Annotated in this window: 105 protein-coding genes, 2 rRNA genes and 1 other RNA gene (2 of these 108 cut by a window edge); 43 read left to right on the top strand and 65 right to left on the bottom strand. The window is 64.3% G+C overall.

Annotated features, from left to right (window positions below; translation table 11 throughout):
* The 3 genes from AB6N07_RS12305 to AB6N07_RS12295 form a co-directional block, all read right to left on the bottom strand.
* Positions 1-153, bottom strand: partial view of a methyl-accepting chemotaxis protein gene (locus tag AB6N07_RS12305; protein ID WP_370678088.1) — the beginning only. Its footprint begins 1,521 nt before the window's first position; only the first 153 of its 1,674 coding nucleotides appear in the window; it begins with the start codon at positions 151-153; the stop codon falls past the left edge of the window.
* A 356-nt stretch (positions 154-509) separates the two neighbouring features.
* Positions 510-1,529: a ketol-acid reductoisomerase gene (gene ilvC, locus AB6N07_RS12300; protein WP_026792317.1), complete on the bottom strand. Its 1,020-nt coding sequence runs from the start codon at positions 1,527-1,529 to the stop codon at positions 510-512.
* Positions 1,530-1,605: 76 nt separating this feature from the next.
* Complete coding sequence (locus AB6N07_RS12295; RefSeq protein WP_370678087.1) at positions 1,606-2,229, bottom strand: TetR/AcrR family transcriptional regulator; 624 nt, start codon at positions 2,227-2,229, stop codon at positions 1,606-1,608.
* 298 nt (positions 2,230-2,527) lie between these two features.
* Between AB6N07_RS12295 and fumC the strand changes: the two genes are divergently transcribed.
* Positions 2,528-3,955: a class II fumarate hydratase gene (gene fumC / locus AB6N07_RS12290; protein ID WP_370678230.1), complete on the top strand. Its 1,428-nt coding sequence runs from the start codon at positions 2,528-2,530 to the stop codon at positions 3,953-3,955.
* A 4-nt stretch (positions 3,956-3,959) separates the two neighbouring features.
* Here fumC and AB6N07_RS12285 read toward each other — a convergent pair whose 3' ends face one another.
* Together AB6N07_RS12285 and AB6N07_RS12280 are read right to left on the bottom strand one after the other, a co-directional pair.
* Positions 3,960-4,469, bottom strand: coding sequence for a DUF1993 family protein (locus AB6N07_RS12285; RefSeq protein ID WP_370678086.1), 510 nt, complete (start codon positions 4,467-4,469; stop codon positions 3,960-3,962).
* A gap of 58 nt (positions 4,470-4,527) precedes the next feature.
* Positions 4,528-4,863: a MerR family transcriptional regulator gene (locus tag AB6N07_RS12280; RefSeq protein ID WP_370678085.1), complete on the bottom strand. Its 336-nt coding sequence runs from the start codon at positions 4,861-4,863 to the stop codon at positions 4,528-4,530.
* A 70-nt stretch (positions 4,864-4,933) separates the two neighbouring features.
* On the opposite strand from AB6N07_RS12280, the gene AB6N07_RS12275 reads away from it, so the two are divergent.
* Complete coding sequence (locus tag AB6N07_RS12275) at positions 4,934-5,308, top strand: EthD domain-containing protein (protein WP_370678084.1); 375 nt, start codon at positions 4,934-4,936, stop codon at positions 5,306-5,308.
* A 60-nt stretch (positions 5,309-5,368) separates the two neighbouring features.
* Here AB6N07_RS12275 and AB6N07_RS12270 read toward each other — a convergent pair whose 3' ends face one another.
* On the bottom strand, positions 5,369-5,833 hold the full coding sequence (locus tag AB6N07_RS12270) for an Lrp/AsnC family transcriptional regulator (protein ID WP_370678083.1): 465 nt from the start codon (positions 5,831-5,833) through the stop codon (positions 5,369-5,371).
* Between the two features lie 163 nt (positions 5,834-5,996).
* Here AB6N07_RS12270 and AB6N07_RS12265 point away from each other — a divergent pair, with 163 nt between their 5' ends.
* Entirely contained in the window at positions 5,997-6,710 is a 714-nt protein-coding gene (locus tag AB6N07_RS12265) for an aspartate/glutamate racemase family protein (RefSeq protein ID WP_370678082.1), read from the top strand.
* A gap of 102 nt (positions 6,711-6,812) precedes the next feature.
* On the opposite strand, the gene AB6N07_RS12260 is transcribed toward AB6N07_RS12265, so the two are convergent.
* The 7 genes from AB6N07_RS12260 to miaA all read right to left on the bottom strand — a co-directional run bounded on the left by AB6N07_RS12260 (position 6,813) and on the right by miaA (position 15,258).
* The gene (locus AB6N07_RS12260; RefSeq protein ID WP_370676023.1) at positions 6,813-7,772 is read right to left on the bottom strand and encodes an IS110 family transposase; all 960 of its coding nucleotides are present in this window, start codon (positions 7,770-7,772) and stop codon (positions 6,813-6,815) included.
* Positions 7,773-8,092: 320 nt separating this feature from the next.
* Positions 8,093-8,842, bottom strand: a complete 750-nt coding sequence (locus AB6N07_RS12255; RefSeq protein WP_370678081.1) for a pyridoxine 5'-phosphate synthase — start codon at positions 8,840-8,842, stop codon at positions 8,093-8,095.
* Positions 8,843-8,907: 65 nt separating this feature from the next.
* On the bottom strand, positions 8,908-9,564 hold the full coding sequence (locus AB6N07_RS12250; RefSeq protein ID WP_370678080.1) for a VOC family protein: 657 nt from the start codon (positions 9,562-9,564) through the stop codon (positions 8,908-8,910).
* A 56-nt stretch (positions 9,565-9,620) separates the two neighbouring features.
* Positions 9,621-11,387 carry an acetolactate synthase 3 large subunit gene (locus AB6N07_RS12245; protein WP_370678079.1) on the bottom strand — a complete coding sequence of 589 codons (1,767 nt, stop codon included), beginning with the start codon at positions 11,385-11,387 and terminating at the stop codon, positions 9,621-9,623.
* A gap of 293 nt (positions 11,388-11,680) precedes the next feature.
* Entirely contained in the window at positions 11,681-12,238 is a 558-nt protein-coding gene (gene ilvN / locus AB6N07_RS12240; RefSeq protein ID WP_370678078.1) for an acetolactate synthase small subunit, read from the bottom strand.
* 63 nt (positions 12,239-12,301) lie between these two features.
* The gene (locus tag AB6N07_RS12235; RefSeq protein ID WP_370678077.1) at positions 12,302-14,068 is read right to left on the bottom strand and encodes an acetolactate synthase 3 large subunit; all 1,767 of its coding nucleotides are present in this window, start codon (positions 14,066-14,068) and stop codon (positions 12,302-12,304) included.
* Positions 14,069-14,319: 251 nt separating this feature from the next.
* Positions 14,320-15,258, bottom strand: coding sequence for a tRNA (adenosine(37)-N6)-dimethylallyltransferase MiaA (gene miaA / locus AB6N07_RS12230; RefSeq protein ID WP_370678076.1), 939 nt, complete (start codon positions 15,256-15,258; stop codon positions 14,320-14,322).
* 14 nt (positions 15,259-15,272) lie between these two features.
* On the opposite strand from miaA, the gene serB reads away from it, so the two are divergent.
* Complete coding sequence (gene serB / locus AB6N07_RS12225; RefSeq protein WP_370678075.1) at positions 15,273-16,163, top strand: phosphoserine phosphatase SerB; 891 nt, start codon at positions 15,273-15,275, stop codon at positions 16,161-16,163.
* Here the strand turns inward: serB and AB6N07_RS12220 are convergent.
* From AB6N07_RS12220 to ssrA, 5 genes are all read right to left on the bottom strand, one after another.
* Positions 16,160-16,948: a TSUP family transporter gene (locus AB6N07_RS12220; protein ID WP_370678074.1), complete on the bottom strand. Its 789-nt coding sequence runs from the start codon at positions 16,946-16,948 to the stop codon at positions 16,160-16,162. The genes serB and AB6N07_RS12220 overlap by 4 nt on opposite strands.
* A gap of 16 nt (positions 16,949-16,964) precedes the next feature.
* Complete coding sequence (locus tag AB6N07_RS12215; protein WP_370678073.1) at positions 16,965-17,189, bottom strand: ribbon-helix-helix domain-containing protein; 225 nt, start codon at positions 17,187-17,189, stop codon at positions 16,965-16,967.
* The gene (locus AB6N07_RS12210) at positions 17,186-17,392 is read right to left on the bottom strand and encodes a DUF4169 family protein (protein ID WP_370678072.1); all 207 of its coding nucleotides are present in this window, start codon (positions 17,390-17,392) and stop codon (positions 17,186-17,188) included. Before AB6N07_RS12210 ends, AB6N07_RS12215 begins: the two co-directional genes overlap by 4 nt.
* 7 nt (positions 17,393-17,399) lie before the next feature.
* The gene (locus AB6N07_RS12205; protein ID WP_370678071.1) at positions 17,400-17,993 is read right to left on the bottom strand and encodes an SspB family protein; all 594 of its coding nucleotides are present in this window, start codon (positions 17,991-17,993) and stop codon (positions 17,400-17,402) included.
* A 146-nt stretch (positions 17,994-18,139) separates the two neighbouring features.
* Positions 18,140-18,508, bottom strand: a transfer-messenger RNA (tmRNA) gene (ssrA, locus tag AB6N07_RS12200).
* Positions 18,509-18,573: 65 nt separating this feature from the next.
* On the opposite strand from ssrA, the gene AB6N07_RS12195 reads away from it, so the two are divergent.
* From AB6N07_RS12195 to AB6N07_RS12185, 3 genes are read left to right on the top strand one after another with little or no spacing between them, the layout of a single operon-like run.
* Entirely contained in the window at positions 18,574-19,971 is a 1,398-nt protein-coding gene (locus AB6N07_RS12195; protein WP_370678070.1) for a chloride channel protein, read from the top strand.
* 32 nt (positions 19,972-20,003) lie between these two features.
* Complete coding sequence (locus AB6N07_RS12190) at positions 20,004-20,798, top strand: thymidylate synthase (protein ID WP_370678069.1); 795 nt, start codon at positions 20,004-20,006, stop codon at positions 20,796-20,798.
* Positions 20,795-21,811: a DUF4424 domain-containing protein gene (locus AB6N07_RS12185; protein ID WP_370678067.1), complete on the top strand. Its 1,017-nt coding sequence runs from the start codon at positions 20,795-20,797 to the stop codon at positions 21,809-21,811. Before AB6N07_RS12190 ends, AB6N07_RS12185 begins: the two co-directional genes overlap by 4 nt.
* A 223-nt stretch (positions 21,812-22,034) precedes the next feature.
* Here the strand turns inward: AB6N07_RS12185 and AB6N07_RS12180 are convergent, their stop codons facing one another.
* The 7 genes from AB6N07_RS12180 to AB6N07_RS12150 all read right to left on the bottom strand — a co-directional run bounded on the left by AB6N07_RS12180 (position 22,035) and on the right by AB6N07_RS12150 (position 30,954).
* Complete coding sequence (locus AB6N07_RS12180; protein WP_370678066.1) at positions 22,035-23,609, bottom strand: Do family serine endopeptidase; 1,575 nt, start codon at positions 23,607-23,609, stop codon at positions 22,035-22,037.
* Between the two features lie 212 nt (positions 23,610-23,821).
* Entirely contained in the window at positions 23,822-24,010 is a 189-nt protein-coding gene (locus AB6N07_RS12175) for a DUF2065 domain-containing protein (protein ID WP_370678065.1), read from the bottom strand.
* A 7-nt stretch (positions 24,011-24,017) separates the two neighbouring features.
* Positions 24,018-24,932, bottom strand: coding sequence for a protease modulator HflC (hflC, locus tag AB6N07_RS12170; protein ID WP_370678064.1), 915 nt, complete (start codon positions 24,930-24,932; stop codon positions 24,018-24,020).
* Positions 24,932-26,047, bottom strand: coding sequence for an FtsH protease activity modulator HflK (gene hflK / locus AB6N07_RS12165; protein WP_370678063.1), 1,116 nt, complete (start codon positions 26,045-26,047; stop codon positions 24,932-24,934). Before hflK ends, hflC begins: the two co-directional genes overlap by 1 nt.
* A gap of 205 nt (positions 26,048-26,252) precedes the next feature.
* Positions 26,253-26,768, bottom strand: coding sequence for a dihydrofolate reductase (locus AB6N07_RS12160; RefSeq protein ID WP_370678062.1), 516 nt, complete (start codon positions 26,766-26,768; stop codon positions 26,253-26,255).
* Entirely contained in the window at positions 26,765-27,289 is a 525-nt protein-coding gene (locus AB6N07_RS12155) for an N-acetyltransferase family protein (protein WP_370678061.1), read from the bottom strand. Before AB6N07_RS12155 ends, AB6N07_RS12160 begins: the two co-directional genes overlap by 4 nt.
* Positions 27,286-30,954: an AsmA-like C-terminal region-containing protein gene (locus AB6N07_RS12150; RefSeq protein ID WP_370678229.1), complete on the bottom strand. Its 3,669-nt coding sequence runs from the start codon at positions 30,952-30,954 to the stop codon at positions 27,286-27,288. Before AB6N07_RS12150 ends, AB6N07_RS12155 begins: the two co-directional genes overlap by 4 nt.
* A gap of 265 nt (positions 30,955-31,219) precedes the next feature.
* On the opposite strand from AB6N07_RS12150, the gene AB6N07_RS12145 reads away from it, so the two are divergent.
* Together AB6N07_RS12145 and ligA are read left to right on the top strand one after the other, a co-directional pair.
* The gene (locus AB6N07_RS12145) at positions 31,220-31,789 is read left to right on the top strand and encodes a hypothetical protein (RefSeq protein WP_370678060.1); all 570 of its coding nucleotides are present in this window, start codon (positions 31,220-31,222) and stop codon (positions 31,787-31,789) included.
* Between the two features lie 67 nt (positions 31,790-31,856).
* On the top strand, positions 31,857-34,013 hold the full coding sequence (gene ligA / locus AB6N07_RS12140) for an NAD-dependent DNA ligase LigA (protein ID WP_370678059.1): 2,157 nt from the start codon (positions 31,857-31,859) through the stop codon (positions 34,011-34,013).
* Positions 34,014-34,263: 250 nt separating this feature from the next.
* Here the strand turns inward: ligA and AB6N07_RS12135 are convergent, their stop codons facing one another.
* On the bottom strand, positions 34,264-34,479 hold the full coding sequence (locus AB6N07_RS12135) for a hypothetical protein (RefSeq protein WP_370678057.1): 216 nt from the start codon (positions 34,477-34,479) through the stop codon (positions 34,264-34,266).
* 295 nt (positions 34,480-34,774) lie between these two features.
* On the opposite strand from AB6N07_RS12135, the gene AB6N07_RS12130 reads away from it, so the two are divergent.
* The 4 genes from AB6N07_RS12130 to AB6N07_RS12115 all read left to right on the top strand — a co-directional run bounded on the left by AB6N07_RS12130 (position 34,775) and on the right by AB6N07_RS12115 (position 40,948).
* On the top strand, positions 34,775-37,207 hold the full coding sequence (locus AB6N07_RS12130; RefSeq protein ID WP_370678056.1) for an ATP-dependent helicase: 2,433 nt from the start codon (positions 34,775-34,777) through the stop codon (positions 37,205-37,207).
* A gap of 200 nt (positions 37,208-37,407) precedes the next feature.
* Positions 37,408-37,989, top strand: coding sequence for a hypothetical protein (locus AB6N07_RS12125; RefSeq protein ID WP_370678055.1), 582 nt, complete (start codon positions 37,408-37,410; stop codon positions 37,987-37,989).
* Between the two features lie 317 nt (positions 37,990-38,306).
* Positions 38,307-39,941: a bifunctional UDP-sugar hydrolase/5'-nucleotidase gene (locus tag AB6N07_RS12120; protein WP_370678054.1), complete on the top strand. Its 1,635-nt coding sequence runs from the start codon at positions 38,307-38,309 to the stop codon at positions 39,939-39,941.
* Positions 39,942-40,075: 134 nt separating this feature from the next.
* The gene (locus AB6N07_RS12115) at positions 40,076-40,948 is read left to right on the top strand and encodes a 50S ribosomal protein L11 methyltransferase (protein WP_370678053.1); all 873 of its coding nucleotides are present in this window, start codon (positions 40,076-40,078) and stop codon (positions 40,946-40,948) included.
* Positions 40,949-40,981: 33 nt separating this feature from the next.
* Here AB6N07_RS12115 and AB6N07_RS12110 read toward each other — a convergent pair whose 3' ends face one another.
* The gene (locus AB6N07_RS12110) at positions 40,982-41,662 is read right to left on the bottom strand and encodes a TetR family transcriptional regulator C-terminal domain-containing protein (RefSeq protein ID WP_370678052.1); all 681 of its coding nucleotides are present in this window, start codon (positions 41,660-41,662) and stop codon (positions 40,982-40,984) included.
* 480 nt (positions 41,663-42,142) lie between these two features.
* On the opposite strand from AB6N07_RS12110, the gene AB6N07_RS12105 reads away from it, so the two are divergent.
* The 9 genes from AB6N07_RS12105 to AB6N07_RS12065 are packed head-to-tail and all read left to right on the top strand — an operon-like array spanning position 42,143 to position 51,877.
* Positions 42,143-43,207, top strand: a complete 1,065-nt coding sequence (locus AB6N07_RS12105) for a BMP family ABC transporter substrate-binding protein (RefSeq protein WP_370678051.1) — start codon at positions 42,143-42,145, stop codon at positions 43,205-43,207.
* A gap of 19 nt (positions 43,208-43,226) precedes the next feature.
* Positions 43,227-44,786: an ABC transporter ATP-binding protein gene (locus AB6N07_RS12100; protein ID WP_370678050.1), complete on the top strand. Its 1,560-nt coding sequence runs from the start codon at positions 43,227-43,229 to the stop codon at positions 44,784-44,786.
* Positions 44,783-45,841 (top strand): ABC transporter permease, encoded by a 1,059-nt coding sequence (locus AB6N07_RS12095; protein WP_370678049.1) that lies wholly within the window; start codon positions 44,783-44,785, stop codon positions 45,839-45,841. The genes AB6N07_RS12100 and AB6N07_RS12095 overlap by 4 nt, the downstream gene beginning before the upstream one ends.
* Entirely contained in the window at positions 45,838-46,734 is an 897-nt protein-coding gene (locus AB6N07_RS12090; RefSeq protein WP_370678048.1) for an ABC transporter permease, read from the top strand. Before AB6N07_RS12095 ends, AB6N07_RS12090 begins: the two co-directional genes overlap by 4 nt.
* An 8-nt stretch (positions 46,735-46,742) precedes the next feature.
* The gene (locus AB6N07_RS12085; RefSeq protein WP_370678047.1) at positions 46,743-47,183 is read left to right on the top strand and encodes a VOC family protein; all 441 of its coding nucleotides are present in this window, start codon (positions 46,743-46,745) and stop codon (positions 47,181-47,183) included.
* Positions 47,180-47,998, top strand: coding sequence for an SDR family NAD(P)-dependent oxidoreductase (locus AB6N07_RS12080; RefSeq protein ID WP_370678046.1), 819 nt, complete (start codon positions 47,180-47,182; stop codon positions 47,996-47,998). The genes AB6N07_RS12085 and AB6N07_RS12080 overlap by 4 nt, the downstream gene beginning before the upstream one ends.
* Positions 47,999-48,005: 7 nt before the next feature.
* The gene (locus AB6N07_RS12075) at positions 48,006-49,547 is read left to right on the top strand and encodes an amidohydrolase family protein (protein ID WP_370678045.1); all 1,542 of its coding nucleotides are present in this window, start codon (positions 48,006-48,008) and stop codon (positions 49,545-49,547) included.
* A 1-nt stretch (position 49,548) separates the two neighbouring features.
* Positions 49,549-50,490 carry a nucleoside hydrolase gene (locus AB6N07_RS12070; RefSeq protein WP_370678044.1) on the top strand — a complete coding sequence of 314 codons (942 nt, stop codon included), beginning with the start codon at positions 49,549-49,551 and terminating at the stop codon, positions 50,488-50,490.
* A 31-nt stretch (positions 50,491-50,521) separates the two neighbouring features.
* A complete protein-coding gene (locus AB6N07_RS12065; protein ID WP_370678043.1) occupies positions 50,522-51,877 on the top strand; it encodes a thymidine phosphorylase in 1,356 nt (451 codons plus the stop codon).
* A 57-nt stretch (positions 51,878-51,934) separates the two neighbouring features.
* Here the strand turns inward: AB6N07_RS12065 and AB6N07_RS12060 are convergent, their stop codons facing one another.
* The gene (locus tag AB6N07_RS12060) at positions 51,935-52,147 is read right to left on the bottom strand and encodes a hypothetical protein (RefSeq protein WP_370678042.1); all 213 of its coding nucleotides are present in this window, start codon (positions 52,145-52,147) and stop codon (positions 51,935-51,937) included.
* A 451-nt stretch (positions 52,148-52,598) separates the two neighbouring features.
* Between AB6N07_RS12060 and AB6N07_RS12055 the strand changes: the two genes are divergently transcribed.
* The 4 genes from AB6N07_RS12055 (at position 52,599) to recN (ending at position 58,288) form a co-directional block, all read left to right on the top strand.
* The gene (locus AB6N07_RS12055) at positions 52,599-54,413 is read left to right on the top strand and encodes an aminopeptidase P family protein (protein ID WP_370678041.1); all 1,815 of its coding nucleotides are present in this window, start codon (positions 52,599-52,601) and stop codon (positions 54,411-54,413) included.
* Positions 54,414-54,627: 214 nt separating this feature from the next.
* Positions 54,628-55,557: a UDP-3-O-acyl-N-acetylglucosamine deacetylase gene (lpxC, locus tag AB6N07_RS12050; protein ID WP_370678040.1), complete on the top strand. Its 930-nt coding sequence runs from the start codon at positions 54,628-54,630 to the stop codon at positions 55,555-55,557.
* 229 nt (positions 55,558-55,786) lie between these two features.
* Positions 55,787-56,614: an outer membrane protein assembly factor BamD gene (locus tag AB6N07_RS12045; protein ID WP_370678039.1), complete on the top strand. Its 828-nt coding sequence runs from the start codon at positions 55,787-55,789 to the stop codon at positions 56,612-56,614.
* Between the two features lie 9 nt (positions 56,615-56,623).
* Positions 56,624-58,288 (top strand): DNA repair protein RecN, encoded by a 1,665-nt coding sequence (gene recN / locus AB6N07_RS12040; protein WP_370678038.1) that lies wholly within the window; start codon positions 56,624-56,626, stop codon positions 58,286-58,288.
* 116 nt (positions 58,289-58,404) lie between these two features.
* Here recN and AB6N07_RS12035 read toward each other — a convergent pair whose 3' ends face one another.
* The 7 genes from AB6N07_RS12035 to AB6N07_RS12005 form a co-directional block, all read right to left on the bottom strand.
* Entirely contained in the window at positions 58,405-58,944 is a 540-nt protein-coding gene (locus tag AB6N07_RS12035; protein ID WP_370678037.1) for a carboxymuconolactone decarboxylase family protein, read from the bottom strand.
* 33 nt (positions 58,945-58,977) lie between these two features.
* On the bottom strand, positions 58,978-59,931 hold the full coding sequence (locus AB6N07_RS12030; RefSeq protein ID WP_370678036.1) for an ABC transporter permease: 954 nt from the start codon (positions 59,929-59,931) through the stop codon (positions 58,978-58,980).
* Positions 59,931-60,896 (bottom strand): ABC transporter permease, encoded by a 966-nt coding sequence (locus AB6N07_RS12025; protein WP_370678035.1) that lies wholly within the window; start codon positions 60,894-60,896, stop codon positions 59,931-59,933. The genes AB6N07_RS12030 and AB6N07_RS12025 overlap by 1 nt, the downstream gene beginning before the upstream one ends.
* On the bottom strand, positions 60,889-62,391 hold the full coding sequence (locus AB6N07_RS12020) for a sugar ABC transporter ATP-binding protein (RefSeq protein WP_370678034.1): 1,503 nt from the start codon (positions 62,389-62,391) through the stop codon (positions 60,889-60,891). Before AB6N07_RS12020 ends, AB6N07_RS12025 begins: the two co-directional genes overlap by 8 nt.
* 74 nt (positions 62,392-62,465) lie before the next feature.
* Complete coding sequence (locus AB6N07_RS12015; RefSeq protein WP_370678033.1) at positions 62,466-63,467, bottom strand: substrate-binding domain-containing protein; 1,002 nt, start codon at positions 63,465-63,467, stop codon at positions 62,466-62,468.
* Between the two features lie 13 nt (positions 63,468-63,480).
* Positions 63,481-65,010 carry a rhamnulokinase family protein gene (locus AB6N07_RS12010; protein ID WP_370678032.1) on the bottom strand — a complete coding sequence of 510 codons (1,530 nt, stop codon included), beginning with the start codon at positions 65,008-65,010 and terminating at the stop codon, positions 63,481-63,483.
* A gap of 413 nt (positions 65,011-65,423) precedes the next feature.
* The gene (locus AB6N07_RS12005; RefSeq protein WP_370678031.1) at positions 65,424-66,266 is read right to left on the bottom strand and encodes a helix-turn-helix transcriptional regulator; all 843 of its coding nucleotides are present in this window, start codon (positions 66,264-66,266) and stop codon (positions 65,424-65,426) included.
* A gap of 174 nt (positions 66,267-66,440) precedes the next feature.
* On the opposite strand from AB6N07_RS12005, the gene AB6N07_RS12000 reads away from it, so the two are divergent.
* The 4 genes from AB6N07_RS12000 (at position 66,441) to AB6N07_RS11985 (ending at position 68,768) form a co-directional block, all read left to right on the top strand.
* Complete coding sequence (locus tag AB6N07_RS12000) at positions 66,441-66,920, top strand: GNAT family N-acetyltransferase (RefSeq protein ID WP_370678030.1); 480 nt, start codon at positions 66,441-66,443, stop codon at positions 66,918-66,920.
* A gap of 77 nt (positions 66,921-66,997) precedes the next feature.
* Positions 66,998-67,621 (top strand): bifunctional nicotinamidase/pyrazinamidase, encoded by a 624-nt coding sequence (pncA, locus tag AB6N07_RS11995; protein ID WP_370678029.1) that lies wholly within the window; start codon positions 66,998-67,000, stop codon positions 67,619-67,621.
* A gap of 125 nt (positions 67,622-67,746) precedes the next feature.
* Complete coding sequence (locus tag AB6N07_RS11990) at positions 67,747-68,472, top strand: AzlC family ABC transporter permease (protein WP_370678028.1); 726 nt, start codon at positions 67,747-67,749, stop codon at positions 68,470-68,472.
* Entirely contained in the window at positions 68,469-68,768 is a 300-nt protein-coding gene (locus AB6N07_RS11985) for an AzlD family protein (protein WP_370678027.1), read from the top strand. The genes AB6N07_RS11990 and AB6N07_RS11985 overlap by 4 nt, the downstream gene beginning before the upstream one ends.
* Before the next feature lie 82 nt (positions 68,769-68,850).
* Here the strand turns inward: AB6N07_RS11985 and ftsZ are convergent, their stop codons facing one another.
* The 17 genes from ftsZ to efp form a co-directional block, all read right to left on the bottom strand.
* Entirely contained in the window at positions 68,851-70,665 is a 1,815-nt protein-coding gene (ftsZ, locus tag AB6N07_RS11980) for a cell division protein FtsZ (RefSeq protein WP_370678026.1), read from the bottom strand.
* Between the two features lie 126 nt (positions 70,666-70,791).
* Positions 70,792-72,108 (bottom strand): cell division protein FtsA, encoded by a 1,317-nt coding sequence (ftsA, locus tag AB6N07_RS11975; RefSeq protein ID WP_370678025.1) that lies wholly within the window; start codon positions 72,106-72,108, stop codon positions 70,792-70,794.
* On the bottom strand, positions 72,105-73,001 hold the full coding sequence (locus tag AB6N07_RS11970) for a cell division protein FtsQ/DivIB (RefSeq protein ID WP_370678024.1): 897 nt from the start codon (positions 72,999-73,001) through the stop codon (positions 72,105-72,107). Before AB6N07_RS11970 ends, ftsA begins: the two co-directional genes overlap by 4 nt.
* Before the next feature lie 8 nt (positions 73,002-73,009).
* The gene (locus tag AB6N07_RS11965; RefSeq protein ID WP_370678023.1) at positions 73,010-73,933 is read right to left on the bottom strand and encodes a D-alanine--D-alanine ligase; all 924 of its coding nucleotides are present in this window, start codon (positions 73,931-73,933) and stop codon (positions 73,010-73,012) included.
* A 57-nt stretch (positions 73,934-73,990) separates the two neighbouring features.
* On the bottom strand, positions 73,991-74,935 hold the full coding sequence (gene murB, locus AB6N07_RS11960; RefSeq protein WP_370678022.1) for a UDP-N-acetylmuramate dehydrogenase: 945 nt from the start codon (positions 74,933-74,935) through the stop codon (positions 73,991-73,993).
* Entirely contained in the window at positions 74,935-76,347 is a 1,413-nt protein-coding gene (gene murC, locus AB6N07_RS11955; RefSeq protein ID WP_370678021.1) for a UDP-N-acetylmuramate--L-alanine ligase, read from the bottom strand. Before murC ends, murB begins: the two co-directional genes overlap by 1 nt.
* Positions 76,344-77,471, bottom strand: coding sequence for an undecaprenyldiphospho-muramoylpentapeptide beta-N-acetylglucosaminyltransferase (gene murG, locus AB6N07_RS11950; RefSeq protein WP_370678020.1), 1,128 nt, complete (start codon positions 77,469-77,471; stop codon positions 76,344-76,346). The genes murC and murG overlap by 4 nt, the downstream gene beginning before the upstream one ends.
* Positions 77,472-77,474: 3 nt before the next feature.
* Positions 77,475-78,632, bottom strand: a complete 1,158-nt coding sequence (locus AB6N07_RS11945; RefSeq protein ID WP_370678018.1) for an FtsW/RodA/SpoVE family cell cycle protein — start codon at positions 78,630-78,632, stop codon at positions 77,475-77,477.
* Entirely contained in the window at positions 78,632-80,041 is a 1,410-nt protein-coding gene (murD, locus tag AB6N07_RS11940; RefSeq protein ID WP_370678017.1) for a UDP-N-acetylmuramoyl-L-alanine--D-glutamate ligase, read from the bottom strand. Before murD ends, AB6N07_RS11945 begins: the two co-directional genes overlap by 1 nt.
* A gap of 13 nt (positions 80,042-80,054) precedes the next feature.
* Positions 80,055-81,158, bottom strand: coding sequence for a phospho-N-acetylmuramoyl-pentapeptide-transferase (gene mraY, locus AB6N07_RS11935; RefSeq protein ID WP_370678016.1), 1,104 nt, complete (start codon positions 81,156-81,158; stop codon positions 80,055-80,057).
* Positions 81,159-81,409: 251 nt separating this feature from the next.
* Entirely contained in the window at positions 81,410-84,268 is a 2,859-nt protein-coding gene (locus tag AB6N07_RS11930) for a UDP-N-acetylmuramoylalanyl-D-glutamyl-2,6-diaminopimelate--D-alanyl-D-alanine ligase (protein ID WP_370678015.1), read from the bottom strand.
* A gap of 119 nt (positions 84,269-84,387) precedes the next feature.
* Complete coding sequence (locus AB6N07_RS11925) at positions 84,388-86,118, bottom strand: peptidoglycan D,D-transpeptidase FtsI family protein (protein ID WP_370678014.1); 1,731 nt, start codon at positions 86,116-86,118, stop codon at positions 84,388-84,390.
* A complete protein-coding gene (locus AB6N07_RS11920; protein ID WP_370678013.1) occupies positions 86,115-86,492 on the bottom strand; it encodes a hypothetical protein in 378 nt (125 codons plus the stop codon). Before AB6N07_RS11920 ends, AB6N07_RS11925 begins: the two co-directional genes overlap by 4 nt.
* A complete protein-coding gene (gene rsmH, locus AB6N07_RS11915) occupies positions 86,489-87,496 on the bottom strand; it encodes a 16S rRNA (cytosine(1402)-N(4))-methyltransferase RsmH (protein ID WP_370678012.1) in 1,008 nt (335 codons plus the stop codon). The genes AB6N07_RS11920 and rsmH overlap by 4 nt, the downstream gene beginning before the upstream one ends.
* Entirely contained in the window at positions 87,493-87,960 is a 468-nt protein-coding gene (gene mraZ / locus AB6N07_RS11910; RefSeq protein ID WP_370678011.1) for a division/cell wall cluster transcriptional repressor MraZ, read from the bottom strand. The genes rsmH and mraZ overlap by 4 nt, the downstream gene beginning before the upstream one ends.
* A gap of 638 nt (positions 87,961-88,598) precedes the next feature.
* Complete coding sequence (locus AB6N07_RS11905; protein WP_370678010.1) at positions 88,599-88,760, bottom strand: entericidin; 162 nt, start codon at positions 88,758-88,760, stop codon at positions 88,599-88,601.
* Between the two features lie 168 nt (positions 88,761-88,928).
* Complete coding sequence (efp, locus tag AB6N07_RS11900) at positions 88,929-89,498, bottom strand: elongation factor P (protein ID WP_370678009.1); 570 nt, start codon at positions 89,496-89,498, stop codon at positions 88,929-88,931.
* A 106-nt stretch (positions 89,499-89,604) separates the two neighbouring features.
* On the opposite strand from efp, the gene epmA reads away from it, so the two are divergent.
* On the top strand, positions 89,605-90,654 hold the full coding sequence (gene epmA / locus AB6N07_RS11895) for an EF-P lysine aminoacylase EpmA (RefSeq protein ID WP_370678008.1): 1,050 nt from the start codon (positions 89,605-89,607) through the stop codon (positions 90,652-90,654).
* 4 nt (positions 90,655-90,658) lie between these two features.
* On the opposite strand, the gene AB6N07_RS11890 is transcribed toward epmA, so the two are convergent.
* The 4 genes from AB6N07_RS11890 to AB6N07_RS11875 all read right to left on the bottom strand — a co-directional run bounded on the left by AB6N07_RS11890 (position 90,659) and on the right by AB6N07_RS11875 (position 93,733).
* Entirely contained in the window at positions 90,659-91,039 is a 381-nt protein-coding gene (locus AB6N07_RS11890) for a VOC family protein (protein ID WP_370678007.1), read from the bottom strand.
* A gap of 11 nt (positions 91,040-91,050) precedes the next feature.
* Entirely contained in the window at positions 91,051-92,190 is a 1,140-nt protein-coding gene (locus AB6N07_RS11885; RefSeq protein ID WP_370678006.1) for an MFS transporter, read from the bottom strand.
* 19 nt (positions 92,191-92,209) lie between these two features.
* Positions 92,210-92,980: a DeoR/GlpR family DNA-binding transcription regulator gene (locus tag AB6N07_RS11880; RefSeq protein ID WP_370678005.1), complete on the bottom strand. Its 771-nt coding sequence runs from the start codon at positions 92,978-92,980 to the stop codon at positions 92,210-92,212.
* A gap of 123 nt (positions 92,981-93,103) precedes the next feature.
* Positions 93,104-93,733 (bottom strand): TetR/AcrR family transcriptional regulator, encoded by a 630-nt coding sequence (locus AB6N07_RS11875; protein WP_370678004.1) that lies wholly within the window; start codon positions 93,731-93,733, stop codon positions 93,104-93,106.
* Between the two features lie 135 nt (positions 93,734-93,868).
* Between AB6N07_RS11875 and AB6N07_RS11870 the strand changes: the two genes are divergently transcribed.
* Positions 93,869-94,600, top strand: coding sequence for an SDR family oxidoreductase (locus AB6N07_RS11870; protein WP_370678003.1), 732 nt, complete (start codon positions 93,869-93,871; stop codon positions 94,598-94,600).
* Positions 94,601-94,602: 2 nt separating this feature from the next.
* On the opposite strand, the gene hemF is transcribed toward AB6N07_RS11870, so the two are convergent.
* The 4 genes from hemF to AB6N07_RS11850 all read right to left on the bottom strand — a co-directional run bounded on the left by hemF (position 94,603) and on the right by AB6N07_RS11850 (position 97,378).
* On the bottom strand, positions 94,603-95,520 hold the full coding sequence (hemF, locus tag AB6N07_RS11865; protein ID WP_370678002.1) for an oxygen-dependent coproporphyrinogen oxidase: 918 nt from the start codon (positions 95,518-95,520) through the stop codon (positions 94,603-94,605).
* Positions 95,521-95,634: 114 nt separating this feature from the next.
* Positions 95,635-96,078 carry a BA14K family protein gene (locus AB6N07_RS11860; RefSeq protein ID WP_370678001.1) on the bottom strand — a complete coding sequence of 148 codons (444 nt, stop codon included), beginning with the start codon at positions 96,076-96,078 and terminating at the stop codon, positions 95,635-95,637.
* A 92-nt stretch (positions 96,079-96,170) separates the two neighbouring features.
* On the bottom strand, positions 96,171-96,824 hold the full coding sequence (locus tag AB6N07_RS11855) for a glutathione S-transferase family protein (RefSeq protein ID WP_370678000.1): 654 nt from the start codon (positions 96,822-96,824) through the stop codon (positions 96,171-96,173).
* Positions 96,825-96,904: 80 nt separating this feature from the next.
* Positions 96,905-97,378, bottom strand: coding sequence for a tRNA (cytidine(34)-2'-O)-methyltransferase (locus tag AB6N07_RS11850; RefSeq protein WP_370677999.1), 474 nt, complete (start codon positions 97,376-97,378; stop codon positions 96,905-96,907).
* A 343-nt stretch (positions 97,379-97,721) separates the two neighbouring features.
* Here AB6N07_RS11850 and AB6N07_RS11845 point away from each other — a divergent pair, with 343 nt between their 5' ends.
* The 4 genes from AB6N07_RS11845 (at position 97,722) to AB6N07_RS11830 (ending at position 102,523) form a co-directional block, all read left to right on the top strand.
* A complete protein-coding gene (locus AB6N07_RS11845) occupies positions 97,722-99,602 on the top strand; it encodes an ABC transporter ATP-binding protein (protein WP_370677998.1) in 1,881 nt (626 codons plus the stop codon).
* Positions 99,603-99,688: 86 nt separating this feature from the next.
* On the top strand, positions 99,689-101,611 hold the full coding sequence (locus tag AB6N07_RS11840; protein ID WP_370677997.1) for an ABC transporter ATP-binding protein: 1,923 nt from the start codon (positions 99,689-99,691) through the stop codon (positions 101,609-101,611).
* 99 nt (positions 101,612-101,710) lie between these two features.
* Positions 101,711-102,010 carry a DUF1778 domain-containing protein gene (locus AB6N07_RS11835; RefSeq protein ID WP_370678228.1) on the top strand — a complete coding sequence of 100 codons (300 nt, stop codon included), beginning with the start codon at positions 101,711-101,713 and terminating at the stop codon, positions 102,008-102,010.
* Between the two features lie 3 nt (positions 102,011-102,013).
* On the top strand, positions 102,014-102,523 hold the full coding sequence (locus tag AB6N07_RS11830) for a GNAT family N-acetyltransferase (protein WP_370677996.1): 510 nt from the start codon (positions 102,014-102,016) through the stop codon (positions 102,521-102,523).
* Between the two features lie 78 nt (positions 102,524-102,601).
* On the opposite strand, the gene AB6N07_RS11825 is transcribed toward AB6N07_RS11830, so the two are convergent.
* Together AB6N07_RS11825 and AB6N07_RS11820 are read right to left on the bottom strand one after the other, a co-directional pair.
* Entirely contained in the window at positions 102,602-104,068 is a 1,467-nt protein-coding gene (locus AB6N07_RS11825; protein ID WP_370677995.1) for a multicopper oxidase family protein, read from the bottom strand.
* A gap of 74 nt (positions 104,069-104,142) precedes the next feature.
* Positions 104,143-104,499 (bottom strand): hypothetical protein, encoded by a 357-nt coding sequence (locus AB6N07_RS11820; RefSeq protein ID WP_370677994.1) that lies wholly within the window; start codon positions 104,497-104,499, stop codon positions 104,143-104,145.
* A 444-nt stretch (positions 104,500-104,943) separates the two neighbouring features.
* Here AB6N07_RS11820 and petA point away from each other — a divergent pair, with 444 nt between their 5' ends.
* The 5 genes from petA to AB6N07_RS11795 all read left to right on the top strand — a co-directional run bounded on the left by petA (position 104,944) and on the right by AB6N07_RS11795 (position 109,127).
* The gene (gene petA / locus AB6N07_RS11815) at positions 104,944-105,507 is read left to right on the top strand and encodes a ubiquinol-cytochrome c reductase iron-sulfur subunit (protein ID WP_370677993.1); all 564 of its coding nucleotides are present in this window, start codon (positions 104,944-104,946) and stop codon (positions 105,505-105,507) included.
* 24 nt (positions 105,508-105,531) lie between these two features.
* Positions 105,532-106,797, top strand: a complete 1,266-nt coding sequence (locus AB6N07_RS11810) for a cytochrome bc complex cytochrome b subunit (RefSeq protein WP_370677992.1) — start codon at positions 105,532-105,534, stop codon at positions 106,795-106,797.
* Positions 106,798-106,816: 19 nt separating this feature from the next.
* Positions 106,817-107,674 (top strand): cytochrome c1, encoded by an 858-nt coding sequence (locus AB6N07_RS11805; RefSeq protein WP_370677991.1) that lies wholly within the window; start codon positions 106,817-106,819, stop codon positions 107,672-107,674.
* Between the two features lie 169 nt (positions 107,675-107,843).
* Positions 107,844-108,371, top strand: coding sequence for an adenine phosphoribosyltransferase (locus AB6N07_RS11800; RefSeq protein WP_370677990.1), 528 nt, complete (start codon positions 107,844-107,846; stop codon positions 108,369-108,371).
* A 66-nt stretch (positions 108,372-108,437) separates the two neighbouring features.
* Positions 108,438-109,127, top strand: a complete 690-nt coding sequence (locus AB6N07_RS11795) for a pentapeptide repeat-containing protein (protein ID WP_370677989.1) — start codon at positions 108,438-108,440, stop codon at positions 109,125-109,127.
* Between the two features lie 48 nt (positions 109,128-109,175).
* Here the strand turns inward: AB6N07_RS11795 and AB6N07_RS11790 are convergent, their stop codons facing one another.
* Positions 109,176-109,910, bottom strand: a complete 735-nt coding sequence (locus AB6N07_RS11790) for a Crp/Fnr family transcriptional regulator (protein WP_370677988.1) — start codon at positions 109,908-109,910, stop codon at positions 109,176-109,178.
* A gap of 144 nt (positions 109,911-110,054) precedes the next feature.
* Between AB6N07_RS11790 and AB6N07_RS11785 the strand changes: the two genes are divergently transcribed.
* Entirely contained in the window at positions 110,055-110,426 is a 372-nt protein-coding gene (locus AB6N07_RS11785) for a response regulator (RefSeq protein ID WP_370677987.1), read from the top strand.
* Positions 110,427-110,701: 275 nt separating this feature from the next.
* On the top strand, positions 110,702-111,214 hold the full coding sequence (locus AB6N07_RS11780; RefSeq protein ID WP_370677986.1) for a GNAT family N-acetyltransferase: 513 nt from the start codon (positions 110,702-110,704) through the stop codon (positions 111,212-111,214).
* Between the two features lie 157 nt (positions 111,215-111,371).
* On the opposite strand, the gene rrf is transcribed toward AB6N07_RS11780, so the two are convergent.
* Together rrf and AB6N07_RS11770 are read right to left on the bottom strand one after the other, a co-directional pair.
* Positions 111,372-111,487 (bottom strand): 5S ribosomal RNA (gene rrf, locus AB6N07_RS11775).
* 142 nt (positions 111,488-111,629) lie between these two features.
* Positions 111,630-113,723, bottom strand: a 23S ribosomal RNA gene (locus AB6N07_RS11770) (it continues 734 nt past the right edge of the window).

Genomic DNA, 113,723 nt, shown 5'->3' with positions numbered 1-113,723 from the left:
GTGCTCGCCGTCATAGGCGCGTTGCGAGGCCATTTGAAAGGCATCGACGTGTTCATTGTATCCCTGCATGAGGCGGATGCCGAGCAGCGCCACACCGATAGCAATGACGCCAAGCACGGCAACGATCGAATAGAGCTTTCCTTGAATTTTCATTTTCGAGCTTCCGCAAACAAGGTCAGTCTAGACAGGGAGTGGCTGACTCCGCAGCAGCATAGAAATATTTCCATTGCCGAGTGATTAACGCGTAGAATGTTTCCATTGAACTGTAACGTTGTAGCCACGAAATCGCAGATCAATGATGAATAAAAGTTATATTTTCAGCCATGTAACCTGCGGTAGTGACAGAGGTAAAGGAAACATTACTGCCCTAGGTATATTTCCGGGATACTGGACTACATTTCAAAAACAAAAGCCGGAAAGCCCTGAGGCTCTCCGGCTTCGTCAATAAGATCGCCTGGCAAGCTGTCGCGAGCCTTACGCCCTGATCATAAACGGGCGGCGACCTGCGATCAGTTGCGGGCCTTGTCGACCAGCTTATTCTTCGCAATCCACGGCATCATGGCGCGCAGCTTCTCGCCGACCGCCTCGATCTGGTGGCTGTCGTTGTTGCGGCGGATACCCTTGAAGCGGGCGGCGCCGGCCTTGTATTCCTGCATCCACTCCGAGGTGAACTTGCCCGACTGAATGTCCTTCAGCACGCGCTTCATCTCGGCCTTGGTCTCGGACGTGATGATGCGCGGACCGGAGACGTATTCGCCCCACTCGGCGGTGTTGGAGATCGAGTAGTTCATGTTGGCGATGCCGCCCTCGTAGATGAGGTCGACGATCAGCTTCACTTCGTGCAGGCACTCGAAATAGGCCATCTCCGGCGCATAGCCGGCTTCGACCAGCGTCTCGAAGCCATTGCGGATCAGCTCGACAAGGCCGCCGCAGAGGACGACCTGCTCGCCGAACAGGTCGGTTTCGCATTCTTCACGGAAGGTGGTCTCGATGACGCCCGAACGGCCGCCGCCGATGCCCGAGGCATAGGAAAGCGCCAGCTCAAGCGCGTTGCCGGAGGCGTTCTGCTCCACGGCAACGAGGCAAGGCACGCCGCCGCCCTTCTGGTACTCGCCGCGCACGGTGTGGCCGGGGCCCTTCGGGGCGATCATCACCACGTCGAGGGTCGCCTTCGGCTCGATCAGGCCAAAGTGGACGTTGAGGCCATGTGCGAAGGCAATGGCAGCGCCGTCGCGGATGTTCGGGGCGATCTCATTGCGGTAGATGTCCGCCTGCAGCTCGTCCGGCGTGGCGATCATCAGGAAGTCGGCCCACTTGGCGGCGTCGGCCACCGACATGACCTTCAGGCCGTCGGCCTCGACCTTCTTGGCCGTCGCCGAACCCGGACGCAGGGCGATGACGATGTCCTTGGCGCCGGAGTCCTTGAGGTTCAGCGCATGGGCACGGCCCTGCGAGCCGTAGCCGACGACGACGACCTTCTTGCCCTTGATCAGGTTGAGATCGGCATCACGATCATAATAAACGCGCATGTTGTCTTCCTTCCTCGCCAGTGGCGTTCTTTGGACGCCGGCCCCCGCCGGTCGTCGGTTCACTCATGAAATCGGGTTATTCGATGTCCTGGGCGCCGTGCCCATAGAGACGGAAAAACTGCGAGATCGCCAACCGCGCCCGTCGCGGCCGGTCATCGGCCATCCCGGCGGGTGGCTCGCCGAGCAGCATGCGCACGTGGCCGTCGTGAACGATCAGCCCATAAAGGGTCTCATAGGCCTCGCGCGTGTCGGCGAAATGCACGTAACCGTGCCGCCGCCCAAGCTCCAGCAGCGCTCGGGCGCGTTGCTCGATCGGCAGCCGACCATGTTCGCGCAACAGGGCGCCGAGCTGGGCGCCATCGCGGTCGGCCTGACCGATGGCGAGGCGGTTGAGCGCCAGCGACACCTCGCCTGAGAGCACGCCAAGCAGATCCTCGGCGAACACGACCAGGCTGCGCGTGAAGTCGTCGAGGGTTGGCATCGTCTCGCGCGGCCCCGGCGTCCTCACCTTGCTGGCCTGATAGGTGATCATCGCCGCCAGCAGACCGTCGCGGTCGCCAAACCACTTGTAGAGACTTTCCTTGGAACAGTTGGCCGCCCTGGCAAGGCCAGCGGTGGTCAGAGCCCGCTCGCCACCGGCCACCAACAGCTGCAGCGCGCATTCCAGCACGGCATTCTGGCGGGGGGTGAAGGGCTCCATGGCGGGACGCTCTCTGTCGGCGGCTCAAACTTATGTACCGTACGGTACGGTTCCGCCGTTCTAGTGCCGACATCCGGTCTTGTCAAGCGCCGGCACGCCGCGACCACATTTCGGTGAAACCTCGGCCTTTCTCCTTAGGCATGGGTGGAATCCCTGATAAAAATCGCCTAGAGCATTTCCCGAACAGATGGCTCCATCTGATCGATAGGGAAATGCCCCAAAGTCAACTGCTTGTGCATATTCCTGATGTTCGGATCGCCTCGATCCGACCAGAGTATGCAACGGCGCCGCCCCGGCACTGTCCAGGACGATCGACAAGACAGCAGGGAGTTCGCGCTTGTCCACCCGCATCGAATCCGACACCTTCGGCCCCATCGACGTCGACACGTCCGTTTATTGGGGCGCTCAGACGCAGCGCTCCCTGGGCAATTTCAAAATCGGCTGGGAAAAGCAACCGAAGGCCATCGTCAAGGCGCTCGGCGTTCTGAAGCGCGCCGCCGCCGAGGTCAACCGCGATCTCGGCAAGCTCGATCCGAAGCTCTGCGACACCATTGTCACGGCGGCGCAAGAGGTGATCGACGGCAAGCTCGACGCCCACTTCCCGCTTGCCGTCTGGCAGACCGGCTCCGGCACCCAGACCAACATGAACGCCAACGAGGTGATCTCCAACCGGGCGATCGAACTCATGGGCGGCACGCTCGGCTCCAAGAAGCCGGTGCATCCCAACGACCACGTCAACATGAGCCAGTCGTCCAACGACACCTATCCGTCATCAATGCATATCGCCGCCGCTTCCGAGGTGATCGAGAAGCTGTTGCCGGCGCTCCACCACCTCAACAAGGCGCTCGACGCCAAGGCGAAGAGCTGGGCGGACATCATCAAGATCGGCCGCACCCACACCCAGGATGCCACGCCGCTGACCCTCGGTCAGGAGTTCTCCGGCTACGCCAAGCAGGTCGAGAACGGCATCAAGCGCATCGAACTGACGCTGCCGATGCTGATGGAAATCGCCCAAGGTGGCACCGCCGTCGGCACCGGCCTCAACGCCCCCAAGGGCTTTGCCGAGAAGATCGCCGCCCGCGTCGCGGAACTGACCGGCCACCCCTTCACCTCGGCCCCCAACAAGTTCGAGGCGCTGGCCGCCCACGACGCCATGGTGATGAGCCATGGCGCCCTCAACACGGTGGCTGCGAGCCTGTTCAAGATCGCCAACGACATCCGTCTCCTGGGGTCCGGACCACGCTCCGGCCTCGGCGAATTGTCGCTGCCGGAAAACGAGCCGGGCTCGTCGATCATGCCGGGCAAGGTCAACCCGACGCAGTGCGAGGCGTTGACCATGGTCTGCGTCCAGGTGTTCGGAAACCATTCGGCGCTGACCTTTGCCGGCAGCCAGGGCCATTTCGAGCTCAACGTCTACAATCCGGTGATGGCCTACAACTTCCTGCAGTCGGTGACGCTCTTGGCCGACGCCGCCGTCTCCTTCACCGACAACTGCGTCGTCGGCATCGAGCCGCGCGAAGACAACATCAAGGCTGCCCTCGGCCGCTCGCTGATGCTGGTCACCGCGCTGGCCCCCAAAGTCGGCTATGACATCGCCGCCAAGATCGCCAAGACGGCGCACAAGAACGGCACCACGCTCCGCGAGGAAGCGGTCGGCGGCGGCTACGTCACCAACGCTGAATTCGACGAGTTGGTCCGGCCGGAGCGTATGATCGGACCGGAGTGAGACCTCAGTACCTGTGCCAGCCATCGAAGTCCGCCTTGCCGAGATTCACGCCTTCCCAGCGGGCGATGGCATAGGCGGTGGTGTGGTGGAAGAACATGTTCGGCAGCGCGTACTCGGCGACGAAGCGCGCCGCCGGCAGTGCAATGTCGGCAAGGCCGGCGCGATCAGTAACCATCTCTCCCTCGCGCCCTTCGAGATCGTCGCGCCTTAGCGTCGATAACGCTCCCACAACGGCGGCGATATCGGCTCGGAGATCGGCGAAGGAGACGGCCTCTGGAAAATCCAGATCTGGTAGGTGCGGTGCCAGCGGCCTCAGCGCTCTCAACGGAAAGCGGGCGGCAATCCGCACCTGCGCTTCGAAGGGCAGCATGTCGGGCGCAAGGCGCGCGCCAAGCAACGCCACTTCTGGCAAACCGAGATCGTCGATATGGGCCGCCGACTTGGCGACGAGTTCATCGAGCCGCTCCAGATAGCGGCGGAACACCGGCACGAAAATGGCGTAAAGGCTGATCATTCTGCGCTCCTTGGACCGCAGACTGGCCGATACCATTGTCAGGGACCGGCAGCAGGCTTTACGCCCACTCGCTTAGAATTCGCCGACTTTCGGCGAGAGCCCGCATCTTGGCGTCGATGTCGGCGAGCTTCGCCCGAACGCCGGCTCGGAAGGCCGGGCATGGTGCTTCGCCGACAAGAGCCCCACGCGCGCAGGGCAGAAGACCACGAATGGCGGACAGCGTCAGCCCCGCCTCGCTCAGCACGGCAATGCGCCTGACAGTGGCAGCGTCATCGGCGGCAAATGAGCGATAGCCCGAGGCTGTCCGCGCCGGGGAGAGCAAGCCCAACGCCTCGTAACGGCGCAGCATGCGGACGCTGACCCCAGTCCGCCGCGACAATTCGCCGATCTGCATGATCGCCTCTTGACCCTGACACGCGTGTCAGACCCTAGCATGGCTGTCATCCCGCGTGAAAGGAAGCATCATGCTGAAGATGACCATGTTTGTTCGCCGCTTGCCCTCTCTCGACCACGGCGAATTCGACCGCTACTGGCGCGAGGTTCATGGCCCGCTGGTGGCCAGCCTCGCCCAGCCCCTGCGCATTCGCCGCTATATCCAGACGACGGTCGACGCCGACGAACCCGTTCAGGAAATGCTCCGGCAGGCGCGCGGTACGTTGGCCATCGATTTCGATGGTCTCGGAGAACTCTGGTGGAACGATCTCGAAGACTATCGCGCCGTTCGTTCGACGCCCGGGGGGCTCGCCGCCGTGGCCGAAATCTCGGCGGATGAACGCCGCTTCGTCGATCTCTCCCGCTCCTGCCTGTGGTTCGGCATCGAACGACCGATGGTCGAATAACAGCGGTCCGATGATAGGCGGCGCTAAGGAAACCGCCCCACTTGTCTTCGGGGCAGGATATCAGGTCGCATAGTCCACCGGCAGCGGCTCGCCATCCTTCAGGGTTTCCATGGAGATGGCCGCGCTGACGTCGAACAGCTCCACCTTGCGGACGATCTGTTTGTAAATGACGTCGTAATGCTCGACGCGCGGCAGGGCGAGCTTCAGGATGTAGTCGATATTGCCGGTGAGGCGATGCGCCTCCACCACCTCGGGAATGTCGGCGATGACGGCGGCGAAGCGCTCCATCCACTCAGCCGAGTGATGGGCGGTGCGGATCAAGGCATAGACGGTGGTCGGCACGCCGAGCCGGCCACGGTCGAGCACCACCGTGCGGCGGGCGATGTAGCCCTCGGTCTCCAGGCGCTGGATGCGCCGCGAGCAGGCCGACACCGATAGCGCTACCCGGTCGGCGAGATCGACCACCGACAGGCCCGCATCGCGCTGCAACAAATCCAGCAGCTTTCGGTCACGTTCGTCGAGCATGCGCCGCCGATTCCTTTGTAGAAGAATGATCACGCGCCTATTTTGCACAATAATGCAAATCTGCGCCAGCAAATTGCCTGGTAGCCAGATTTTGCGCTGAGGCATGCAAACCCTTGGCGGATGACCGAAGCTATGATCGGCCATCGCGACAAAGGGAACTGAGATGCGCACCATTGGCCTCATCGGCGGCATGAGTTTCGAGAGCACCGCTGTCTACTACAAGATGATCAATGAGGCGGTACGGACGCGCCTTGGCGGCCTGCACTCGGCCGAGCTCGTCATGCACTCGGTCGACTTCCAGTCGATTGTCGACTTGCAGAAGGCTGGACGCTGGGACGCCGCCGCCGAACGCCTCGGCAAGGCGGCGCAAGGGCTTGAACGGGCCGGCGCCGACTGCGTTCTGATCTGCACCAACACCATGCATCTCGTCGCCGACGAGGTGGCCGCAACCGTCAAAATCCCGCTCCTCAACATCATCGACGAGACGGCGAAAGTGCTGTCGGCCTCGGGCGTACGCCGGCCGCTGCTGCTGGCCACCCGCTACACCATGGAACAGGGCTTCTATGCCCGCCGTATGGCCGCTCATGGAATTGCCATGACGACGCCCGGCGAAGCCGGCCGCGCCATCGTCCATAACGTCATCTTCGACGAGCTCTGCGCCGGCACCGTCCGCGACGAGTCGCGCGCCGCCTTCCTCGACCTGATCGCCCAGGCAAAAGATGAAGGTTGCGACGCCGTCATTCTCGGCTGTACGGAAATCTGCCTGCTGCTCGAACCCGACGCGCTGCCACTGCCAGGCTATGACAGCACGGCGATCCACGCCGCCGCCGCCGTCGACTTCGCGCTGGCGGGTGGAATGAAGGCGGCTGCTGAGTAACCGGGCATCCTATATCGGCCCCTTACCCTATCCTGCCTGAGGTCCTACGCCTTCGCGTAGGAAGACAGAATTATATAATAAAAACATATAGATAAATTGTCATCAACTCTGTTGGGCATTGAGGTCTCTCAGTCTTGCATTGAGGATGACGATGATCTTGCGCATGAGGGCTCCGATGGCGACGATTGGCTTCTTTCCGTTTTGAACAAGGCGTTGATAGACCTCACGTAATGGTCCCTTTGCGTGGCTTGCGGCCAGGGCTGCCATGAAGAGGAGACGACGCACCTCAGAGCGTCCACCGCGCATCGTCCTGTGTCCCTTGAACAGACCGCTGTCATTGGCGTGTGGGGCCACGCCGGCCAGCGAGGCCGCCTGCCTTCGCTGCAGGCTGCCCAGCTCTGGCATGTGGGCGAGAAGAGCGATCGCGGTCAGCGACCCGACACCGGGCAAGCTCTGCATTTCCCGGAAGGCAGCCTTGAGCTGCGGGGTTCTGTCGATCAGCGCCTTCGTCTCCGCCTCAATGGCTTTGATCTGGCGGACGATGGCCCGCAGGATGGCGTCACAGGACGCCTTGATCACCTTGCTGGCCGGCGCTCTTGCCCGGTTCTGCTCGGCCACCTTGAGGGCAACCAGGTCCTCGCGCCGGGCAACCAGATCGGTCAAGATCTTCTGGTCGGCCTCTTTCGGCAGGAAGAGGGAAAGCCGATCCCAGCGATCCTGCCCGTAGCGGGCCAGCGCTTCGGCATCGAGAGCGTCCGTCTTGGCCAGGGTGCCGAAGGAGCGGATAAAAGCCTTTACCTTCAAGGCATCCACCCGGTGGCAGGCAATGCCTGCGGCCATCAGTTCGGCCACAAGGACATGCTCATGGCCACCGGTCGGCTCGCAGACCGCAAGGTCTATCCGCTCAAGACTCTTCAGAAAGCGGCGGATGGCGGCGGCGGTATTGTCGATGACGCAAGGCTTCGGACAGGCAGACGAGGAAAGGGCTTGGAAGACCGTCAGCGTGTCCTGGGAGACATCGAAGCCCAGAACGATCTCGGGAGCCTTCTGCAAAAAGGTCATGATGTGCTATCCTTCCCAAGTTAGGCCACCATGAGCTTCGGATTGTTCTCGGGCGTGGGTCTGATCGGCAAGGGTCAGCCCCCAGAGACCCCATCAACTCTCCAAGCGAATGATGGAAGATGGCAGGGAGCCTTGATGACAACGGGTGAAAACCCGATCCTCCGCACGGTCGCCTGCCACCGGCCTCTCCGGGGTCGTCAAACCAACCGGCCGGAGAGGCCGCCTTCATCTTAAGACAACGCAGACGAACAATCCTCCGCGAAGGCGGAGGACCTCAGGCAGAAAAAGGCACGACGGCAATATCACTCGCCCTTACGCGCTCAGGCGTCGGCGTCGCCCAGCGCGCAGCGATAGCGGCGCACCGTCTCGGCCATGCCGTAGATCATGCAGTCAGCGATCACCGCGTGGCCGATCGACGCCTCGGCAATGTGCGGCGTCCGTTTCACCAGCGGCGGCAGGTTGTCGAGCGTCAGGTCGTGGCCGGCGTTGACCGCCATGCCGAGCTTGACGGCGGCATCGGCGGTGATCGCCACTTCCTCCAGCCGTGCCCGCTGTTCGGTGGGATCGAAGGTGTGGCCGTAGGGGCCCGTATAGATCTCGATGCGCCGCGCGCCAGTCAGCGCGGCGGCGGCCGCCTGCGTCGGATCGGCGTCGACGAAGATCGAGGCGCGCATGCCCTGCCCTTGAATGCGCCGCACCACATCCGACAGGAAGGACTGATTGGTAACGCAGTCCCAGCCGTGGTCGGAGGTGTTCTGACCGGGCACATCAGGTACCAGTGTCACCTGATCAGGATGGGCCGCCTCGCAGAGCTTCAGGAAGTCCTCGGTCGGATAACCCTCGATATTGTATTCGCGACCTGGCCAGTCGGTCCTCAGCATCTCCTGCAGCGCGAACACATCGGTACGGCGGATATGCCGCTCGTCCGGACGGGGATGCACAGTGATGCCGACGGCGCCCGCTTCGAGCGCGATGCGCGACAGGCCGATAACCGACGGCCACGGCAGATCACGCCGATTGCGCAGATGGGCGATGGCATTGACGTTGACGGAGAGCTTGGTGCGGGTCATCGCGGGCGACCTGTGAGTTCGGGAGCCGCGACGATAATCCGCCGCCCCTCGCCGCACAAGCGACCTCAGGCGGCCGTAAACAACGGCAACCGAAGCCGCCGGCTAGGCGCGAGACCGATCAGCAATTCAGTTTCGCCATCGGCAATCTCCAGCACCTTGACGAGGCCGGCATGGTGGAAGCCGTCGAGCGCTCCGCCCGCCATCGGCAGCCTGGGCAACGTCAGGCGTTCGATGGTGAGGTGCGTCAATCCGGCCGTCGTCTGTCGCCGCCCTGCCCGCCCGTCGGTCCAATCGGACGGTCGCGCCTTGCCTGGCGACGAGAAGATGAAGGGCATCGCGGGATCATCGCTCTCTTGTGAAATGGCGATCGACACGCCGGGCGGAAAATCGGGATTGCGATAGGCCCAGCTTTCGCGCGGCAGCTCGCCTCGGCAGGCAATGCCGAAGGGCGAGGCGCCGGTCTCCCGCCACGCCGCCCGCTCGGCAAAACCGGAGCGGCCGAGCGGCGAAGCGGCGAGTTCGTCCACATCGATGACATAGAGCAGTTCGAGATAGGCATTGTCGAAAGCATAGCAGAGGTTGGCCGTCCCCTGCCCGACGTGCCGACGCGTAAACGACGGTTCGAGGCCGAGCGCGGCGAGCCGCTCGAATACGCCACCGCCCGGCTTGATCTCCGCCGGATCGACGAAGACGAACAGGTGGTCGAGCTCAAACTCTGTCATGACGGCGTCATCCTTCAGATATCCGTGTTGCCGTGTGCTCCAATAAACACCGCGTCTCACACCAGAATCTTGCCGGCGGCTCCGATCGCCGTCCCGATATCCTCGTCGGACACCTCGTTACCGAGCAGCATCTCGTTGTGCGCCTTGCCCGAGGGGATCATCGGGAAGCAGTTGGCGAGGCTGACCACGCGGCAGTCAAAAATCACCGGCTTGTCGATGCGGATCATCTCCTCGATAGCGTCGTCGAGGTCGGCCGGCTTGGAGCAGCGGATACCCACCGCGCCATAGGCCTCGGCCAGACGCACGAAGTCGGGTTGCGAGTCGACGTAGGAGTGGCTGAGCCGGTTGCCGTGCAACAGCTGCTGCCACTGGCGCACCATGCCCATGTACTGGTTGTTGAGGATGAACGCCTTGACCGGCGCATTGTGCTGCACCGCCGTCGACAGCTCCTGGATATTCATCTGGATCGAGGCGTCGCCGGCGATGTCGATCACCAACGAACCGGGATGGGCGAGCTGGGTGCCGATGGCCGCCGGCAGACCGTAGCCCATCGTGCCGAGGCCGCCCGACGTCATGAAGCGGTTCGGCTCGTCGAAATGATAGTACTGCGCCGCCCACATCTGGTGCTGGCCGACCTCGGTGGTGATGTAGGTGTCGCGGCCCTTTGTCAGCTCGAACAGCCGCTCGATGGCATATTGCGGCATGATCGCCTCGGCCGAGTGCCGGTAGGTCAGGCACTTCCTGGCCCGCCAGCCGTCGATCTGCTTCCACCAGGCGGCATGCGCCGCCTTGTCCTGCACCGGCTTGCGGGCATTCCAGGCGGCCATCATGTCTTCGAGCACCGAGCCGACGTCGCCGACGATCGGCAGGTCGACCACGACGTTCTTGTTGATCGACGACGGGTCGATGTCGATGTGGATCTTCTTGGAGTTGGGCGAGAAGGCGTCGATACGGCCGGTGATGCGGTCGTCAAAGCGCGCGCCGATGCAGACCATCACGTCGCAGTCGTGCATCGCGAGATTGGCTTCGTAGGTGCCGTGCATGCCCAGCATGCCGAGCCAGTTCTTGCCCGACGCCGGATAGGCGCCGAGGCCCATCAGCGTCGATGTCACCGGGAAACCGGTCAGCTTGACGAGATCGCGGAGCAGCGCCACCGCCTTCGGGCCGGAGTTGATGACGCCGCCGCCAGTATAGAGGACAGGCTTCTTGGCGGCGGCCATCAACTCGACGGCCTCGCGAATGGTCGCATCCGGGGCCTTCACCGCCGGGTGATACTGCGTCAGCGACTTGCCCTTGCAGTTCTCGTAGGTGCCGGTCTGGAACTGGATGTTCTTGGGGATATCGACCAGAACCGGACCGGGGCGGCCGGTGGTGGCGATGCGGAAGGCCTCGTGCAGAATGGCCGGCAGATCCTCGATGCGGCGGACCAGCCAGTTATGCTTGGTGCAGGGCCGCGTGATGCCGACGGTGTCGGCTTCCTGGAAGGCGTCGGTGCCGATCAGCGTCGTCGGCACCTGGCCGGTGATGCAGACCATCGGGATCGAGTCGAGCAACGCATCGGTCAGCGCCGTCACCATGTTGGTGGCGCCGGGGCCGGAGGTGGCGAGCGCCACGCCGACCTTGCCGGTCGAGCGGGCATAGCCCTCGGCGGCGTGGCCGGCGCCCTGCTCGTGACGGACGAGAATGTGGCGGACTTCTTCCTGCTGGAACAGTTCGTCTAAGATCGGCAGCACCGCGGCGCCGGGGTAACCGAAAATCGTGTCGACGCCCTGATCGATCAGCGCCTGGATGACCATTTCCGCGCCTGTCATCTGCCGTGTCATCGTCTGTTACCTCAAGCTCTCATCCCGGGGAAAAGCGGGCAATAAAAAAGGCCCCGTTAGGGACCCGACTTTCGCGCACCATGAGTAACCGGCAGGCCTCAGGAAGAGACCTCCGCCACGGTGCGCCATCTAAGTACTACGAGAAGCAAACGCATGCCGTCCTCTGGTTCAATCGCCGGGACCACCCCGGAATGGCCGGCAAACGACCGGCGGGAAAGAAGGCCCGAGGCTAAGCGCCACGAGCCACTGAAGCAGACCGCCGCCCGGTTTCGCCGCGGCGGCGGCCCTGAGCCTCACATGCCGACCTTGCCGCGAGCAAGCGCCGCGAGGCCGGTGCGGGCGAGTTCAACCAGGCCGCATTCCTTCATCAGGCCGACGAAGCGGTCGATGTCGGCCGGCGCGCCGGTCATCTCGAACACGTAAGAGTCGAGCGTTGCATCGACGATGCGGGCGTTGAAGGCCTGCGCCAGGCGCAGCGCCTCGTCGCGCATTTCGCCCTTGCCGGCCACCTTGACCAAGGCCAGCTCGCGCTCCAGCGCGTCGCCGGCCCAGGTTAGGTTGATCACCTTGTGCACCGGGATCAGGCGGCCGAGCTGGTGCATGATCTGCGAGATGACCGGCGGCCGGCCTGTCGTCACGATGGTGATGCGCGACTGGTGGTTCGAATGCTCGATCTCGGAGACGGTGAGGCTCTCGATGTTGTAGCCGCGCCCCGAGAACAGGCCGACGACGCGGGCGAGAACGCCCGGCTCGTTGTCGACCAGCACCGACAGCGTGTGGCTGCGCTCGGTGGCGGGGAACTCTTCCTCTAGGAAGTAGGCGGACTGGGACTGACCTGCGACGATCATCATGATGTCAATTCCGATAAAGCGTTGCGGAGAATGTGAGTGGCTGCTCAAGCAAGCAACCGCGCCTCACACCAGGACCTTGCCGTTGGAGTCGATTGCCGTTCCAATATCTTCATCGGTGACGTCGGTGCCGAGCAGCATCTCGTTGTGCGCCTTGCCCGAGGGGATCATCGGGAAGCAGTTGGCGAGGCTGACCACGCGGCAGTCAAAAATCACCGGCTTGTCGATGCGGATCATCTCCTCGATAGCGTCGTCGAGGTCGGCCGGCTTGGAGCAGCGGATACCCACCGCGCCATAGGCCTCGGCCAGACGCACGAAGTCGGGTTGCGAGTCGACGTAGGAGTGGCTGAGCCGGTTGCCGTGCAACAGCTGCTGCCACTGGCGCACCATGCCCATGTACTGGTTGTTGAGGATGAACGCCTTGACCGGCGCATTGTGCTGCACCGCCGTCGACAGCTCCTGGATATTCATCTGGATCGAGGCGTCGCCGGCGATGTCGATCACCAACGAACCGGGATGGGCGAGCTGGGTGCCGATCGCCGCCGGCAGGCCGTAACCCATGGTGCCGAGGCCACCCGACGTCATGAAGCGGTTCGGCTCGTCGAAATGATAATACTGCGCCGCCCACATCTGGTGCTGACCCACCTCGGTGGTGATGTAGGTGTCACGGCCCTTTGTCAGCTCGAACAACCGCTCGATGGCATATTGCGGCATGATCGCCTCGGCCGAGTGCCGATAGGTGAGGCATTTCCTGGCCCGCCAGCCGTCGATCAGCTTCCACCAGGCGGCATGCGCCGCCTTGTCCTGCACCGGCTTGCGGGCATTCCAGGCGGCCATCATGTCTTCGAGCACCGAGCCGACGTCGCCGACGATCGGCAGGTCGACCACGACGTTCTTGTTGATCGACGACGGGTCGATGTCGATGTGGATCTTCTTGGAGTTGGGCGAGAAGGCGTCGATACGGCCGGTGATGCGGTCGTCAAAGCGCGCGCCGATGCACACCATCACGTCGCAGTCGTGCATCGCGAGATTGGCTTCGTAGGTGCCGTGCATGCCCAGCATGCCGAGCCAGTTCTTGCCCGACGCCGGATAGGCGCCAAGGCCCATCAGCGTCGATGTCACCGGGAAACCGGTCAGCTTGACGAGGTCGCGGAGCAGCGCCACCGCCTTCGGACCGGAGTTGATGACGCCACCGCCAGTATAGAGGACCGGCTTCTTGGCGGCGGCCATCAACTCGACGGCCTCGCGAATGGTCGCATCCGGGGCCTTCACCGCCGGGTGATACTGCGTCAGCGACTTGCCCTTGCAGTTCTCGTAGGTGCCGGTCTGGAACTGGATGTTCTTGGGGATGTCAACCAGAACCGGGCCGGGACGGCCGGTGGTGGCGATGCGGAAGGCCTCGTGCAGGATGGCCGGCAGATCCTCGATGCGGCGGACCAGCCAGTTATGCTTGGTGCAGGGCCGCGTAATGCCGACCGTGTCGGCCTCCTGGAAGGCGTCGGTGCCGATCAGCGTCGTCGGCACCTGGCCGGTGATGCAGACCATCGGGATCGAATCGAGCAGCGCGTCGGTCAGCGCCGTCACCATGTTGGTGGCGCCGGGGCCGGAGGTGGCGAGCGCCACGCCGACTTTGCCGGTCGAGCGGGCATAGCCCTCGGCGGCGTGGCCGGCGCCCTGCTCGTGACGGACGAGGACGTGGCGAACCTCTTCCTGCTGGAACAGCTCGTCGAAGATCGGCAGCACCGCGCCGCCGGGGTAACCGAAAATCGTGTCGACGCCCTGATCGATCAGCGCCTGGATGACCATTTCCGCGCCTGTCATCTGCCGTGTCATCGCCTGTTACCTCAAGCTCTCGTCCCGTCGTCCGGGCAATATTTGCGTTTTTCGGGTAATAAAAAAGGCCCCGCTAGGGACCCGATTTCCGCGCACCATGAGTAATCGGCAGGCCTCAGGAAGAGACCTCCGCCACGGTGCGCCATCTAAGTACTACGAGAAGCAAACGCATGCCGCCCTCTGGTTCAATCGCCGGGAACACCCCCGGAATGGCCGGCAAATTACCGGCCGCCGGCTGACAGGTCAAGAGCCTATTTCATTCGTTGCGCGATATCATCCGCCACAGCAACAAAATGTCGCGACGACGCCGGATCAAGGCGCGGCCAATCGGCCATCTGATTGCGGAACCAGGTTTCCTGGCGTTTGGCATATTGCCGAGTCGCTGTTATGGCCGCCTCGACCGCCTCTTCGACGGGAAGTTCACCCCGAGCCGCCGCGATCATTTCCGGCACGCCGATCGCCTTCATGGCCGGCAAAGCCGGATCGAGCCGGAGGGCGGCAAAGGCCCGCGCTTCGTCGAGCCCACCGCTCGCCGCCATGGCCCGGAAGCGTTCGTCGATGCGCGCATGCAGCCAGTCGCGCTCCGGCGCCATGACGACATGAGCGATATGTCCGCCCGAGATCAGCGGCCGCGAGCGCGTCTCCTGCCATTCCGACAGCGGTCGTCCCGTGCTGTCGGCCACTTCCAGCGCCCTCAGAACCCGCTGCGTATCATTGGGATGCAGGCGGCCGTAGAGCACAGGATCGACGACGGCCAATTCCTTATGCAGCGCCGCCGCGCTCGTCGTTTGCGCCCGCTCGCGCCAGAAGGCGCGCACCCGCTCGTCGATCGGCGGCACGTCGGAGAGGCCCTGGGTCATCGCATTGAAATAGAGGCCGGTGCCACCGACGATCACCGCCGGCTGCCTCACGATCGCGATCAGAGTCTTTTCGAGATCATCCAGATAGCTGGCAACGGTATAGCCATCGCCGCTGCCGATATGGCCATAAAGGCGGTGCGGCGCCCTCGCCTCGTCCTCTTGCGTCGGTCGCGCCGTCAGGATGCGCAATTCGCGATAGACCTGCATCGAATCGGCGTTGATCACCACGCCGCCGCAGCGCTCGGCGATCGCCAACGCCAGAGCCGACTTGCCGCTCGCCGTCGGGCCGGCTATCAGAACCGCGCGTCTTTCTCCCGTCTCCGCCGTCACGCCTGGAGCCTCCCATGTCGCTCGTCGCAACGCTTGTCTCATCTCCGACCGATCCGCAAGTGACCGATAGCCTGATCACCGCCGTGTCACGGCGGCTGGGCGGCGACGCTCACAAGGTGCTGGCCGAAGGGATCGCCGCCGATATCGCCGTCGGCGACTATCTCTCCCGGAGCGAGGCGGTGCACCGCGTTGCCGAGGTGGTGGGCGAAGCCGCCGTCGATTTCGCCGTCCTTCCCGTCAAGGGGCGGCGCAAGAAGCTGCTGGTTGCCGACATGGACAGCACCATGATCGGCCAGGAATGCATCGACGAACTCGCTGCTTTCGTCGGTCTTAAGGAACATGTCTCGGCCATCACCGAGCGGGCGATGCGCGGCGAGATCGCTTTCGAACCGGCGCTGCGCGAACGGGTCGGCCTGTTGAAGGGGCTCGACATCGGCGTTGTCAACGAAGTGCTCCGCGAGCGCATCACACTGACGCCGGGCGGCCGCGAGCTGATCGGCACCATGAAGGCCCACGGCGCCTATACCGCTCTAGTTTCCGGCGGTTTCACCCTGTTCACCGATCGCATTCGCGACATGATCGGTTTCAACGAGGATCGCTCCAACTGCCTGATGACCGAGAGCGGCCGGCTCTCCGGCCTGGTCGCTGAACCGATCCTCGGCAAGGAGGCCAAGCTCGCCACGTTGATCGAACTCAGGAACGCGCGCGGCTTGGCCCATCACGAGACGGTGGCGATCGGCGACGGCGCCAACGATCTCGACATGATCAACGAAAGCGGCCTCGGCGTCGCCTTCCACGCCAAGCCAAAGGTGGCGGCGGCGGCCGAAGTCTCCATCCGCTACGCTGATCTTACGGCTGTGCTCTACCTGCAGGGCTTCGCCAGGGAAGAGTTTGCGGCGGTTTAGCCGCCCATCACCCACATCCGCACCGGGTTGGCCGGATCGGCCAAGAGGCGGATGGCGAGACCGATGCAGGTGATCACCAGGAGCGGCCGGATGACTTTGGCGCCGCCCCGGACGGCCAGCCGCGAGCCGATCTGCGCGCCGAGGAACTGGCCGACGCCCATGACGAGGCCGGGCTTCCAGAACACCACGCCTGACAGCAGGAACACCAGGAAGCCACCGACGTTGCTCGCAAAATTGAGCAGCTTGGTATGCGCCGTCGCCTTCAGCAGGCCGAAGCCGGCCAGCGACACGAAGCCCAGCATGAAGAATGAGCCGGTGCCCGGCCCGAACAGGCCGTCGTAGCAACCGATCACCGGTACGAAAGTCAGCGTGAACAGGAAAGGCGTCATGCGGGCATGGCGGTCCTGATCGTTGAGGCCGCGCTTGAAGGCGAAATAGACGGCAATGGCGATCAGCATGATGGGCATGGCAATCCTGAGCCAGTCGCCCGGCAGCACCGTGGCAAGCAGCGCCCCCAGTATGGCGCCGGCGCCCGACATCAGCGCCATCGGCAACTGGGAACGCAGATCGACCTGCCCGGCCCGCGTATAGGCCAGCGTCGCCGATGCCGAGCCGAACAGCGATTGCAGCTTGTTGGTTCCGAGCGACTGGATCGGCGAGAAGCCGGCCAGCATCAGCGCCGGCACGGTGATGAGACCGCCACCTCCGGCGATCGAATCGATGAAGCCGGCGACGAGGGCGGCAAAGAACAGCGCCGTCAGAAGATGCAGGGAAAGGTCGACCAAGATGCGCTCGGAAGGATCAGGAGGAAACGGCGCCATCTGGCGCGGTGAGGTCGGCGAGCACGGATACGCGAACGGCGCTCGCCAGATTGCGGGCACCGCGCGTTCGGTCGATGTCGAGAACGAAGGCTGAAAGACTTTGGCCGCGCCGCTCGGCAAGCCGCTCGGCCGCCGCCCAGAACTCCGGCTCCAGCGCCAGGCTGGTTCGGTGTCCGGCCAGCGACAACGACCGTTTGACGTTCATGTCGACGAATCCGAATCCGGATCGGCCGGAGACTCCAGGCGATGACCATCGAGCCGCCGCGTCTCCAGCGCATCCTGCGCCTGAGTCGTCAGCTTTTCCACCTTGCCGCGGCCGAACTTGGCGCGGTTCTCCGCCGCCTCGCCCTCGCGGCGACGGCGATCGCGATCCTTGCGCGCCCGGCGGAGGTTGACGACGTCGCTCATCGCCAGCTCAGGGCTTCTTGCGGAAGGCGTCGAGCGAAATCACCGTCGGCCCCTTGGACTCACCCTCCGGCTTGTCCTCGACCTTCGGCTCTTCGGGCTTTTTCGCCGCCTCGCCTGGCTTGGCCGGCTTGACCGCCGGCGCCTTGGCTGCCGCGGGGCGTGGCGCGATCTTCGGCTCGTCGCTTGCCGGGCCGATCGCCTTGAGCGGACCTTCCTCGGGCATGTCGGCGGCGTTGCCGCTCTCGTCGACCAGCGGGAACTGCACCGCGAATTCCACCGAGGGATCGAAGAAGCCGCGAACCGATGCGAACGGTACCACCAACTTTTCCGGCACGCCGGAGAAGGAAAGGCCGATTTCGAAACTCGTCTCGTTGACCAGCAGCTCCCAATACTGGTGCTGGATGACGATGGTCATCTCGTCCGGGTAGCGTTCCTTGAGGCGGGCGGAAATCCGCACGCCCGGCGCCCGGGTATCGAAGATGATATAGAAATGATGCTCGCCCGGCAGGCCGGCGTGCGCCACTTCCGCGAGCACCTTCTTCACAAGGCCGCGGAAGGCCTCCTGAGCAAGAACGTCGTAACGGATCATGTCCTTGGGCATTGAGGCTCCGCCTTGAGGAAATCGAGAGGCGCCCAATCGGCCGCGTCATCGCCCTACAGTCTAAAGCATCGGGCGCAAGAGTGTAAACGCCTTCGCGGCGCATCGCGTGAAGCACGTGTGAGATAGAGCAGATCTGAAGAGAATTAAGTGGAGGCTTCTGTTGCCAGGTGCCTCCGAACCCCGCCTGAAAGTGCTACCCCTCAGGACTTGATTCCCAGTTTGGGCACCGCATTACGCGGCGACGGCCACCGGAGCATAGTTGTCATTCGCAACTATAGGTTTAGCCCGATAACGGTGGTACAATGCCGAGTGAAAGAGCCGCCTTTACGCCCCCGTCGATCCTATTTCGCCCCCGCCGAAGGCCTTGCCCACAAAGTGGCTTCACAAGGACTTGGGTGGAGGCGCCGGGTACCGCCCCCGGGTCCGAATGGTTTATTGCGCAGTCCGTTTATCACCGTAGCCGGATTGCTCCGGCAGGAAGACATATAGGGTGAACAGGCCCGTCTGTGAAGAGGCGGCAAACGATCACCCCCAGTATGGGACACCGCCATGCGCGGGCTCGGCTTGACCTCGGGCACTGATGCGGCCGATAGAAGCGCTTGAAACCGGCTTTTCAGTGCCGCGCAACACATCGAACCGGCGAGCCTTCATGTCGCGCCAGCATCGCCCCCGGGTTTACGCTCGCTATTCCCGCCTCGGCGCGTCACGCCTCCGCCGCCAGATTCTGTTTCTGGCCGGGGGCATCGGTGTCGGCATCGCCGCCGTATTGATGGCCCGCGCCGCCGACCTCGCCCAGACGACATTTCGGACCAGCGCGGCATCGATCCCCTGGCTACCGCTTGTCGCAACGCCGGCCGGCTTTGCGCTCTCCTGCTTCCTCGCCCGTCGGCTGTTCCCCGGTTCGCAAGGCAGCGGCATTCCCCAGGTGATCGCCGCTCGCAAGCTGCCACCGGCCGAGCCATCGGAACACCTCGTGTCGCTCAGGATCGCCGGCGGCAAGATCCTTTTGATGCTGCTCGGCCTTCTGGCCGGCGGCTCTCTCGGCCGCGAAGGCCCCACGGTGCAGGTGGGCGCGGCCATCATGCAGGCAGCGGGGCGCTTCGCTTCCATCAACCGATCGTCGTTGCTGCTCGCCGGTGGCGCGGCCGGCGTCGCCGCCGCCTTCAACACGCCGCTGGCCGGCATCGTCTTCGCCATCGAGGAATTGAGCCGCTCCTTCGACAGCAAGGCGAGCGGCATCGTCATCATGACGGTGATGCTAGCCGGCCTGACCGCTCAGATGCTGCTCGGCGACTACACCTATTTCGGCTCGTCCTACGTGACGCTGGCGCCGGGCGTCGCCTGGGTAGCCGTACCTGTCGTCGCCGTCGTCGGCGGCGCGCTTGGCGGCCTGTTCAACCGTTTCAACGTCGCCTGGTCGCGTGGCCTCCCGGGGCCAGCCGGCGCCTTCATCCGCAACCACCCGGTGGTAACAGCCGGCCTTCTCGGCCTGTTGGTCGCCCTCCTCGGCTTTGCCTCGGGCAGCGATGTCAGCGGGACCGGCTACGAGGCGGCGCGCACGGCCATCCACCAGAGCCCGGCCGACATTAGCCTCTGGTACGGCCCGGCCAAGCTGATCGCCACGCTGGTCTCGACGCTGTCCGGCATACCCGGGGGCATCTTCTCACCATCGCTCTCCATCGGCGCAGGCCTTGGGCTCGACGTCGCCCACTTTCTCGACATCAATGCCGCCTCGGCCATCGCGCTGCTCGGCATGTGCGCCTATCTCGCCGGGGTGGTGCAAGCGCCCCTGACATCGGTGGTGATTGTCCAGGAAATGACGCTCAACCATTCCATGCTGCTGCCGCTGATGCTGGTGGCGCTGATCGCAGGCAAGGTGTCCAGCCTCATTGCGCCGGAAGGCGTCTACCACGCCCTGGCGCGCAACTTCGCCGTTACGACGCCATCGGCGGCTGACTCGCCCCGCGACTCCGGCTAGTCTCTTTGCCTCAGTTACAATAGCGGATCGTCATGCAGCAGTATCTCGACCTTCTGAAGCTCATCCTCGACACCGGCACCTCCAAGGAGGACCGCACCGGTACCGGCACACTATCGGTGTTCGGCCACCAGATGCGCTTCAACCTTGCCGACGGCTTCCCTCTGCTGACGACCAAGAAGCTGCACATCAAATCGATCGTCCACGAGCTGATCTGGTTCCTTCAGGGCGATACCAACATCAAATATCTGAAGGACAACGGCGTCTCCATCTGGAACGAGTGGGCCGACGAGCGCGGCGATCTCGGCCCCGTCTATGGTCACCAGTGGCGCTCATGGCCGACGCCCGACGGCGGCACCATCGACCAGATCGCCGAGGTACAGGAGACCATTCGCCGCAATCCCGATTCGCGCCGCATGATCGTCACCGCCTGGAACCCCGCCGATGTGCCGAAGATGGCGCTGCCACCCTGCCACCTGCTGATCCAGTTTTATGTCGCGAACGGTCGCCTATCCTGCCAGATGTATCAGCGTTCGGCCGACGTCTTCCTCGGCGTGCCGTTCAACATCGCCTCCTATGCGCTGCTCACCGCCATGATGGCGCGGGCGACCGGCCTGGAGCCGGGCGACTTCGTGCACACGCTCGGAGACGCCCATCTCTACCGCAACCATCTCGATCAAGCCCGCCTGCAGCTGACGCGCGCGCCGCGCGCTCTTCCGACGCTGAAGCTCGCCGAAGGGATTAGCGACGTTCGCGATTTCCGATTCGAGCACGTGATGATCGAAGGCTATGATCCTCATCCGCATATCAAGGCCGAGGTCGCCGTATGAAGAAACCGTCCACCGTCGCGATCGCCGCTTTGCTGGCAGGCCTGCCCACCTTGGCCCATGCCAATGACACCATGGCGGAGCTGGCGGCCGGCGGCCTGACCTTCGTTTCGGCGGACGACGTCACCATGCAGAGCGAGGATCTTTACATCTCGCCGAAGCAGGTGCGCGTCGACTATGTCTTCCACAACGGTGGTGACCGCGACCGGACGACGGTGGTCGCCTTCCCAATGCCGGATATCGAGGGCAGCGGTGACTTCATCGTGTCGGTGCCCAATCCAGACTCCGACAATTTCATGAACTTCTCGGTGGCCGTCGATGGCAAAGCCGTCACGCCGAACGTCGACCGTCATGCCTTCGCCGTCGATGTCGACGTCACCCAGGAGCTCACCGACCATAATATTCCACTGCTACCGTTCGGCAACTCCACCAGCCAGGCTCTCGCCGGCCTGCCGAAGGATCTGGTCGCCGACTGGATCGAGCGCGGCATCATCATCCCGATCGACTATGATGACGGCAACGGCTGGAAGACCGACTACGTACCGGTGTGGAAGCTGAAGACCACTTACTGGTGGCGCACCACATTCCCGGCCGGCCGCGACATGCGCGTCGCCCACCGCTACACACCGAGCATTGGCGCCACGGCCGGCCTCAACTTCATCGGCTCCGACGAGAATGCCCCGTTCACCGGCGAGGATTTCGACAGGGAAAAGCAGCGTTACTGCTTCGACGAGAGCTTCATTCAGGCGGTTACCAATCACCTCGACGCCGCCAAGACCCAGGATTCCTATCTCCAGGAGAGCTGGATTTCTTACGTGCTCACCACCGGCGCCAACTGGGGTGGCACGATCGGGCACTTTCATCTGACGGTCGACAAGGGAGATCCCGACGCGTTGGTTTCCTTCTGCGGCGATGGCGTCAAGAAGACAGGCCCAACCACCTTCGAGCTGACCGCCGATGACTTCTACCCCGAGCGCAACATCGACATCGCGCTGATCGGCCGCCCAACCGACTGAGACGGACGGCGCCGCATTGGCCTAATACCGAGATGCATTGAAATGCCTCTTGGTATTCTGCTTGCCGATTTCTCATGCCCTTGATGCAAATAAGAAATCGGCAATGGCCTCAATGAGCGGATGCGTCAGCGTCTTCGCGAATTGGTTTAAACGGATATCGCCAAAGAAAACGGCCGGCCCCACCTGGGACCGGCCGTCATTTTATTGGAAATGACTGCTTCGATCAGTCGATCTTCACCGCGATGAAGCGCAGATCGCCGCCGGCGTTGGAGACCAGGAGCAGCACCGACTTGCGGCCCATCGCCTTCTGCTTTTCGACGGTCTTGGCGACGTCTTCCGGAGAGAGCACCTCTTCCTGCGCCACCTCGACGATCAGGTCGCCCGCGACGATGCCCTTTTCGGCCGCCGCGCTCGCCGCATCGACACCGGCGACCAGGACACCCCTGACCTCGGCGTTGAAGTGGTACTTTTCACGGGCACCGTCATCGAGGGCACCAAGCGTCAATCCAAGGATTTCCGTTTGGTTCTTCGGCGGTTCCGCCTTGGGCTCCTCGGCCTTCGCGGCGGCAACCTTCTCGCTTTCATCAAGGCGACCGAGCGTCACGGGAAGCGTCAGCTCCTTACCCTTGCGGATCAGCTTGATCGGCACTTCCTTGCCGACCGCCGTGTTGGCGACGAGGCGTGGCAGCTCGCGCATGGTCTTGATGGGGTGTCCGTCGAAGGCGACGATAACGTCGCCCGGCTCGACCTTGGCCACCGCCGCCGGTCCACCCTCCGTCACACCGGCAACCAGAGCCCCCTGCGGACTGGCGATGCCGAGACTTTCGGCCAGATCGTCGGTCACTTCCTGAATGTTGACGCCGAGCCAGCCACGATGGGTCTCACCGAACTCACGCAGCTGATCGACGACGCCGATGGCGATCTCCGAGGGGATGGCGAAACCGATGCCGATCGAACCGCCCGACGGCGAGATGATGGCGGTATTGATGCCGATCACCTCACCCACCTCGTTGAACAGCGGGCCGCCGGAGTTGCCCCGGTTGATGGCCGCGTCCGTCTGGATGTAGTTGTCGTAGGGGCCGGAATTGATGTCGCGATTGCGCGCCGAGATGATGCCGGTGGTCACCGTGCCACCGAGGCCGAACGGGTTGCCGATCGCCATCACCCAATCGCCGACGCGCATGTGTTCGCTGTCGCCGAATTTCACGGCGGTGAGCGGCTTGTCCGGCTTGACGCGCAGAACAGCCAGATCGGTCTTGGCATCATGACCGACCAGTTCGGCCTTCAGCTTGGTGCCGTCGGAGAAGTTGGCGACTATTTCGTCGGCATCCTCGATCACATGATTGTTTGTGATGATGATGCCGGAGGGATCGATGACGAAGCCCGACCCGAGCGACTGGACCTTGTGCGGATCGCCGCTTTCGCCGCCACCGCCACCGCCCTCGTCACCGCCATCGCCGTTATCGGTGCCATTGTCGGCGCCGCTATTATCGCCGCTGCCGTTGCCCTTGTTGTTGCCGTTCTTGTCGAAGAATTCGTCGAAGAAATTCTGGAAGGGAGAGCCCTCCGGCACCTGCGGCAGCGGCACCTGCCGTGTCTCCGCCACCGTCTGCGTGGTCGAAATATTCACCACCGCCCCAAGCAGCTTCTCGGCGAGATCGGCAACCGAAGCCGGTCCCTGCTCGGCAGCGGCAGGCCCGGCACCCGAAAGGGCGAGCGCCGCCGCGAGCGTCAGTGCCGCGAGGCCCGGTCCGCGTCGCCATCCGGCACCCGGCACTGTCCTGTTCCATGAGACCATAAGGTCTTCCTCCCCTGGCGCGTCGACCCGAGAAACGGCAGGCTTCTCGGAGACCGCGGACACTAAAACAAAAGCCGATAACAAAAGCCGAAGGGCCTTGCCGCGAAGAGCGCGATCAACCGATCGCGCCAACGCATTCGGCAAATGTCATAATCCGTTTCACGGATGGAGACAAACCCCGCCAGTACGCCGAGGGGGGTGGCGAGGCGGTGTTATCCGCCCCGCACCGCCCAGACCACGGCGACGCCGGCCGCCATGGCTGCGACGCCGCCGATCCTGAGCCAGAAGTCAGATGCCTCGAGCATCTGGCGGATGCCCTTGCGCATCAGGGAAGGGGCTGCCGCGTAGAGCAGCCCCTCGAGGACGGCCATCAGGCCGACAGCGACCAGGAAGTCGTTCAAAGCGGCCTCACGGCTGGACCTGAGCGGCCGGTGTAGACACCTGCGGCAGAGACCCGGCCGGTCCGCGGAAGTAGCGGAAGAAGTCCGAGTCCGGCTTCAGCAGCATGGTCGTGCCGCTGGTCAGCGATGCCGTGTAGGCCTGCATCGAGCGATAGAACTCGAAGAAGTTCTTGTCGGCGCCATAGGCCTCCGCGAAGATGCGGTTGCGTTCGGCGTCGCCCTCACCGTGCAGGATATCAGCGTCGCGCCGCGCCTCGGCAAGCAGCACCGTCGCCTGACGGTCGGCTTCGGCGCGGATACGGGCAGCTTCCTGCGTACCCTCGGCCCTGAGTTCCGCCGCCTCGGCCAGACGCTCCGAACGCATGCGGTCGTAGGTCTGCTCGAGGACGTTGTTCGGCAGCTCGGTGCGGCGGATCCTGAGTTCGACGATGTCGAAGCCGAGGTTGGCCGCTTCCGGACGGACGAAGTCCGCCACTTCCTTCATCATCGCCGCGCGTTCCTCCGACAGGGCATCGCCGAACGAGCGCGTGCCGTAGACACGGCGCAACGCCGAATCGAGCCGGGTCCTCAGCCGCGTCTCGGCCAACGCCATGTTGCCGGTGACGCTTTCGCGGAAGGCCTTCACATCGGTGATGCGGAAGGCGGCGAAGGCGTCCACGACATACTGGCGACTGTCGCGAACCTGCACGACGTTGTTGTCGATCTCGATCGTGTTGAGACGCTTGTCGACGATCTGGACCGTGTCGACCATGTTGGTCGGCAGTTTGAAGTAGATCCCTGGATCGGTGATCACCCGCTGGATTTCGCCGAAGCGAAGCTGGATGGCCTGATCGCGCTCGGTGACGATGAACGTCGACGAATAGACGACCAGCGCGAGAACCACGAAAACAATCAGGACGAAGGGCAAAGCGATCGTGCGCATCACTGGGCGGCTCCCGTGTTCGAGGGGGTCGTCGGACGCCCGACTTCGGGCAGCGGCAGATAAGGCAGCACGCCCTGCGTGGTCCCGCTGTCCAGGATCACCTTGTTGGTCTTGGAGAACACGTCCTCCATGGTCTCAAGATAGATGCGCTCGCGCGTGATATCGGGAGACTTGACGTACTGCTGGTAGACCGATGTGAAACGCTGCGCACCACCGGTCGCCTCGGCGATCACCTGGTCACGATAGCCGAGCGCCGCCTCGCGGATCTGCGAAGCCTCGCCGCGCGCCTCGCCGAGCCGCTTGTTGGCATAGGCCTGAGCGTCCTGCTTGAACTTGTCCTGGTCCTGCTGGGCGCGCTGCACTTCGCCAAAGGCGTCCTGCACTTCGAGCGGCGGATCGGCGCGGGTGACGTTGACCGTCGTGATGGACACACCAGCGTCATAGGCGTCGAGCGTCTGCTGAATGCGTTCGCGAACCGCCGTCTGGGCCACTTCGCGGCCGGTGGTACGGAACTCGTCGGCTCGCGTGCGGCCGACCACTTCTCGCATCACCGATTCCGAGACCTTGCGGACGAGATCCGGCTGGTTGGCAACGCGGAACAAGTACTTCAAGGGGTCGGAAATACGCCAGAGCACCGAGAATTCGACGCTGACAAGGTTCTGGTCGCCCGACAGCATGATGGAATCATTACCGGCCGCCGCGGCGCCGCCCATCACTTCCTGGTTTTCCGTGCGGATAGCCGGCGTCTCGACCTGCTCGATCGGCCAGAAGGCGAAGTGGATGCCCGGCTCGTTGAGCTCCGGCTTGACCTTGCCGAACAGCAGCTCCACGCCCACTTCGTCCGGCTGGACGACGTAGATGCTCTGATAGAGCCAGAAGCCGACGGCGGCGATGGCGATCAGCGGCAGCGCCGTCATGATACCCGTGGGCTCGCCCGGTCCGGACCGGCCACCACCGGGAAAGAGACGACGGATCTTGTCCTGTCCACGCCGGAGCAATTCTTCGAGATCGGGGGGCTCGTTACCACCACCCTGCGGTCCCCGGGGCGGCTGCCCCCACGGTCCATTGCCGCCGCCTTTCCAGCCGCCGCCACCACTCTGATTGCTCCAGGGCATATGGGTCCCTTCCTCCGAACATAAAAATTTGAAGCGTTCCAAATCGATCAGGCAATGCTGCCCAATCGGGAAACGCTCCGGCTTCTTCTGGCGCGGCGATCATAGGAGGCAAGCCCCCTGTCATCAATGCGCATACAGATGAACCGCCATTTGGGGTGTGTGGCGTCGCCGATCAACCGTCTGTGAGCGATTCTTTCGATAAGGATCAGCGACGCCGAGCCCAGGTCTCGAATATCGCGTCCGCGCTGTCGCGCTCGCCGCGCACCATCGGCTCGGCGGCGGTCAAAGTCCACAGCTCCGGATCGATCGACGGAAAATGAGTATCGCCCTCCGGCGAAACGGCGATGCGGGTGACGAACAACCGATCGGCGCGCCCGATCGCCGCCGCGTAGATCGCGCCACCGCCGGCAACCACAAAGGACGGAGCGCCCTTGGCCTCGGCGCTCGCCGCCGCCGCATCGAGCGCGGCGTCGAGATCGCCGAGCACCGCGATTCCGTCCGATTTGAACGCCGGATCGCGCGACACCACGAAAGTCTCCCGCCCCGGCAACGGGCGACCGATCGACTCGTATGTCTTGCGGCCCATCACCATGGGACGGCCAAGCGTCAGCTTCTTGAAATACTTGAGGTCCGTCGACAGATGCCAGGGCATGTCGCCGTCGCGGCCGATCACGCCATTTTCAGCCATGGCGACGACGATATCGAGCAGTGGCCGGCTCATGGGCATTCCTTCGCCAGCTTCTCGATCGCCTCGCGCCCCATGCGCACCGGCACCCAGCTGTCATTGAGCGGCGCGCCCATCGCCGCGTAGAAATCGATGGCCGACTTGTTCCAGTCGAGCACCGTCCATTCGAACCTGCCGAGCCCCTCATCGACGCAGCGGCGAGCGAGCCGGGCGAGCAGCGCCTTGCCAACGCCCTGCCCGCGCGCGGTCGGATCGACGAAGATGTCCTCAAGATAGAGTCCATGCCGGCCGAGGAAGGTCGAAAAGGAATAGAACCAGACGGCGATGCCGGCCGGTTTGTCGCCGATGAAGCCAAGTTCGCAGAAGACGCGCGGGTGGTCGGAGAAGAAGGCCGCCGCGTAATCCTCGGGCGTCGCCACCATCTTCTCCGACAGGTTCTCATAGGCGGCAAGCGAACGAATGAAACCGGCGATGATCTCGATATCATCAGCCGTAGCGGGTCGGGTGGTCGGCTTGGGGCGACGATGGCGTCCTGGGCGGTCGCTGGATGGGCTCATGGCGCAGTCCCCGTCACGCCGCCGGGCGGCAGGCCGACGTCGGCGCTGGGCAATTGCTTCAGCTTGGCGCCGGGCTGGGTGGGGGCCGTCGATCCATTCTCCAGGATTTTTCCAATGGCATCGAGCGGATCGACACCGGTGGACTTTTCCACCTTCGCCTTTTGCGCGGCAAGCAATGCCGCCGCCTTGGCCTTCTCGGCAAGCGCCGCCGCGGCGGCCCGCTGGCGCGCTTCCAGCATCAGCTGATTGCGGCGATCGATCGTCTCGCGATCGCGCTGCACCTGCCGCGACAAAAGCTCGCGCTCGAGAATATCGGCCTGCATGGTCAGCACGCGTTGCGTCTCTTTCTCAAGAGCGCGGATGCCGAGATAGGACGCAAAGCCAGTCACATCGATGCTGCGGGAAGGATCGTCGATCGGCCCCTTGAACAGCACCGACACCTGCGGCACGCCACCGCCGACCGCCGCGTCATCTCCGTCAAGGGACAGGCGCCATTCGCTGTCGACGCTCAGGCGGGCAAGGTCCACGGTCGCCGAGCCAGAGGTCGCGCCATCCTTGCTCGCAACGACGATGTTCGGCGCCCTGAGCGTGCCGCCGGCCAGCGTGAAGGCGGCATCGAGCCGGTCGAAAGCCAGATCGCCCATGTCGACATTGTCGGTAAAGGCCTGCCGGATGCGATCCTCGCTGAGTTCCTTGCCGGCATCCGCCAGGCGGATGACCTGGTCGAAGGCGCGTGTCGTCATGTGGGCGAGCCGGCCGTTTTGAAGCGAGAAGCTACCACCACCGGTCAGCGACGACATCCAGCCGGCCAGCGTCCGGCCCGTGGCGTTGACCTGGGCATCGACGCTGAAGGCACCGGTCACCATCGGTCGATCATCGCGCCGCCAGGCGAACTCCTCGGCCGCCGCGCCGTCGAGGCGCAAGGTGCCGGACACGCCGGCGGTCCCATCGAGATCGCGCTTGATCATCAGGTCGCCGGAGAGCTTGCCCCCGGCCAGCGTCGCCTGGATGCCGTCGAGCCCCGTGCCGGAGGCGTTGCTGGCCAGCGACAGCGACACGCCCTTCGCCGCCGGTCCGCCCTCGATATCGAGACGGCCGAACTTCAGGGCGAGATCGGTATCGAAGCCGTCGATCAGCGCGGCGCCGAACGGCGATTCCGGCCAGGGGTTGCGGCTTTCGACAATCGGGAAATCGAAGGACGCCGGCCCGAGAATGGCCGCGCCGAGGCCGGCGAGCGATCCCTCGTCGAACGAGAGGTTGCCGGTTACCTTCGGCACGTTGGGCGCAAAATCGATGGCGAGATCGCCGACGGTCGGCACCTCGTCGAACTTGCCTTCGATGCGATTGACCAGGACTTTCCGGTTGCCGATCGACAGATGGGCGGCGACGTCGGCCGGCGTCGAACCGATGACGCCCTGCACGATATTGCCCGACAGCACCAGCAGCGAGCCGACGTCCGGCGACTTGAGGTCGAGGTCGAGTTCGGCACTCGGCGCCGCGCCGCGCTTCAGCGTCGCCGCGCCATTGAGCGTCACCTCGGTCGGCCCCATGGCGCCACGCAACACCACGGCGAGGCCGTCCTTCGACTTGCCCATGGCCGACAGCGTCAGGCTGCCGGCGCCCGGCTGGCCAACCTCCGGCACGGAGAGGCCGAATTGGCGCATCAGCTCGGCGCCATCAGGACCGGTGAGGCTGATGTCGGTGGAAATATCGGCGGCATCCCAGGCGTCGACCCGCCCCTTGAAGGCGAGTTCGCCGCGGATGTTGGTGGCAGCGGCGGAGCCGTTCAGCTCCACCCGGAGGTCGGTGCCCTCGCCCGATGCCTTGGCCTGCACCGTGCCCTCCAGACTGGTCGGCCCGAGATGCGAAGCGGCGTCGTGCAGGAAGGCGGTGGCTGGCGAATCGGGAATGAGCGCGCGGGCGAGATCGGCGACGCCGTCCAGCTTTTCGGCCGAAACGCGCATCTGGATCGAGCCATCTGGCGTCGTGGTCACGTCGCGGATGGTACCGGCCGCCGTGACGCGGGCACCGGACAGCGAGCGAACGAAAAGACGGTCGACGTCGAGCGTGGAATCGACCAGCGAGGCCGACACGTCGAAGCCCTCGGCGCGCGCATCACCGGCGATCAGCGCGCCGACGGCCGCCTTGACCACGATATCGGCACCAGCGCCGCCACCCTGCCCCGTCGCGAGGCCGGCAATCGTCTGAACGTCGGACAGCCTCAGCTGATCGGCGTCGAGCGCCATGGTCAGGCGCGGCTTACGGTTGGCCAGGCCGGGAATAAAATCGAGCGAACCGCTGACCTTGCCTTCGTCGAGCCGGGCATCGACGTCTTCCAGCGCCAAACCATCCGCCGAGGCGGCGACCTTGGCCGAAATGCGGAAGGGATCGAGGCCGACTTTTGGCCGGTTGGGCGCCCACCAGGAAATCAGCGTCGCCGGCTGGTCGGAAGCCAGCGTGACTTCTCCATTGAAGCCGATGGTCGGCGCCGTGGCGAGCTGGCCGCTGGCCTTGAGCGACGATTTGCCCGGCAACGTCGCCTCCAGCGTGTCGATGGTCCAACCGGATGAGGCAGTGACCACATCGGCCCGCAGATCGGAAATGATGCTGCCGCCGACCACCACGCCGGGAATGTCGAAACCAACGCGGCCAGGCACGCTCGGCACCGGCAGGCCGGCGATCGCCGCGCCAAAGGCGGTCAGCGCGCCGTCGAAGGACACGGGTTTGTCCGGCCCATCGCCTAGGGTACGGTCGAGATCGATCTGGCGGGCCGATAGCACCGCCTCGAAGCTCGGGACAGCAGCGAGATCCAGCGTCGCGGCGCCGGAAATGGTGAACGGCCGCTCCTCCGCGCCGTAGCGGAACTCCAGCGTCTTGGCGAGCACCGCCCGGTTGGAGACGTCGAGATCGGTGGCCAGCGACCAAGGCAAGGTCGCCTGATCGTCCTTGGCGATGACGCGGTCGAGCGTCGCCTTGCCGGCCCAGGTTGGGCGATGGTTGGCGATCTTCAGCTGGCCATCGAAGTTGGCGACCACCGGATGAGCCGCCGAGCGCACGTTGGCCTTGAGCGTGAAGCCGCCCTTGCCATCGGCGGCGCCGGTTGCCGCCTTGATGGTAAAGGTGTCGCCGCCGGCCCGCGCCGTGCCTTCCACCTTGTAGGGGCCGGCCAGCGCCGAGGCGTCGAGGCGGGCTTGGATACCGTCCACCACCACTGGCTGGCTGTGCCGCGCGTCGGCGATGACGAGACGCCCGTCCTGGATATCGACGCCCGATAGCATCACCCGGCTCGGGTTGATGCCGACACCGCCATCGGCGGCCATCCACTCGAAGGCGCCGTTATCGTCGATGCGAACGTTGAGTTCGGGTTGAACCACTTGCATCTCGGTGACGTGGATTTCGCCCGACAGCAGCGGAAACAGCTCGATTTCCATGTTGAAGCGGCCGACGGTCATCAGCGGCGCGTTGGGGTCGTCGCCGATCACCACATCGGAAAAGGAGAGCGAGGGATAAGGCAGCAGGCTGGCGTCGGCTGTGCCGCGAACGGACACCTTGTGTCCCAGAACGTGCGCCGCCTCCGTCTCGAAAGCGGCCCGATAGGCCGTCCAATCGACAAAAAACGGCCCGACCAGCGCCACGAGAAGCGCCAGGATGACTGTGAATCCGATACCGAAATACAGCGAATTCAGCGTCTTGGCTCCTGTTTACCCATCCTTGGGGCGCCGGCGTCACTCAAGGTCCGCCCCGCTGCCCCGATCGACAATGACGCCGCCCGTGCAAGGTTCGCACCATGGCGCCACCGCCGTCCGGAAGACTTAGCAAATCGCAACGCCACAAGGAAACGGGGATTCAGACATTGTTGACCATTCCGATGCCGCTTTTTTCCGATCCGGAAATATGGCATCCGAAGTGATCTTTATTGGGATTGCCATTATGTCGCTCGCCGCCGCCCTGTCCGCCGCCCTGCTGCTTCTGCTGCTGCCCGGTCCGACCAATGCGCTGGTCGCCGCCGCCACGGCAACCGGCGGCCTTCGGCGTCTGCCGGCTGTGGTGGGGGCGGTTGTTGTCGCCTATGGATTGGCGCTGACGCTGCTCGGCCTCGGGGCCGGCGTGCTGGCAGAAAGCGCGCCGGCCGCCGCTCCCCTTTTGAAGCTCCTGGCATCGGCGGCGCTCGCCCTGTCGGCCGTCAAGCTCTGGCGCGCCGATCCGGCCTCCGGCACGGCGATGCCGACGCGCCGGGTGTTCCTCATCACCCTGATCAACCCGAAGGCGCTGGTCCTCGCCTTCGCCATCCTGCCGCCGGGCTTGCCATCACCGGCCCTGATGGCCGGCACGATCGCCGCCATAGCCTTCGCGACGGCCGTCTGGGGGCTTGTCGGCCTCGCCATCGGTCGCCTCGGCCGGCGTTATGTCGGCGCCGGTGTCATCAACCGGGCCACCGCCGGGGTGCTTGCCGCCTTCGCCGGCGCTCTGATGGTGACGACGGCTGTCGCCGCCTTGTGAGACCTTGCGCGCCGGCTGAATATTCGGCTTTAACCGAGCCAAGAACGAGCCCAGCGGGAGACGCGCGATGTCGGCCGAGACCACTTCCATCCCCACAGGCGACCTCACGCAGGATGAGGCCGCCGCCGAACTTCAGCGCCTTGCCGCCGAAATCGCCCGACACGACCGCCTCTATCACGGCAACGACGCACCGGAGATTTCCGACGCCGACTATGACGCCCTGCGTGCCCGCAACCGCGAGATCGAAGCACGCTTTCCCGAACTCGTGCGCTCCGATTCGCCCTCTCTCGCGGTGGGGGCGCCCGTCTCCGAGACCTTCTCTCAGGTCCGCCACGTCAAACCGATGCTGTCGCTCGACAACCTGTTCAGCGAGGCCGACCTCCATGATTTCGTCAAGCAGGTAAGAAACTTCCTCGGCGCCAGCGAGACGCCGGTGTTCACCGCCGAGCCGAAGATCGATGGCCTCTCAATGTCGCTGCGCTACGAGCGCGGACGGCTGGTCACGGCGGCGACGCGCGGCGACGGCACGACGGGCGAGAACGTCACGGCCAACGTCCGCACGATCAAGGAAATCCCGGAAGAGTTGCCAGCCGGAGCGCCCGAGGTGGTGGAGGTGCGCGGCGAAGTTTACATGAAGAAGGCTGACTTCGCCGCCCTCAACGAGCGGATGATGAACGACAGCGGCCGTCTGTTCGCCAACCCGCGCAACGCTGCCGCCGGCTCGTTGCGCCAGCTCGATGCCAAGGTCACCGCCGGCCGGCCGCTGTCCTTCTTCGCCTATGCCTGGGGCGATCTCTCCGAACCGCTGGCCCAGACGCAATACGACACGGTGAAGCGCTTTGCCGACTGGGGCTTTCCCGTCAACCCACTGATGGTGCGCTGCCACTCCGAGGAGGAGCTTTTCGCCCATTACCGGCTGATCGAGAGCCAGCGTGCCGACCTCGGCTACGATATCGACGGCGTGGTCTACAAGGTCGACAGTCTCGCGCTGCAAGAACGGCTCGGCTTCCGCTCGCGCTCGCCGCGCTGGGCCACCGCCCACAAGTTCCCGGCCGAGCGCGCCTCGACCACCGTCAAGGCCATCGAGATTCAGGTCGGCCGCACCGGCGCGCTGACGCCGGTTGCCAAGCTCGAACCGGTGACGGTGGGCGGCGTCGTCGTCTCCAACGCCACGCTGCACAATGAGGACTACATCAAGGGCATCGGCCTGGACGGCGCACCGCTGCGCGACGGCCGCGACATCCGCGTCGGCGACACGGTGGTGATCCAGCGGGCCGGTGACGTCATCCCTCAGGTGGTCGACGTGCTGATCGAGCAGAGGCCGGCCGAGGCGGCGCCCTATGCCTTCCCGACCGTCTGCCCGCGTTGCGGCAGCCACGCCACCCGGGAGATCAACGAGAAGACCGGCAAGGTCGACGCGGTGCGCCGCTGCACCGGTGGCCTGATCTGTCCGGCGCAACAGGTGGAAAGCCTCAAGCATTTCGTCTCGCGCCACGCCTTCGACATCGAGGGCCTCGGCGACAAGCAGATCGAATTCTTCCATGCGTTGGAAGACGAGCACCTTTCCATCCGCATGCCGGTCGACATCTTCACCCTGGCAAGGCGCGAGGCGACCGGCCTCAATCGGCTCGGCAACTTCCCCGGTTTCGGCTCGACTTCGGTCAAGAACCTGTTCGAGAGCATCGAGGCGCGCCGTCAGATCGACCTTCATCGGCTGATCTTTGGCCTAGGTATCCGCCACATCGGCGAAGGTAACGCCAAGCTCTTGGCTCGCGCCTATGGATCGTGGGATCATTTCTATGACGCCATGCGGAAGGCCTCAGCCCGCGATCCGGAAACGCTGGCCGAACTCGACGCCATCGACGGCGTCGGCGCCGTGGTGGTCGAGGCACTTACCGATTTCTTCGGCGAGGATCACAACCGCGCCGCCATTGACGCCCTGCTGAAGGAAATCACGCCTCTCGACGCTGAAGCGCCTGTCGCCACCAATAGTCCGGTGGTCGGCAAGACCGTGGTCTTCACCGGTTCACTGGAGAAGATGACGCGCGACGAGGCCAAGGCCACCGCCGAGCGGCTGGGCGCCAAGGTGGCCGGTTCGGTATCGAAAAAGACCGATCTGGTGGTCGCTGGTCCCGGCGCCGGTTCCAAGCTGACCAAAGCCGCCGAACTCGGCATCGAGGTGATCGACGAGGACGCCTGGCTGGAGCGGATCAAGGGGTTATAGCGGCCTCAAAGAGGCTGGCACCGAAACTCGCCGGTATCAGACAGAGGACTACGAATTCGAGATCCGGAGCGGAGCGAACATAAGCAACTCCGGCTGTGCCCCGCGTTTTTGCGTCCGGAGTCGCGTCTCGAAAAGTGAAAAGGTATTGGCCGGGAACTTCGGTCTCGACCAATACCCTGAGGTTCATAAACGCCGGAAGCACAGAGTGCTAACCCAGGCGCCCGCCCCAGTCGAGTTTCCGAGAACACCATCAACCGCGCGACCAGGAGATGGCAAGGGATGCCAATTCCGGCGTCGCCGCGACGAGGCCGCCCGCCGTATCGAGATAATGGCCGGGCTCAAGCCGCCAGGCCGCGTTGTCCGCGTCCTCCGCATAGGCCGCCAGCGCACGGCCGGCATTGGCCGCAAGCGTTCCTACGAAATAGCTTTTGATCCCGGAAAGCATCCTATCGGATGTCATGGTCATGTCCTCTCTCCACTGAGAAAAGGCCTGATTGGCGGCCGACGAGACGATTTGAGCCTCAATCCTTGAAGGACAAGTAAACGAAAACCAGAACCCCCCTCAAAACATCAACAAAGAAGCCTGAAACACGAAAAGAAACACCTAGCCTTCCTCATACGTTGCATAAAAATACGCTACGTTAGTGAAAAATACCAAGCGAATTACCAGATATTAACCGAGACTGTCGCCCCGAAGAATGGCCTCCTTCAGGCCTACGATGCTCTCGCCCCCGGCGCCCTGTTGCTTTATTGTTCTCCTCATGACTGCTTCCCAGAATCACGACGACACCGATTTCGACGCCTCCCCTTCGCTGGGTATTGCCGCCCGCGCCATGGCCGCCGCCCGTCCGGGCGGGGCCGTCGGCTATCTGCAAGGCATGAACCCCGAACAACGCGAGGCGGTCGAAACGCTGGACGGCCCCGTGCTGGTGCTGGCCGGTGCCGGCACCGGCAAGACGCGCGTGCTGACGACGCGCATCGCCCATATTCTGGCGACGCGCCGCGCCTTCCCCTCGCAGATTCTTTCGGTAACCTTCACCAACAAAGCGGCCCGCGAGATGAAGGAGCGCGTCGGCAAACTGGTCGGCGGCGTCGTCGAGGGCATGCCCTGGCTTGGCACCTTCCACTCCATCGGCGTTCGCATGCTGCGCAAGCACGCCGAACTGGTCGGCCTCAAGAGCAACTTCACCATCCTCGACACCGACGACCAGCTTCGCCTCATCAAGCAACTGATCCAGGCCGATGGCATCGACGAAAAGCGCTGGCCAGCCCGCCAGTTCGCCTCCGCCCTCGACGGTTGGAAGAACAAGGGCCTGCGCCCCGCTGAAATCCCCGAGGGCGAGGCGCGCGCCTATGTCAACGGCCGCGGGCGCGAGCTCTACGCCGCCTATCAGGCGCGCCTCAAGGTTCTGAACGCCGTCGACTTCGGCGACCTGCTGCTTGAGGCGGTGACGCTCTTGCGCCAGAATCCCGACGTGCTGGCCGATTACCACAAGCGCTTCCAGTTCATCCTGGTCGACGAGTATCAGGATACCAACGTCGTCCAATATCTCTGGCTGCGCCTTCTGGCCCAGGGCTCGCACAACATCTGCTGCGTCGGCGACGACGACCAATCGATCTACGGCTGGCGCGGCGCCGAGGTGGACAACATCCTGCGTTATGAGCGCGACTTCCCCGGCGCCAAGGTGATCCGGCTCGAGCGCAACTATCGCTCCACCGCCCACATTCTCGGTGCCGCCTCGCATCTCATCGCCCACAACGAGGCGCGGCTCGGCAAGACGCTGTTCACCGACCTGCCGCAATCCGACGACGAGGACAAGGTGTTCGTCGCCTCCGCTTGGGATTCGGAGGAAGAGGCGCGCTCGATCGGCGACGAGATCGAACGCTATCAGCGCGGCGGCACGCCGCTCAACGACATCGCCATCCTGGTGCGCGCTTCCTTCCAGATGCGCGAATTCGAAGACCGCTTCGTCACCTCCGGCATCCCCTACCGCGTCATCGGCGGCCCGCGCTTCTATGAGCGCGCCGAAATCCGCGACGCGCTGGCCTATTTCCGCATCGTCATGCAGCCCGCCGACGACCTCGCCTTCGAGCGCATCGTCAACACGCCGCGCCGTGGCATCGGCGACACCTCGGTCCGCACGCTGCACGATTACGGCCGGGCCGAAGGCGTGCCGCTCACCGAGGCGACGCACCAGCTTGTCGCCACCGAGGAATTCAAGGGCAAGACGCGGACGTCGCTGCGCGACTTCCTGGACAACATCGGCCGCTGGCGCGACCTCATCCCGTCCATGAAGCACACCGAGCTCGCCGAATTGATCCTCGATGAGAGCGGCTACACCGCCATGTGGCAGAACGACCGCTCGGCCGAGGCGCCGGGCCGCCTCGAAAACCTCAAGGAACTCATCCGCTCCATGGACGAGTTCGAGAGCATGGAAGGCTTCCTCGAACACATCTCCCTGGTGATGGACCGTGACTCGGGCGAGGAACTCGACGCCGTCTCCATCATGACACTGCATTCGGCCAAGGGTCTGGAGTTCGACACCGTCTTCCTGCCCGGCTGGGAGGAAGGCCTGTTCCCACACCAGCGCGCCCTCGACGAGGGTGGTCGCTCCGGCCTTGAGGAGGAACGCCGCCTCGCCTACGTCGGCCTGACGCGCGCCAAGAAACACTGCCTAATCTGGTTCACCTCCAACCGCCGCATCCACGGCTCCTGGCAGTCGTCCATCCCCTCGCGCTTCCTCGACGAATTGCCGGCCGCTCACGTCGAGATCAAGGAAACCGGTAGCGCCTACGGTGGCTACGGCTCGTCATTCGGCCGTCAGAATCCCTACGGCGCCTCGCGCTTCGACAGCGTCGAGCGCTTCCAGTCGAACTACGAAACGCCCGGCTGGCAGCGCGCACAGAAGGCCCAGAAGGCGAGCAGCCAGGCTTCCGGTGGTAGCCGTGGCGGCTTCTCCTCGCCGGCCCAGCCCTCCTACGGCCGTGGCCAACCCAAGCTGATCGAAGGCGAGCTGATCGCCAAGTCGGTGGTGGACGGGGCGCCGAAATTCTCGGTCAGTGACAGGGTGTTCCACGTCAAGTTCGGCCCCGGCACGGTCTCCGCCGTCGACGGCAACAAGGTCACCGTCGATTTCGACAAAGCCGGCCAGAAGCGGGTTGTGGACAGCTTCCTCGAACGTAGCAGTAAATAGCGGGCTAGCGAGATCGGCTTCTGTCTGGAGTTCCGGCGAATAAGTGCGATGGAACCCCAACGCAGCCCATTGGGCCGACATAAAACTTTCAGACTTTCAATACATTTGGTGGGTGCGCAACAATTCACGCGTCTTCGCCCGGAGCTCAGTTCACGGGCAAAACGCAGCCGATAACATCAACTTATATTAGGGAGAGCAGAATGCTCGGGATCAATCCGCTTCGTCTGGCCGTTCTGGCAGCCATCAGCTTGCCGGGCCTTGTGCACGCCGCGGAGACCACTCAGGTGGCGGATCAGGTCGCTTTGATGGAACAGGCGAAATCCCAAGGCATTGCCGGCATCGCCAAGAAGACTCTTCCCGTCGACGCACGCCCCGCCGTTGTGGGTGAGATCGTTGTCACCAGGATTCTCGGCGAAGGCGTGGAGACCAAGTCAAAGCCCGCGGAACAAGGCGACTGGGTTGTCCGCAACCATTGCCCCGAAACCGGTAACGAGCAATACCTCGTCAAGGCAACAAAGTTCCCGAAGCGTTACGGCGAACCCCAATCCAAGCCGGACGCCGAAGGCTTCTCGGCCTTCCGCCCGATCGGGCAGGACATGAACTACTTCATCGTATCCAACCAACAAGGCGACTTTCATTTCACTGCGCCTTGGGGTGAGGAAATGGTGGCCAAGGTTGGCGATGCCATCGTCCAGACCCCCTCAGACACCAAGGACACCTATCGTGTCGCGGCTGCCGCTTTCAAATGCACTTATGAGATCACAAAGCCCGCCAAGGAATGAAGCGGTCTGCGTCTCGGTGGCCTCACGAGAAATGCTCAGGGCCGACAAACTTCGGCCTCCCAGGTACCTGGAGCTGATCAAGACCAGCGGATCGTCATAAAAGCCCATCCGAGTAGGGCTAGTTTCACATTTGAATAGAGGCAGGCATCAGGCTCAGACACTCGTCCCGAAGCATGTATCGGACCTCGGCAAATGTCGGAGACGAACCACTAGCCGTGCAAAACTGCGCATTATTGCTTGAAGCCGACCGCCCGAACACGCCAAGATTGCTTAGGCGGCTCAGACTATGGGCACCTTGTGAATGGGGAGACAGAAGCATGACGAATAGACTTGCCGTCGGCATTCTCACGGCGGGCGCACTGGCGCTGTCGGCCGGCACGGCACTGGCCGACTTCCAGCTCACCATCCTGCATATCAACGACTTTCACTCGCGCATCGAGCCGATCAACAAATACGACTCCACCTGCTCGGCCAAGGAAAGCGATGCCGGCGAGTGCTTCGGCGGCATTGCCCGCGTCAAGAGCGCCATCGATGCCAAGCGCGCGGAACTCAAGGGCGGCAACCTTCTGGTGCTCGACGCCGGCGACGAATTCCAGGGCTCGCTCTACTACAGCACCTTCAAGAGCGGACCGGTCGCCGAGTTCATGAACGGCATCGGCTTCGACGCCATGGCCATCGGCAACCACGAGTTCGACGACGGTCCGGCCGAGCTCGACAAACTGATCGGCGCGGTGAAGTTCCCGATCATTTCCGGCAACACCATCTCGGCCAAGGGCTCGCTGCTCGACGGCAAATACAAGGGCTATGTCATCAAGGAGATCGGTGGTCAGAAGGTGGCCATCGTATCGGTCTTGGCGAAAGACACCTCCGAGACTTCGTCGCCCGGCAAGGACATCACCTTCGAGGACGAGATCACCTATCTCCAGACGGCGGTGAAGGAGATCCAGGCCGAGGGCGTCGACAAGATCATCGCCCTCACCCACGTCGGCTATCTCAAGGATCAGGAAATCGCCGAGAAGGTCGACGGTATCGACGTCATCGTCGGTGGCCACAGCCACACCTACCTGTCGTCGACCGACAAGAAGTCGTCCGGCCCCTATCCGACGCTGGTCAAGAGCCCGTCGGGCGTCGAGGTGCCTGTCGTCACCGCCTACGCCTATTCCAAGTATCTCGGCGACCTCACCGTCACCTTCGACGACAAGGGCGTCGTCACCGCCGCCCAGGGCGCGCCACTGCTGCTGGACGCCTCGGTGAAGCCGGATGAAGGCTACGTTGCGCGGGTCAAGGAACTCGGCAAGCCGCTGGAAGAGCTGAAGGCCAAGATCGTCGGCTCGTCCGCCTCCATCATCGACGGCGACCGCAAGTCCTGCCGCGCCGTCGAATGCTCGATGGGTAACCTTGTCGCCGACGCGGCGCTCGACCGCGTCGCCAGCCAGGGCATCACCATCTCCATCGCCAATGGCGGCGGTCTCCGGGCATCGATCGATGCCGGCGACGTCTCCATGGGCGAGGTGCTGACGGTGCTGCCGTTCCAGAACACGATCGCCACCTTCCAGATCGATGGCGCCGGCATCAAGGAAGCGTTGGAGAACGGCGTCAGCCAGGTCGACGAGGGAGCTGGCCGATTCCCGCAGGTGTCCGGCCTGAAATATACCTTCGATCGCTCCAAGCCGGTCGGCAGCCGCATCACCAGCGTCGAGGTCAAGCAAGGCGACGCCTTCGTGCCGCTCGAAGCGGCCAAGACCTATGGCGTGGTCACCAACAACTACGTCCGTGGCGGCGGCGACGGCTTCAAGACCTTCGCCGACAAGGCGGTCAACGCCTATGATTACGGTCCCAACCTTGAGGACGTGGTGGCCCAGTACCTGACCACCCACAATCCCTACAAGCCCTATACCGACGGCCGCGTCACCGACGCGACGCCGGCCGACTACGTGCCGCCGAAGAAGTAACACCGGTTCAGCGGCGCTTTGAAAATGACGGGCGGGGCATCAGGCTCCGCCCGATTTTGTATGCCCCAGCTTTGACAAGCCTCAGGGCTCCGACTAAACCCCCGCCAGCCCCGGAATTCAGCTCAGGAACAACCATGCGCCAGTATCAGCTCCACATCCCCGCCGCCGACGCGGCCGGCGCGGAAACGATCGCCGATGCAATCGAGGCGGCCTTCGTCGAAGCGGGTCCGGTATCCTGGTACGAAACGGACGGTGGATGGGCGGTGGATGGCTTCTTCTTCGCCGATGACGCCGAGGAACTCGTCACGACGGCCCGCGCCGCCCTCGACGGTATTGTTGACGCCGCGTTGGTGACGGTCGAGCCGGTACCCGAGGATGTCGACTGGGTGGCGCAGAGCCTGGAAGGCTTGAGCCCAGTGGTGGCCGGCCGCTTCGTGGTGCATGGCGCCCACGACCGCGACCGCATTCCCAAGGGGCTGATCGGCCTGCAGATCGAGGCCAACCAGGCCTTCGGCACCGGCCATCATCCCACCACCTGGGGCTGCCTCACGGCGCTCAGCCGCCTTCTTTCGGTCTATCGCTTCGACAGCGTGTTCGACCTCGGCACCGGTTCGGGCGTACTGGCCATCGGTATCGCGCTGGAAACCAAGCGGCCGGTGCTCGCCTCCGATATCGACCCGCTGGCGGTGGAGATCGCGCTGGAAAACGCCGAGATCAACGGCGCTGCCAACCTCGTCACGGCGGTGACGGCCGCCGGCTTTGCCCATCCGGCCATCGTCGGCCGCAAGTTCGACCTGATCGTCGCCAATATCCTGGCCGATCCACTGAAGATGCTGTCGCCGCAATTCCGCGTCCACGCCATGCAGGGCGCCGCCGTGGTGCTGTCGGGCATTCTGAGGACGCAGGCCGAAAGCGTGCTCGCCGCCTTCCGCGCCCAGGGCTTCGTGCGCGAGCGGCACATCGTCAAGGATGTCTGGAGCACGCTCGTTCTGCGTTACGCCGGCTGAGGACCGCCTGTCAGTCAGAGGCGGCACTCTATCTCAATCCGGCATCAGGCTGCCGAGCAGCGTAGAAACGATCGTTTCGGCGGCCTTGTCGAAATCGGCGCGGCGCAGGCGCGACTGCTCCAGAGCGTCGCAAGCCAATATCTCGAAATCGGCGTAGAACTGAGTCACCGCCCATAACATGATCAAAAGGTGGCGCGGATCGACCGGTTTGATCTTGCCGGCGGCGATCCAGCTTTCGATCACCCGCGCATGGTCACGCGTCACCTCGCGCATGTGGCTACGGTCACGACGGCTAAGGAAGCGCGCGCCACCGATAATCTCGCCAGCGAACAGGCGCGACTCTTCGCCATGCCGACGGGCATGCTCCAATTTGGCGCGCACATAGCTTTCCAGCGCCTCGCGTGGCTCAGCGTCGGCGGAGATATGGGCGAGCGCGGCATCCCACTCGTCGATCAGATGCTTGATGACCGCGTCGTAAACTTCCTCCTTGGAGGAAAAGTAATAGTAGACGTTCGCCTTGGGCAGACCGGCTGCCTCGGCGATCTCGACAATGCGCGTCCCCTCGAATCCCTTGCGCGAGAACAGTGTCGTGGCCGCCTTGAGGATACGGGCGACATTGCGTTGACGAACGCGGTCATCGCGCGCGCCCTCTTCGACCGCCACGCGCCGACGCGGCCGCGCTTTGTGATCTTCCCCGTCTACCTCAGCGTCCAAGATCCCGTTCCCTCGTCAACGACGCCTGCCGCCACGGGCGAAAGGCTGTTCTCACATTTGCAGATTCAATGCGGGAAGCCAATTCCAAAAGCAGATAGGTTCTGCTTTTTGCGCAAACCGCACAAAGATTATGCTGTTGATCGCAAACGAATTAATCTCGAACGTGAATCTGACCGATTGGTCAGATTTTCACAACAACAAAGTTGACACTCCGGTCAGGATCCGCTTATCCTCATCGCAATGGAAGAAGCGACGGCCGACATCCTGAGCGATGAACGGACCGCGACATTCAGGGCCTGCCACACGTTATCCAGTCGACCGGCGCACACCGGCGAAATGTCGCAGCGTATGCGGCTCTGTCAGTTGCGCCTCAACACTCGCGAACGCTCGCCTCGGCGACGTGCAGCGGACGTGTGTCCGTCGCTCTTTCAGGTTCGGGTCACTCGCGCCGACGGCGCCAAAGAGCCAAGGAAGTGTTTCATGACCAGCTTCTTGTCCGACCTCGACGGTCTGGGTCGCCCCCTCTCCCGCCGTCGTCTTCTCAAGGCCGCGGCCGGCACGGCGGCGGCGGGCCTTGCCACCAGCCTATTTCCCCTCGGCGCTTCGGCGGCTGAGGGCATCGTGGCACTGGTTCATACCCAGGCGGCCGGCGACAACGGCCCTGTCGACAGCATGATCGAGAAACTCGGCAAGCTCGCCAAGGAAAAGGGCTTCGAGACCCGCGTCGTCTATGCCGCCGATCCTGCCACCTACGAGACGATCTTCCGCACGCTTGGCGATGCCGGCGCCTCCATCATCGTTTCCACCTTCAACGAGGTGGCCGAGGCCTTCAAGGCGCTCGCCCCCGAATACCCCAACACCAAGTGGATCCAGCTGTTCGGCGACCCGATCGAGCCGGCGCTGCCCAACGTGACCACCGTTTCCTATGACTATTATCTCGGCTGCTACCTGTCGGGCCTGTTCGGAGCGCTCGTCTCGGCCAGCGGCAAGCTCGGCTATATCGGCGGCATCTCGCTGCCCCCGCTCAACGCCGACGCCAACGCGATCAAGACCGGCGCCACCTCTGTCAAAGCCGACGCCACACTCGCCGCCGCCTTCGCCGGCTCGTTCCAGGATCCGGCCAAGGGGCAGGAAATCGCCACCCAGATGTACAAGAGCGGCGTCGACTACATTCAGACCGACTCGGCAGCCACCGATGCCGGCATCATCGCCGCCGCCAACGAGGGCAAGAACCTGATGGTCAGCGCCATCTCGCCGGCCCAGTACAAGCTCGGCCCGTCGACGGTGATAAGCCTGGTGTCGCTCGATTTCGGCCAGTCGCTCTACAACGAGGTGACCCGGGCCCTCGCTGCCGACTGGAAGGGCGGCCACATCGGCACCGGCCTCGGCACTGGCGTCATCGATTTCGTGCTGTCGCCGGTGTTCCTGGAGAAGGGGCCCGAGGCGCTGGTCACCAAAGCCAAGGAAGTCTGGCCGAAGATCGAGGCTGCCAAGGCCGAGATCATCGCCGGCACCCTCAAAGTGCCGTTCAACACCAACCTCTGACCCCGGACGCGCCCCTTCGATGACCGCCCCGTTGCCTCCGGCTCTCGCATGTAACGAAATCACCGTCAGGTTCGGTGATTTCGTCGCCTTATCCGAGGTGTGCCTTACCTTCGAACGGGGCCTCATCCACGCCGTCGTCGGCCAGAACGGTGCCGGCAAGACAACCTTCGCCCGCGTCGCCGCCGGTCTTATCCGGCCCGACGCGGGCGCGATCGCCATCGACGGACGGCCTCTCCCCCTGGGCAAGGTCCGCGAGGCGCGGCGGCTGGGCGTGGAGCTGGTTCACCAGAGCTTCGCCCTGCCGCCATCTTTTACCGTCGCCGAAGCCATGGAATTCGGCGCCGAGCGCTTCGGCCCGGTGTTCAGCGGCCGGAGCCTGGTTCGCCGCTGGCAGCCCCATCTCCAAGCGCTCGATATCGACGTCGATCCCGGCCGGCGGATCCGCGACCTGCCGGTGGAGACGCAGCAAAGCGTCGAGATCGCCAGGGCCATGGTCTCCGACGCCAACATCCTGATCCTCGACGAGCCGACGGCGGTTCTGTCGCCATCCGGGGCCGATGCCCTGTTCGAACGCGTCCGCCGGCTCAAGAAGAACGGCGTCACCGTCATTCTGGTCCTGCACAAGATTCGCGAAGTGCTGGCGGTCGCCGACACCGTCAGCGTGCTGCGTGGCGGCCGCCTCGTCGCCGCCTCCCTGCCCACCGATACGCTTAGCCCAGCGGTGGTGGCGGACCTCATCGTCGGCGGTGGATCGCCATCCGAAACCGATGCCGCCGCGCTGGTCGGGGCAGAGCCGACCGTCCCTGCCGTCATCACCGTTCCGGCGGCTGTCGACGCGCCTCCCATTCTCCGGCTCAACCATGTATCGACACAGCCCGATGCCGAGGGGCCGGCGCTCGAAGCCGTGTCTCTCGATCTCTGGCCCGGCGAGATCGTCGGCATCGCCGGCGTCGAGGGTAATGGTCAGAAGACGCTGGTACGCGCCATCGCCGGGCTTGCCGGAGTGGCCGAGGGCAGCATCGAGCTGGCCGGCACTATCGTCACCACCGCCGATCTCGGCGAGCGTCGCCGGCGCGGCCTCAGCATCATCCCCTTCGAGCGCAACAGCGAAGGCCTCAGCCTCTCGTCATCCCTGTGGGAGAACTGGGCCATCCGCCGCTTGCTGGCCGGCTCGCTGCTGAAGTCCATCCGGCCGGCAGCTTTGCGACAAGAGACCGACGCGGCGCTGAAGCGCTGGGATGTGCGCTACCGCTCGGGCGAGCAACGAGCCGGATCGCTATCGGGCGGCAACGCCCAGAAGCTGATCTTTTCGCGCGAAGTGCATGACGACGCCCGCCTGATCATCGCCGCGCAGCCGACGCGCGGGCTCGACATCGGCGCCACCGCCTTCGTCTGGCAGGCACTGCGGGCGGCGCGCGACCAGGGCGCCGCCGTGCTGCTCATCTCCTCCGACCTCGATGAGCTGTTCGACATCTCCGACCGTCTGGTGGTGATGCTGTCGGGCCGGATCGTCGCCGACTACCGGCCGCCCTACGCCCTCGGAGCCGTCGGCGCCGCCATGACGGGAGCCACCTCATGAACAGCAACCTCGTGGTCGTCCTGCGCGCCGCCGTCTTCATCGCCCTGGCGCTCGCCCTCTGCGGCATCATCTTCGAATTCGCCGGCTATTCGGCCATCGCCATGTTCGAAGCCATCGTCGAAGGTGCCTTCCTGAGGAGCGGCGGGCTGACGCAGAGCCTGCGCTGGGCCGTTCCACTGTTCATCACCGCCGTCGGCGTTGGCCTGTCGTTCCGGTCGGGCTTCTTCAACATCGGGGCCCAGGGACAGTTCTACGTTGGCGCCATCGCCGCCACCTGCGCCGCCACCTGGTTGAACGGCGCGCCGGCCATCGTGTTGGTACCCCTCTCGTTTCTGGCTGGCATGGTGGGTGGTGCGCTGTGGGCGCTGTGGCCGGGGCTCCTCCGCCTGCGGTCGGGGACCGATGAGACGATCACCACGCTGATGGGCAACTTCCTGGCAACGCTGCTACTGATCTACGTCACCACCGGCCCGCTCAAGGACCCCTCGGGCAGCGGCCAGCAATCGTCGAGCCGGCCACTGGCCGCCGCCTACCGCATTTCCAACTCGCTCGGCCTGTCGCCGACCATCATCGCAATCGCCATCATCGTCGGGGTGCTGATGTGGCTGCTGGTCAACCGCAGCGCCTTCGGCGTCGTCGCCAGCCTCGCCGGTCGAAATCCGGTCATGGTGCGTTGGCAGGGCGCCAAGGTCTGGTGGCTCGGCCTGACGAGCTTTCTCGTTGCCGGCGGCCTGGCCGGTCTGGCCGGCACCATCGAAGTGTTCGGCCCCAACGGCCGGCTGGTCGGTGGCTTCCTGCCCGCCCATGGCTTCACCGCCATCCTGATTGCCCTCGTCGCCAACCTGTCGGTGGGCGGAACCGCCATCGGCGCCCTGTTCTTTGGCGGCCTCGCCTCGGCCGCGCTCTATCTGCCGGTCATGGCGGGCCTGCCATCGGCGGCCATCGACATCATCAACGCCGCCATCGCCCTGTTCATCACCGCGCGGTCGGCCCACCTCGATCGCCTGATCGGTCGGGTTACCGGTGGCGCCGGAAGGAGCGCAAAGCCCCAATGACCGATCTCATCGTCGCCATCCTGCGGTCGGCCACGCCCCTCGTCTACGTCACCATGGCCGGCGTCATCGCTCAGCGCGCCGGCATCTGGCATCTCGGCCTCGAGGGCGTCATGATCATCGGCGCCGCCGCCACCGTCATTGGCATCGTGTTGACCGGTTCGCTCGGTCTCGCGCTGCTCGCCGCCGTCATTTTCTCGGTGCTGGCCTCGGTCCTCCTCTGGTTCGCCATCGAGAAGCTCAAGGCTAATCCCATCATCGCCGGGCTTGGTCTCACCGGCCTCGGCATCGGCGGCACCTCGCTCGCCTCGCAGTCGATCTTCGGCAGTCAGGCCTCGGTGACCGCCCCCTTCGGGCTGCCCCGCCTCGGAGAGGCCTTCGGCCCCTTCGCCTCGCTGTCGATCCTGGTCGCAGCGATGCCTTTCGTGGTGTTCGGCATGTGGGTGCTGCTGCGGCGCACCCGCTTCGGCCTGCAGCTCGCCGCCTCGGGCGAGCATCCGTTCGCCGCCCGCAGCGCTGGCGTGGATCCCTCGCGCATGCGCCTGTTCGCCCTCGCCTTTGGCGGCGTGCTGGCGGCGGCCGGCGGCGCGGAACTTGCCACCGGCAGCTTGCAGATCTTCGCCCAGAACATGACGGCCGGTCGCGGCTTCATGGCCTTCGCCGCCGTGGTGTTCGGCGCGTCTCATCCGATCGGCGCGGCGTTGGCGGCCATATTCTTCTCGCTGGTCGGCGCGCTCGGCATCCGCGCCCAGTTGGTGTTCGGCGACGCGGTGCCCCACGATCTTCTGCTCGCCCTCCCCTATCTCGCCACCATTTTCGGCGTCTGGCTGAGTGGTCGCCTGCGTGGCGGCGCGGCGGCGGCCCCGGCAAGCTTCGGCGAATTACGCGACTATTGAGGCCCGACATGACCTTTGCCCAGCGCCACGCCATCAGCGACGTCTGCGTCCTCGTCCGCGACCTTGAGGCCTCCATCGCCTTCTATCGCGATCGTCTCGGTTTTCGTCTCAAGCATCGCGCCCCCGGCTTTGCCGACTTCTCCGGTGCCGGTCTGACACTGGCCCTTTGGGAGCGCGGCCACCTGTCCGCCCACACGGGCACGCCGGTCGACCCGGACTCGGACAGCGCCGTGCTGATCGCCGTGAAACTCAACAGTATGGCCGAACTCGACTCCGCCTATGACGAGCTGAGCGCGGCCGGCGTCGCTTTCGTGGCGCCACCGGCACCTTATGCCTGGAACGCCTACGGCGCCTATTTCACCGGGCCGGACCGCGAGGTCTGGGAACTTTACGCCTGGCTGCCCGGTGGCGCGCCCGGCAAGATCGACACAAGCGAGGGCGCCCGATGACCGCATACGCCAAGTTCGGCAGCCATCCACCGCTGCCCATTCGGCCGGCCGTGAAGACTGAAGCCCACGCCGGCAAAACCTTTCTGGTCACCGGCGCGGCCGGCGGTGTCGGCGCGGGGCTGGTCTCGACACTGCTCGATGCCGGCGCCTTCGTCGCAGCGGCCGATCTCGATCCATCGCGAATTTCACCGGCCCCGCGCGTGCTGCCGATCACCGTCGACATCGCCGATGCTGACTCGGTAGCCGCCATGGTCGAACAGGCGCTCGCCTGGCACGGCCGGCTCGACGGCCTCGTCAACGGCGCCGCCGTGGCCCTGCACGCACCGCCGCTCGAACATGGCCTCGACATCTGGCGCCGCCAGTTCGAGATCAACGTGTTCGGCGCCTACGAGGCGGCCCGGCTGGTGGCGAAATCGATGATCGAGCGCGATGTCAGTGGCGCCATCGTCAACATCTCCTCGGAGGCCGGCAAGGTCGGGCACGCCGAGACGATGATCGCCTACAGCGCGACCAAGGCGGCGCTGATTTCCATGACCCGCATGCTCTCGGCAACTCTCGCCGCCAACGACATCAACGTCAACTGCGTCTGTCCGGGTTCGGTGGCAACGCCGATGTTGCGACAGGTGGCGGAGGTCTACTCCTCGCTGTCCGGCGAACCACCGGCGGCGGTTTTCGACCAGATGGTCTCCGGTCAGCTCAAGCGCCATACGACGCCCGAGGAAATCGGCCGCTGCGTCTCCTTCCTGCTGTCCGACGACGCCATGCTGATCCGCGGCCAGGCGATCAACATCGACGGCGGCGACACTCCGTATTGAGGCGATGATGACCGACACGCTGCCATCCCCGATCCTGCTGCGCGGCGGTAGCCTGCTAACGCTCGACGGTCCAGCCGGCTTTATCATCCAGACTGGCGATCTCCTCGTCGAGGACGGGCGCATCGCCGCCATCGGCGGGACCATCTTGCCCCGGCCCGGCGACCGCGTCGTCGAAGCCGCCGGCCACCTGATCATACCGGGGCTCGTCAATGCCCACACCCACTCGAGCGAGACTTTTCTGCGCGGCCGTTTCGAGCGCATGCCGCTTGAAGTGTGGTCGCTCTATGCCTACCCGTTCCTGGTCGACGCGCCGGTCTCCCCACGGCTTCTCTACCTGCGTAGCCTGCTGCTGGCGATGGAGTCGCTGAAGAGCGGCGTCACCGCCCTCTCCGACGACTTCTTCGATCCGCCGGGCCACGATCTCGAACGCATGCTGGCCGCCGTCCAAGCCTATGACGATGCCGGCATCCGGGCGACGATCTCGAACGCGGTGATCAATATTCCGACGCTCGACACGTTGCCCTATGCCCGCGCCGTCATGCCGACCGATCTGCGGACGACGCTCGATGCCGCCGCGCTGACCAACACTTCGACCTATCTCGATTTCTGTGCGGCGGCCCATGCCGCCTTCCACGGCCGCAAGGGGCGGCTGCGCTTCATGGTGGCGCCATCGGCGCCGCAGCGCTGCCCGCCCGATCTCCTGGTGGCCTGTCACGACTTCGCCGTCCGGCACGACCTGCAGTTCCACACCCACGTGCTGGAAACCAAGGTGCAAGCGGTGACCGGGCCAGAGTTCCATGGCAAGAGCCTCATCGCCTACATGGCCGATCTCGGGATCCTGAGTTCCCAGACGACCATCGCCCACGCCGTCTGGGTGAGCGATGACGATATGGCCCTGATGGGCGAGGCCGGCGTCTCGGTGGCCCATAATGCCATTTCCAACCTGCGCCTTGGTTCGGGCGTCGCGCCGATCCGCCGCATGCTCGAAGCCGGCATCAATGTCGCCCTCGGCACCGACGGCCTGTCGTCCAACGACAGCGCCCGCGTTTTCGACCTGATGCGCGTCACCGCCCTGATGCAGGGCGTGCCGGGTCCCGATCCCGCCGACTGGCTGACGGCGGCCGAAGTGCTGGCGATGGCAACGCAGGGTGGCGCCCGTGCCGGCCGCCTCGGCGAGGTCACCGGTTCGCTCGCCGTCGGCAAGGCCGCCGATCTCGTCATTCTCGACCTCGACACCTATTCCTTCATGCCGCTCAACGACCCGGTCAAACATCTGGTATTCGCCGAGAACGGCAACTCGGTCAGGCTGGTGATGGTGGCCGGCGACGTCGTGGTTGAGGACGGTCGCCTCACCCGCGTCGACGAGCGGACCATATTCGACGAGATCGCCGAACTGATGCCCGCCCATCTCGCCGAGCAGGCGATGAACGAACAGCGCGGCCGGGTGTTCGAAGCCTCGTTCGCCGAGGTGCATCGCCGGGCATCGCAGGTCGATCTCGGCCTCAATCGATATGCCGGCGACCTGCCGGCCTGGCGGAAGCAACCCTGACATGGCGCGCAAGATCATCATCGATACCGATCCCGGACAGGATGACGCCGTCGCCATGCTGATGGCGCTCGCTTCGCCCGACGAGCTCGAGGTGCTGGGCATCGTCACCGTTGCCGGCAACGTGCCGCTTGAACGCACCACCTATAACGCCCGTCAGGTTCTGGAACTCGCCGACCGGCTCGACGTCCCCCTCCATGCCGGCTGCGACCGACCGATGCGGCGCCCGCTGGTCACAGCCGAACATGTGCACGGCCCGACGGGGCTCGACGGCCCCAGCCTGCCGGTCCCTCATCTGCCGGTGCAGGCAAAACACGGCGTCGCCTTCCTGATCGACACACTGCATGCCGCAGCGCCCGGCGAAATCACACTGGTAACGCTCGGCCCGCTCACCAACCTCGCCCTGGCGCTCGTCCAGGCACCAAGCATCAAGGCCGGCATCGGCGAACTGGTGATGATCTCCGGCTCTTTCAGCGAGGGCGGCAACATCACGCCGTCCGCCGGCTTCAACGACTACGTCGCCCCCGAAGCGGTGGACGTGGTTTTGAAGAGCGGCCTCAAGATCACCATGGTCCCGATGGACGTGACGCATCAGTGCCGGTCGACGCCGGCCCGCCTTGCTGCCATCGAGGCATCGGGCACCGCGTCGGCCAAGGCGGCGGCGGCCATGCTGCGCTTTTCCGAACATTTCGATCTGAAGAAATATGGTTGGGATGGCGCGCCTCTGCACGACCCCTGCGCCGTCGCCTATCTGCTGCGGCCCGACCTGTTCGCCGGCCGCTTCGTCAACGTCGAAGTGGAGCTGACCGGCACCTACACCACCGGCATGACCGTCGTCGACTGGTGGCGCGTCACCGAACGGCCCGCCAATGCCACCTTCCTGAGGCAGGTCGATGTGGACGGCTTCTATGATCTGCTCGCCGCGCGGCTCGCGCGCCTGCCCTGAGAGTCTGCCCCGACGTGACGGAGACCTTCCGATGACCAATCCCGACTTCGTCCCGCAGGAAGTGATCCGCCGCAAGCGCGACCGACTACCCCTTGCGCCCGAGGACATCGCGCGCTTCGTCCGAGGTACGACGGATGGCAGCGTCAGCCCCAGCCAGATCGGCGCCTTCACCATGGCGGTCTATCTCAACGGCATGACGGCGGAGGAACGGCTCGCCTATACGCTGGCGATGCGCGACAGCGGCCGAGTGATCGACTGGTCGGAAATAGGTCTGTCGGGGCCGACCATCATCGACAAGCACTCAAGCGGCGGCGTCGGCGACGAGAAGATCAGCCTCATTCTGGTGCCGCTGGTGGCGGCCTGCGGCATCCACATGCCGATGATCTCGGCCCGGGGTCTCGGCCACACCGGCGGCGAGATCGACCTGCTCGACGCCATTGCCGGGTATGACACCGCCCCCACGACAGAGCTTTTCATGCGCACGGTCGCCGAGGTGGGCGGCGCAATCATTGGCCCCACCGCCGATCTCGCACCGGCCGACAGGCCGATCTACTTCACCCGGGATGTCAGCGCCACGGTTGAGAGCGTGCCGTTGATCACCGGATCGATCATGTCCAAGAAGCTCGCCGCCGGCATCAACGGCCTGGTGATGACGGTGCCCTTCGGGTCCGGCGCCTTCATGGCCGACATCGGCCGGGCCCGCGAGCTGGCCGAAAGCCTCGTCGGCGTCGCCGCCGGTGTCGGCATTCCCATGGTGGCCCTCATTTCCGACCTTACGGTTATTCTCGGCTCCGCCGTCGGCAGCAATCCGCAGTTGCGCGAGATCGTCGCTTTCCTCACCGGCACAGCCCGCGAGCCGCGCGTGCTCGAAACGGTGTTGGCGCTGGCTGCCGAGACGCTGGTGATGGGGGGGCTTGCGGATGATATCGCGGCGGGTCGGCGCCTGGCGGAGGCTCGACTCGATGACGGCAGCGCCGCCGAGCGCTTTGCGCGCATGATCGCCGCCTTCGGTGGCCCGACCGATTTCGTCGATCACCCCGAGCGGTATCTCGAGGATGCGCCGGTCGTCCGCCCGGTATTTGCCGACGACAGCGGCTATCTCTCGACAATGGATTGTTATGCCATAGGCATGGCGCTGTTGCGGCTTGGCTCCGGTCGCACCCGCCCCGAGGACAGTATCGACCATGCGGTCGGCCTGTCGGAGATGGCCCAGCGCGGCGAGGCCATATCCCGCGATCGTCCGATCTGCGTCCTGCACGCGCGCAGCGATGACGCCTGGAACTCGGCAGCGGCGGCGATCCGTGCGGCCATATCGCTAGCCCACGACCCGGTGGGATCGGCACCCGTGATCGTCGACCGTCTCGCGGTCGCTCGGCCCCAGTCCTGAACTCATCTCCGGCAAAGCGGTGCCTGCCAGAGGAATCGTTTGGTGAGTAGTCGTCACTTAAAGCGCGGCGTCGACGGCCCGCGACCGCATAACACCGGTCGAGCTGCGGCCAGCGCCTTGCTCGCGCCCGGCCTGATCGTCAAGCGAGGCGAGATAGGGCGCAACATAGCGCTGTGCCTGCCGCTCACGCGTGCCGAGTGTGGCTTCGTAGGTTCGACGAGAAAGACCACTTCGGTAAGACGTAGCGGTCGTAGGGGCAAATCGGCTCATTTTAGCACCTCTTGAATAGCGTCAGCTTCCGCCAACCGTTCTCAAAAGCGCCGTTATCCTCATGGGACGCGAAACCAGCCCTCCGAACTCCCTTTGTAATAGCAGACTACGACTTTAGTATGAATGAATGATGGCGCAGGCCACCCCTGCGGGTGACTCATGGCTGAGGTCACCCTTTCGCCACAACTAGCCATTGCCGCCGGATTCCCGCCGAAAGCATGAATAAGGGGTGACGTTTGAATGCCCCGCGGCTTCCGGCTCCAAGCGGCGCCGCGCGGAGCGTATCTTCGAGACACGACGCTCTCGGAGACGAAAGCGGAACGAAAGCCTAGGGGCCGGTGCCCCGCCGCCAACCGAGGCCACACAAAAAGCGATTGCCCCTGCAAGGCTTGACGGCGGCGGGAGGCAGGCGCGACAACTCTTCTCTTTCGAGTATGGCGGAGTGACAGAGGTGTTTCAGACATTCGATAACGTCAACGATCCCAGCCAAGGCAAGGCGCGATTGTCCGCCCTGAGGGGCGAGCTCACGATCCGAGGCCTCAAGGGTTTCCTGGTGCCGCTCGCCGACGAGCATCAGGGCGAATACATTCCCGCCGCCGCTCGCCGCCTGCTCTGGTTGACCGGATTCGCCGGTTCGGCCGGCCTTGCCATTATTCTGAAGGACCGCGCCGCCATCTTCGTCGACGGCCGCTATACGCTCCAGGTGCGCGAGCAGGTCGACCTCGCCGTCATTGAACCGCACCATCTCATCGAGGAGCCGCCGCACGACTGGCTGAAGACCGTGGTCGGCAAGGGCGACCGCATCGGCTTCGATCCCTGGCTGATGACCGCCGCCGAAGTCGCCCGTTTCGAAACCGCGCTGGCCGCCGTCGGTGCCGAATTCGTCGCCATCGACGGCAATCCGGTCGACGCCGTCTGGGCCGACCGGCCAGAGCCGCCCAAGGGCCGGGTGTCGCTGTTCCCCGAAACACTCGCCGGCGAAAGCGCCGAACAGAAGCTCGCCCGCCTCGCCGAGGTGATCGGTAAAGCCGGAGCCGACGCCGCCATTTTGACGCGCCCTGATTCGATTGCCTGGGCCTTCAACATTCGTGGGCAAGACGTGCCGCACACGCCAGAAGCGCTGTCCTTCGCCATCCTGCGCCGTGACGGCCGCCCTGCCCTGTTCATCGACGGCGCCAAACTCGACAACGCCGTCCGCGATCGGCTGGAACAGATCGCCGCCGTAGAACCGCCCACCGCCTTCGCATCGGCGCTGTCGGCCCTCGGCGGCGCGGTGCTGGTCGACAAGGCCTCGGCCGCCTTCGAGGTGGTGCGTCGCATCGAGGCTGGTGGCGGCAAGGTGGTGGCCGGCGCCGATCCCGTCCTGTTGCCGAAGGCGCTCAAGAACCCCACCGAACTCCAAGGCATCCGCGCCGCCCATCTCCGCGACGGCGTCGCCATGGTGCGCTTCCTCGCCTGGGTCGATCGCGAGGCGCCGAAAGGCGAACTCGACGAGATCGCCGTGACCAAGAAGCTCGAGGATTTCCGCCGCGACACCGGCGCGCTGCGCGACATCTCCTTCGACACCATCGCCGGTGCCGGCCCCAATGCCGCCATCCCGCATTATCACGTCAGCACCGCCTCCAACCGCAAGGTAGAGCCGAACGGCATCCTGCTGGTCGATTCGGGCGCCCAGTATGAGGACGGCACCACCGACATCACCCGCACCATGATCGTCGGCACCCCCACCGAGGAGATGATCGACCGCTTCACCCGCGTGCTGATCGGCAACATCCGCCTGACGCTCGCCCGCTTCCCCAAGGGAACCAGCGGCGCCCATCTCGACGCCCTTGCCCGCGAAAAGCTGTGGGAAGCCGGCCTCGACTTCGATCACGGCACCGGCCACGGCGTCGGTCATTATCTGTCCGTCCACGAGGGCCCGGGCCGTATTGCCAAAACCGGTCACGTGCCGCTTGAACCGGGCATGCTGATGTCCAACGAGCCCGGCTACTACAAGGCCAACGCCTGGGGCATCCGTATCGAGAATCTGGTCATCGTCACCGCGCCCGAAGCGATCGAGGGTGGCGAACGGCCGATGATGGGCTTTGAAACGGTGACGCTCTGCCCGATCGATCGTCGCCTGATCCGGCCGTCGATGATGACCGAGCGCGAGCGTATCTGGCTCGACGCTTATCATACCGAGGTCCGCGATAAGCTGCTGCCGCTTGTCCCCGATAAGGCCGACCAGGCCTGGCTCGTAGCGGCCACGGCGCCACTTTCTCACTGAGCGGCGATTCGAAGTGTTACCGCTCCCCGCGCGGCCTTTTGGCCGCGCGGGGAACCTGCCTCGGTAGACGATTGATATAATGGAAGAAAATCAGCCTTTCCCGACGTAACACTCGGTAAGAAAGAGTGACTTTCCTGACAAGCGCGCGTGTGTTTTATGAAAAATGTGCCGGTTTGGCTTGTGCCCGCTCACCGGTCTTTTTTGGAAACACTCGATGCGAACGTCCTTCGGCAAGCAGACCACCCTCAGCGAAAGCGTCCAGTTCTCCGGTGCCGGCGTGCACTCCGGAAAACCGGCGACCATCGTTCTGCATCCCGCCGAGGCGGATCGCGGCATCGTCTTCATTCGCACCGATGGCGAAGAGGTCGAGATGGCAGCCCGTTACGATAACGTGGTGGCCACCGAACTCTGCACCATGATCGGCATCGGCGGCCGCACCATCGCCACCATCGAGCACCTGATGGCGGCACTTGCAGCTTCGGGCGTCGATAATGTCATCGTGGAAATCGACGGCCCCGAGATGCCCATCGCCGATGGTTGCTCGGCCACCTTCATCGAGATGATCGCCGAAGCCGGCCTGCGTCGCCTCTCCGCGCCGCGCAAGCTGCTGCGCGTCGTCAAGCCCGTGCGCCTCCAGGTCGGCGACGCCCTGCTCGAGTTCCTGCCCTTCGATGGCACCCGCTACGACGTGACCATCGATTTCGCCAACCCGCTGATCGGCCGCCAAGCTTACGTGCTCGACCTCAGCCCGCGGACTTTTGCCCGCGACATCGCCCGCGCCCGTACTTTCGGCTTCATGTCCGATGTCGAGAAGCTCTGGAAGATGGGCTTCGCCCTCGGCTCCTCGCTGGAAAATTCGGTGGCGATCGGCGATGACCGCATCCTCAACCCCGAGGGTCTGCGCTGGTCCGACGAATTCGCCCGCCACAAGACGCTTGACGCGGTCGGCGACCTGTCGCTGATCGGCATGCCCTTCATCGGCCATTTCCGGTCCTACAAGGGCGGTCACAAGCTCAACTGGATGGCCGTCAAGGCGCTCGTCGCCGACACCGATGCCTTCGAGATCGTCCACGATCCCGTGGCGAACCGCGAAGCGGCGGGCGGCATCCTCCAGGCCGCGGCGCTGGCGCCCTCACGAGACTGAGGGTTCCTCCGAATTCGGCAGTGCACCGCGACCTTGCCGCCTTAATGTGGCCGAACATCACGGGCACGTAGCATCCTCGACGGCTTTGCGATAAAAGAGCTTCCTGTCAGAGGCGAGCCTGACTCGCACCGCTGGAGCGGGGCGGACGGCTTCGGGCGGTTGCCCGGCGGGCAGTGCGCTTGGGATGGATGGGCGGCCGCGAGCGGTTGCGTACGGTGATGGGGTTTTCATGAGGCAGAGTTTCGTTCGTGTCGCCGCCGTGCTCGTTCTCCTCGGAGGCGCCACCGCCCTTGTCGGTTGTTCTTCCGACGAGCCGCTGGCACCCTTCGTGGAGATTCCCGCCGAACAGTCCTACAACGCCGGCATCGCTTACCTGCGGCAGGGCGACTACGCGAACGCCACCAAGAAATTCGCTGAGGTCGACGAGCAGCACCCCTATTCGGAATGGGCGCGCAAGTCCCTCATCATGACCACCTACACCAATTATACGCGCGGCAACTTCACCGAGGCCATCACCCAGGCCCAGCGCTATCTGACGCTCTACCCAGGCTCGGAAGACGCCGCCTATGCGCAGTGGATGATCGCGCAGTCCTACTTCAACCAGATGCCCGACATCACCCGCGATCAGAAGCTGACGCAGCAAGCCATGCAGGCGATGCAGGAACTGGTCGATCGTTACCCCGACAGCCCCTATGCCGCCGAGGGTCGCAAGCGCCTCGACATCGCCAAGGACCAGCTCGCCGGCAAGGAAATGGAAGTCGGTCGCTTTTATCTCACGCGCGACCAGTACATCGGCGCCATCAACCGCTTCAAGACAGTGGTGCAGGAATACCAGACAACGCGTCACATCGAGGAAGCGCTGGAGCGCCTGACGGAAGCCTATTACGCCATGGGCCTCGTCGATGAGGCGCAGACGGCCGCCGCCGTCCTCGGCCACAACTATCCTGACAGCCGTTGGTACAAGGATGCCTATAAGCTCCTGTCCACCAACGGTCTTGAGCCGCGCGAGAACACCAACTCGTGGATCTCGAAGGCATTCAAAGCCGCCATGCTCTGACGGGGCACCATGCTTCAGACGCTCGCAATCCGCGACATCGTTTTGATCGAGCGGCTTGAGATCGCCTTCTCCGACGGTCTGACCGTGCTGACCGGCGAGACCGGCGCCGGCAAGTCCATCCTGCTCGACGCGCTGTCGCTCGCCCTCGGCGGGCGTGGCGACGCCGGTCTCGTGCGGCATGGCGCCGACCAGGGGCAGGTCACCGCCGTTTTCGATCTCGCCGTCGGCCACCCGGCCCGCGCCCTCCTCGTGGAGAACGATCTGGACGACGAAGGCGACGTCATCGTCCGGCGCGTTCAGACCGCCGACGGCCGAACCCGCGCCTTCGTCAACGATCGCACCGTTTCCGCCAACTTTCTGCGTCAGCTCGGCGCCGCGTTGGTCGAAATCCACGGCCAGCACGACGACCGGGCCCTGGTCGATCCCGCCATCCACCGTGGCCTGATCGACGCCTTCGGCGGCCTTGAGCCCGACGTTAAGACCGTTGCCACCGCTCACCGTGCCTGGCGCGACGCCGAGAAGGCGCTCGCCGACCTCGAACGCCGCATCGCCGATGCCCGCCGGGAAGGCGACTATCTGCGCGCCTCCGTCGAGGAATTGCAAAAGCTCGCCCCCGAGTCGGGCGAGGAAACCTCGCTCGCCGAGCGCCGGCAGGAGATGATGCGGGCCGAGAAGGTCGCCGTCGACTTGCGCGAAGCCTACGACCATCTCAACGGCTCGGGATCGCCGGTGCCGGAACTCTCCGGCCTGTTGCGACGGCTTGAGCGCAAAGGCGAAGTGGCGGCGCTGGCCGGCCCGGCCTTGCAGTCGATCTCCACCGCCCTCGACGCGCTGGAAGATGCCCGCTCGATCTTTGAGGCGGCCCTCCGCGCCGCCGACTTCGATCCGTCAGAGCTGGAGCGCACCGAAGAGCGCCTGTTCGCCATCCGCGCCGCCGCCCGCAAATATTCGGTGCTGCCCGACGAGTTGGGCGCACTCTCCGCCCGCATGGCCTCCGACCTTGCTGACCTCGACGCCGGCGAGGATCGCTTGAACGCATTGGCCGGCGCGGCAACCACGGCGCGGACGACCTACGACCGTCTCGCCGCCAAGCTTTCCGCCGCCCGCGAGAAAGCCGCCCGCCAGTTGGAAGACGCCGTCGCCGCCGAGCTGCCGGCCCTGAAGCTCGAACGCGCCCGCTTCATCGTCAACCAGCTCGCCGATCCGGAAACGCGCACCGCCGACGGCATCGATACGCTGGAATTCTGGGTGCAGACCAACCCCGGCACCCGGCCTGGGCCAATGATGAAGGTGGCTTCCGGCGGCGAGCTCAGCCGCTTCCTGCTCGCCCTCAAGGTATCGCTGGCCGACAAGGGATCGGCCTCGACATTGGTGTTCGACGAGATCGACACCGGCGTCGGTGGCGCGGTCGCCGAGGCGATCGGCACCCGCCTCGCCCGACTCGCCCGCAAGGTTCAGGTGCTCTCGGTGACCCACGCGCCGCAAGTGGCTGCCCGCGCCGACCACCACTTCCTGATTGCGAAAGACAGCGTCGACGACGGCGCCCGCGTCGCCACCTCGGTGTCGCGCCTACCCGACGGCCACCGCCGCGAGGAGATCGCCCGCATGCTGGCCGGCAGCCGCATCACAGAGGAAGCCCGCGCCGCCGCCGAGCGGTTGCTCAAGGGCCACTAAATATCCCGACACGGTGAAGCCCGGCTTGCCCGGTTGCACCGCGCAAGTGGCGAGCGGCAAGCGTTCCCGTCGCGGCGCGCGCCTCCTGTCTGGTAAGAAGGCGCGCGGCGAAAGCTTCACGCAAACAGAACTTCCGGCGCGACTTTGAAGGGATCCAGCGCCGTGTCGATGTCGACCTTGAGCGCGCTGTTGAAGACGTTGTTGACGATCATCAGCGCGCCGAAGGCCGTGAGGTCGACGATCTCAGCGTCCGAGAAGTATTTTTTCAGCTTGGCGAACAGATCGTCGGAAACCGCGTTGGGGTCGACGGCCAACTGGCGGCCGAAATCGACGACCGCTTGCTCGCGCTCATCCAGCTTGAGATGATCGGGATCCTCGCCCCATGACACGATGGCGCGCCGCATGAACAGCGAACAGAGTTGGCAGTGATTGGCCCGCGAAATGGCGTTACAGAACAGCACCGGCAAGCGCTCGCCCAGGAATAGCTTGACCTTGGCGAACAGCGGGTACCACTCCAGTACGGCGCGCAGCGCCTCAGGTGAATGGATCAGCGTTGCCTTCATGTTGGAGATGGCGTGGGTCTTTTCGGTTTCGCGCCAGAGCGTCAACTGCTCAGGCGTGGCGGTCTCAGGCGAAATCTGCGGTATGCGCACCATGGTTAAGTCCTTGTTTTTTGTTTGGAAAACGCCCTAACTCGTCGTCATGATCGCAGCCGGTCGTAGGCCAGCTTGGCGAGCAACAGCCCCCCAGGCGACGGCGCTGAGGTGTTGGCTGGCGCCGGCAAGGTTGAGGCCCGACGCGGTCACTTGCAGGAGAACGATGGCAGCCAGTAGCGGCACAAGACGCCCGCGACCACCGTTCGGGTCGACGCCGCCGAGGACGGCGGCCAGCAGCGTTGTCAGAAGATAACTGTCCGCGTATCCCATGCGGGCCGAATTGAAGCGCGCCAGCATGATGAGGCCGGCAAGGGCACTGAGCAGGCCGGACAGCGCATAGACGACAAGATGGATTCGGGCGGTGTCGATACCGGAATAGGCGGTCGCCGTCTCGTTGTAACCGACAGCCGACAGATAGCGGCCGAACGGCGTCCGTCCGAGCAGGACGCCGACCAACACGGCCGCGACGAGGAAGACCACGGCGATCAGCGGTATTCCGGCCACCGTGTAGCCGGCGAAAGCCGGCACAAAGGCCGGCAGGCCGGTCACGGCGGCGCCGTTGGTCACGAGAATGCCGACGCCGGTATAGACGAGCAGCGCCCCCAGCGAGGCGATGATCGGCGCTATGCGCAGATAGGCGACCAGCAGACCAATCAAGGCGCCGGCCAGGCCGCCGGTAGCCAGACCGGCAAGCAGCGGCAGCGGCGCCAGCCACGCGCTGCTGCTAAGTACACCAAAGGCCAGCGCCGCCACCACCGCCGACAGGTTGGCTATGGCGAGGATGGCGAGATTGATGCCTCCGGCTATCAACGGCAGCGCCATGGCCAGCACCAGCAGGCCGAATTCCGGCAACTGGTAGGCGACGGAACTGAGGAAGGGGCCCGCGCCGGCAAGGCTGGCGGCGAGGAGCCCACCCAACAGCAGGACGGCGCCAGCGAGAGCAAGTGGCCGATGACGGGCCGAGGTGTCGGCAAGCGAGAGAGACATCAAGCGGCCTCCATGAGAGCCGGACGGGCACGGCGCCAGACGATGGGGGCCACGGCGGCAAGAACGATGACGCCGGTCACCGCCTGGTGCCAGTAGGGCGACACGCCGCTCAGCACCAGGATGTTGCCGACGAGGGCGATGAACAGCACGCCGAGCAGCGTGCCGACCACACCGCCACGTCCGCCGGCAAGGCTGGCACCGCCGAGGATGGTGGCTGCGACCACGTCGAGCTCGCGGCCAATCAGCGAGCCGGGCGTCACCGCCTGCAGAAGCTGGGCCTGCGCAAGACCGGCGATGCCCGAGACAAGCCCGAGATAACCATAGGCCAGGAGGTTGACGATGACGCCGTTGACGCCGAGCCGCAAGGCGGCGTCGCGGTTGCCGCCGACAGCGCGCAGGATGTGGCCGAAATTGGTCGCCTTCAGCAAGAGGGCGGTGATGACGGCGGTCACCACCAGCGCCAGCACCTGCAGCGTCAGCGGATAGCCGCCGACCCGGACGATGGCCGTATCGGTGAAAAACGCCGGAAAATCGTAGAGCATCTCGCCCCGTGAGATGAGGGCGAGCAGCCCGCCATAAACATTGAGCAGGGCGATGGTGGTGATGATCGGCGGCGCGCGTAGCCAGGTGGTGACGATACCGTTGACAAGGCCGAGCAGCAGACCGACGAGCGCCGACAGTGCGATGGCGCCGACCCAGCCAATGTCCAGCCGGGCAAGCACCACGGCCAGGAGAAACTGTGAGATCGAGGCGACGGCGGTGAAGGAAATGTCGAGCTCGCCGGCAATCAGCACCACCAGCAGGCCGAGCGCGAACAGCGCCGTGATGCTCGACGAGGACATGAGGTCGAGCCAATTGTAGGGTGAGGCAAAGCCCGGAACCCAGACAGCGGAAATCCCACCCAACAGGGCGATGCCCAGGGCAAGGCGGCGGACGGCGCTCTTCTCCCGCGACGGCTCAGCCATGGACTGTCGCCTCCAGCTCGGCAAGAGACACACAACCGCCGCCAGTATCGACGGCCCGCGCCAGGCGACCGCCCGTCATGATATGAACGCGGTGACACATCGACCAAACCTCTTCCACTTCGCTCGAAATGATCAGAACGCCGATACCCCGGCCGGCCACCTCGCGGATCAGCTCGTAGATCACCTCGCGGGCACTGACGTCGACGCCGACGGTGGGGCAGTCGAGGATCAGCAGCTTCGGCTCGGTGGCGAGCCACTTGGCCAGAACCGCGCGTTGCTGGTTGCCGCCCGACAGACGGGCGATCGGAGCCTCGACGTCCACCACCTTGATGCCGAGGCCATCGACGAAGCGGCGGACAAGGCTGGCCTTGCGTTGCCGGTCGACAAGGCCGAGGCGGTCGATCAACGCCGGATAGCTGGCAAGGGCGATGTTGTCGGACACGCTTGCCGGAAGGACGAGGCCGAGCCCGAGCCGATCCTCCGGCAGGTAGGCAATACCGGCGGCGATCGCGTCGCGGTTGGAGCGAAAGCGTCTGTGAACGCCCTCGACGCGGATCTCACCGGCATCGGCGGGCGCCAGACCGAACAGCACTTCGGCAAGCTCGGTCTTTCCAGCACCGAGCAATCCGGTCAGCCCGACGATTTCGCCGCGCCGGATACTGAGATCGACCCCGGCAAAGAGTCCATCGCGGGCAAGGCCCGTCACCTCGAGCACCGGCTCGTCGACTGGATCGGGCAGATTGAAGCGGGTGGCTTCGGGCGCCGGCGCGCCGGTCATCGCCGTGTGTAGCTCGGCAGCGCTGACCCCACCGCGATCGAAGCGCCGGACGATCGCCCCGTCCCGCAACACGAACACCTCATCGGCGATCGTGGCCACCTCGTCATAACGATGGCTGATGAACAGCACGGCGACGCCACGAGCCTTAAGTCCCTCGACGACCTTGAAGAGACGGCCCGCCTCGGAGCGGGTCAGCGAAGCCGTCGGCTCATCGAGGATCAGGAAGCGGGTCTCGCGGGCGAGCGCCCGGGCAATGGCGACGAGCTGCCGCTCGGCGATCGGCAGCTCGCCGACCTCCACATCAAGGTGGAGCCCGGCACCGATCAGCGCGAGAGCCGCCCTGGCACGCCGGCGAGCGCGACTTCGGCGGCTGCGATCGAAGGGAGCGGCGGCGGTGTCGGAGAACGCGATGTTCTCGGCCACCGACAGATTGGGGAAGAGAGCAAAATCCTGAAAGATCACTTCGATGCCGGCGCGCCGCATGGTTCCCGGCCCCCGGTGATCGATGGGGACGCCATCGATGCGGATCTGGCCGCCATCGGCCGGGTAGACGCCGGCCAGGATCTTGATCAGCGTGCTTTTACCGGCGCCGTTGAGACCCGAAAGCGCGGCAACGCGGCCGCCGGTCAGTGCCAGCGAGACGCCCCTCAGCACGGGATTGCCTTGGAATGACTTGATGAGGCCGTCGACTTCCAGGCGGGTGGCGGTGCCAGTCAAGGTCACGTTTCTCCACGCAAACGCCGCCCGCTACCGAAGGGGCAGCGGGACGGCTTGGTTGGGTCCGGACAGCCTCAGAAGTCGAACTGGTCGACGTTCTCGGCGGTGAAGGTACGCGTTGCCTTGAAGCGCAACACATGGTCGGCCGCTTCGACCGTGCCCTTGCCGAGACCCGGCAGTTCGGTACCGGTCTCGATCGGCTCCTTGTCGATCACCTTCTTGGCAAGGGCGACGAGGCCGAAGCCGGCATCGGCCGGATCCCACAGGAAGCCTTCGTTGATCAGGTTCTTCTTGAGATAGGGCGCCGCCTGCTTGGGCAGCACGTTGCCGACGTTGGCCACGTCCTTGGTGGTCTTGCCCTGCTGTTCGAGGGCGCGGGCAAAGCCGATCGGCCCTTGGCTGCCGAAGGCGACGAAGCCCTTGAGATCGGGATTGGCGCGCAGGATCTCCTGGGAGGTACGGTAGCTGTCGTCCAGGCTCTCGCCCACCGGATAGCGGTCGGCCACCGGCGTGAGGTCGGGATACTTCTCCTTGAGATAGGCAAGACCGATGTCGGCCCACTGGTTGTGCAGCGGCACCGTCAGCGAGCCGACCACCAGGGCGAACTTGCCCTTGCCGCCGGTGAGATCGGCGAGCTTCTGGAAGACGGCGGTCGCAAATTCCGTGTTGTCGATGGTCTCCAGATCCCAGGCAGCCCCCTGCTGACCGGGCGATTCATGAGTCACCACGACAATACCGGCCTCCTGGGCACGCTTGAGCACCGGCGCCAGCACGTTGGCGTCGTCAGGAACCACGGCGATAGCATCGACCTTCTTGGCGATCAGGTCTTCGATCAGCTTGACCTGCTGTGCGGGATCTGCGGCGGTGGGGCCGACTTGGTAAGCGTCGACACCTAGCTCCTTGGCCGCCTTGGTGACGCCCGTCTCGAACCGGTTGAACCAGGGAATACCGGTGATCTTGACCACCACGGCGATCGTTGGCTTGTCAGCGGCAAAGGCTGGCGTTCCGGCGCAAAGCGCTGTCACAACGGCGGTGGCGGCAGCGGCGAGAAGAGTTCTTCTGATGAGGTTGATCACTTGCGGTTCTTTCTCAGTTGGCAACAGCTCGCCTGGGTGGCAGCGAAAATGCGCGGCCGGCGAGAAGGCGGTGGGCGTCTTGCCAGGCGTCGTGGCGCGACGGCGTGTAGGTCGAAAGGCGGAACGAACCTGCGACGAGCGCGCGCCCGGCCTCGAAATCGGCGATCGTCCGGCGAGCGACCAATTGGGCGATGATATTGCCGATCACCGTCGCCTCGACCGGACCGGCCACCACGCGGCGGCCGGTGGCGTCGGCGATGGCCTGAAGCAGGGTCGGGATGGCGGCGCCACCGCCGACCACATGGATCACCTCCACCCGGTCGCCGGTCAGCCGCTCGATGTCGGCGATGGTGTCGACGTAGGAAAGGGCCAGACTGTCGTAGATGGCGCGGGCGAGGTCGGCCAGGCTTTCCGGCACCGGCAGTCCGCGCTCGACGAACCAGCCGCCAATGGCCGCCACCATGTCGGGGGGATCGCGAAATTCAGGAGCATCGGCCTCGAAGACGAACCCCAGCGGCGACCGAGTGGCGGCTGCCGCTTCGAAGGCTGCGAAATCGAGGTTCGGATCGTCGCGCCCGACAATACGGCGCACCTCTTGGGCCAGCCACAAGCCAGCTTGGATCTTGTGGTGCACCGTGCGGCCGGCAACCCCGCATTCATTGGTGAAGTTCAAGCGCAACGACAGCGCGGATAGGTCCGGTTCCGGCCGTTCCCGGCCGATCAGCGACCATGTGCCCAGACTGATGAAGGCCGCGGCGGAAGCCTTGTCATGCGGCACTGCGGCGGCGGCGGACGCCGTATCGTGGCTGGCGACGGCAACCACATCGACGGGGTTGGCAAACCCGAAACGGCGCGCCTCCGACGGACTGACCGGGCCGACGACGGTGCCGCTTTCCAGCACCGGCGGAAAAAGGCGTGGCGAAAGGCCGAAGCGAGCGATCAGTTCTCTATCCCAGTCGCGTCGGCGCGGATCGACCAGCTCGGTCGTTGAGGCGATGGAAATCTCGCTGTAGCGACGCCCTGTCAGAAGATGACCGAGATAGTCGGGCACCAGATACAGGCTGTCGGCCACGTCCGAAAGCCAAGGTTGGTCGCGCCGATCGGCAAGCAGCTGAAAAAGCGTGTTAATCTCGATTTCCATGCTGCCGGTACGACGGTAGAGCTCGTCACGCGACACCTCGGCGTAGGCCGCCCCGACACGGTCGCGCGTTCGCGGATCGCGCATGTGACGGGGGCCGGCCACGATATGGTCGCCGCTGTCGGTCAGAAGATAATCGACCCCGAAGCTGTCGATACCGAGTGTCGCCGGGCCATCGAGCCTTCCGGCGAGCGTGGAAAGGGCTTCGCCGAGCGACGACCACACTTGCAGGATATCCCAATACCAGCGACGACCGAGCTGAACGGGACCGTTATGGAAAGCGGCAACCTGCTCGATCGAAAGGCGGCCCTCCGCCGAAAGATCCCCGAGATGCAAGCGCCCGCCGGAACTGCCGAGGTCGAGAGAAATCAGATTGCCTGCGGCCAGCATCGCGACTGTTACCATCCGTCGTTATCGTTGGTCTCGGCACTCCCCGCATGGCCTGCTTCGCCATGAACGCGCTCGCCGAATTTGATGGCAAACGCTACCAATGCGCACTTCCCGCGACGAGGAAGCGCCTTGCGAATTCAGACCGGAATTGTGAATAATAGTCTATAGAATATGTAATTTATCAACGGTCAATTGCGCTGGTTCGGTTCTGTTTCGACTTACAATTTTGGGGTTTATCGCCGGAATATGGGCGGAATGGTTGCGTTCAGTAAAATCTGACCGCCAACAGATCTAACAACCCGCCCACACTCCAAAGCATAGAGTGAGCCGGGACCCGGCTATATTAAAAATTGCAGCTCAGGCCGCCTTAAGCCCACGGCTGCGGACCGCGTTTTGAACCGCATTCCTGGAGCGGCGCGCAAACGGAGCTAAGCCCCGGCGGCGTCGATCAGCTTTCGCACTTCCGCTGCGACCTCGGGCGTCGCCGGGTTGTAGATCACCATGGAAAGATCGGGCCGACCATCGACGGTGAAGGCCGAAAATTCGAGGGCCATAAGGCCGGCCGTCGGGTGATGCAGCATCTTGGTGCCCCCGCTGTGCTGGCCGACTTCCTTCTCCCGCCACATCGCCGCGAACTCCGGGCTGGTACGGCTGAGCTCATCGACCAGTGCCTCGACGTTGGCCGCCGCTCCCGCCCGCACCGCATCGGCCCGGAAGGTGGCGACGACGAAGCGGGCGACGCTTTCCCAATCGTGCTGTCGTGCCCGCACCGAGGGATCGCAAAACATCATACGCAGTACATTGCGCTCGCGCGGTGCCCGTGCGGCATAGTTGCCGAGCACCACGGCGGCGGCGCGGTTCCAGGCAACGATGTCCCAAGTCGCAGTCTTGATGATGGCCGGGCTAAGCTCCAGGGCGTCGAGCACCCGCTGCAGGCGCGGTGATACTCCATCGTCGTTCTCGCGATAGCGCACCTCTGGCGGGCGACCCAAGCCGAGCAAAAACAGATGCTCGCGCTCGACGTCGGTCAGCATCAATGCCCGGGCGATGCGGTCGAGAACATCGGCCGACGGCGCCCCACCCCGGCCTTGCTCCAGCCAAGTATACCAAGTCACGGACACATTGGCCCGCTGCGCCACCTCCTCGCGCCGGAGGCCAGGCGTCCGGCGCCGCGTCATCGGTAGGCCAAAGGCGGCGGCATCCAGCCGACAGCGCCGGTCACGCAGGAAGGCGCCAAGCGCATTGTCATGGGTGGTGACCTGAACGTCCATCCTGTTAGCCCTTATACCCTGATAGGGCGAATATCTTACCCCGATAGGCGATCGAGCGACATAGGCGCTCCCGTCAAGATGTCGGCATCGCCACCTGATTTCCCAGTTAGGCATTCCGTGCGAGGCCGCGATATCATTGAGAAGCATAAAGGTGCTTCAGAGGGATGTCCCGGCATGTTGGTCCGATCCGCTGGCGTGGAAGACGCCGAGGAGGTCGCTTCGGTTCTACGTAGATCCATCCGGGATCTCTGCGTCCTTGACCACGCGGGGGACGAGCATGCGCTTCAGCAATGGCTCAACAACAAGACCCGGGAAAACGTCCGCTCATGGATCGAAGCGGCCGATCGATACATTGTTCTTGCGGAAGAAAATGGGAGCATCCTCGGTGTCGGCGGTGCTTCCCGCGGCGGCGAAATCATCTTGAACTATGTGGCGCCGGAGGCGCGCTTCAAGGGCGTGAGCAAATCGATCCTGGGGTCGCTTGAAGCCTATCTTCGTGGTTTGGGATTGGCCCGGAGCACGCTGACCAGCACCCGCACCGCTCATCGCTTCTATCTGGCGATGGGATACGAGGACGCAAGCGATCGGGAACTTTGGGACAAGCTGGCTGGCCAGCCCATGATGAAATCCTTGCAATGGCCGGATAACCCATGACGGTCGCGCCCCGCGCTTGCCGCGCACTCACGCGAATGCAATAAATTGGCTCCGAACAGCCTGCTCGGAGTCGCGCCATGCCTTCGCCCACCACCGCTCTCATCGTCGTCGACGTCCAGAACGACTTCTGTCCCGGCGGCGCGCTAGCGGTCGGCGGCGGCCACGCCGTCGTACCAGTGATCAACGCGCTGGTGTCGCGCTACGAGCAGATTGTGGTCACCCAGGACTGGCACCCCAGGGGGCACGCCTCGTTTGCTTCCGCCCATCACGGCCGCGAGCCGTTCGACACCACCGAAATGCCCTATGGCACACAGGTGCTGTGGCCAGACCACTGCATCCAGGGCACGTCGGGCGCCGACCTCCATCCCGATCTCAACGTCACACCCGCCCAACTCGTCATCCGCAAGGGGTGGCATCACGGCGTCGACAGCTATTCGGCCTTTCGCGAGGCCGACCGCGAGACGCTGACCGGTCTTGCCGGCTATCTGAGGGAACGCGGCGTCGAAGAGGTACACGTCGTTGGCCTTGCCACCGACTATTGCGTCGCCTGGACCGCCCTCGACGCAGCGGGAAGCGGCTTTCGCGTATCGGTAATCGAGGATGCCTGCCGCGCCATCGACCTGTCCGGCTCGCTCAAGCGTGCCTGGGCCGACATGGCCGCCGCTGGCGTAACGCGTATCACCAGCGATCAAGTCGTTTAGGATTGTTGCGGTTCTGGCCGACTGTTTTTTCACATATTGCGGTTTTCGGGTGGACAGCCTTCGCGAACCAGGTCATAAGCACTGACCTATAAATGTCAGCAATATTGACCTAATGGAAGCTGGTCATGACAACACCTTTCGCGGACTTCCGGGCCGGCCTGATCGCGGTCTTTCCGACCGTCGCCGCCGCCGTGCCCTTCGCTCTCATCCTCGGCCAACAGGCAACCGAGAAGGGGCTGACGCCGGCCGAGATGCTGGCCATGTCGTCGATCGTTTTCGCCGGCTCCTCGCAGTTGATCGCCGTCGGCCTGTGGAGCACGCCGACGCCGGTCGCCGCTCTGGCGTTGATGGCGCTGCTCGTCAACCTCCGCCACACGCTGATGGGCGCTTCGCTATCGGGCAAAATCGCCCATTTCGGCCGCTGGCGCTACCTGGCGGCCTTCCTGCTGACCGACGAAAGCTGGGCTCTCAGCGAACGCCGCGCCGTCGATAGGCCGATCAGCCGTACCTTCTACTTCACCGTGGCGCTGACCATGTTCGTCTTCTGGCAGGTCGCCTCGGTGCTCGGCACGGTGTTCGGCGCCTATCTGAAACATCCCGAGGCTTTCGGTCTCGACTTCGCCTTCCCTGCCATCTTCATCGCTCTAGCGCTTGGCTTCTGGAAAGGCGCCCGCCGCACCGGCCCGGTTCTGGTGGCGAGCGCCGTCGCGGCCGTCGCCGTCCATGCCACCGTGCCCGGCGCCTGGTACGTGATCGCCGGCGCACTCGCCGGGATCGCCGCCGCCGTCATCACCGCGCCGCGCGAGGCGCCCGCCGAGACACTCGACAGCCTTGGAGAGGCGACGCGATGACCATCGATCCCGTCAATTTCGCGGCCATTCTGGCCATGGGCGTCCTCACCTACATGACGCGTATCCTCGGCTTCCTGATCGCCGACCGGCTGCCGAAGTCCGGCCCCGTTCGCGTCGCCCTGGATGCACTGCCACCGGCCGTGCTGGTCGCCGTCATCGCGCCGATCGTCATGTCCGGCCCCATCGAGGCGGTGGCCGGCCTGGCGGTACTGGTCCTCGCGCTGAGGCTGCCGCTGATCGCCACGGTCGTGGCCGGCGTCGCCACAGCCGCGCTGCTGCGGCTCGCCTTCCTCTGACAGTGTTTCCGCCATCAGCCAAATAGCAGCGGGCCCGCGAAGTCGCCTTCGCGGGCCCGTTATGTCTAGGACTGTCCGGAGATCACTTGCGGCGCAGGAAGGCCGGGATCTCCATATCGTCGTCGGCAGCGCGCGGTGCTGGCTGCGGCGCCATGCGGCCCTGCAGGTCGAGACGACCGGCGGCCCCCTGGGCCGGCGCGGCGGCCGGGCGCTTCACGAACTCGCTGGCGGCCGACGGACGCACGGCCGGCTGCGGGGCGGCGCGCGGCGCTTCAGCCTGTGCCTCTTCCTCGCGACGGCCAAGGCCGACGGTGGCCAGACGACGGAGAAGGCCGAGCGGACGACGCTCGCCATCGTGGTCTTCCGGATGCACCTGCACCGAGGCGGCGGCCTGGCGCTGAGCGATCGGCGGGAACTCGTCGATCGACGGCACGCGGCTGCGCTGGACAGCAGCCGACGGACGCTCGGCGACCGGCGGCACGTAGGGCTGCTGCATGGGCACCGGCTCGGCAACCCGCACCTGCTGCGGCTGGGCAGCGGGGGCGTCGTAGTGGTTCATCGCCGGTTCGTAGGGTTCGATCGACACGCGCGGGTCATGCGGGGTCGTCACAGAGCGCATCGGTTCGGGCTCGATGTAAGCTTCGGGCAGAGCCAGGGCTTCTTCGAGGGCTTCGAGGGATGCGACCTGAGCGGCGGCGGCGGCAGCCTGGGTGTAGCTCGGAACCGGCGCGGGCGCAGGGGCGATCGACGCGGCCGGGACGGCCTCGCGGATCACCGCCGGGCGCACGGCCGGCTGGCTAAAAGGCTGACGCACCTCCTGTGCCGCGACAGCGGCGGCAGCGGAGGTTGTCACCTGAACCGGCCGGGTCGGCGCGGCGCGACCGACAGCGTCGGCGCTCGAATTGCGAACGATCGCGTCCTGCTGGACCAGCTCCGGCTCGATGCCGGTGGCCACGACCGACACGCGGATCATGCCTTCCATGCTGTCGTCGAAGGTGGCGCCGAGGATGATGTTGGCTTCGGAGTCCACTTCCTCGCGGATGCGCGTCGCCGCCTCATCCACCTCGAACAGCGTCAAGTCCTTGCCGCCGGTGATCGAGATCAGCAGGCCCTGGGCCCCCTGCATCGACACTTCATCGAGCAGCGGGTTGGCAATCGCCGCCTCGGCCGCCTGAATGGCGCGCTTCTCGCCGGAAGCCTCGCCGGTGCCCATCATCGCCTTGCCCATGCCGCGCATGATCGAGCGGACGTCGGCGAAGTCGAGGTTGATCAGGCCTTCCTTGACCATCAGGTCGGTGATGCAGGCAACGCCCGAGTAGAGCACCTGGTCGGCCATCGCAAAGGCGTCGGCGAAGGTGGTCCGCTCGTTGGCGATGCGGAACAGGTTCTGGTTGGGGATGCAGATCAGCGTATCGACCGAGGCCTGCAGTTCCTTGATGCCGGCGTCGGCGATCTTCATGCGCCGGGCACCTTCGAACTGGAAGGGCTTGGTGGTGACGCCGACGGTGAGGATGCCATGCTCGCGGGCTGCGCGGGCAATCACCGGCGCCGCGCCGGTGCCTGTACCGCCACCCATGCCGCAGGTGATGAACACCATGTGGCTGCCGGCGAGATGATCGTTGATCTCGTCGATCACTTCCTCGGCGGCCGCGCGGCCGACTTCCGGCTGCGAGCCGGCACCGAGGCCCTCGGTCACCGCAACGCCCATCTGAATGATGCGTTCGGCCCGCGAGGAGGCCAAGGCCTGCGCATCCGTGTTCGCCACGACGAACTCGACGCCCTGCAGGCCGGACTGGATCATGTTGTTGACGGCGTTGCCGCCGGCACCGCCGACGCCGAAGACTGTGATCCTCGGCTTGAGCTCCGTGAGGTCGGGCATCTTTAGGTTAATCGTCATGGTTGCCTCGTTATTCTGCAAGCGGCTCTCGCCGATACGTCCTCTGTCCTAGATCAGCGGCCGCCGCTGCAACCGCACGCTACTTACGCCTGTTACGCACTGACCCGTTCCGTTGCCGGCGACGGATCAAAAACTGTCCCTAAACCACGCCCCCATGCGGGAGACGAAACCGCCGTTGGCAACCAACGCCATCGACTTCCGGCGGCCGGAAAACTGTTCGATCTGGGCCACCTGCGGGTAGATCATCAGACCCACCGCCGTGGCGAACGCCGAGCCGCGCGCCGCTTCCGGCAGACCGGCTACGCCAACCGGCCGACCAAGCCGCACGTTGCGACCGAGCACCTTGCGGGCCAGCTCCGGCAAGCCGGTGAGCTGGCTGGCGCCACCGGTCAGCACGACGCGGCGACCAACCCGGCCGGCAAAGCCCGAGGCATGCAGCCGGTCACGCACCACCTCGAGCGTCTCCTCGACGCGCGGGCGAATGATCTCCACCAGTTGGGCCCGCGTGACCTGATGGGCGACGTCGTCGTCTCCCACCGGTTCTACGGTGACCATGTCGCGGTCGTCGCTGTCGGTGGCGATCACCGAGCCGTACAGCGCCTTGATGCGCTCGGCATCGACCAGCCGGGCCGACAGCGCCCGAGCCAGATCCATGGTGACGTGATGACCACCGAGGCCGAAGGCATCGACATGGACACACTGGCCGTCGGCAAAAACGGAAATCTTGGTGGTGCCGCCGCCGATGTCGACACAGGCGACGCCCATCTGCGTCTCGTCGTCGACCAGCGTCGACAGGCCGGAAGCGTAGGGCGTTGCCACCATGGTCTCGACTTCGAGATGCGCCCGGTTGACCGAGATCTCAAGGTTGCGCAGCGGCACGGCGTCGGCGGACACCAGGTGCGTGTCGACCGAAAGCGACGAGCCGATCATGCCGCGCGGATCGCGAATGCCGCGGTTGTTGTCGAGCGCATAGCCGATCGGCAGCGCGTGGACGATGGTGCGTCCGTCCTTGACCTTGTAGGAGGAGCCGATTTCCAGCACCCGCTGAATGTCGTTCTCGGAGACTTCCGAACCGGAAAGGTCGTACTTGACCGAGAAGGTCTCCGAACCGAGGCGGCCGCAGGAGAGCGAGACGATCAGGGATTCGACGGTCAGCCCGGCCATGCGCTCGGCGGCGTCGACGGCGAGGCGGATCGCCTTCTCGGCCTGATCGAGATCGACCACCGCGCCGGCCTTGATGCCGCGCGAGCGCTGGTAGCCGAAGCCGAGCACCTCGATGAGGTGGGTCCGGCCGGGCAGAATGTCGCCGAGCGGGCGCGGCGTCAGCCGGGCGATGATGCAGCAGATTTTTGAGGTGCCGACATCGAGCACCGAAACGATGACCGGCCGCTTGGGCGGCAACGGCCGCATACGCTGAACGCGGGCATCGGATGCGTGGGTCATGCGCCCTGCTCCCGCTTCTTGAGGGCCTTGTTACGCGCGGTCACCAGCTCGTCGCGAGCCTTGCGCGCTTCGTCGGACAGGCGAACCACTAGGCGATCGGGCAGACGCAGGTCGACGACGGTGATGTCGCGATCCAACAGACCGGATTCCTTGTCGGTCTTCTCCAGCTCGGTCACTGCCTTCTCAGGATCGACCTCCGGCAGCATCACCTGCACGCCGTTGTCGAGGAACAGATCCCAGCGCCGGTCGGACACCAGCATTGAGGCACGAACTTTCTTCTGCAGGTCCGGTACGTCGTCGAGCAGCGAAGTGATCTCGGCGACCTTGAGCTGGGCGCCCTGGCCAACCACGCGCGGCAGACGGGAATAGCGGGTTTCGAGCCGGTCGGTGATCACCTTGCCGGCGCTGTCGACCACCACCACCGGCGCGTCGATCGTCGGCTGCCATAGGGCGGCGGGAACGCGTTCCTCGATGATCACCCGGAGCGTGCCCGGATAGAGCTTCATCACCGAGACGTCTTCGACCCAGGGGATGGTCTGCAGACGCTCGCGGGCGGCGGTGGCGTCGTAGAAGAACAGCGACTGCCCCGAATGGATCGACAGCGTATCGAGCACGTCGGCCTCGTCGATCTCGCGCTGTCCGGTGATGCGGACGGCGGCGACGCGGAAACCGAGCTCGGCGGTGGTGTCGTTCAGAACTTCTTCAGTGCGGTCCGACAGCACCATGCCATAGGCGCCCCAGGCACAGAGATAGGCAATGGACAAGGCAACGCCAGCGCCGCGCGGCAGCGCCGCGAAAAGGCCGGCCGGACGCCAGATGGGCTTGCGACGCAGGCGCGAAACACCGCGACGGCCGAAGAGGAAGAACCTCTTTCGCCCCGCTGGTTTCGTCATGCCTGTCGTCATCGCCTGCAACTTGCGTCCTCCACCATCCAACTCACCAACTCGCCGAAACCAATGCCCGCGTGGGCGGCCATTTCAGGCACCAGCGAGGTCGCGGTCATTCCCGGCTGCGTATTCACTTCGAGGCAGATGACCTGCCCGGTCCCGTCACCTTGATCGTCGAAGCGGAAATCAGCCCGGCTGACACCACGGCAGCCGAGCGAACGGTGTGCTTCGAGGGCTAATGTTTGAATATTTTGGTAAATAAACGGTGAAAGTTTGGCAGGAAGAACGTGCTTCGATCCACCGGGGCGGTACTTGGCATCATAATCGTAGAAGGCTTCACCCTGCGGCAACACCTCAATGACAGCGAGAGCGCGGTCACCCATCACACCGCAGGTAAGTTCCCGTCCCGGAACATATTTTTCCACCATGACCAGGTCGCCGAACCGCCAGTCCGGGCGGGCCAATTCCTGCGGCGGATGGGCTGCGTCGGCCGGAACAATAATAACGCCGAAGCTCGATCCCTCAGCCGGTGGTTTAACCACATAAGGCGGTTCGAGCACGTGGGCGTTAACCACTTCAAGCCTGTGGATAAGTTTGTGTTCGGCCACCGGGATGCCCGCCGCCTTCATCACGTGCTTCGCTTTGGGCTTGTTCATGGCCAGCGCCGAGGCCAGAACGCCCGAATGCGTATAGGGAATATCCATCACCTCAAGGATGCCCTGGACGGTGCCATCCTCGCCGTAGATGCCATGCAGCGCGTTGAAGCAAACGTCGGGGCTCAGATCTTCCAGCACGGAGGCGATCGTCCGATCGACGTCGACGCGGGTAACGCGGTAGCCGCGTGCTTCAAGCGCGTCGGCACAGGCCTTGCCCGAATTGAGGCTGACAGGACGCTCCGACGACCAACCGCCCATCAGTACCGCCACGTGCTTGGCCATAAGCCCTGTCCCCTTGCTGGCGCCCCAATGCCCGGTTTCAACCGTCCGAACGCCAAATCACTTGCCGAGAAACGGTTCGACCTCGGCGCCCGGCGCGAAAGCACCGAGCCGTTTGATCTCCCAGTCGAGCCGGATGCCACTGGTCTCGAACACCCGCGCCCGCGCCGTCTCGCCGAGCAGCTCCACGTCATGCGCCGTCGCTTCGCCGGTGTTGATCAGGAAATTGCAATGCATTTCCGATACCTGAGCGTCGCCGATCTTGAGGCCACGGCAACCGGCGGCATCGATCAGCTTCCAGGCCGACTGTCCCGGCGGGTTCTTGAAAGTGGAGCCGCCAGTGCGCGCCTTGATCGGCTGCGACGCCTCGCGATGCTCGGTGACCGCCTTCATCGCCAGGGAGATGCTCTCCTTGTCGGCGGGAACGCCTTCCAGCACCGCCGACGTGAAGATGAAGCCGGCTGGCGGCGCCGAATGGCGATAGGAATAGCCGAGCTCGCCGACCGGCAGCGTCACCGCCTCGCCCTCTCGGGTAACGCCACGCACCTCGACCACCCGTTCGGCGGTCTCAGAGCCATGGGCTCCGGCGTTCATGGTCAGCGCGCCGCCGAGGCCGCCGGGAATACCGTGGTAGAAGGCAAAGCCCGAAAGGCCGAGTTCCAGCGCCTTGGCGGCGAGGAACTTGTCGGGAATGGCGGCACCCGCCCGAATGCGCGTGGGCGACAGCGCCTCGGCGCCGCCGAAACCACGCACCGACAAGCGGATCACCACACCCTCGATGCCGCCATCGCGGATCAAAAGGTTGGAGCCAAGCCCGATGACGGTGACCGGCACATCCCGCGGCAAAAGCTTCAGGAAGGCCTGGAGGTCGGCCTCGTCAGCCGGCAGGAACAGGATTTCCGCCGGACCGCCGACCCTGAACCACACGAGGTCCTTCAGCGACCGGTTGTCTTCGATCGGGCCGCGGATATGCGAGGTGTCGCCGAGACGGGCGCAAAGGGTCATCACTCTACCCCCGCCAGTGCCTTGAGCTGCCCCGGCAGCGCATAGGCCCACTGGGTGATGTTGCCGGCGCCGAGACAAACCACCATGTCGCCCGGCTTGACGATCGAAGCGATGGCGCCGGCAAGCTTGTCAGGGCCTTCGAGGGCGCGGGCGTCGCGATGGCCGGCCGCCTTGATGCCGGAAACGAGGTGATCCTTGTCGGCGCCCTCGATCGGCTGCTCACCGGCCGGGTAGACGTCGCCGATGATCACCGTGTCGGCGTCGTTGAACGCCTTGCAGAAGTCCGGGAACAACGAATGCAGGCGGCTATAGCGGTGCGGCTGCATCACCGCCACCACCTTGCCGGTCGCCCCCTCGCGCGCCGCCCGCAGCACCGCCATGATCTCCACCGGATGATGACCATAGTCGTCGTAAACGGTGACGCCGTTGAAGTCGCCGGTGCGGGTGAAGCGACGCTTGACACCGCCAAAGGCTGCGAGGCCCTTGCGGATCGCCTCAGCCGAAATGCCGAGCCGGTGGGCGACGGCGATCGCCGCCGTGGCGTTGGAGACATTGTGGCGGCCGGGCATCGGCAGTTCCAGTGCCGGAATGACCGTCTCTTCACCGCTGACACGATCGCGGATCTCCACCGAAAAGCGTGAGTGACCGCCCTCGATCCGGAGGTCGGTGAAGCGGGCGTCAGCCTGCGGGTTCTGGCCGTAGGTGATGATCCGGTGATCCTCGATCTTCGACACCAGCGCCTGCACCTCCGGGTGATCGAGGCACATCACCGCGAAGCCGTAGAAGGGCACGTTCTCGATGAACTGCCGGAAGGCGGCGCGGGCGGCGTCGAACGTGCCGTAGTGGTCGAGGTGCTCGGGATCGATATTGGTGACGATTGCGATGTCGGCCGGCAGTTTCACGAAGGTGCCGTCGCTCTCGTCGGCCTCCACCACCATCCAGTCACCGGCGCCCATGCGAGCGTTTGTACCGTAGGCGTTGATGATGCCACCGTTGATCACCGTCGGGTCGAACCCACCGGCATCGAGCAGCGCCGCCACCAGCGAGGTGGTGGTCGTCTTGCCGTGGGTGCCGCCGACGGCGATCGCCTGCTTGAAGCGCATCAGCTCGGCCAGCATCTCGGCTCTACGGACGATCGGCAGGTGCCGCTCGCGGGCCGCCACCAGCTCGGGATTGTCGTGCTTGATCGCAGACGACACCACCAGCACCTCGGCGGCGCCGAGGTTTTCGCCCTTGTGGCCGATCATCACGGGGATGCCGGAGGCGCGCAGGCGCTCGACGTTGGCGCCCTCGGCTTGATCGGACCCTTGCACGCGGTAGCCGAGGTCTTGCAGCACCTCGGCGATGCCGCTCATGCCGATGCCGCCGATGCCGACGAAATGAACCGGCCCGATGTCGCGGGGCATTTTCATGGACGTATTTCCCTAGAAGCAAAATCGGCGGGCTTGCCGCCGGAGGCGATGAATTCAACGAGATCGGCGAGCCGCTCCACCGCGTCGGGGCGACCTTCGCCCTTGGCGGCCGCGGCCATGGCAGAGAGACGCTCAGGCGCCCGCGTGAGACCGGCTATGAGGTCGGCGAGTTTCTCCGGCGTCAGCGATGCCTGCTCGGCCATAAGGGCGCCACCGGCCCTCTCCAGACCGATAGCGTTGGTCTTCTGGTCGTTGTCGAGGGCATGCGGCAGCGGCACCAAGATCGATGGCCGGCCGATGACGGTCAGCTCCGCCACCGACGACGCGCCCGATCGGCAGACAACGAGGTGAGCATTGGCGATCCGGGCCGGCAGGTCGGTGAAGAAGGGCGCGATCTCGTGGTCGATGCCGAGCCGGGCGTAGATGGCGCCGACCCGGTCGATGTCCTCGGGCCGAACCTGCTGCACGAGGCGCAGCCGGGCCGCAATGTCGGCCGGCAATTTTTCCAGCGCCGGTGGCACGATTTCGCCGAACACCCGGGCGCCTTGGCTACCGCCGAACACCAGAAGGTCGATCTTGCCGTCCGCTTCAGGCTGGCGGTAGGGCGCCACGGCGGCGAGCACCTTCGGCCGCACCGGATTGCCGGTGACGACGGCGCGAGCGGCGCCGGTGCCCATCAGGCCGGTATCCTTGAAGGTGGTGGCGATCGCCGTCACCCGCGAGGCGAGGAAGCGGTTGGCGCGCCCCATCACCGCGTTGGATTCATGGACGATGGTCGGACGGTGGGTCAGCCAGGCGGCGAGAAGCGGCGGCAGCGTCGGATAGCCGCCAAAGCCGATGGTCACCGCTGGGTCGAGACGGCGGACCAGCGACAGCGACTGCGCTTCGCCGAGCACCAGATTGGCGGCGGACTTGAGCAAACCGAGCGGCGAGCGGTCGCCAAAGGTCGCCGAGGCGATGATGTGGATCTCGCGGGCCGGGAACTCGGAGCCGTAATTATTGGCGCGATGATCGGTGGCCAGATGCACGTCGAAGCCGCGTGGGGCGAGCGCATAGGCAAGCGACTCGGCGGGGAAGAGATGGCCGCCGGTTCCCCCGGCGGCGATCAGAATGGTACGGGTCATGGATCAGCCTCGGCTTGGCAGCGGCGAAAATTCGATCGGTGCCACGAACCGGGTCTGGTCGGGCCGCTTGCGGGTCAGTGCCAGCAGCATGCCCATGGAGAGCGCCACCGCCACCAGCGACGAGCCGCCATAGGAAATGAACGGCAGCGTCATGCCCTTGGCCGGCATCAACTGCAGGTTCACCGCCATGTTGATGCAGGACTGCAGACCGAACTGCATGATGAGGCCGGTGGCCGCGAGGCGGACATAGCTGTCGTTTTCTTTCAGCGCATGGCTCATGCCGCGCAGCACCACGAAGGCGAACACCAGCACCAGACACATGCAGAGCACCAGGCCGAATTCTTCGCCGAGCACGGCGAACACGAAGTCGGTGTGGCTGTCGGGCAGGATGCGTTTGAACGTGCCCTCGCCCGGTCCCTGCCCCCACCAGCCGCCATTGACGAAGGCTTCCTGCGCCGTCTGCACCTGGAAGGTATCGCCCGCCTCGGGGTTCATGAAGCGCTCGATACGCGAGCGAACATGCGGCACCAGGGTATAGGCCGAGAGGATGCCGCCGGCACCAGCTCCGGCGAAAACAAGGATCCACATCCAGCTCATGCCGGAGATAAAGAACAACCCCGCCCAGGTCAGGCAGATCAGCATGGTCTGGCCGAAGTCAGGCTGAGCGATGAACAGTGCAGCCACGATGCCGAGCAGCAGCATCGAGAAACTGCGACCGGGCAATTCCGGCCGCTTCTGACCCTCGGCGAGCAGGAAGCCGACCAATACGGCGAACATCGGCTTCATGAATTCCGACGGCTGCACCGACATGCCCAGGATGATGATCCAGCGGCGACCGCCCTTCACCTCCGGGCCAATCAGCAGCGTCAGGATCAACAGACCGACGCAGACGACAAAGCCCACCAGCGCCATCCTTCTGATGTGCTTCGGCGATAGGAAGGAAACGGCGATCAGCGTGAAGACGGCGGGGATGGCGAACATCGCCTGACGCTTCACGAAATAATAGCTATCGGCGATGCCAATGCGTTCGGCGACGGCGGGACTCGCCGCCAGCGACAGCACGATGCCGCCGAAGATCAGCGCCAGAAAGGCGATGAGCAGCAGTTTATCGACGGTGAACCACCAGTCGGCTATCGGGTTTCGTTCGGCACGCGAGACCATCAGGCCTTCTCCTGGAACGGCTTGACGCGAGGATCGGTAAGCACGAGTTCGCGGAAGTGATCGCCGCGTACCTCGAAGTTCTTGAACTGGTCGTAGGACGCACAGGCCGGCGACAACAGCACCACCGCCTCGCTGCCGCCCGCCTCGGTGGCTGCCAACGCATCGGTCAGCGCCTCGGAAACGGCACGATCGAGCGTCTCGACGATGGTGTTCGGCACCGCGTCGCCGATGGTGGCGGCAAATTCCTCGGCGGCGACGCCAATCAGGTAGGCCTTGGCGATCTTCGGGAAGTAGCCGGTGAGCGAGGTGATGCCGCCGCTCTTCGGCTTGCCGCCGGCGATCCAGTAAATGTGGTCGTAGCTTGCCAGCGCCTTAGCAGCCGCGTCGGCGTTGGTCGCCTTGCTGTCGTTGACCACAATCACCGAACCGCAGCGACCGATCGGCTCCATGCGATGAGCAAGGCCGGGGAAAGTCTCGATGCCCTTGCGCACCTGATCGAGCCCGAGGCCCAGCTTGCGTGTCGCCGCCACCGCCGCCGCCACGTTCTGGGCGTTATGGACGCCTCTCAGGATCGGATGGCCGTGCAGGTCGTAGACTACCGTCTGGGAAAGCCCCATCGGTTCGATGATGCGGCCCGACACCGCCCAGACGCCTTGTGCCACCGAACCGCGCGTCGAAATGCGCAGCGTCTCGAGACCCTTGGATTCCCGCCGCGTCGCCATGGCGGCGCTGAGGGCATCGTCGATGCCGACGACGGCCACCTTGGCGCCCTCGACCAGCTTCTCCTTCACCGCCGCGTAGCCCTCGATCGAGCCGTGACGGTCGATGTGGTCCTCGGTGAGGTTGAGCTGGATGCCGACGGTCGGATCGATGCCGGGCGACAGGTCGATCTGGAAGGACGAGCACTCGATGACGTAGAAGCGATCGGGCGCCAGATCCTTGAGGCCGAGCACCGCCGGCCCGAAGTTGCCGCCGATCTCGACGTCCTTGCCGGCCGCCTTCAGGATATGGTGGATCAGCGCCGTCGTCGTCGACTTGCCGTTGGTGCCGGTGATGGCAACGAAGGGCGCCGTCGGCGCGCGGAATTTCCGCTCGCGGGCGAACAGGCAGATGTCGCCGATGATCTCGACGCCGGCGTCGCGGGCGATCTTCACCGACCAATGCGGCTCGGGATGGGTCAGCGGCACGCCGGGCGCCAGCACCAGCGCCGTATAGGCGCCGAACTCGGTACCCCGCCAGTCGGTCACTTGGATCTCGCGCGCCTCGGCGGCGGCACGGGCGCTCTCGTTGTCGTCCCAGGCGATGACCTCCGCCCCTCCGGCCACCAGCGCTTCCGCCGTGATCAAGCCGGAGCCGCCGAGGCCGAACACCGCGACGCGTTTGCCTTTCATCGAGGTGATAGGGATCATCGCCAGGTCTCCGTCAACGCAGCTTGAGGGATGACAGACCGATCAGCGCCAAGACGACGGCGATGATCCAGAAACGGATCACCACCTGCGATTCGGTCCAGCCGAGCTGCTCGAAATGATGGTGGATGGGCGCCATCTTGAAGACGCGCTTGCCGGTGAGCTTATACGAACCCACCTGGATGATCACCGACACCGCCTCCAGCACGAACAGGCCGCCGACGATCGCCAGCACGATCTCATGCTTAACCGAAACGGCCACCGTGCCGAGCAGGCCGCCGAGCGCCAGCGAACCGGTATCGCCCATGAAAATGGCGGCCGGCGGCGCATTGAACCATAGAAAGCCGATGCCGGCGCCGATCACCGCGCCGCAGATGACGGCCAGCTCGCCCGTACCCGGCACGAAGTGGATCTGCAGGTAGTTCGAGAACACGTAGTTGCCGGCGAGGTAGGAGATCAGCGCGAAGCTGGCCGCCGCGATCATCACCGGCACGATGGCGAGGCCGTCGAGGCCGTCGGTGAGGTTCACCGCGTTGCCGGCCGACACGATCACGAAGGCACCGAACGGCACATAGAAGTACCAGAGGTTGACCATCAGCGTCTTGACGAAGGGGAAGGTCAGCGAGGTGGCGAGGTGTTCCTCACTGGGTACCGATGTGGCTTGAGCGGCCGACATGATGACGAGGCAGGCCAGCATGGCGATCACCGCCTCGAGCATCAGCCGGGCGCGGCCGGAGAGGCCCTTGTGCGACTGCTTGGTCACCTTGAGATAGTCGTCGTAGAAGCCGATGGTGCCGAAGGCGACGGTGACGAGCAGCACCGTCCACACGTAGGGGCTCTTGAGATCGGCCCAGAGCAGCGTCGCCACCAGGATGCCGGAGAGGATCATCAGGCCGCCCATGGTCGGCGTGCCCTTCTTGGCGAGATGGCTCTTGGGGCCATCCTCGCGAATCGGCTGGCCTTTGCCTTGGCGGACGCGCAGCGAGGAAATGATGGCCGGCCCGAACAGGAAGACGAACAGCAGCGCCGTCATCACCGCGCCGCCCGTGCGGAAGGTGATGTAGCGAAAGACATTCAGGACCGACAACTGCCCCGCCCAATCGGCCAGATAGACCAGCATTTTCCCAACTTCTCCATTATGCGAAATCCGACCGACCGGGCCGGAGCTCGCATTCCGTATTTCGACAAATCCGCCCCTGCGCCGCGAACTTTCCGAAATTCCCCCTCCGACAAACAAGCGGCCGGAGATCGCATCGAACACTGCCGCCGGGGTATATTCACCCTCATGTACCGGCAACGCGGCCCCGTATTAGTCTCTCTGTCCTGCGTTGCCTACCCGTGTCGGATACGACAATTCAGGCTGACGCCTCGCTAGCGAAAACGAGCGATCAGCGCCTCCACCAGCGGCCCCATGGCGCTGCCGAGCGAGCCCTTGACCATCAGCACGTCGCCCGCGCGGATATCGTCGATCAGCGTGTCGATAAGGGTCTTGGACGTCTCGGCATACGAGCCGCGCATGGCGCGCGGCAGCTCTTGCCAAAGGTTGTGCATCAGCGGGCCGGCGCAGAACACGGTGTCGACCTTCGCCGCCTTCAACGGCTCGATCAGCTCGGCGTGCAGCTTTGCCGCCTCGGTGCCAAGTTCCAGCATATCGCCCAGCACGGCGACGCGGCGGCCCTGCCCTTCCACCGACGCCGCTCCGAGCAGCGCGATCGCCGCCCGCATCGAGGTGGGATTGGCGTTGTAGCTCTCGTCGATCAGCCGTGCCGTGCCACCGAACATCGGCAGCACGTGGCGTTTGCCGCGTCCCTTGGGCTGCTTGTGACCTTGGAGGGCCAGCATCGCCCGCATCAGGTCGCCACCGACGATCTTGACGGCGGCCAGCACGGCCAGCGAGTTCTGCGCGATGTGCCGGCCCGGCGCGCCCAGCTTGTAGGCAACGCTGTCGCCGAGGATGTCGGCGGTGATTGTGGTGCAATCCTCTTGCAATGAGCACTTGAGAAGCCGAGCTTCCGCCTCGGGATGTTCGCCGAAGAACACCACCTTGGCGCCATGGGCGCGGGCACGCTCGGCCAGCAGCGATGCGAACTCGCTGTCCCGGTTGAGAATAGCAGTACCGCCCGGTTCCAGGCCGGCGAAGATCTCGGCCTTTGCCTCGGCGATCGCCCTCACCGAAGAGAAATACTCAAGATGCACCGGCGCCACCGTGGTGATGATGGCGACATGCGGCCGAACCATCTTGGTGAGCGGCGTGATCTCGCCAGGGTGGTTCATGCCGATTTCGAATATGCCGTAACGGCTGCCGGTTGGCATGCGGGCGAGCGTCAGCGGCACGCCCCAATGGTTGTTGAAGGAGGCGGCCGAGGCGTGCACCGCGCCCGAGGCGGAAAGTGCTTCGCGCAGCGCTTCCTTGGTCGACGTCTTGCCGACCGACCCCGTGACGGCGATCACCTTGGCGGCGGTGCGCTCGCGCGCCCGGATGCCGAGCCGCCCCAGGCTGGCGAGCACGTCGTCAACCACCACCAGCGGACCGATATCGGCCGGCAGGGACGAGCGCTTTGCCTCAGAAACGACGGCCACCGCCGCGCCCTTCTGAAGCGCCTTTTCCACGAAGTCATGGCCGTCGAAGCGATCGCCAGCGATGGCGAAGAAAGCGCCGCCACGCTCGACGGTGCGGCTGTCGATGGAAATGCTGTCGATGGGCGAAAGAGCACCCTCGACACGGCCTTGCAGCGCCGTGACGAAATCGCCCTCGGGCCACAGCGACCGATCGGACGGCGTCAGACCCGGCGTCGCCAATACCGCCTCGTGGTCGGAATAATGCACCGTCTCGCGGCCGATGATCTGCCCGGTCTCGTGGCCCTTGCCGGCGATCAGGAACACATCGTCCGGGCCGAGCATGGCGATGCCCTGGCGCACCGCCGTCGTCCGATCGCCGATCTCGATGCCGCCGGGGCAGCCGGCCAGCACTTCCGAACGGATGGTCGCCGCGTCCTCGGTGCGCGGATTGTCGTCGGTGACGATGGCGACATCGGCAAGACGGGCGCAGACCTCGCCCATCTGCGGCCGCTTGCCCTTGTCGCGGTCGCCACCGGCGCCAAAGGCGACGACGAGACGGCCGACGGTAAATGGCCTCAGCGTCTGGAGCGCCACTTCGAGGGCGGCCGGCGTATGCGCGAAATCGACAAACACCGGCGCTTGCGACGGTGCGTAGCCGACCAGTTCAAGCCGCCCCTTGGCACCCTTGATGCCGTCGAGCGCATCGAGCGCGTCGGAGAGCGACACCGAACCTTCGGCGGACGCCAGCGCCGCGGCAACCAGCGCATTCGACACCTGGAAGGCGCCGACCAGCGGAATGCGGACCGGCCGAGGTCCATCACCGATATCGACGGTGGCGACCTGTGCCCAACCGTCGCGGGCGACGTCGAGAATGCGGATGCGGTTGCCAGCGGCTCCGACCGTCTGAAGATCGAGGCCGCAGATGCGAGCGGCCGAGGCGAATGCCTCGCCGTAGACATCGTCGAGATTGACGACGGCGCCGGAGCCGGGATGCAGGATGGTGTCGAACAGCCGCATCTTGGCGGCCATGTAGGCTTCCATCGTGCCGTGATAGTCGAGATGGTCGCGCGACAGGTTGGTGAAGGCGCCGGCCGCCACTTCGACGCCATCGAGCCGGCGCTGAATGAGGCCGTGCGAGGAGGCTTCCATCGCCACATGATCGATGCCGTCGGCTGCAAGATCGTGCAGCGTCCGGTGCAGCGTCACCGCGTCGGGCGTCGTCATGTTGCCGTAAGCGTTGCCGGCCTTGGTCGTCACGCCGACGGTGCCGATCGATGCCGCTTCGTAACCAGCCGAAAGCCAGATCTGGCGAACGAAGGCGGCAACCGATGTCTTGCCGTTGGTGCCGGTCACCGCCACCACCGTCTTCGGCTGCGGTCCGTAGAAGCGGGCGAGCATGCGGGCGAAGCGGCGGGCGGGATCGGGATCGCGCAGCACCGGCACGCTGAGGCCGGCAGGCAGCTCATCCTCGGTGTCGGCGAGCACCACCGCCGCGCCCTTCTCGATGGCCTGGGGAATGAAGTCGATGCCCTTGGCGCGGGTGCCGGGCAATGCCACGAAAAGCGAACCGGGAACAACCTCACGGCTATCGGCGGTGACGCCGGTGATCGATATACGGCGCAAGGCCGGATCGAGCGTGAGGATATCGGGCGCAAGTTCGGCGAGCTTCATCTGTCCGTCCATATTTGAATCGCAAGACGCCGCACACTGTCCTCGATTTGCGATCGAAATGAGGACAACTCACTCTTTCCACACCGCCCCTCGCCACCCGCCCGGCAAAGGCGGCGGCGTCAGTAGGCGGCCATCAGCGGCACGTCGACATCATCGAAGCGCGGTTCGACGTTCAGCATCGGCGCGATCCGGCCGATGATATTGCCGGCCGTCGGCCCGGCATTCATACCCGCGGTGGCCGGCAGGCCGGGCCGCTCGGGGTTGGGCTCGTCGAGAACCACCAGCACGAGATATTGCGGGTCGTCGATCGGGAAGGTGGCGACAAAGGCGTTGAAGCGCTTGTCGTTGGAGTAGCGGCCATTTACGACCTTTTCGGCGGTGCCGGTCTTGCCGCCGATGCGGTAGCCGGGAATGTCGGCCGACTTGCCCGAACCGCCGGGCGCCAGCACGTTGAGGCGCATCAGGTAGCGCATCTGCTCGGAGGTCGACTGCTTCAGCACCCGCTTGCCGATCAGGCGCGCCTCCTCCTCGGTGCGCGGGAAGAAGGTCGGCGGAATGAGGATGCCGCCGTTCATCACCGCGCTCGCCGCCGTGGCGGTGGCCAGCGGCGACACCGAGATGCCGTGACCGAAGGACACGGTGACGGTGACGAGGTCGGACCAGCGCTTGGGCAGGATCGGCCGGGCGATCTCCGGCAGTTCGGTCGGCACCTTATCCATCAGCCCCAAACGTTTCAGGAACTCCTGCTGCCCCTCTGAGCCGACCTTCAGCGCCTCGCGGCCTGTACCGACGTTGGACGAGTAGATGAAGATCTCCGGCACGGTCAGCACGCGGTGCTTGCCATGGAAGTCGTGGATGGTGAAGCCACCGATGTTGAGGCTCTGGGTGGCGTCGAAGCTGTCGGTGAGCTTCACCTTGCCCGAATCGAGCGCCATCGAGGTGGCGAATATCTTGAAGGTCGACCCCATCTCGTACACCGCAGCCGAGGCGCGGTTCATGTTGTTGGGATCAAGCGCTTCGACCGGGTTCATCGGGTCGTAGTCGGGCGCCGACGTCATGCCGAGCACTTCGCCCGTCTTGACGTTGAGCACCACGGCAGCCGACGATTTCGCCGTATAGCGCTGCATCGCCGCCGTGATCTCGTCGTGCAGCACCTGCTGCACGCGCAAGTCGACGGACAAGCGGATCGGCTCGAGATTGTTCGAGGCCATGCCCGCCTTCTGCAGATCGCCGAGCCATTGGTCGTCAATGTATTTCTCGATGCCGGCGATGCCCTGATTGTCGATGTTGACGTGGCCAGTGACGTAGGCAACCGTCCGGCCCGACGGATAGAAGCGCTTGTTTTCAGTCAGGAAACCGATACCCGGAATGCCAAGGCCATGCACGGCCGCCTGCTGGGTCGGCGTGATTTCGCGCTTCAGCCAGACGAAGCCCTGCTTGGAGGCGAGGCGCTGGCGCACCGCATCGGTGCCGAGATCGGGGAAGACGGTGGCGAGCTGCTCGGTCGCCTCGTCCGGATCGACGATGCGGCGCGGCTCGGCATACAGCGAAGCGAACTTGATGTCGGTCGCCAGAATCTCGCCGTTACGGTCGAGAATATCGGGACGGGCCGCCGACACCGCCGCCTGGGCATTGCCGAGCGTTACCGATTCCTGCGGCAGGCTGACGCCCATCTCAACCAGACGGCCGATGATGGTGCCGTAGACAAGAATGAAGCAAGCCGAGGTGAGGAAAAGCCGGCTGCGCATGGTATCGCCCGCGCCGCGCCGCGCGGACGCACGAAAATCCTGGCCGGCGGTGACTGCCGTCGGCTCGGCGGACTTTCGGAACGGACCAAACCGGAAATTCATTGTACCCGTCTCGTATTATCTTGGATTTGTGGCAGGACCGCCGAGCCGTCCGCCGACTGCTCGGTCGGCAGACCAACCGGCGGCACCACGGGCTTGGCCGGAATGTCGGCCAGCGTGCCGATATGATTGGAGGACATCGGGGTCAGGTTCAGAATGTCCTGATGCCGCGCGAGAAGATCGTTCATGCGGGCCGGCCGCGTCAGCAGCGCCCATTCAGCCTTGAGCAGCGAGATGTCCTCACGCGCCTGGACGATTTCCGCCTGCTTCTTGTTGATGTTCTCGGCGGCAATCTCCGCCTCGTATTTCATGTCGTAGACGGCGGCCGCCGACAGCACCATCAGGAACACCAGGAGGGCGTTGATATAGCGGGTCATGGCCTGTCCCTAAAAAGGCTGGGAACGCCGAGCGCGTCCCGGTCGATCGACCGGGACGGCGCTTCGGTGCGAATGCCGAACCTGAGCTTGGCCGAGCGGGCGCGTGGGTTGACGGCGAGTTCCGCCTCACCGGCATCGATCGGCTGCCGACCCTCAAGGTGGAAAGTGGCGGGCGGCACCGTCGCCTCCGGCAAATGGCGCGAACCGCCAGCCCGCTCGCGCGAACGGTCGGCGAAGAAGCGCTTGACGATGCGATCCTCAAGCGAATGGAAGGTGACGACGACGAGCCGGCCGCCCGGCTTCAACACGCGCTCGGCGGCGGCGAGAGCATCGGACAACTGGTCGAGTTCGCCGTTGACGTGGATGCGCAACGCCTGGAAGGCGCGCGTTGCCGGATGCATCTCGCCAAAGCGCTTGCCGCCCAGCACACTTTCGATGGCCGCCACCAGTTCCGACGTTCGGGCGAACGGCTCGCTGTCGCGCCGCGCCACGATCGCCTTGGCGATACGCATCGACTGCTTCTCTTCGCCGTAGATCCAGAACAGGCGAGCGAGTTCCTTGGGTTCCAGCGCGTTGACGACGTCGGCCGCCGTCGGTCCGGAAAGGCTCATGCGCATGTCGAGCGGGCCGTCGGCGCGGAAGGAAAAGCCGCGCTCGGCCCGGTCGAGTTGCATGGAGGAAACGCCGATATCAAGGACGACGCCATCAACGGAGGCTTCGCCAGCCTCAGTGGCCAATCGGTCAAGTTCGGAGAAGGTGCCGGGCACCAGCGTCAGGCGGCCAGCGCTGGCGGCAACCAGGGCGGCACCCGCCTCGATCGCCGTGGGGTCGCGATCGATGGCAATGACACGGCCGGCGCCTGCCTCAAGCATGGCACGGCTATAGCCGCCGGCACCGAACGTGCCGTCGATCGCCACTGCGCCATCAAGCGGCGACAGCGCCGAGAGCACCTCGGCGATGAGAACGGGAATGTGCGGCGCAGCGCCGGCTTCGAGCACGGTCATGCGCCATCCTCCGGCTTCTGGGCCGGCTTCGGCGCGCGCCGAAGCGCCCGCGCCCGCTCGCGCGCTGTCAGCTCGTAGGCCGCAAACCGCGTGGGTTCCCAGATCTGGAACTTGTATCCTTGGCCGACGAACGTGACCTCGGTGGTGATGCCGGTGATGTCCAGCAGCGTCGGCGTCAGGCCGATACGCCCCTCGCTGTCGACCGTCAGACGATCCGAGGAGCCATAGAAGGCCGTCGACAACAGGTCGTGATCCTCGGAAAACGGCGTGTAACGAGCAAGATTGCGCTCGATTTCGGCGAGCAGCTGGTTGCCGCCGCAATCCACCGCTTCCATGTCGATCGACGGATAGCAGTAGAGGCCTTCGAAGCCATCGCGCGACAAAACCTGCCGAAAAGGCGCCGGGATGGACACCCGCCCTTTCCGATCGATCTTGTTGGTGACGCGCGATACGAAGCCGTTCATCGATCCCCGCAGCCCGCCGCGAGCGGTGCATGATTTCAATTCTTGCTGGCCGAAATACTGCTCTCAGAGAAGCAATCCGACTTGGCGGCTCGCGTGACGCGGACACAACCGGCGACCGACAGGGTCGTTGCATTCTGCAAGACTCCCTTACGGCTGCGCCCGGCTTCGAATGCCCGCCCAACTCTCGAAATTCACGAGACGTCTGACTCGGATCACCTGCTTGCCGGGATGATTTGGGATAGCATGGGATCATGTGGGACGTCAACGAAAGCCAAGCGACACGCACTGCCTGACGACAGCTCTCAACATTTATGAGGCGTTAGGCTTAACAAGTCGTTCACCCGCCGGAATCCGCTACGCGGCGCCAATTCCGAGCGCCGGTGAGGCCGACGATCCCAAAGAAAATCGCCGGAATTTCGGCTAGAAAAAAATCTACGCACCCAGGCTGGAACGCACGCTGTTTCGTCGAACGGGGAGGACGGCAGAAATTGCCCGGCCTTGACGCGGCATCGGCCCTTGCTCGCGCAAAACAAAAGCCCCGCCCTCCTCGCGGAGAGCGGAGCCTTGAAAAGACGAAGCAGGGTCGAAAGGAGCCTGTTCGCCCATGTCATCCCATGCCGGCACTAGCCGACGGACGCTCAGCGACGAGCGGCGGTGCCAACATTGTGGCCGGCGCTCTGGGTGGCATCAACGACGTTGGCAGTATCCTTGCCTGCGCCACGGATCGTGTTGGCGCAACCGCCGAAAGCAACGACCGAGAGAGCGATGACACCGATGCTGAGAATGGACTTTACGGACATGGAAGAGCCTTTCCTATTGGATCGCGGCCGATTGGGGCCTGTCTAGGATACGCGCGAACCCTGCTCTTGGTTCCACCTCGACAAAAGAGAACGCCCGGAGGCGAAACCTCCGGGCGTCGGATCGGCGTTCAAGAGCTGGATTGAAAGGTCCCAGCGGGTGAGACTAACTCAATCCTTGGCGCGCTCGACGTAGGAGGCGTCCTCGGTCATCACCACGATACGGGTACCAACAGCGACGAAAGGCGGCACCATGGTGCGCACGCCGTTCGACAGAATGGCCGGCTTGTAGGAAGAAGCCGCCGTCTGGCCCTTCACCGCCGGTTCGGTCTCGACGACCTCAAGGGTCATGCGCGCCGGCAACTCGATCGACACGGGAAGGTCGTTATAAACGCCGATTTGGCATTCCATATTCTCAGCCAGGAAGGGCGCGCGGTCGCCGACCACTTCCTTGGGCACAGAGATCTGCTCGTAGGTCGTCATCTGCATGAAGGCGAAGCCGTGATCTTCCTCATAGAGGAAGGTGTAGGGCTGCTCGTCGATCATCGCCTTTTCGACCTGCTCGGTGGTCTTGTAGCGCACCGACACCTTCACGCCATCGTTGATGCGGCGCATGTCGATCTGCGTGGTGGGCGTGCCCTTGCCCGGATGGAAACTCTCGGCCAGCAGGACGACGTGGAGCTTATCATCCAGCTCGACGACGTTGCCCTTGCGAATTTGGCTAGCGATGACCTTGACCATGACGTATCGGGTATCCTGAAAACGGGTGGCGCGGCCTCGGAACGCTGGCTCCGGGCGCGGATCGCGTCTCTCCTGACATTTTTGAAGCAGAAAAGGAAGAGGCGGAATGCACGAAACGCCCGGAGAGTCGCCCTGGTGGTCGGCCGAGCGGCATCTCGCACGCCGTCCCTTCCTTACCGCCCGTGGCCAGATCAAGCGCGCCCTGCGCACCTGGTTCGATGAGGCAGGCTTCACCGAAGTGGAATGCCCGGCACTGCAAGTGTCGCCAGGCAACGAAGCGCATCTCCACGCTTTCGCCACCGAGAAGGTCGGCCTCGACGGCAGCCGCGCGCCGCGCTACCTCCACACCTCGCCGGAATTCACCGCCAAGAAGCTGCTCGCCGCCGGCGAGACGCGGATCTTCGATTTCGCCCGCGTCTTCCGCAACCGCGAGAAAGGCGCCCTGCACTCCTGCGAATTCACGCTGCTCGAATGGTACCGAGCGAACGAGCCTTATGAGCAACTGATGGACGACGCGGTCGAGCTGATGCGTCTTGCCGCCACAACGCTCGGGCGTGATCGCTTCCTCTGGCGTGGCCGCGCCGCCGATCCTTTCGCCGACGTCGAAAAACTCACCGTCGGCGAGGCATTTTCCCGCTACGCCGGCATCGACTTGCTCTCGACGCTCACCGACGATCCCGCGGCACCCGATCGCGATGCCCTCGCGGCGCAAGCGTTGGCGCACGGCTATCGCGTCGTCGCCGACGACAGCTGGACCGACATCTACTCCCGCATCCTGGTGGAGAGCATCGAGCCGAACCTCGGTATGGAGAGGCCAACCATTTTCTACGAATATCCTGTCTGCGAGGCCGCTCTCTCCCGCCCCGTCGCGCGCGATCCGCGCCTTGCCGAACGCTTCGAGCTCTATGCCTGTGGCGTCGAACTCGCCAATGCCTTCGGCGAGCTGACCGATCCGGCCGAACAGCGCCGCCGCTTCATCGAAGAGATGGACATCAAGGAGCGCATCTACGGCGAGCGCTACCCGATCGATGAGGACTTTCTCGCCGCCCTCGCCCACATGCCACCGGCATCGGGCATCGCGCTCGGCTTCGAGCGGCTGGTAGTCCTGGCCAGCGGCGCCCGCTCCATTGAGGACGTCGTCTGGGCGCCCGTCTGACGGATCAACTGGTGATTTCGATGCGGATACCATCCGGCGCGGCGATTACCGCCTCATAGAAACCATCGCCAGTCCGACGCGGCCCCGACAAAAGGCATCCCTCCTCGTCGCAACGGGCGGCCAGCGCGTCAACGGCGGTCTCGCTCCCGAGCGAGATGGCGATATGATCCCAGCCGGCCCGTTCGGTCGGCGAGGCCGCATCGACCCATGGCCCGGCCATCAGTTCGATGGCGGCACCATCCGGCAGCCTGACGAAGCGTGACCGAAAGCCCGGACGATTGCGGCTCTCGTAAAGATCGCCCACCTCGGCCTCGAAATGGTCGCTCCAGAAAGCGGCGGCCGCGTCGAGGTCGTGGGTCCACAGGGCGATATGGGCAAGGTGCATCGTCCGTCTCCTCAGTGCGGGCGCCCCGCCACCCGGCCTGCCGTCAGCGTCACCAGCAAGAGCAGCGCCGTCAGCATCCACAGCGACGCGGGAAGGCTGGTCAGCTTGGCGACAAAGCCGATACCGGCCGGTCCCACCAGCATGCCGGCATAACCGGTGGTGGTCACGGCGGCGACGGCGAGGCCGGCCGGCATGATGGACTGATTACCGGCCCGCCGGAACAGCACCGGCACGGTGTTGGCGAGTCCGATGCCGATCAGCAGAAAGCCCATCATGGCAACAGCAACGATCGGCGCCGTCAACACCAGGACGAAACCAGCGATGCCAATGAGGCCACCCCAGAATAGCGTCGCCCGGTCTCCGATCCGGCCGACCACCGCATCGCCAGCGAGGCGCATCACCGTCATGGCAATGGAGAACACCATATAGGCCATGCCGCCCTGCTCTGCCCCGACGAGCCCTTGGCCCGTGAGGAAGAGCGCACCCCAATCGAGCACAGCGCCTTCCACGAGAAAGACGATAGCCGTCAACACGGCAAGCAGCAGCACAAAGCCACGCGGCACGGCGAATAGCGGAGCACCCTCGGCCTTCACAGCTTTTAGGAGGCGCGGGGCAATCGCAACGGTGGTGGCCAGCATCAGCGCGGCGGCCACCAGCATGGTCGGCAGCGGCCCGAGCTGCACCGACAGCAGGAAAGTGGCGAACACCGAGCCAATGAAGCCGCCAACGCTGAACAGGCCGTGGAAGCCAGACATCAACGGCCGCTTGGCTGCCTTCTCCACCTCGACAGCGTGAATGTTCATGGCAACGTCGAGCGAACCGAGCGAGCCGCCGAACAGGAACAACGCGGCACCGAGCATCAGCGGCGTCGACGCCACGGCGAGCAGCGGCAGGACGACAGCCATGCCGATCGCCCCGCCAATGACGATCGGCTTGCTGCCATAACGAGCGCTCAGCATGCCGGTCATCGGCATGGCGACCACCGAGCCGATGCCGAGGCACAGAAGTAGCAGTCCCAGCACGCCGTCGTCGACGGCAAGCCGCGCCTTGGCATAAGGGATCAGTGGGGCCCAGCAGGCGACGCCAAAACCGGCGACCAGGAAGGCAAGGCGCGTGGCAAGCCGGGTGGCTGGCCGATCTGCGGATATCATGCTCTCGAACTCCAAAAACTCATATCGGATCGCCGGCCGACAAAACCTCGGCACCGGCTCCCTTTAGGTCGGCAAGCAGCGCCTCTGGCGCATCCTGTTCGACGACGAATTGTGAAAAGGCGGAAATCTCTGCGACGCGGTAGGGCGCGCGGGCGGCGAACTTGTCGCTGGTAACGAGCGCCGCGCTGCGCCGGCTCATCGCCATCACGGTACGCTTGAAACGCGCATCGGCATGATACTCGGCGCCAACGCCATTGGCGGCCGACACGCCGCAGACGCCGATAAAGGATAGGTCGATGGCAAGGTGCGAGACGGCCGCGACGGCGACGGCATCGACCGCGCCGCCGACGGCGGCATCCACGGCGCCACCGATCATCAAGAGATCAATATCCTGCCGTGCCAGCACGGCGGCGGCGACGTCCACCGAATTGGTGGCGACCGTCAGCCCGAAGTCCTCAGGCAACGCATCGGCCAGCAAAACATGCGCGCTGCTGGAGTCGAGGAAGACCAGCTCGCCCCGCCCAACCAGCCCGGCCGCGCGCGCCGCCAGCACCCGCTTGCGATCCATACCATCGCCAAGACGCGCCGATATGGGCTTCGCCGTCAGCGGTAGCGCACCGCCGTAGACGCGGCGGCAAAGCCCTTCGGCGGCCAGTGCCCGGAGATCACGGCGGATGGCATCTTCGGAAACGCCGAATTCAGCGGCGAGTTGGACGGACGCCACCGACTGCCCCTCGGCGAGGCGGACGGCGATCAGATCACGGCGAGCAAGGGGAAGTTCATCAGCCATGGCGCCTTATAACGTGCACAAACGAGAACGACAACATGCATCAACGAGAATGAACCGTTTTTTTGAATCGTTATGCAATAGCCACATCGGCAGCCGGCATCTCGTCAAGATCGGTCCTGTCGATCAGGCTCCTTGTGACATCCAGGCCGCTTGAACGGAGTTCGCGGCGGTGATGGTACGGTCCGCGGGAAGTTTGACAGCCTCCAGATAGGCAACGCACATCACGATCAATTGCCTCAGCACCGTGCGACATTCATCGAGCGGCAGATTGCGCTCGAACACGCCGCGGACCGTTCCGAAGATGCTAGCCAACAGCGTGAGGACAACCGTCGGCAGGTCCTCGAAGGCGGCATCGCTTGCACTGGCGAACATCGCCGCGGTCGCGGCGTCGACACGGCGGATAAACGCCGCCACCAGCGGCTCGTTGTCGATCTCCACAACGGAGCGATAGAGGGCGCGGGTCGCCTCGACCCGTTCCGTCTTGGCCTGCCAATAGGTCGTCACCAGCGCTTCGACCATCTGGCCGATCGGAGCGCCATGCCGTGCCCGGCAGGCCTCCTCCACCTTCGCCGCCACCGCGTCCAGGTAGCGCTCGTTCAAGGCATAGAACAGCGCCTGCTTGTGCGGGAAGTATTGGTACATCGTGCCGACGGAGACACCCGCGCGCTCGGCCACCCGCGTCGTCGTCAAACGGCGGGGACCATCGGTGACCAAAACCTGAATGGTCGCTTCGAATATGGCGTCGAGCGTCACCGCCGCGCGGGCCTGACGCGGCCTTTTCCGGGGAGAGAGATGCGAGGGAGGGCTCGTGGTCAAAAGCGAATCCTCAAACTGAATGATCCTTCATATCCTAGAGCCGATCACAGCCCAAGACAGAAGGATCCCTTCATGACCAACACCCATCGCATCGCCCTCATCACCGGCGCCAACAAAGGCATAGGACTGGAGATTGCCCGCCAGCTCGCCAAGGCCGGGGTCTTCGTCATCATCGGCGCCCGTGATCCCGGCCGGGCGGGAGCGGCGGTTGACGACCTCGCGTCCCAGGGGCTGGCCGCAGCGTCGGTCCACATCGATCTCAACGATCTCGAGAGTATCGCAGCGGCGGCGGAGACGATCCGGGCGGACCATGGCAGGCTCGACATTCTGGTCAATAACGCGGGCATCGTCGATGCGGAGGACGGCCCGCCGACCGCGTCCTCGCCCGAGGCCGCCCGGCGGATCATGGACACCAACTTCATCGGCACCTTGGCGGTGACGCAGGCCATGCTACCACTCCTGCGGCTGTCGCTGGCGGCGCGCATCGTCAACCTGTCGAGCTCTCTGGGCTCCCTGACGGTCAATGGCGACCCGACATCGCCCTACTATGCCGCGCGGCTGATCGGTTACAACGCCTCCAAGGCGGCCCTCAACATGTTGACGGTGCAACTCGCACAGGAGCTGCGTGACACGCCGATCGTCGTGAATTCAGTCAGCCCCGGCTATGTGAAGACCGACCTCACCGGCCACACCGGCTTCATGACGCCCGAGGAAGGTGCGAGACTGCCGGTCAAATACGCCCTGCTCGGTGACGACGCCGTATCCGGCCGGTTCGTTGGGGCCAGCGGCGAGACGCCCTGGTAAACTCACGGCCATTTGGCGAGCGGCGGCATCGACGACAGAATACTGTCGACGTTGCCACCGGTTTTCAGGCCGAACACCGTGCCGCGATCGTAGAGCAGGTTGAACTCGACGTAGCGGCCCCGCCGCACCAACTGCTCGTCGCGCTCGGCCGCCGTCCAGGGCGTCCGCATGTTGGCGCGAACGAGGCGTGGGTAGATGTCGAGAAAAGCAAGCCCGAGGTCGCGGGTGTAGGCAAAGTCGGCCGCCCAGCCAGCATCGGAATGCAGGTAGTCATAGAACACGCCGCCGATGCCGCGCGTCTCGCCACGGTGCTTCAGGAAGAAATACTCATCGCACCACGCCTTGTAGTCGGCATAATCAATGTGCGCGTGGGCGGCGCAAGCCGCCTTCATCGCCGCGTGGAAGGCGATGGTATCGGTATCGTCCTGCGTGCGCCGCGCATCGAGCATCGGCGTCAGATCGGCGCCGCCGCCGAACCACTGGCGGCTGGTCACCACCATGCGGGTATTCATGTGCACTGCCGGCACGTGCGGGTTCTGCATGTGGGCGATCAGCGATATGCCACTTGCCCAGAAGCGGGGATCCTCTTCGGCGCCCGGCATCTGCGCCCGGAACTCCGGCGCGAATTCGCCATGCACGGTGGAGACGTGGACGCCGACCTTTTCGAAAACGGCGCCTCGCATCAGGCTCATGACACCACCGCCGCCCGGCGCGCCGCTATGGTCGGTGCGCTGCCAGGGAGTCCGAACGAAACGGCCCGGTTCGACGCCGGCGGCAACAGCGCCCTCGGCCTCGATTTCCTCGAAAATGGTGCAGATGCGGTCGCGAAGCTCGGCGAACCAGTCGGAGGCGAGTGCCTTCTTGCCCTCGAGATCGGGCGGCAGCGCTGTCGGCGCAAGAGAGGCGGCGCTGGTCGGCATGGGCAATAACTCCGGTGTCACGGAGCGTGATTTAGTCGCTTTCACCCATCCTTGCCAAGCAAAGAGACGAAGCGGCGGTTGTTACCGCCGCCTCGTCTTGTTCAGTCGTCAGTCTCAATAGGGCGAAACGCAGCGCTGGCGCGGCCCACGGTTGGGCTGGAAAGTATCGCTATAGGGGTCATAAGAGCGATAGCGGCTCTGGCACCAGCGCACGTGGTCGACCGGCATGGCAACGCCGACTTGCGGCCGGGGCGCCTGCTGTGCGGCCATGCCGCCGACGATCGCCGCGCCGAGGCCGAAGGCAGCTAGCGGATACCACCAGCCATCGTTATTCCGGCGGTAACCCGGGCGGTAGTCGTGATAGCCGCGATGGCCGTTCCAGGAGCGGAAACGATCTCTGCGGGGAGGTTCGATCATCCGGCCCGCGTCGTTGCTCCACTGCGCCTTTTCTATGTGCGCCGGGCTGGCGAGAGCCGGGACGGGAAATGCCTGAGCGGGCACAATCGAAGTAAGCGCCATGACGGCGGTCAGGGCGGTAGCGGCAAGTGTCTTGATCATGATTGGGCCTCCTCGGCTGTTCATGCTCTATAAGCGCGTCATACTAGATAACGCGGCACGCATGGGACCGGTTCCGTCCTGTCGCCTCTATCCTATTCGTCGTACTCATAGTGAGCGATCGTCCACGGCTCGGCCCGGCCGGCCTCGACCCATTCGGCATAGGCCGGCAGCGTCCGTACTGCCTCCATATAGGCTTCGGTCTCCGCGTCGACGAGCCAGGAATAAGTGGTAAAGCGGCCGACCACCGGCGCATACATGGCGTCCGCCGCCGAAAACGCGCCATAAAGAAACGGCCCACCTTGGCCAAAACGCTGCCGCGCCTCCTTCCAGAGGGCAAAGATTCGCTTTGCATCCTCCAGCGCCGAGCCGTCGCCGCGCACCTTCCAGGCATACCGTCGGCGCCAGTTGCTGCCGTAGTCGCGCCGAAGATTCTGAAAGCCCGCATGCATCTCGGCCGACGCCGACCGCGCATGTGCCCTCGCCGCCCGGTCGGCCGGCCAGATGCCGAGATCGGGGAACTTCTCGGCAAGATATTCGATGATAGCCAGGCTTTCCCAGACGGTGATGTCGCCATCGACAAGACAAGGCACCTTGCCGGTCGGCGACAGCTTCAGGATGGCCTCCTTCCAGCCGTCGACAAACATCGGCTGTACCGTCTCCTCGAAGGGAATGCCGAAATGCCTGAGCACCAAAAAGGCGCGCTGCGACCAGGACGAATAACCCTTGTTGGCAATGAGGAGCTTCATGTCGTCTCTCCGAAACCGTTAGGACGAGAGGATCGGTCAAAGCCCCACCCTCGTCCAACGCATTTCGATGATACCGGCGATCACGCTTGCTGAAGCTTCGCAAACCCGCCGGTCTGCCTGAGAGCCTCGCCCATGATCATGGCCGCCGACAGCGCCATGTTGATCGACCGCGTCCCTGGCCGCATCGGAATGATGATCCGGCCATCAGCGCGCTCGTGCACTGCTTCGGGCACACCGGCCGACTCCCGCCCCATCAGGATGATGTCGTCCTCGCGGAAGGCGAACTCGGCATAGGGAACCGAGCCCTTGGTGGTCGCCAGCACCAGACGACGCCCCGCCGCCGCCGCGAAGGTCGAAAAGTCAGCCCAGCCGACATGCCGGACCACCGTCGCCAGTTCGATATAATCCATGCCGGCCCGCTTGAGGTTGCGGTCAGTGATGTCGAAGCCGGCGGGACCGATGACGTGCAGCGTCGTGCCGAGGCAGGCGGCGAGCCGGATCAGTGTCCCGGTGTTCTGGGCGATGTCCGGCTGATAGAGGGCAAGGTCGATCATCAACGTTTCCGATGGATTTCGATCGATTGATGTGATGGAGAGTGGCTTTTCTGCCACCCTTGTTGAATCGTCTTATTGCGCGGGCATCCGAGCGGTTGCGCTGGGAATCCCTTCTGCTACCTTGCCGTCGCTCCAGTCACAAGGAGGAGCTTCGAATGGTGGTTCTCTTCAGATAATTCTGACTCGGTCGGGCCGATTTTGACGGCTCGCATGTCCGAGGTCAGTTTTGGACCGCGCTGCGTCGCGCGCGCCGTCCCGAACCCCTTCGCTCGTCATTTCCACCCCTAGCACGTCCGCCACGGTCATTCCGGCCGCTGGTTCACCGCCTTCATTCGGTGCTGTCATGTTTGCCTTCTTTGAACGCCTTATCGACCCCTACGCCAAGGGGCCGGGTGGTCAACCACCCGACCGCCTCATTCCCTTCTATTGGCATTATCTGCGGCAGGTCTGGCCGAGCTTTGCCGCCGTCATGGTGGTGGGTTTCTTTGTGGCGCTGATCGAGGTGTCGATCTTCCGCTACATCGGCAACATCGTCGACTATCTCGGCGCCACCCCGCCCGGCGAGGTGATGGCCCGCCACGGCTGGGAGTTTGCCGGCATGGCGGCCGTGATCCTGATCGCCCGGCCGGTGTTCCAGGCCCTGCATGATCTGTTGATCCACCAGACCATCGCGCCCGGTGTCACCAACCTGATCCGTTGGCAGAACCACCGCTATGTGCTTCGCCAGTCGATCGCCTTCTTCAACAACGACTTCGCCGGCCGCGTCGCCAACAAGATCATCCAGACCGGCCCGTCCTTGCGTGAATCGACCACGCAGGCGGCCGACGCCCTGTGGTTCGTGCTGATCTACACGGTGTCGGCGCTGGTGCTGTTCGCCGAGGCGGACATCCGTCTGGTGGTGCCGCTGGTCATCTGGATCGGATTCTACCTGTTGGTGCTCCGGCGCTTCATCCCGCGCATCGCCAGGAAGTCTGAGGAGATGTCGGAAGCGCGTTCGCTGCTCACCGGCCGCGTCGTCGACAGCTACACCAACGTCCACACGGTGAAGCTGTTCGCCCATGCCGAGCGCGAGGACGACTTCGCCCGCGAGGCGCTCGAAGACCACACCTCGGTGTTCTACGCCCAGCAGCGGTTGATCACCGGCATGACCATGTCGCTGACCACCATCAACAGCCTGCTGATGGTCATCACCGGCGTCCTGGCGGTCTGGCTGTTCACCCAAGGGGCGGTCACCACCGGCGCCATCGCCCTGATCGGCGGCCTGATCGTCCGCATCATCAACATGTCCGGCTGGATCATGTGGGAGCTGACGGGCATTTTCGAGAATATCGGCACGGTGCAGGATGGCATCACCACCATCTCGAAGCCGCAGACGGTGGTTGACCGCAAGGACGCAAAGCCGCTCGTGGTCAGCGGCGGTGGCATCGCGTTCGACCGCACGACCTTCCACTACGGCAAGGCCAAGGGCGCGCTCGACGGCGTCAGCCTGACCATCGCGCCGGGTGAGAAGATCGGCCTCGTCGGTCCGTCGGGTGCCGGCAAGTCGACGCTGGTCAACGTGCTTCTGCGCCTCTACGACCTGCAAGGCGGTGCTATCCGCATCGACGGGCAGGACATCGCCATCGTCACGCAGAACTCGTTGCGCGCGGCCATCGGTGTGGTGACGCAGGACACCTCTCTGCTGCATCGGTCGATCCGCGACAACATCAAGTACGGTCGACCCGACGCAACCGACGAGGAGATGCTGGCAGCGGCCCGCATGGCACACGCCGACGGCTTCATCCCCGACCTCGTCGACAACCGGGGCCGCGCCGCCTTCGATGCCCATGTCGGCGAACGCGGCGTCAAGCTGTCGGGTGGCCAGCGCCAGCGTATCGCCATCGCCCGCGTTCTCCTGAAGAACGCGCCGATCCTCGTTCTCGATGAGGCGACGTCGGCGCTCGATTCAGACGTCGAAGCTGCCATCCAGGACAGCCTCGGCGCGCTGATGGAGGGCAAGACGGTGATCGCCATCGCTCATCGCCTCTCCACCATCGCCCGCATGGACCGGCTGGTGGTGATGGACGGCGGCCGCATCGTCGAGACCGGCAGCCACGCCGAACTCGTCGCTAAAGGCGGCCTCTACGCCGGCCTATGGAACCGCCAGACCGGCGGCTTCCTGGTCGACGAGGACGAAGCCGCGGCACGAAAGGTCGCAGACTTTTCGGAAATAGCGGACGCCTGACAGCAAACCGGCGGCATCACGAGAAATTTCTCGGGATGTCGCCGGTTCTCCCTTGCGTACCCCGGCGATACGGCCACATTCGGGGCATGTCATCGCTTCTCTCGCCCCTTGCCCGCCTGTTCGCCTGGTTCGAGAGCCGGATTGATCCGTTCAAGCCGACGTCGGGCCTGCATCCGCTGACGCCGCCCACCACCAAGTGGCGCATCCTGCGCTTCTTCCTGGGCGAAACCGGCTGGCCGATGGCGGTCATGGCGGCGCTGACCCTTCTCCTGTCGCTGATCGAGGTGGTGCTGCCGATCTCCATCGGCAAGCTGATCGACGCCGTAACGACGGCCGACCAGACCGGTGCCCGTGTCATCGACTGGCAGATCGTCATTTTCTTTATTCTGCTGCTCATGGTCGCCCGGCCGGTGGTCAGCTTTCTCGCCCAGCTCGTCCGCAACCAGGTGCTGTCGCGCAACATCGGCACCCTCGTCCGCTGGCGCACCCATGAATTCGTCGCCCGTGCCGACATTTCCTTCTTCCAGAACGACTTTGTTGGCCGCATCGCCACCAAGGTGACGCAGACCGGCCAGGCGATCCGCTCGCTGATCCGTCTGTTCGCCGACCAGTTGTTATACGTCGCGCTCTACATGGTCGGCGTCATCGGCTACCTGCTCGTCAAGCATCCGCTGTTCGCCGCGCCGATCATCGTCTGGACGATCGCCTACGCCATCCTCGTCTACGCCTACGTGCCGCGAAGCCGGGCCGCCGCCCGCGAAGTGGCCGACACCGCCTCCGTCTTCTCCGGGCGCCTTGTCGACGGCTATTCAAACTACCTGACGGTTCGCCTGTTCACCGCCTCGACGCGCGAGGACGCCTATGTGCGCGAGGCGCTCGAATCCGGCGTAACGGCTACCGGCAAACAGATGCGGCTGCTGACCAGCCTCTCCAGCCTGCTGACCTTGCTGAATGGTCTTCTCCTGGCCACCAGCGGCCTTGCCGGTGTGCTGCTGTGGAGCCACGGTCTGGCAACGCCCGGCGATATCGCCTCGGTGATTGCCATGACGCTGCAGATCCAGCAGCTGTCGCGCCTTGCCACCATGAGCCTGTCCGATGTGTTCGAAAGCGTCGGCACGCTGGATGACACGGTGCGCTCGCTGTCGCGGCCGCAGCTGATGACAGACAGGCCGGACGCCAGGCCGCTTGCCGTCAGCGGCGGTGGCGTCGACATCGATCATGTCAACTTCAGCTACGGCGCGGGGCGCGACGCCCGTCTGGCGATCGGCGATTTGACGCTAAACATCGCGCCGGGCGAGCGCATCGGTTTGGTCGGCCGTTCGGGTGCCGGCAAATCGACCCTGGTCAGCCTGCTGTTGCGCCTCTACGACCTCAACAAGGGCGCGATCCGCATCGACGGGCAGGACATCGCCGCCGTCACGCAGAACTCGCTGCGCGCGGCGGTCGGCGTCGTCACGCAGGATACCTCCCTCCTGCACCGGTCGATCCGCGACAACATCAAATACGGCCGCCCCGAAGCGAGCGACGAGGAGATGGCCGCCGCCGCCCGCATGGCGCACGCCGACGAGTTCATCCCCCAGTTGATCGACAACAAGGGCCGGACAGGCTTCGACGCCTATGTCGGCGAGCGCGGCGTCAAGCTCTCCGGCGGCCAGCGCCAGCGCATCGCCATCGCCCGCGTGCTGCTGAAGAACGCGCCGATCCTCGTCCTCGACGAGGCGACGTCAGCGCTCGACTCGGATATCGAGGCGGCGATCCAGGACAGCCTCGGCATCCTGATGGAAGGCAAGACCGTCATCGCCATCGCCCATCGGCTCTCCACCATCGCCCGCATGGATAGGCTGGTGGTCATGGACGGCGGCCGGATCGTCGAGACCGGCAGCCATGACGAACTGGTTGCGAAGGGTGGCGTCTACGCCGGCCTGTGGAGCCGTCAGACCGGCGGCTTCCTCAACCTCGAAGATGACGAACCAGCCCCTGAAAAAGAACCGGTTGCCAACGAGCTTTAGTGCGTCGCCCGCATGCTGGTCGTCAGGCGCTCGATTGATGTGGTTGTATTGCAATTTGCGCTACGCTCGCTATCTTGTGGCCAAGCAAGGAGAGCAACCATGTCAGATGCAGCCAAGCGGAAGGACTATCCGGTATCGATGCGGCTCCCCGAAGCGGATCTCGCCATTATCGACCGCGCCGCAAGGCTGCGCGGCCGGTCGAGAACCGACTTCGTGCGAGAAGCCGCTATGCAGGCGGCGGAAGAAGTTGTGCTCCAAACACTCCCGATCCGCATGAGCCCGGAAGGCTTTCAGGCGTTTATGGACGTGCTTTCGGAGCCAGCCCAGCCGGTCTCCGCAATGGTCGAAGCTCTGAAGCGTCCGGCGCCTTGGGAGATCTCTGGGAGCGACGAGCGCTGACCAATGCTCCTTTCGGCACCCCAGCCACTAACAGCCGAGCACGATGTTTCCGCCTTCGCCTGCGGCAAGCCTGCTCTCGATAACTGGCTCAAGACGCGCGCACTAGCCAACCAACAGAAAGGTTTTACCGCCGTTATCGTTGTTCACGATGCGGGTCGGGTGGTCGGTTATTATGGTCTCGCCCCTACCGCTGTGATGCCGGCTGTCATGCCCCGATCGATCCGCACCGGTCAGCCACCCGACCCCATTCCGTGCTTGCTCCTAGGACAGTTGGCAACCGATACCACCTATGCCGGCCAAGGCATTGGAACGGGTTTGTTCAAACATGCCCTGACGCGTTGTTTGGCCGCCGCGAGCTTGATCGGAGGCCGTGCTCTGGTGGTCAACGCCATCGACGACGAGGCAGCGGCCTTCTGGCGTAGACGTGGCTTCTTGCCCTCCAAAGACGATGCGTTGACCCTGTTCCGATCGATGGCCGACATCGCCGCTTCCCAGCGATCCGCTGAGGGGTAAATGCTTCGGCGAAATCCCTCGCGGCCCGGGCGCAAGGCAAGCAATTGCCCTGCGCCACCAACCGTTACCGGTCTACCGTCACACGCCTTCATAGGCGAAGGTCGCCATCATGCCCGCCGCCATGTGGTAGAGATGATGGCAATGGAACGCCCAGAGGCCTGGATTTGCCGCGTCGATGGCAATGGTCACCGTCCGTCCTGGCGGCACGAGAACGGTGTCGCGGACCGCGCCGGCAAAACGCGCCCCGCCGTCAAGCCCGACCACCTGGAAATGGTGGCCATGCAGATGCATGGGATGGGCCATCATCGAGGCGTTTCGCATCTCGATTTCTACCCGCTGGCCCTTTTTGACCTTGATCGCCTCGGCGCCGGGCATTGCCCAGCTATAACTTGCCATGTCGCCAACTAGGTCAATGGCATAGCGAACATCGGCGGGCCGAGCGGCCTGCGGCGTGACGGCACGCAGGCCGACCTCGTAGGCGATATCGAGCACCGGTCCCGTCGTTTCTCCAACCGGCGACAGCCGTGGCACGACAGATCCAGCGGTGGCAATGACGATGCCGGTCCGCTGCGGACCGCCTTCGCGCAAAGCCAGGACGGGGAAGGCACCGCCTTCAGCGGGAACGCGGAGGCGAATGTCCAGCCGCTGCCCCATGGTCATCGGGAAGCGATTGCCCTCCACCGGCTGCACCGGCTGGCCGTCAACGGCCACCACCGTTCCCTTGAGAGACCCGAGATCCAGCGTGAAGGCCGTCGCCGTCGCGCCGTTGATGATGCGTAGGCGAACGTTTCCCCCCTTCTCGACCTTGACCAGCTCCGGATCGTCCAGCGTTCGGTCGTTGGCGAGATAGGCATCATACTCGATGTCGTTGAGGTCCATGGCCATCCCGGGCATGGCGCCCATGTCCATCCCCCCGTGATCCATACCGGACATGCCCTGCATCGACATACCGGGCATCGACGCCATGTCATGGCCCATGCCGCCCATGCCCGACATGGCGGCGTGACCTCCCGAAGAATTTCCCTTCAGTTTGGCAAGCAGTTCCGCCGCTGGCGTGAACGAGAAATCATGGAGCAGCACCACGACCTCCTGCTCGTCGGCCGACTTCTCCTCCGGGCGCCGTACGATCAGAGGTGCCGCCAGCAGATTTTGCTCCTGGAGGGTATGGGCATGCATCCAATGCGTGCCGCCGCTGCCGACCGGGAAGCGGAAGGACCGGGTCTCACCGGCCTTGATCAACGGCTTCGGCGCATCAGCCACCCCATCCTGCTCCCAGGGCGGCGTTAGGCCGTGCCAGTGGATGATGGTGTCTTCGCCAAGCGTGTTGGCGAGCGCCACGTCGAAATCGGTGCCGGCGTCGAAAACAAGGCCCGGCTTTCCGTCGGGTCCGGTCAGCGAATAGACGGTGGCGGCCCGGCCGTTCACGTCAAGGGTCCTCGTTCCCAAAGTAAGGGTTTGCGACGACGCGGCAAAGGCGCGGACAGCCGGCAAAGAAAGGAATGCGGCACCGCCGAGGGCGGTCTTGAGAAGCGTTCTGCGGTTCATGATCGATCCATATGGCGCAGCGGCCGACGGCACGCTGTTCGCCGAAAGCGAGAGTTCGTGTGAAAGCGAAACGATCAGGCGAACGGTCTGGGAGGATCGAGGGGCGGCGAGACGTCGCGCCCCGTCAGAAGGGCAGTCCCCGGCGAAAGATTGAGTTTGGCCGCCGACATCGGCGTCAAGAGGGACCACGCCGCCGGCAGACCGGCAAAGACGCAAGTTGCCCCCAGGCAGCAGTGCATCTTGCCGCAACCACCGGCATCGTGCTTTTCCGATTGGCCTCGCGACATCATCGCCGGATCACAGCCGTCGGCGTCCTGATGCGCTGATAAAGCGTCCCCCATGCCCATGCCGCCGGCATAAGCGCGCGGTCCCGGCCCGAGAGCCAGGAGCAGGGCAAATGCGGCAATGAGCATCACGACGGAGCGTATCAAGGGCATCGACCCAGGGTGAACGTCCAAGATGGCGACTATGTGGTTCGCTAGCCGCTTTGGTCAAGGTGCGCTTCACCGACCAATCGCCGGGTAACCCGCCTTACTGCCGCCCGGTGCCGAGGGGCAAACCCAGCCTAAACGAAGCGGATTGCAAGCGCGCTGTAGGACGCCGGTAACGGCGCCCGATCTTTTTGGAACAAATCCAAAAATCAGACCAAAAACTCAAGCGGACCAACTGGACAACGCTTGGCGTTGATGCATAAAGGGGGCCGGAGAGGCATCCGTAGCAAGGCTTAGTCACGCCCGCGCCGGAAGCCGGGCAAGTTATTGAAACCCTTTTCTTCAATCTTGCATCGACCGCCACGGACGGGGTGGCGCCGGTGAGGATGGTGAAGCGGTCGTCCGCCGATCGGCGGCGGCCGTCCCGCGCGAAAGGAAGCGATCTTGGCTGAGAGTGACACACCGGCAGAACCAACCCGCCGCGATTTCCTCCTGCATGCCGCCGGTGCTTTCGGCGTGGTCGGCGTCGCCGCGGCGGCCTGGCCATTCATCGACCAGATGAACCCCGACGCTTCCACCCGCGCCCTGGCGTCGGTCGAGGTCGACATCTCCGGCGTTCAGCCTGGGCAGGCGGTGACCATCATGTGGCGCGGCAAGCCGGTGGTGATCCGCAACCGCACCGAGAAGGAAATCGAGGAGGGCAAGGCGGTCAAGCTCGAGGATCTCAAGGATCCGCTTGCCCGCAACGCCAATGGCGATGCCGAAGCCGAAGCCACCGATGCCAACCGCGCCGCGGCCGGCAAGGAGAACATCCTCGTCATGACCAAGGTCTGCACCCATCTCGGCTGCATTCCGCTCGACGAGTCCGGCGAATTCGGCGGCTGGTTCTGTCCCTGCCACGGCTCGCAGTATGATACGGCTGGCCGCATCCGTAAGGGTCCGGCGCCGGAAAACCTGCCGATCCCGCCCTACGCTTTCCTTTCCGACACCAAGATCCGCATCGGCTGATCGCCCTTCCCGACGAGGTAATCCATGTCCGGTCATTCGACCTATGTCCCGAGGACGGCCATCGGGAAGTGGTTTGAGGCGCGCCTTCCCATCGTTCGCCTCCTGCACGACACCGCCGTTTCCTACCCGACCCCGCGCAATCTCAACGCTCTGTGGACCTTCGGCGGCATCCTCGCGATGATGCTGGTGGTGCAGATCGTCACCGGTATCGTGCTGGCCATGCACTATGCCGCCGACAGCCACGTTGCCTTCCGCTCCGTCGAAAGCATCATGCGCGACGTCAACTGGGGCTGGCTGATCCGCTATCTCCACGCCAACGGCGCGTCGATGTTCTTCATCGCCGTCTACATCCACATCTTCCGCGGCCTCTACTACGGCTCCTACAAGGCGCCGCGCGAGATCCTGTGGATCCTCGGTGTGATCATCTACCTGCTGATGATGGCCGCCGCCTTCATGGGCTACGTGCTGCCCTGGGGCCAGATGTCCTTCTGGGGAGCCACCGTCATCACCAACTTCTTCACCGCCCTGCCGATCGTCGGTCAGCCGATCCAGACGCTGTTGATCGGCGGTTTCTCGGTCGACAACGCCACGCTCAACCGCTTCTTCTCGCTGCACTACCTCCTGCCGTTCCTGATCGCCGGCGTCGTGGTGCTGCACGTCTGGGCGCTGCATGTGGTCGGCCAGAACAATCCGCTCGGCGTCGACGTTAAGAGCGACAAGGACACCTTGCCGTTCACGCCCTACGCCACGTCGAAGGACGTGCTGTGGATCGTGCTGTTCATGATCTTCTACGGCTGGTTCGTCTTCTATCAGCCGAACTTCCTCGGTCACCCCGACAACTACATCGAGGCGAACCCGCTGGCGACGCCGGCCCACATCGTGCCGGAATGGTATTTCCTGCCGTTCTACGCCATCCTCCGGGCCATCGACTTCAACCTCGGACCGATCGACTCCAAGCTCGGCGGCGTGCTCGCCATGTTCGGCGCCATCGCCGTGCTGGCCTTCCTGCCCTGGCTCGATACGTCCAAGGTGCGTTCGGGCCGTTTCCGGCCGATCTTCAAGGTCGCCTTCTGGCTGTTCGGTCTCAACGCGCTGTTCCTGGGCTATCTCGGCTCGGTGAAGACCGACGACATCATCATGGGTGCACAGGCCGTGGTGTGGGCGAAGCTCAGCACGCTCTACTACTTCCTGTACTTCCTGGTGATCCTGCCGCTGCTCGGCTACATCGAGAAGCCGCTGCCGCTGCCGGTGTCGATCAACGACGCGATCCTGGCGAAATCGGCTCACTGACGCCCGACGGAGAGATATCATGACTGCCAAGATGATCCGTTGGGCCGCCGCCGCTTTCGCCGTCGGCATCGCCCTCACCTCTTCGATCGCCGTCGCCCAGGAAGCGGCGGTGGAATATCCGCTGGTCAAGCCCGCCCGCCATGAATGGTCGTTTGCCGGCATCTTCGGCCACTACGACCAGGCACAGCTCCAGCGCGGCTACCAAGTCTACAAGGAGGTCTGCTCAGCCTGCCACTCGATGAAGCTCGTCAAGTTCCGCAACCTCAGTGATGAGGGCGGGCCGGGCTTTTCCGAGGACGCGGTCAAGGTGCTCGCCTCAACTTACTCCATCGAGGACGGCCCCAACGACGCCGGCGACATGTTCGAGCGGCCGCGCCTGCCGTCCGATCCCTTCCCCTCGCCGTTTGCCAACGATAACGCGGCGCGGGCTGCCAACGGCGGCGCCCTGCCACCCGACATGTCGCTGCTCGCCAAGGCACGCGCCGTGCACCGTGGCTTCCCCTGGTTCGTCTTCGACGCTTTCTGGCCCTATCAGGAACAGGGACCGGACTACATCGCCTCGCTGATCACCGGTTACCAGGACCCGCCGGAAGGCGTGACGGTGCCCGAAGGTACCTATTACAACCCGCACTTCATCAACGGCATCTCGCTGCGCATGCCGCCGCCGATCGACAATGACGTTGTCCAGTATTCCGACGGCACGCCGCAGACCAAGGAACAGTATGCCGAGGACGTGTCGGCCTTCCTGATGTGGGCGGCCGAGCCGCATCTCGACGCCCGCAAGGCGCTAGGCTTCAAGGTGATGCTGTTCCTGATCGTCTTCGCCGGTATCCTCTATTTCGTGAAGCGGCAGGTCTGGCGCGGCATCGCCCACTGATCCTCTCACGTCGAGCGCTTCGTAAAAGGGCCCCTCCGGGCCCTTTTTCATGTCCGGCCCTCCGATCGATAGCCGGAAAACAGGACTGGCGTGGGATAGCGGGCCGAAACGGTTGCGGCCGGGGGGCGAGCCGTCTAGAACGGGCCGTAACTTCTCAGGAAGCCCTCCCATGAATCTGGCCGACACCATTCGCGCGATCCCCGACTATCCCAAGCCGGGCATCATCTTCCGCGACATCACCACCCTCTTGGGCAATGCCCGCGCCTTCCGCCGCACCGTCGACGAGCTGGTGCAGCCCTGGGCCGGCGGCAAGATTGACAAGGTGGCCGGCATCGAAGCCCGCGGCTTCATTATCGGCGGCGCCGTCGCCCACCAGCTCAGCGCCGGCTTCGTGCCGATCCGCAAGAAGGGCAAGCTGCCGTACGATACCGTGTCGATGGTCTACAGCCTCGAATATGGCGTCGACGAGATCGAGATGCACAAGGACGCCATCCTGCCCGGCGAGCGCGTTCTCCTGGTCGACGACCTGATCGCCACCGGTGGCACGGCGACCGCCGCCGCCACCCTGATCCGCCAGATGGGCGGCGAACTCGAGGCGGCCTGCTTCATCGTCGACCTGCCGGGGCTTGGCGGCGCCGACAAGCTCAGGGCGCTGAACGTCAACGTTCGCACGCTGATCGCCTTCGAAGGCGAATAACGCGGGAGCCGCTTTGGCGGCCCCTCCCCTGAGGTTCCTCGGTAACGGCGCGAGGCCGATCGCTTCATGACCGATCTGCAGACCATCGATCTCACGGGTTCGGCCGTCGACCAGCCCAGCCTCAACAAGCTGCTTGCCGCCGGCGCAGCGCGTCGCCTCGTCGGGGCCGACCTCAGCGGTCTTGTCTTCGGCGAGGTCGATCTCAGCGGCTGGCAGTTCGAGACTTGCATCCTCGGCCATTGCAAGCTGGTCCGCACCCGGCTCGCCGATAGCAGCTGGGCCAACTGCAAGGCGGCCTTCGCCGACTTCAGCCGGGCCGACCTCATCGACGCGGAGATCATCGCGTCGGACTTCAACAATGCCACGTTCCGCCAGACGATCCTGACCTCCGCCGCCTTCCGGCGCTGCAAGCTGACCGGCGCCGACTTTACCGACGCCCGCACCGTCGACTTGACGTTTGAAGAGGTGTTGGCGGTCGATGCGCGCCTGCCGAAAGTGTCCTTTCGCGATCAGAAACTGACGCAGGTCGACCTTTCGGGTGCCTTGCTGGAAGGCGCCGACTTCCGGGGCGTGGTGTTCGAGGAATGCAGCCTGCGCGACGCGCAGCTCATCCGCGCCCGCTTCGAAGGCGCCGACTTGCGGGGCGCCGATCTCGGCGGCATCCGGCTTGGCGACGCGGCGCATTTCCGCGGCGCCATCATCTCCCGCGCCCAGGCGACATCGCTCCTGAAGGAGCTTGGCCTCAGGGTGCTCTGATCCCGACAAGCCGGATCGAGCCCGTCCGCGCCCCAAACAAACAGAAGCTCATGGCTCCGGGTAAACGCCTTTCAGCACGGTGTTGAAATGGCCGCGGACCACGTCATTGCAGTCGCAGGCCATCGCCGACAGATTGGCGTGATCGAGGACCGTGAGGCGTCCGCGCTGCGTATCCACCACCCCTTCAGCCTTGAAGTGCCCGATGACGCGTGTCGTGTAGCTGCGGCCGACCCCGAGCATTCCGGCCAATTGATCCTGGGTCAGCGTCAGTTCGTCCGACCCGGTACGCTCGCTGGCGGCGACCAGCCAGCGGGCCGCCCGCTGCTGGATCGAATGGGAGGCGTTGCAGGCACTCGCCTGGAACACTTGGGCCAGGAGACAGTCGGCATAGCGGTTGAAAAGGGAGTCGATGGCCGGTTCCTCGGCCTTCAGAGCGTCGAGTTCATTCAGGGATATGCGGGCGAAGGTCCCGCCGAACAGCACCACGGCCAAGGCAAAGGCCGGCAGATGGCCATGGCTGACGATGCCGCCGATGGCGCCCTCTCTGCCGATGAGCGCGGTTTCCACCTCTCGCCCGTCACCGAAGGTCACCCGGTAGGAGGCCATGGCCTTGTCGATCGGGAAATAGGCCCACTCGACCCGGTTTCCCGGCGTTTGCATCGCCCGGCCGACGGCGCCGGTCCATGACTGAAGACGGGCGACCAGAAGTTCCCATTCGCGAGGACGCAACGCATCGATGAGATTGTTGCCGGTCTTGCCCTCAGATGTCGAAATCGTTGCCATAAATTTTCCTAGAGAGGTAAAAATTCACGGAAGTTCTTCTCGCTATGTTCAATTTTGGACATACAGAAGCGAGCCGAGCCATTAATATCCTTAATCCCAAAGCAAAAACTATTTCAAGCGACCATGAAGATCGCGAGGTGATACATGACTGGCGACAAGCGAATTCTCATCCTGGAGGATGAGCCGCTGATTGCCATGGATCTCGAGGATCTGCTGGTTGCCAACGGATATACGGTCGTCGGGCCGTACTCGGCTGCGCCCGAAGCTCTCGGCAGTCTCGATCAGTTGAAACCTCATGCGGCCTTACTCGACGTCTACCTGTTCAACGGGCTGTCGTTCGAGGTGGCGCGTGAACTGAAGCGGCGAAATATCCCCTTCGCGTTCATGACGGGTTTGGTCGTGTCGGACCTGTTGCCGGCCGATCTCGCGGGCGCGCGGGTGATCCTCAAGCCCTATAACGAGAAAGAGCTGCTATCCTTCGTGGCGAGCGAGCAGCCCGCCAGGATGAACGAATAATACCAAGATGCATTGAAAATGCCTCTTGGTATTCTGCTTGCCGATTTCTCATGCCCCTGATGCAAATGAGAAATCGGCAATGACGTCAATGAGCGGATGCGTCAGTATCTTCGAGAATTGGTATATGGGTTTGCCATGTGAAGTGGATGAGCCCGCCAGTTCATAAGAAAGTCTGGCTCGTCGCTGGAAACGCCGTGTCTTAGTTTTGTCCGGCGTCATCGTCAGCCCTCAAAGGCTGACGTCCCGCGCGTTGCAAATTGAGGCCGCGTCCTATTGTGCAATCCGAGACCGCTCTTCCGCCCAATCGCGTTAGTCTGCGCCCCTGCACGACCTTGGACATACCCGGCCTTATGGAGGGATTGAACGACTGGCAAGTTGCTCAGTGGTTGCCGAGGGTACCTTTCCCCTACACGGAGGCGGATGCCCGCGCGTTCGTTGCCAGCTCAGCCCAAACAAGCCCTCCCGACGCCTTTGCCATCGTGCATCAGGCGGGAGGGGAGTTCGCCGGCATTGTGGGGCTGGCGAGAAGCGGGGCTATTGGCGAGCTCGGCTATTGGCTGCTTCCTCGCTGTCAGCATCGTGGGTTGATGTCGGAAGCGCTTAGGTTGCTGATCGAGCATCACTGCGGCTCGCTCCGATCGCTCTTTGCCACTGTCGACCCAGGCAACACCGCGTGTCTCGCTCTCCTTGCCCGGAGCGGCTTTCACCTGACCGGCGAGCACATTCGAGCGACGGCAAACCGTCAGGGTAATATCGTGGTGCTTGGGTATCAGAAAGACCTCGGGTAGTAGGCGGCGGAACGCTGACCGTGCTCACCGTGTCGTGTCCCTGGTATGCAGACACAACAAAGCCCTCACAGATTTCTCTGTGAGGGCTTTGTTTGATCGTTTGTGCTGAGTGAAGAGATTGTTATCGTGTGATGTTTGTTTGTCTTGCCCTTTGCAGGCCTGGCAGCGACCTACTCTCCCGCGTCTTAAGACGGAGTACCATTGGCGCTGGGGAGTTTCACGGCCGAGTTCGGGATGGGATCGGGTGCATTTCTCCCCGCCATGACCACCAGGCCGGCGAAGGGCAAGAGCTCATGGCTAGCTTTGAGGGCTGGTCATGAGCGAACGTATGGTCTTTGGCGGCTTATGAGGGCCGGATCGTGTTTTGTATTTCGTGTCCTTGTTTCATCCTTGAGGATGGACAGGGATAATGAGAGCGATAAAGCCGATCGAGCTATTAGTACCGGTAAGCTTCACGCATTGCTGCGCTTCCACACCCGGCCTATCAACGTGGTGGTCTACCACGGCTCTGATAGGGAGCACTAGTTTTGAGGTTCGTTTCCCGCTTAGATGCTTTCAGCGGTTATCGAGTCCACACTTAGCTACCCTGCAATGCGGCTGGCGCCACAACAGGTCCACCAGAGGTATGTCCATCCCGGTCCTCTCGTACTAGGGACAGATCCTCTCAATACTCCTACACCCACGGCAGATAGGGACCGAACTGTCTCACGACGTTCTGAACCCAACTCACGTACCACTTTAATCGGCGAACAGCCGAACCCTTGGGACCTTCTCCAGCCCCAGGATGTGATGAGTCGACATCGAGGTGCCAAACGATGCCGTCGATATGGACTCTTGGGCATCATCAGCCTGTTATCCCCGGCGTACCTTTTATCCGTTGAGCGATGGCCCGTCCACGAGGGACCACCGGATCACTATGGCCGTCTTTCGACTCTGCTCGACGTGTCAGTCTCGCAGTCAGGCAGGCTTATGCCATTGCACTCGTCGACCGATTTCCGACCGGTCTGAGCCTACCTTCGCGCGCCTCCGTTACTCTTTGGGAGGCGACCGCCCCAGTCAAACTACCCACCACACACTGTCCCGGACCCGGATGACGGGCCGCGGTTAGACAGTCATGACGATAAGGGTGGTATTTCAAGGATGGCTCCATCTGAGCTAGCGCCCAAACTTCATAGCCTACCACCTATCCTACACATGCCGACACGAATGCCAGTGTGAAGCTATAGTAAAGGTGCACGGGGTCTTTCCGTCTGACCGCAGGAACCCCGCATCTTCACGGGGAATTCAATTTCACTGAGCCTGTGCTGGAGACAGCGGGGAAGTCGTTACGCCATTCGTGCAGGTCGGAACTTACCCGACAAGGAATTTCGCTACCTTAGGACCGTTATAGTTACGGCCGCCGTTTACCGGGGCTTCAATTCGGAGCTTGCACCCCTCCTCTTAACCTTCCGGCACCGGGCAGGCGTCAGACCCTATACGTCGCCTTATGGCTTCGCAGAGCCCTGTGTTTTTGTTAAACAGTCGCCACCCCCTAGTCTGTGCCCCCCGATTATGGTTGCCCACAACCGGGGCCTCCTTCTCCCGAAGTTACGGAGGCAATTTGCCGAGTTCCTTCAGCACAATTCGCTCAACGCCTTGGTATACTCTACCAGTCCACCTGTGTCGGTTTGGGGTACGGTCTGATGCAGGGGCTATTTCCTGGAACGCTGAGACAGCAAAGCCAATCCGATAAGGCCTTACGATCCTTCACATCCGTCACCACCTGCTGGCTGAGGAATATTTACCTCATTCCCATCGACTACGCCTTTCGGCCTCGCCTTAGGGACCGGCTAACCCTGCGAAGACTAGCTTTACGCAGGAACCCTTGGACTTTCGGCGAGGGTGATTCTCACACCCTTAGCGTTACTCATGTCAGCATTCTCACTTCCGATACCTCCAGAGGTCCTCACAGATCCTCCTTCACAGGCCTACGGAACGCTCCGCTACCGCTTGCACAAGTGCAAACCCATAGTTTCGGTGCACGGCTTGAGCCCCGTTACATTGTCCGCGCAGGAACCCTTGACTAGACCAGTGAGCTGTTACGCTTTCTTTAAATGATGGCTGCTTCTAAGCCAACATCCTGGTTGTTTTGGGATTCCCACATCGTTTCACACTTAGCCGTGACTTCGGGACCTTAACTGATGGTCAGGGTTGTTTCCCTTTTCACGACGGACGTTAGCACCCGCCGTGTGTCTGCCGGATAGTACTCTCGGGTATTCGGAGTTTGCTTAAGATCGGTAAGTCTGTAGGACCCCCTTGCCTATGCAGTGCTCTACCCCCCGAGGTATTCGTCCGACGCTCTACCTAAATAGATTTCGCGGAGAACCAGCTATTTCGAGGTTTGATTGGCCTTTCACCCCTAGTCACAAGTCATCCCCGACTTTTTCAACAGGCGTGGGTTCGGTCCTCCAGTGCGTGTTACCGCACCTTCAACCTGCTCATGACTAGATCACCTCGTTTCGGGTCTAAT

This window comes from Pleomorphomonas sp. PLEO (assembly GCF_041320595.1).
Lineage (GTDB): Bacteria > Pseudomonadota > Alphaproteobacteria > Rhizobiales > Pleomorphomonadaceae > Pleomorphomonas.
This window is presented reverse-complemented; position numbering and strand designations above follow the sequence as displayed.

What these genes read in the sequence shown, in the direction of transcription:
- ligA (WP_370678059.1), top strand. Translation starts at nt 31,857, where the DNA reads ATGTCGGCCGAGACCACTTCCATCCCCACAGGCGACCTCACGCAGGAT.
- AB6N07_RS11905 (WP_370678010.1), bottom strand. Translation starts at nt 88,760, where the DNA reads ATGTCCGTAAAGTCCATTCTCAGCATCGGTGTCATCGCTCTCTCGGTC.
- AB6N07_RS12280 (WP_370678085.1), bottom strand. Translation starts at nt 4,863, where the DNA reads ATGCAGATCGGCGAATTGTCGCGGCGGACTGGGGTCAGCGTCCGCATG.
- recN (WP_370678038.1), top strand. Translation starts at nt 56,624, where the DNA reads ATGCTTCAGACGCTCGCAATCCGCGACATCGTTTTGATCGAGCGGCTT.
- ftsA (WP_370678025.1), bottom strand. Translation starts at nt 72,108, where the DNA reads ATGACCCACGCATCCGATGCCCGCGTTCAGCGTATGCGGCCGTTGCCG.
- hflK (WP_370678063.1), bottom strand. Translation starts at nt 26,047, where the DNA reads ATGCCCTGGAGCAATCAGAGTGGTGGCGGCGGCTGGAAAGGCGGCGGC.
- AB6N07_RS12190 (WP_370678069.1), top strand. Translation starts at nt 20,004, where the DNA reads ATGCAGCAGTATCTCGACCTTCTGAAGCTCATCCTCGACACCGGCACC.
- AB6N07_RS11970 (WP_370678024.1), bottom strand. Translation starts at nt 73,001, where the DNA reads ATGACGAAACCAGCGGGGCGAAAGAGGTTCTTCCTCTTCGGCCGTCGC.
- AB6N07_RS12125 (WP_370678055.1), top strand. Translation starts at nt 37,408, where the DNA reads ATGCTCGGGATCAATCCGCTTCGTCTGGCCGTTCTGGCAGCCATCAGC.
- AB6N07_RS12030 (WP_370678036.1), bottom strand. Translation starts at nt 59,931, where the DNA reads ATGTCTCTCTCGCTTGCCGACACCTCGGCCCGTCATCGGCCACTTGCT.
- AB6N07_RS12045 (WP_370678039.1), top strand. Translation starts at nt 55,787, where the DNA reads ATGAGGCAGAGTTTCGTTCGTGTCGCCGCCGTGCTCGTTCTCCTCGGA.
- ilvC (WP_026792317.1), bottom strand. Translation starts at nt 1,529, where the DNA reads ATGCGCGTTTATTATGATCGTGATGCCGATCTCAACCTGATCAAGGGC.
- AB6N07_RS12075 (WP_370678045.1), top strand. Translation starts at nt 48,006, where the DNA reads ATGACCGACACGCTGCCATCCCCGATCCTGCTGCGCGGCGGTAGCCTG.
- AB6N07_RS12160 (WP_370678062.1), bottom strand. Translation starts at nt 26,768, where the DNA reads ATGAGCCGGCCACTGCTCGATATCGTCGTCGCCATGGCTGAAAATGGC.
- ftsZ (WP_370678026.1), bottom strand. Translation starts at nt 70,665, where the DNA reads ATGACGATTAACCTAAAGATGCCCGACCTCACGGAGCTCAAGCCGAGG.
- AB6N07_RS12060 (WP_370678042.1), bottom strand. Translation starts at nt 52,147, where the DNA reads ATGAGCCGATTTGCCCCTACGACCGCTACGTCTTACCGAAGTGGTCTT.
- AB6N07_RS11925 (WP_370678014.1), bottom strand. Translation starts at nt 86,118, where the DNA reads ATGAATTTCCGGTTTGGTCCGTTCCGAAAGTCCGCCGAGCCGACGGCA.
- AB6N07_RS12135 (WP_370678057.1), bottom strand. Translation starts at nt 34,479, where the DNA reads ATGACCATGACATCCGATAGGATGCTTTCCGGGATCAAAAGCTATTTC.
- AB6N07_RS12025 (WP_370678035.1), bottom strand. Translation starts at nt 60,896, where the DNA reads ATGGCTGAGCCGTCGCGGGAGAAGAGCGCCGTCCGCCGCCTTGCCCTG.
- AB6N07_RS12275 (WP_370678084.1), top strand. Translation starts at nt 4,934, where the DNA reads ATGCTGAAGATGACCATGTTTGTTCGCCGCTTGCCCTCTCTCGACCAC.
- pncA (WP_370678029.1), top strand. Translation starts at nt 66,998, where the DNA reads ATGCCTTCGCCCACCACCGCTCTCATCGTCGTCGACGTCCAGAACGAC.
- AB6N07_RS11885 (WP_370678006.1), bottom strand. Translation starts at nt 92,190, where the DNA reads ATGATATCCGCAGATCGGCCAGCCACCCGGCTTGCCACGCGCCTTGCC.
- AB6N07_RS12000 (WP_370678030.1), top strand. Translation starts at nt 66,441, where the DNA reads ATGTTGGTCCGATCCGCTGGCGTGGAAGACGCCGAGGAGGTCGCTTCG.
- AB6N07_RS12250 (WP_370678080.1), bottom strand. Translation starts at nt 9,564, where the DNA reads ATGACAGAGTTTGAGCTCGACCACCTGTTCGTCTTCGTCGATCCGGCG.
- AB6N07_RS12255 (WP_370678081.1), bottom strand. Translation starts at nt 8,842, where the DNA reads ATGACCCGCACCAAGCTCTCCGTCAACGTCAATGCCATCGCCCATCTG.
- AB6N07_RS12065 (WP_370678043.1), top strand. Translation starts at nt 50,522, where the DNA reads ATGACCAATCCCGACTTCGTCCCGCAGGAAGTGATCCGCCGCAAGCGC.
- ilvN (WP_370678078.1), bottom strand. Translation starts at nt 12,238, where the DNA reads ATGATGATCGTCGCAGGTCAGTCCCAGTCCGCCTACTTCCTAGAGGAA.
- AB6N07_RS12080 (WP_370678046.1), top strand. Translation starts at nt 47,180, where the DNA reads ATGACCGCATACGCCAAGTTCGGCAGCCATCCACCGCTGCCCATTCGG.
- AB6N07_RS11810 (WP_370677992.1), top strand. Translation starts at nt 105,532, where the DNA reads ATGTCCGGTCATTCGACCTATGTCCCGAGGACGGCCATCGGGAAGTGG.
- AB6N07_RS12265 (WP_370678082.1), top strand. Translation starts at nt 5,997, where the DNA reads ATGCGCACCATTGGCCTCATCGGCGGCATGAGTTTCGAGAGCACCGCT.
- AB6N07_RS11930 (WP_370678015.1), bottom strand. Translation starts at nt 84,268, where the DNA reads ATGAAGCTCGCCGAACTTGCGCCCGATATCCTCACGCTCGATCCGGCC.
- AB6N07_RS11785 (WP_370677987.1), top strand. Translation starts at nt 110,055, where the DNA reads ATGACTGGCGACAAGCGAATTCTCATCCTGGAGGATGAGCCGCTGATT.
- AB6N07_RS11795 (WP_370677989.1), top strand. Translation starts at nt 108,438, where the DNA reads ATGACCGATCTGCAGACCATCGATCTCACGGGTTCGGCCGTCGACCAG.
- AB6N07_RS12260 (WP_370676023.1), bottom strand. Translation starts at nt 7,772, where the DNA reads ATGACCTTTTTGCAGAAGGCTCCCGAGATCGTTCTGGGCTTCGATGTC.
- AB6N07_RS12120 (WP_370678054.1), top strand. Translation starts at nt 38,307, where the DNA reads ATGACGAATAGACTTGCCGTCGGCATTCTCACGGCGGGCGCACTGGCG.
- AB6N07_RS11985 (WP_370678027.1), top strand. Translation starts at nt 68,469, where the DNA reads ATGACCATCGATCCCGTCAATTTCGCGGCCATTCTGGCCATGGGCGTC.
- AB6N07_RS12180 (WP_370678066.1), bottom strand. Translation starts at nt 23,609, where the DNA reads ATGGTCTCATGGAACAGGACAGTGCCGGGTGCCGGATGGCGACGCGGA.
- AB6N07_RS12285 (WP_370678086.1), bottom strand. Translation starts at nt 4,469, where the DNA reads ATGATCAGCCTTTACGCCATTTTCGTGCCGGTGTTCCGCCGCTATCTG.
- AB6N07_RS12270 (WP_370678083.1), bottom strand. Translation starts at nt 5,833, where the DNA reads ATGCTCGACGAACGTGACCGAAAGCTGCTGGATTTGTTGCAGCGCGAT.
- AB6N07_RS12090 (WP_370678048.1), top strand. Translation starts at nt 45,838, where the DNA reads ATGACCGATCTCATCGTCGCCATCCTGCGGTCGGCCACGCCCCTCGTC.
- AB6N07_RS11860 (WP_370678001.1), bottom strand. Translation starts at nt 96,078, where the DNA reads ATGATCAAGACACTTGCCGCTACCGCCCTGACCGCCGTCATGGCGCTT.
- AB6N07_RS12155 (WP_370678061.1), bottom strand. Translation starts at nt 27,289, where the DNA reads ATGAGCCCATCCAGCGACCGCCCAGGACGCCATCGTCGCCCCAAGCCG.
- AB6N07_RS11965 (WP_370678023.1), bottom strand. Translation starts at nt 73,933, where the DNA reads ATGGCCAAGCACGTGGCGGTACTGATGGGCGGTTGGTCGTCGGAGCGT.
- AB6N07_RS12035 (WP_370678037.1), bottom strand. Translation starts at nt 58,944, where the DNA reads ATGGTGCGCATACCGCAGATTTCGCCTGAGACCGCCACGCCTGAGCAG.
- AB6N07_RS12185 (WP_370678067.1), top strand. Translation starts at nt 20,795, where the DNA reads ATGAAGAAACCGTCCACCGTCGCGATCGCCGCTTTGCTGGCAGGCCTG.
- AB6N07_RS12215 (WP_370678073.1), bottom strand. Translation starts at nt 17,189, where the DNA reads ATGAACGTCAAACGGTCGTTGTCGCTGGCCGGACACCGAACCAGCCTG.
- AB6N07_RS12130 (WP_370678056.1), top strand. Translation starts at nt 34,775, where the DNA reads ATGACTGCTTCCCAGAATCACGACGACACCGATTTCGACGCCTCCCCT.
- AB6N07_RS12295 (WP_370678087.1), bottom strand. Translation starts at nt 2,229, where the DNA reads ATGGAGCCCTTCACCCCCCGCCAGAATGCCGTGCTGGAATGCGCGCTG.
- AB6N07_RS12100 (WP_370678050.1), top strand. Translation starts at nt 43,227, where the DNA reads ATGACCGCCCCGTTGCCTCCGGCTCTCGCATGTAACGAAATCACCGTC.
- mraZ (WP_370678011.1), bottom strand. Translation starts at nt 87,960, where the DNA reads ATGAACGGCTTCGTATCGCGCGTCACCAACAAGATCGATCGGAAAGGG.
- AB6N07_RS11800 (WP_370677990.1), top strand. Translation starts at nt 107,844, where the DNA reads ATGAATCTGGCCGACACCATTCGCGCGATCCCCGACTATCCCAAGCCG.
- lpxC (WP_370678040.1), top strand. Translation starts at nt 54,628, where the DNA reads ATGCGAACGTCCTTCGGCAAGCAGACCACCCTCAGCGAAAGCGTCCAG.
- AB6N07_RS12010 (WP_370678032.1), bottom strand. Translation starts at nt 65,010, where the DNA reads ATGGTAACAGTCGCGATGCTGGCCGCAGGCAATCTGATTTCTCTCGAC.
- murC (WP_370678021.1), bottom strand. Translation starts at nt 76,347, where the DNA reads ATGAAAATGCCCCGCGACATCGGGCCGGTTCATTTCGTCGGCATCGGC.
- serB (WP_370678075.1), top strand. Translation starts at nt 15,273, where the DNA reads ATGTCGCTCGTCGCAACGCTTGTCTCATCTCCGACCGATCCGCAAGTG.
- AB6N07_RS11830 (WP_370677996.1), top strand. Translation starts at nt 102,014, where the DNA reads ATGCTCCTTTCGGCACCCCAGCCACTAACAGCCGAGCACGATGTTTCC.
- AB6N07_RS11855 (WP_370678000.1), bottom strand. Translation starts at nt 96,824, where the DNA reads ATGAAGCTCCTCATTGCCAACAAGGGTTATTCGTCCTGGTCGCAGCGC.
- murG (WP_370678020.1), bottom strand. Translation starts at nt 77,471, where the DNA reads ATGACCCGTACCATTCTGATCGCCGCCGGGGGAACCGGCGGCCATCTC.
- AB6N07_RS12145 (WP_370678060.1), top strand. Translation starts at nt 31,220, where the DNA reads ATGTCGCTCGCCGCCGCCCTGTCCGCCGCCCTGCTGCTTCTGCTGCTG.
- AB6N07_RS12205 (WP_370678071.1), bottom strand. Translation starts at nt 17,993, where the DNA reads ATGCCCAAGGACATGATCCGTTACGACGTTCTTGCTCAGGAGGCCTTC.
- AB6N07_RS12085 (WP_370678047.1), top strand. Translation starts at nt 46,743, where the DNA reads ATGACCTTTGCCCAGCGCCACGCCATCAGCGACGTCTGCGTCCTCGTC.
- AB6N07_RS11880 (WP_370678005.1), bottom strand. Translation starts at nt 92,980, where the DNA reads ATGGCTGATGAACTTCCCCTTGCTCGCCGTGATCTGATCGCCGTCCGC.
- AB6N07_RS12235 (WP_370678077.1), bottom strand. Translation starts at nt 14,068, where the DNA reads ATGACACGGCAGATGACAGGCGCGGAAATGGTCATCCAGGCGCTGATC.
- AB6N07_RS12115 (WP_370678053.1), top strand. Translation starts at nt 40,076, where the DNA reads ATGCGCCAGTATCAGCTCCACATCCCCGCCGCCGACGCGGCCGGCGCG.
- AB6N07_RS11870 (WP_370678003.1), top strand. Translation starts at nt 93,869, where the DNA reads ATGACCAACACCCATCGCATCGCCCTCATCACCGGCGCCAACAAAGGC.
- AB6N07_RS11840 (WP_370677997.1), top strand. Translation starts at nt 99,689, where the DNA reads ATGTCATCGCTTCTCTCGCCCCTTGCCCGCCTGTTCGCCTGGTTCGAG.
- hflC (WP_370678064.1), bottom strand. Translation starts at nt 24,932, where the DNA reads ATGCGCACGATCGCTTTGCCCTTCGTCCTGATTGTTTTCGTGGTTCTC.
- AB6N07_RS11835 (WP_370678228.1), top strand. Translation starts at nt 101,711, where the DNA reads ATGTCAGATGCAGCCAAGCGGAAGGACTATCCGGTATCGATGCGGCTC.
- AB6N07_RS11990 (WP_370678028.1), top strand. Translation starts at nt 67,747, where the DNA reads ATGACAACACCTTTCGCGGACTTCCGGGCCGGCCTGATCGCGGTCTTT.
- AB6N07_RS12070 (WP_370678044.1), top strand. Translation starts at nt 49,549, where the DNA reads ATGGCGCGCAAGATCATCATCGATACCGATCCCGGACAGGATGACGCC.
- mraY (WP_370678016.1), bottom strand. Translation starts at nt 81,158, where the DNA reads ATGCTGGTCTATCTGGCCGATTGGGCGGGGCAGTTGTCGGTCCTGAAT.
- AB6N07_RS12095 (WP_370678049.1), top strand. Translation starts at nt 44,783, where the DNA reads ATGAACAGCAACCTCGTGGTCGTCCTGCGCGCCGCCGTCTTCATCGCC.
- AB6N07_RS11945 (WP_370678018.1), bottom strand. Translation starts at nt 78,632, where the DNA reads ATGGTCTCGCGTGCCGAACGAAACCCGATAGCCGACTGGTGGTTCACC.
- epmA (WP_370678008.1), top strand. Translation starts at nt 89,605, where the DNA reads ATGCACGAAACGCCCGGAGAGTCGCCCTGGTGGTCGGCCGAGCGGCAT.
- AB6N07_RS11825 (WP_370677995.1), bottom strand. Translation starts at nt 104,068, where the DNA reads ATGAACCGCAGAACGCTTCTCAAGACCGCCCTCGGCGGTGCCGCATTC.
- AB6N07_RS11845 (WP_370677998.1), top strand. Translation starts at nt 97,722, where the DNA reads ATGTTTGCCTTCTTTGAACGCCTTATCGACCCCTACGCCAAGGGGCCG.
- hemF (WP_370678002.1), bottom strand. Translation starts at nt 95,520, where the DNA reads ATGCCGACCAGCGCCGCCTCTCTTGCGCCGACAGCGCTGCCGCCCGAT.
- AB6N07_RS11790 (WP_370677988.1), bottom strand. Translation starts at nt 109,910, where the DNA reads ATGGCAACGATTTCGACATCTGAGGGCAAGACCGGCAACAATCTCATC.
- AB6N07_RS12105 (WP_370678051.1), top strand. Translation starts at nt 42,143, where the DNA reads ATGACCAGCTTCTTGTCCGACCTCGACGGTCTGGGTCGCCCCCTCTCC.
- AB6N07_RS11890 (WP_370678007.1), bottom strand. Translation starts at nt 91,039, where the DNA reads ATGCACCTTGCCCATATCGCCCTGTGGACCCACGACCTCGACGCGGCC.
- murB (WP_370678022.1), bottom strand. Translation starts at nt 74,935, where the DNA reads ATGACCCTTTGCGCCCGTCTCGGCGACACCTCGCATATCCGCGGCCCG.
- rsmH (WP_370678012.1), bottom strand. Translation starts at nt 87,496, where the DNA reads ATGACCGTGCTCGAAGCCGGCGCTGCGCCGCACATTCCCGTTCTCATC.
- AB6N07_RS11920 (WP_370678013.1), bottom strand. Translation starts at nt 86,492, where the DNA reads ATGACCCGCTATATCAACGCCCTCCTGGTGTTCCTGATGGTGCTGTCG.
- AB6N07_RS11850 (WP_370677999.1), bottom strand. Translation starts at nt 97,378, where the DNA reads ATGATCGACCTTGCCCTCTATCAGCCGGACATCGCCCAGAACACCGGG.
- AB6N07_RS12245 (WP_370678079.1), bottom strand. Translation starts at nt 11,387, where the DNA reads ATGACACGGCAGATGACAGGCGCGGAAATGGTCATCCAGGCGCTGATC.
- AB6N07_RS12210 (WP_370678072.1), bottom strand. Translation starts at nt 17,392, where the DNA reads ATGAGCGACGTCGTCAACCTCCGCCGGGCGCGCAAGGATCGCGATCGC.
- AB6N07_RS12005 (WP_370678031.1), bottom strand. Translation starts at nt 66,266, where the DNA reads ATGGACGTTCAGGTCACCACCCATGACAATGCGCTTGGCGCCTTCCTG.
- AB6N07_RS11805 (WP_370677991.1), top strand. Translation starts at nt 106,817, where the DNA reads ATGACTGCCAAGATGATCCGTTGGGCCGCCGCCGCTTTCGCCGTCGGC.
- AB6N07_RS12195 (WP_370678070.1), top strand. Translation starts at nt 18,574, where the DNA reads ATGCGGCCGATAGAAGCGCTTGAAACCGGCTTTTCAGTGCCGCGCAAC.
- efp (WP_370678009.1), bottom strand. Translation starts at nt 89,498, where the DNA reads ATGGTCAAGGTCATCGCTAGCCAAATTCGCAAGGGCAACGTCGTCGAG.
- murD (WP_370678017.1), bottom strand. Translation starts at nt 80,041, where the DNA reads ATGATCCCTATCACCTCGATGAAAGGCAAACGCGTCGCGGTGTTCGGC.